The sequence below is a fragment of the Leptolyngbya sp. DQ-M1 genome, from assembly GCF_039962505.1.
Classification (GTDB): domain Bacteria; phylum Cyanobacteriota; class Cyanobacteriia; order Leptolyngbyales; family Leptolyngbyaceae; genus Leptolyngbya.
This window is the reverse complement of the sequence record NZ_JAMPLJ010000003.1, coordinates 346,030-461,372: the sequence shown is the minus strand read 5'-3', so window position 1 is coordinate 461,372 and position 115,343 is coordinate 346,030. Positions and strand designations below refer to the sequence as shown.

The 115,343-nt window shown below is 48.3% G+C and carries 106 protein-coding genes, 3 tRNA genes, 1 pseudogene and 1 other annotated feature (2 of these 111 only partly in view); of the genes and pseudogenes, 61 read left to right on the top strand and 49 right to left on the bottom strand.

Going from position 1 to position 115,343, the window contains the following annotated elements; all coding sequences use genetic code 11:
* Positions 1-768, top strand: partial view of a glycosyltransferase family 9 protein gene (locus NC981_RS11950; RefSeq protein WP_199298723.1) — the 3' portion only. Its footprint begins 315 nt before the window's first position; 768 of the gene's 1,083 nt are visible here — the last part of the coding sequence; the start codon falls outside the window, past its left edge; the stop codon is at positions 766-768.
* Here NC981_RS11950 and NC981_RS11945 read toward each other — a convergent pair.
* From NC981_RS11945 to NC981_RS11925, 5 genes are all read right to left on the bottom strand, one after another.
* Positions 721-1,647: a zinc-binding dehydrogenase gene (locus NC981_RS11945; protein WP_190379104.1), complete on the bottom strand. Its 927-nt coding sequence runs from the start codon at positions 1,645-1,647 to the stop codon at positions 721-723. The two genes, NC981_RS11950 and NC981_RS11945, sit on opposite strands and share 48 nt — an antisense overlap.
* Before the next feature lie 105 nt (positions 1,648-1,752).
* Complete coding sequence (locus tag NC981_RS11940; protein ID WP_190379105.1) at positions 1,753-2,100, bottom strand: XRE family transcriptional regulator; 348 nt, start codon at positions 2,098-2,100, stop codon at positions 1,753-1,755.
* A 189-nt stretch (positions 2,101-2,289) separates the two neighbouring features.
* Entirely contained in the window at positions 2,290-2,664 is a 375-nt protein-coding gene (locus NC981_RS11935; RefSeq protein WP_190379106.1) for a hypothetical protein, read from the bottom strand.
* An 88-nt stretch (positions 2,665-2,752) separates the two neighbouring features.
* Complete coding sequence (locus NC981_RS11930) at positions 2,753-3,025, bottom strand: hypothetical protein (protein ID WP_190379107.1); 273 nt, start codon at positions 3,023-3,025, stop codon at positions 2,753-2,755.
* 66 nt (positions 3,026-3,091) lie between these two features.
* The gene (locus NC981_RS11925) at positions 3,092-3,460 is read right to left on the bottom strand and encodes a hypothetical protein (protein WP_348243003.1); all 369 of its coding nucleotides are present in this window, start codon (positions 3,458-3,460) and stop codon (positions 3,092-3,094) included.
* 401 nt (positions 3,461-3,861) lie between these two features.
* Here NC981_RS11925 and ahcY point away from each other — a divergent pair, with 401 nt between their 5' ends.
* Positions 3,862-5,139 carry an adenosylhomocysteinase gene (ahcY, locus tag NC981_RS11920; protein WP_190379109.1) on the top strand — a complete coding sequence of 426 codons (1,278 nt, stop codon included), beginning with the start codon at positions 3,862-3,864 and terminating at the stop codon, positions 5,137-5,139.
* 228 nt (positions 5,140-5,367) lie between these two features.
* On the opposite strand, the gene NC981_RS11915 is transcribed toward ahcY, so the two are convergent.
* The 5 genes from NC981_RS11915 to NC981_RS11895 form a co-directional block, all read right to left on the bottom strand.
* A tRNA-Lys gene (locus NC981_RS11915) sits at positions 5,368-5,439 on the bottom strand.
* Positions 5,440-5,599: 160 nt separating this feature from the next.
* A complete protein-coding gene (locus tag NC981_RS11910; protein ID WP_348243002.1) occupies positions 5,600-7,267 on the bottom strand; it encodes a PRC-barrel domain-containing protein in 1,668 nt (555 codons plus the stop codon).
* 48 nt (positions 7,268-7,315) lie between these two features.
* On the bottom strand, positions 7,316-7,492 hold the full coding sequence (locus tag NC981_RS11905) for a hypothetical protein (protein ID WP_190379111.1): 177 nt from the start codon (positions 7,490-7,492) through the stop codon (positions 7,316-7,318).
* Between the two features lie 260 nt (positions 7,493-7,752).
* Positions 7,753-9,051 (bottom strand): exonuclease subunit SbcD, encoded by a 1,299-nt coding sequence (gene sbcD, locus NC981_RS11900; protein WP_348243001.1) that lies wholly within the window; start codon positions 9,049-9,051, stop codon positions 7,753-7,755.
* 4 nt (positions 9,052-9,055) lie between these two features.
* A complete protein-coding gene (locus NC981_RS11895; protein ID WP_348243000.1) occupies positions 9,056-9,862 on the bottom strand; it encodes an SDR family oxidoreductase in 807 nt (268 codons plus the stop codon).
* Positions 9,863-9,891: 29 nt separating this feature from the next.
* Between NC981_RS11895 and NC981_RS11890 the strand changes: the two genes are divergently transcribed.
* The 3 genes from NC981_RS11890 (at position 9,892) to NC981_RS11880 (ending at position 12,791) form a co-directional block, all read left to right on the top strand.
* Entirely contained in the window at positions 9,892-10,146 is a 255-nt protein-coding gene (locus tag NC981_RS11890) for a glutaredoxin family protein (RefSeq protein ID WP_190379114.1), read from the top strand.
* A 36-nt stretch (positions 10,147-10,182) separates the two neighbouring features.
* Positions 10,183-11,688: a UDP-N-acetylmuramoyl-L-alanyl-D-glutamate--2,6-diaminopimelate ligase gene (locus tag NC981_RS11885; protein ID WP_348242999.1), complete on the top strand. Its 1,506-nt coding sequence runs from the start codon at positions 10,183-10,185 to the stop codon at positions 11,686-11,688.
* A gap of 77 nt (positions 11,689-11,765) precedes the next feature.
* On the top strand, positions 11,766-12,791 hold the full coding sequence (locus NC981_RS11880; RefSeq protein WP_348242998.1) for an ABC transporter permease: 1,026 nt from the start codon (positions 11,766-11,768) through the stop codon (positions 12,789-12,791).
* On the opposite strand, the gene NC981_RS11875 is transcribed toward NC981_RS11880, so the two are convergent.
* Positions 12,788-13,681, bottom strand: a complete 894-nt coding sequence (locus NC981_RS11875; RefSeq protein WP_348242997.1) for a hypothetical protein — start codon at positions 13,679-13,681, stop codon at positions 12,788-12,790. The two genes, NC981_RS11880 and NC981_RS11875, sit on opposite strands and share 4 nt — an antisense overlap.
* A gap of 147 nt (positions 13,682-13,828) precedes the next feature.
* A complete protein-coding gene (locus NC981_RS11870) occupies positions 13,829-14,557 on the bottom strand; it encodes an ABC transporter ATP-binding protein (protein WP_190379118.1) in 729 nt (242 codons plus the stop codon).
* Between the two features lie 216 nt (positions 14,558-14,773).
* Here NC981_RS11870 and NC981_RS11865 point away from each other — a divergent pair, with 216 nt between their 5' ends.
* On the top strand, positions 14,774-15,643 hold the full coding sequence (locus NC981_RS11865) for a lipid kinase (protein ID WP_348242996.1): 870 nt from the start codon (positions 14,774-14,776) through the stop codon (positions 15,641-15,643).
* Here NC981_RS11865 and NC981_RS11860 read toward each other — a convergent pair.
* The 4 genes from NC981_RS11860 to NC981_RS11845 all read right to left on the bottom strand — a co-directional run bounded on the left by NC981_RS11860 (position 15,603) and on the right by NC981_RS11845 (position 20,116).
* Positions 15,603-16,511, bottom strand: a complete 909-nt coding sequence (locus NC981_RS11860) for an FTR1 family protein (RefSeq protein WP_348242995.1) — start codon at positions 16,509-16,511, stop codon at positions 15,603-15,605. The genes NC981_RS11865 and NC981_RS11860 overlap by 41 nt on opposite strands.
* 84 nt (positions 16,512-16,595) lie before the next feature.
* On the bottom strand, positions 16,596-17,216 hold the full coding sequence (locus NC981_RS11855; RefSeq protein ID WP_190379121.1) for a heme-copper oxidase subunit III: 621 nt from the start codon (positions 17,214-17,216) through the stop codon (positions 16,596-16,598).
* Positions 17,217-17,271: 55 nt separating this feature from the next.
* Complete coding sequence (gene ctaD, locus NC981_RS11850) at positions 17,272-19,032, bottom strand: cytochrome c oxidase subunit I (protein WP_348242994.1); 1,761 nt, start codon at positions 19,030-19,032, stop codon at positions 17,272-17,274.
* A 19-nt stretch (positions 19,033-19,051) separates the two neighbouring features.
* Positions 19,052-20,116 carry a cytochrome c oxidase subunit II gene (locus NC981_RS11845; protein WP_348242993.1) on the bottom strand — a complete coding sequence of 355 codons (1,065 nt, stop codon included), beginning with the start codon at positions 20,114-20,116 and terminating at the stop codon, positions 19,052-19,054.
* Between the two features lie 408 nt (positions 20,117-20,524).
* Here NC981_RS11845 and NC981_RS11840 point away from each other — a divergent pair, with 408 nt between their 5' ends.
* The gene (locus tag NC981_RS11840) at positions 20,525-21,451 is read left to right on the top strand and encodes a heme A synthase (protein WP_348242992.1); all 927 of its coding nucleotides are present in this window, start codon (positions 20,525-20,527) and stop codon (positions 21,449-21,451) included.
* A 49-nt stretch (positions 21,452-21,500) separates the two neighbouring features.
* Positions 21,501-22,472 carry a heme o synthase gene (locus NC981_RS11835; protein ID WP_190379125.1) on the top strand — a complete coding sequence of 324 codons (972 nt, stop codon included), beginning with the start codon at positions 21,501-21,503 and terminating at the stop codon, positions 22,470-22,472.
* Between the two features lie 340 nt (positions 22,473-22,812).
* Here the strand turns inward: NC981_RS11835 and NC981_RS11830 are convergent.
* Positions 22,813-22,884, bottom strand: a tRNA-Thr gene (locus tag NC981_RS11830).
* A gap of 100 nt (positions 22,885-22,984) precedes the next feature.
* Between NC981_RS11830 and NC981_RS11825 the strand changes: the two genes are divergently transcribed.
* On the top strand, positions 22,985-23,251 hold the full coding sequence (locus tag NC981_RS11825) for a DUF3493 domain-containing protein (RefSeq protein ID WP_190376547.1): 267 nt from the start codon (positions 22,985-22,987) through the stop codon (positions 23,249-23,251).
* A 22-nt stretch (positions 23,252-23,273) separates the two neighbouring features.
* Here NC981_RS11825 and NC981_RS11820 read toward each other — a convergent pair whose 3' ends face one another.
* Positions 23,274-24,917: a DUF1565 domain-containing protein gene (locus tag NC981_RS11820; RefSeq protein ID WP_348242991.1), complete on the bottom strand. Its 1,644-nt coding sequence runs from the start codon at positions 24,915-24,917 to the stop codon at positions 23,274-23,276.
* Between the two features lie 247 nt (positions 24,918-25,164).
* Between NC981_RS11820 and gshA the strand changes: the two genes are divergently transcribed.
* Positions 25,165-26,304 carry a glutamate--cysteine ligase gene (gshA, locus tag NC981_RS11815; protein WP_348242990.1) on the top strand — a complete coding sequence of 380 codons (1,140 nt, stop codon included), beginning with the start codon at positions 25,165-25,167 and terminating at the stop codon, positions 26,302-26,304.
* Between the two features lie 85 nt (positions 26,305-26,389).
* On the opposite strand, the gene NC981_RS11810 is transcribed toward gshA, so the two are convergent.
* The gene (locus tag NC981_RS11810; protein WP_348242989.1) at positions 26,390-26,776 is read right to left on the bottom strand and encodes a hypothetical protein; all 387 of its coding nucleotides are present in this window, start codon (positions 26,774-26,776) and stop codon (positions 26,390-26,392) included.
* A gap of 199 nt (positions 26,777-26,975) precedes the next feature.
* Between NC981_RS11810 and NC981_RS11805 the strand changes: the two genes are divergently transcribed.
* From NC981_RS11805 to NC981_RS11770, 8 genes are all read left to right on the top strand, one after another.
* Positions 26,976-27,377, top strand: coding sequence for a DUF2141 domain-containing protein (locus NC981_RS11805; RefSeq protein ID WP_348242988.1), 402 nt, complete (start codon positions 26,976-26,978; stop codon positions 27,375-27,377).
* Positions 27,378-27,921: 544 nt separating this feature from the next.
* Entirely contained in the window at positions 27,922-28,782 is an 861-nt protein-coding gene (gene bchL / locus NC981_RS11800) for a ferredoxin:protochlorophyllide reductase (ATP-dependent) iron-sulfur ATP-binding protein (RefSeq protein WP_068393180.1), read from the top strand.
* 88 nt (positions 28,783-28,870) lie between these two features.
* On the top strand, positions 28,871-29,278 hold the full coding sequence (locus tag NC981_RS11795; protein WP_190376542.1) for a DUF5331 domain-containing protein: 408 nt from the start codon (positions 28,871-28,873) through the stop codon (positions 29,276-29,278).
* 25 nt (positions 29,279-29,303) lie between these two features.
* Positions 29,304-30,710, top strand: a complete 1,407-nt coding sequence (locus tag NC981_RS11790; protein WP_348242987.1) for a ferredoxin:protochlorophyllide reductase (ATP-dependent) subunit N — start codon at positions 29,304-29,306, stop codon at positions 30,708-30,710.
* Between the two features lie 235 nt (positions 30,711-30,945).
* Positions 30,946-31,107: a PCP reductase family protein gene (locus tag NC981_RS11785; protein ID WP_348243237.1), complete on the top strand. Its 162-nt coding sequence runs from the start codon at positions 30,946-30,948 to the stop codon at positions 31,105-31,107.
* Positions 31,108-31,117: 10 nt separating this feature from the next.
* Complete coding sequence (locus tag NC981_RS11780; protein ID WP_348242986.1) at positions 31,118-31,687, top strand: Uma2 family endonuclease; 570 nt, start codon at positions 31,118-31,120, stop codon at positions 31,685-31,687.
* 185 nt (positions 31,688-31,872) lie between these two features.
* Positions 31,873-34,497: an ATP-dependent chaperone ClpB gene (clpB, locus tag NC981_RS11775; RefSeq protein ID WP_348242985.1), complete on the top strand. Its 2,625-nt coding sequence runs from the start codon at positions 31,873-31,875 to the stop codon at positions 34,495-34,497.
* A 120-nt stretch (positions 34,498-34,617) separates the two neighbouring features.
* Positions 34,618-35,403 (top strand): HNH endonuclease, encoded by a 786-nt coding sequence (locus NC981_RS11770; protein ID WP_348242984.1) that lies wholly within the window; start codon positions 34,618-34,620, stop codon positions 35,401-35,403.
* Positions 35,404-35,471: 68 nt separating this feature from the next.
* Here the strand turns inward: NC981_RS11770 and NC981_RS11765 are convergent, their stop codons facing one another.
* The 3 genes from NC981_RS11765 to NC981_RS11755 form a co-directional block, all read right to left on the bottom strand.
* Entirely contained in the window at positions 35,472-35,603 is a 132-nt protein-coding gene (locus tag NC981_RS11765; protein WP_348242983.1) for a hypothetical protein, read from the bottom strand.
* Between the two features lie 479 nt (positions 35,604-36,082).
* A complete protein-coding gene (locus NC981_RS11760; RefSeq protein ID WP_190376537.1) occupies positions 36,083-36,394 on the bottom strand; it encodes a DUF6679 family protein in 312 nt (103 codons plus the stop codon).
* A 566-nt stretch (positions 36,395-36,960) separates the two neighbouring features.
* Positions 36,961-39,717 carry a pitrilysin family protein gene (locus tag NC981_RS11755; protein WP_348242982.1) on the bottom strand — a complete coding sequence of 919 codons (2,757 nt, stop codon included), beginning with the start codon at positions 39,715-39,717 and terminating at the stop codon, positions 36,961-36,963.
* 307 nt (positions 39,718-40,024) lie between these two features.
* Between NC981_RS11755 and NC981_RS11750 the strand changes: the two genes are divergently transcribed.
* Positions 40,025-40,519 carry a glutathione peroxidase gene (locus tag NC981_RS11750; RefSeq protein ID WP_348242981.1) on the top strand — a complete coding sequence of 165 codons (495 nt, stop codon included), beginning with the start codon at positions 40,025-40,027 and terminating at the stop codon, positions 40,517-40,519.
* On the opposite strand, the gene NC981_RS11745 is transcribed toward NC981_RS11750, so the two are convergent.
* From NC981_RS11745 to cbiM, 4 genes are all read right to left on the bottom strand, one after another.
* A complete protein-coding gene (locus tag NC981_RS11745; RefSeq protein WP_348242980.1) occupies positions 40,504-41,277 on the bottom strand; it encodes an ATP-binding cassette domain-containing protein in 774 nt (257 codons plus the stop codon). The two genes, NC981_RS11750 and NC981_RS11745, sit on opposite strands and share 16 nt — an antisense overlap.
* Positions 41,267-42,052 (bottom strand): cobalt ECF transporter T component CbiQ, encoded by a 786-nt coding sequence (gene cbiQ, locus NC981_RS11740; RefSeq protein WP_348242979.1) that lies wholly within the window; start codon positions 42,050-42,052, stop codon positions 41,267-41,269. Before cbiQ ends, NC981_RS11745 begins: the two co-directional genes overlap by 11 nt.
* A 90-nt stretch (positions 42,053-42,142) precedes the next feature.
* Positions 42,143-42,472 (bottom strand): PDGLE domain-containing protein, encoded by a 330-nt coding sequence (locus tag NC981_RS11735; protein ID WP_348242978.1) that lies wholly within the window; start codon positions 42,470-42,472, stop codon positions 42,143-42,145.
* Between the two features lie 12 nt (positions 42,473-42,484).
* Positions 42,485-43,201, bottom strand: coding sequence for a cobalt transporter CbiM (gene cbiM / locus NC981_RS11730; protein ID WP_348242977.1), 717 nt, complete (start codon positions 43,199-43,201; stop codon positions 42,485-42,487).
* A 229-nt stretch (positions 43,202-43,430) separates the two neighbouring features.
* Between cbiM and rplS the strand changes: the two genes are divergently transcribed.
* From rplS to NC981_RS11685, 9 genes are all read left to right on the top strand, one after another.
* Positions 43,431-43,796, top strand: a complete 366-nt coding sequence (rplS, locus tag NC981_RS11725; RefSeq protein ID WP_190376530.1) for a 50S ribosomal protein L19 — start codon at positions 43,431-43,433, stop codon at positions 43,794-43,796.
* A 56-nt stretch (positions 43,797-43,852) separates the two neighbouring features.
* Positions 43,853-43,925: transfer RNA gene (locus tag NC981_RS11720), tRNA-Trp, on the top strand.
* Between the two features lie 109 nt (positions 43,926-44,034).
* Entirely contained in the window at positions 44,035-44,256 is a 222-nt protein-coding gene (secE, locus tag NC981_RS11715) for a preprotein translocase subunit SecE (protein WP_190376529.1), read from the top strand.
* Positions 44,253-44,879, top strand: a complete 627-nt coding sequence (gene nusG, locus NC981_RS11710) for a transcription termination/antitermination protein NusG (protein ID WP_190376528.1) — start codon at positions 44,253-44,255, stop codon at positions 44,877-44,879. The genes secE and nusG overlap by 4 nt, the downstream gene beginning before the upstream one ends.
* Positions 44,880-44,904: 25 nt before the next feature.
* A complete protein-coding gene (rplK, locus tag NC981_RS11705; RefSeq protein ID WP_190376527.1) occupies positions 44,905-45,330 on the top strand; it encodes a 50S ribosomal protein L11 in 426 nt (141 codons plus the stop codon).
* Between the two features lie 46 nt (positions 45,331-45,376).
* Positions 45,377-46,093: a 50S ribosomal protein L1 gene (gene rplA, locus NC981_RS11700; RefSeq protein WP_190376526.1), complete on the top strand. Its 717-nt coding sequence runs from the start codon at positions 45,377-45,379 to the stop codon at positions 46,091-46,093.
* Positions 46,094-46,103: 10 nt separating this feature from the next.
* Positions 46,104-46,248: a sequence feature (ribosomal protein L10 leader region), on the top strand.
* Positions 46,249-46,282: 34 nt separating this feature from the next.
* Positions 46,283-46,816 (top strand): 50S ribosomal protein L10, encoded by a 534-nt coding sequence (rplJ, locus tag NC981_RS11695; protein ID WP_348242976.1) that lies wholly within the window; start codon positions 46,283-46,285, stop codon positions 46,814-46,816.
* 36 nt (positions 46,817-46,852) lie between these two features.
* Entirely contained in the window at positions 46,853-47,245 is a 393-nt protein-coding gene (rplL, locus tag NC981_RS11690) for a 50S ribosomal protein L7/L12 (protein WP_190376524.1), read from the top strand.
* Positions 47,246-47,367: 122 nt separating this feature from the next.
* On the top strand, positions 47,368-47,829 hold the full coding sequence (locus NC981_RS11685; RefSeq protein ID WP_348242975.1) for a hypothetical protein: 462 nt from the start codon (positions 47,368-47,370) through the stop codon (positions 47,827-47,829).
* 294 nt (positions 47,830-48,123) lie between these two features.
* On the opposite strand, the gene NC981_RS11680 is transcribed toward NC981_RS11685, so the two are convergent.
* From NC981_RS11680 to NC981_RS11670, 3 genes are all read right to left on the bottom strand, one after another.
* The gene (locus NC981_RS11680; protein WP_348242974.1) at positions 48,124-48,498 is read right to left on the bottom strand and encodes a response regulator; all 375 of its coding nucleotides are present in this window, start codon (positions 48,496-48,498) and stop codon (positions 48,124-48,126) included.
* Between the two features lie 3 nt (positions 48,499-48,501).
* Positions 48,502-51,459, bottom strand: coding sequence for a response regulator (locus NC981_RS11675; protein WP_348242973.1), 2,958 nt, complete (start codon positions 51,457-51,459; stop codon positions 48,502-48,504).
* 399 nt (positions 51,460-51,858) lie between these two features.
* A complete protein-coding gene (locus NC981_RS11670; protein ID WP_348242972.1) occupies positions 51,859-52,638 on the bottom strand; it encodes a photosystem II S4 domain protein in 780 nt (259 codons plus the stop codon).
* 41 nt (positions 52,639-52,679) lie between these two features.
* Between NC981_RS11670 and NC981_RS11665 the strand changes: the two genes are divergently transcribed.
* The 3 genes from NC981_RS11665 to NC981_RS11655 are packed head-to-tail and all read left to right on the top strand — an operon-like array spanning position 52,680 to position 53,633.
* A complete protein-coding gene (locus NC981_RS11665; protein WP_348242971.1) occupies positions 52,680-52,973 on the top strand; it encodes a hypothetical protein in 294 nt (97 codons plus the stop codon).
* Positions 52,951-53,121: a hypothetical protein gene (locus NC981_RS11660; protein ID WP_348242970.1), complete on the top strand. Its 171-nt coding sequence runs from the start codon at positions 52,951-52,953 to the stop codon at positions 53,119-53,121. The genes NC981_RS11665 and NC981_RS11660 overlap by 23 nt, the downstream gene beginning before the upstream one ends.
* On the top strand, positions 53,118-53,633 hold the full coding sequence (locus NC981_RS11655; protein WP_348242969.1) for a hypothetical protein: 516 nt from the start codon (positions 53,118-53,120) through the stop codon (positions 53,631-53,633). The genes NC981_RS11660 and NC981_RS11655 overlap by 4 nt, the downstream gene beginning before the upstream one ends.
* A gap of 511 nt (positions 53,634-54,144) precedes the next feature.
* Here NC981_RS11655 and NC981_RS11650 read toward each other — a convergent pair.
* The gene (locus NC981_RS11650) at positions 54,145-58,938 is read right to left on the bottom strand and encodes a PAS domain S-box protein (RefSeq protein WP_348242968.1); all 4,794 of its coding nucleotides are present in this window, start codon (positions 58,936-58,938) and stop codon (positions 54,145-54,147) included.
* 355 nt (positions 58,939-59,293) lie between these two features.
* Here NC981_RS11650 and NC981_RS11645 point away from each other — a divergent pair, with 355 nt between their 5' ends.
* The 5 genes from NC981_RS11645 to NC981_RS11625 all read left to right on the top strand — a co-directional run bounded on the left by NC981_RS11645 (position 59,294) and on the right by NC981_RS11625 (position 66,471).
* Positions 59,294-59,872 (top strand): hypothetical protein, encoded by a 579-nt coding sequence (locus NC981_RS11645; protein ID WP_348242967.1) that lies wholly within the window; start codon positions 59,294-59,296, stop codon positions 59,870-59,872.
* Between the two features lie 352 nt (positions 59,873-60,224).
* Entirely contained in the window at positions 60,225-61,661 is a 1,437-nt protein-coding gene (gene gltX / locus NC981_RS11640; protein WP_348242966.1) for a glutamate--tRNA ligase, read from the top strand.
* 242 nt (positions 61,662-61,903) lie between these two features.
* Entirely contained in the window at positions 61,904-63,790 is a 1,887-nt protein-coding gene (gene ftsH2 / locus NC981_RS11635; protein WP_190376705.1) for an ATP-dependent zinc metalloprotease FtsH2, read from the top strand.
* Positions 63,791-64,577: 787 nt separating this feature from the next.
* The gene (locus tag NC981_RS11630) at positions 64,578-65,129 is read left to right on the top strand and encodes a heme NO-binding domain-containing protein (RefSeq protein WP_190376704.1); all 552 of its coding nucleotides are present in this window, start codon (positions 64,578-64,580) and stop codon (positions 65,127-65,129) included.
* Positions 65,095-66,471 carry an ATP-binding protein gene (locus NC981_RS11625; RefSeq protein ID WP_348242965.1) on the top strand — a complete coding sequence of 459 codons (1,377 nt, stop codon included), beginning with the start codon at positions 65,095-65,097 and terminating at the stop codon, positions 66,469-66,471. The genes NC981_RS11630 and NC981_RS11625 overlap by 35 nt, the downstream gene beginning before the upstream one ends.
* Positions 66,472-66,664: 193 nt before the next feature.
* Here the strand turns inward: NC981_RS11625 and NC981_RS11620 are convergent, their stop codons facing one another.
* The 3 genes from NC981_RS11620 to NC981_RS11610 form a co-directional block, all read right to left on the bottom strand.
* Positions 66,665-68,272, bottom strand: coding sequence for a glycosyltransferase family 2 protein (locus NC981_RS11620; RefSeq protein WP_348242964.1), 1,608 nt, complete (start codon positions 68,270-68,272; stop codon positions 66,665-66,667).
* Positions 68,273-68,352: 80 nt separating this feature from the next.
* Entirely contained in the window at positions 68,353-69,078 is a 726-nt protein-coding gene (locus tag NC981_RS11615) for an HAD family phosphatase (RefSeq protein ID WP_348242963.1), read from the bottom strand.
* Positions 69,056-70,582 (bottom strand): mannitol dehydrogenase family protein, encoded by a 1,527-nt coding sequence (locus NC981_RS11610; protein ID WP_348242962.1) that lies wholly within the window; start codon positions 70,580-70,582, stop codon positions 69,056-69,058. The genes NC981_RS11615 and NC981_RS11610 overlap by 23 nt, the downstream gene beginning before the upstream one ends.
* A 376-nt stretch (positions 70,583-70,958) precedes the next feature.
* Here NC981_RS11610 and hflX point away from each other — a divergent pair, with 376 nt between their 5' ends.
* The 3 genes from hflX to nuoB all read left to right on the top strand — a co-directional run bounded on the left by hflX (position 70,959) and on the right by nuoB (position 74,700).
* A complete protein-coding gene (gene hflX / locus NC981_RS11605) occupies positions 70,959-72,644 on the top strand; it encodes a GTPase HflX (protein WP_348242961.1) in 1,686 nt (561 codons plus the stop codon).
* Positions 72,645-72,755: 111 nt separating this feature from the next.
* A complete protein-coding gene (locus NC981_RS11600) occupies positions 72,756-73,940 on the top strand; it encodes an NAD(P)H-quinone oxidoreductase subunit H (protein WP_348242960.1) in 1,185 nt (394 codons plus the stop codon).
* Positions 73,941-73,968: 28 nt separating this feature from the next.
* Positions 73,969-74,700 (top strand): NADH-quinone oxidoreductase subunit NuoB, encoded by a 732-nt coding sequence (nuoB, locus tag NC981_RS11595; protein WP_348242959.1) that lies wholly within the window; start codon positions 73,969-73,971, stop codon positions 74,698-74,700.
* A 140-nt stretch (positions 74,701-74,840) separates the two neighbouring features.
* On the opposite strand, the gene NC981_RS11590 is transcribed toward nuoB, so the two are convergent.
* A complete protein-coding gene (locus NC981_RS11590; protein WP_348242958.1) occupies positions 74,841-76,733 on the bottom strand; it encodes a sugar-binding domain-containing protein in 1,893 nt (630 codons plus the stop codon).
* Positions 76,734-77,211: 478 nt separating this feature from the next.
* Here NC981_RS11590 and NC981_RS11585 point away from each other — a divergent pair, with 478 nt between their 5' ends.
* The 8 genes from NC981_RS11585 to NC981_RS11550 all read left to right on the top strand — a co-directional run bounded on the left by NC981_RS11585 (position 77,212) and on the right by NC981_RS11550 (position 84,726).
* Entirely contained in the window at positions 77,212-78,450 is a 1,239-nt protein-coding gene (locus NC981_RS11585) for a glycosyltransferase family 1 protein (RefSeq protein WP_348242957.1), read from the top strand.
* Entirely contained in the window at positions 78,443-79,645 is a 1,203-nt protein-coding gene (glf, locus tag NC981_RS11580; RefSeq protein WP_348242956.1) for a UDP-galactopyranose mutase, read from the top strand. The genes NC981_RS11585 and glf overlap by 8 nt, the downstream gene beginning before the upstream one ends.
* Positions 79,646-79,806: 161 nt before the next feature.
* Positions 79,807-80,907 (top strand): galactose-1-phosphate uridylyltransferase, encoded by a 1,101-nt coding sequence (gene galT / locus NC981_RS11575; protein WP_348242955.1) that lies wholly within the window; start codon positions 79,807-79,809, stop codon positions 80,905-80,907.
* Positions 80,908-80,925: 18 nt separating this feature from the next.
* Positions 80,926-82,047 (top strand): M24 family metallopeptidase, encoded by a 1,122-nt coding sequence (locus NC981_RS11570; protein ID WP_348242954.1) that lies wholly within the window; start codon positions 80,926-80,928, stop codon positions 82,045-82,047.
* 5 nt (positions 82,048-82,052) lie between these two features.
* On the top strand, positions 82,053-83,138 hold the full coding sequence (gene galK, locus NC981_RS11565; protein WP_348242953.1) for a galactokinase: 1,086 nt from the start codon (positions 82,053-82,055) through the stop codon (positions 83,136-83,138).
* Between the two features lie 147 nt (positions 83,139-83,285).
* Entirely contained in the window at positions 83,286-83,492 is a 207-nt protein-coding gene (locus NC981_RS11560) for a high light inducible protein (RefSeq protein WP_348242952.1), read from the top strand.
* A 42-nt stretch (positions 83,493-83,534) separates the two neighbouring features.
* Complete coding sequence (locus NC981_RS11555; protein WP_348242951.1) at positions 83,535-83,984, top strand: DUF4383 domain-containing protein; 450 nt, start codon at positions 83,535-83,537, stop codon at positions 83,982-83,984.
* A 94-nt stretch (positions 83,985-84,078) separates the two neighbouring features.
* On the top strand, positions 84,079-84,726 hold the full coding sequence (locus tag NC981_RS11550) for a class I SAM-dependent methyltransferase (protein ID WP_348242950.1): 648 nt from the start codon (positions 84,079-84,081) through the stop codon (positions 84,724-84,726).
* On the opposite strand, the gene NC981_RS11545 is transcribed toward NC981_RS11550, so the two are convergent.
* Entirely contained in the window at positions 84,723-85,265 is a 543-nt protein-coding gene (locus NC981_RS11545; RefSeq protein ID WP_348242949.1) for a hypothetical protein, read from the bottom strand. The genes NC981_RS11550 and NC981_RS11545 overlap by 4 nt on opposite strands.
* Before the next feature lie 758 nt (positions 85,266-86,023).
* Between NC981_RS11545 and NC981_RS11540 the strand changes: the two genes are divergently transcribed.
* Together NC981_RS11540 and crcB are read left to right on the top strand one after the other, a co-directional pair.
* Positions 86,024-86,494 carry a hypothetical protein gene (locus NC981_RS11540; RefSeq protein WP_348242948.1) on the top strand — a complete coding sequence of 157 codons (471 nt, stop codon included), beginning with the start codon at positions 86,024-86,026 and terminating at the stop codon, positions 86,492-86,494.
* Position 86,495: 1 nt separating this feature from the next.
* On the top strand, positions 86,496-86,903 hold the full coding sequence (gene crcB / locus NC981_RS11535; protein ID WP_348242947.1) for a fluoride efflux transporter CrcB: 408 nt from the start codon (positions 86,496-86,498) through the stop codon (positions 86,901-86,903).
* On the opposite strand, the gene NC981_RS11530 is transcribed toward crcB, so the two are convergent.
* Positions 86,895-87,341 (bottom strand): ferritin-like domain-containing protein, encoded by a 447-nt coding sequence (locus tag NC981_RS11530; protein ID WP_190376688.1) that lies wholly within the window; start codon positions 87,339-87,341, stop codon positions 86,895-86,897. The two genes, crcB and NC981_RS11530, sit on opposite strands and share 9 nt — an antisense overlap.
* A 212-nt stretch (positions 87,342-87,553) precedes the next feature.
* The gene (locus tag NC981_RS11525; RefSeq protein ID WP_348243235.1) at positions 87,554-89,176 is read right to left on the bottom strand and encodes an ABC transporter substrate-binding protein; all 1,623 of its coding nucleotides are present in this window, start codon (positions 89,174-89,176) and stop codon (positions 87,554-87,556) included.
* 512 nt (positions 89,177-89,688) lie between these two features.
* On the opposite strand from NC981_RS11525, the gene NC981_RS11520 reads away from it, so the two are divergent.
* Complete coding sequence (locus tag NC981_RS11520) at positions 89,689-90,900, top strand: AAA family ATPase (protein WP_348242946.1); 1,212 nt, start codon at positions 89,689-89,691, stop codon at positions 90,898-90,900.
* Between the two features lie 187 nt (positions 90,901-91,087).
* Here NC981_RS11520 and NC981_RS11515 read toward each other — a convergent pair whose 3' ends face one another.
* Complete coding sequence (locus NC981_RS11515; protein ID WP_190376686.1) at positions 91,088-91,618, bottom strand: CAP domain-containing protein; 531 nt, start codon at positions 91,616-91,618, stop codon at positions 91,088-91,090.
* A 176-nt stretch (positions 91,619-91,794) separates the two neighbouring features.
* Here NC981_RS11515 and NC981_RS11510 point away from each other — a divergent pair, with 176 nt between their 5' ends.
* On the top strand, positions 91,795-92,298 hold the full coding sequence (locus NC981_RS11510; RefSeq protein ID WP_348242945.1) for a DUF1499 domain-containing protein: 504 nt from the start codon (positions 91,795-91,797) through the stop codon (positions 92,296-92,298).
* On the opposite strand, the gene NC981_RS11505 is transcribed toward NC981_RS11510, so the two are convergent.
* The 3 genes from NC981_RS11505 to purS form a co-directional block, all read right to left on the bottom strand.
* Positions 92,282-92,884, bottom strand: coding sequence for an exopolysaccharide biosynthesis protein (locus tag NC981_RS11505; protein ID WP_190376684.1), 603 nt, complete (start codon positions 92,882-92,884; stop codon positions 92,282-92,284). The two genes, NC981_RS11510 and NC981_RS11505, sit on opposite strands and share 17 nt — an antisense overlap.
* A 100-nt stretch (positions 92,885-92,984) precedes the next feature.
* A complete protein-coding gene (gene purQ / locus NC981_RS11500; protein WP_348242944.1) occupies positions 92,985-93,683 on the bottom strand; it encodes a phosphoribosylformylglycinamidine synthase subunit PurQ in 699 nt (232 codons plus the stop codon).
* 81 nt (positions 93,684-93,764) lie between these two features.
* A complete protein-coding gene (gene purS, locus NC981_RS11495) occupies positions 93,765-94,031 on the bottom strand; it encodes a phosphoribosylformylglycinamidine synthase subunit PurS (RefSeq protein WP_190376682.1) in 267 nt (88 codons plus the stop codon).
* A gap of 92 nt (positions 94,032-94,123) precedes the next feature.
* Between purS and NC981_RS11490 the strand changes: the two genes are divergently transcribed.
* Positions 94,124-94,519 carry a Fur family transcriptional regulator gene (locus tag NC981_RS11490; protein ID WP_190376681.1) on the top strand — a complete coding sequence of 132 codons (396 nt, stop codon included), beginning with the start codon at positions 94,124-94,126 and terminating at the stop codon, positions 94,517-94,519.
* A 49-nt stretch (positions 94,520-94,568) separates the two neighbouring features.
* Here the strand turns inward: NC981_RS11490 and NC981_RS11485 are convergent, their stop codons facing one another.
* On the bottom strand, positions 94,569-96,800 hold the full coding sequence (locus NC981_RS11485; protein WP_348242943.1) for a putative PEP-binding protein: 2,232 nt from the start codon (positions 96,798-96,800) through the stop codon (positions 94,569-94,571).
* 53 nt (positions 96,801-96,853) lie between these two features.
* Here NC981_RS11485 and NC981_RS11480 point away from each other — a divergent pair, with 53 nt between their 5' ends.
* Positions 96,854-97,561, top strand: coding sequence for a ComF family protein (locus NC981_RS11480; RefSeq protein ID WP_348242942.1), 708 nt, complete (start codon positions 96,854-96,856; stop codon positions 97,559-97,561).
* A 4-nt stretch (positions 97,562-97,565) separates the two neighbouring features.
* On the opposite strand, the gene NC981_RS11475 is transcribed toward NC981_RS11480, so the two are convergent.
* The 4 genes from NC981_RS11475 to NC981_RS11460 form a co-directional block, all read right to left on the bottom strand.
* Entirely contained in the window at positions 97,566-99,206 is a 1,641-nt protein-coding gene (locus NC981_RS11475; protein ID WP_348242941.1) for an ATP-binding protein, read from the bottom strand.
* Positions 99,207-99,239: 33 nt separating this feature from the next.
* Positions 99,240-99,806, bottom strand: a complete 567-nt coding sequence (locus NC981_RS11470) for a chemotaxis protein CheB (RefSeq protein ID WP_348242940.1) — start codon at positions 99,804-99,806, stop codon at positions 99,240-99,242.
* The gene (locus tag NC981_RS11465) at positions 99,806-100,636 is read right to left on the bottom strand and encodes a protein-glutamate O-methyltransferase CheR (RefSeq protein WP_348242939.1); all 831 of its coding nucleotides are present in this window, start codon (positions 100,634-100,636) and stop codon (positions 99,806-99,808) included. The genes NC981_RS11470 and NC981_RS11465 overlap by 1 nt, the downstream gene beginning before the upstream one ends.
* 80 nt (positions 100,637-100,716) lie before the next feature.
* Positions 100,717-101,559: a DUF72 domain-containing protein gene (locus NC981_RS11460; RefSeq protein ID WP_348242938.1), complete on the bottom strand. Its 843-nt coding sequence runs from the start codon at positions 101,557-101,559 to the stop codon at positions 100,717-100,719.
* 108 nt (positions 101,560-101,667) lie between these two features.
* On the opposite strand from NC981_RS11460, the gene NC981_RS11455 reads away from it, so the two are divergent.
* Together NC981_RS11455 and NC981_RS11450 are read left to right on the top strand one after the other, a co-directional pair.
* Complete coding sequence (locus NC981_RS11455) at positions 101,668-102,549, top strand: M48 family metalloprotease (RefSeq protein ID WP_348242937.1); 882 nt, start codon at positions 101,668-101,670, stop codon at positions 102,547-102,549.
* 58 nt (positions 102,550-102,607) lie between these two features.
* Positions 102,608-103,192 (top strand): rhomboid family intramembrane serine protease, encoded by a 585-nt coding sequence (locus NC981_RS11450; protein ID WP_348242936.1) that lies wholly within the window; start codon positions 102,608-102,610, stop codon positions 103,190-103,192.
* Positions 103,193-103,227: 35 nt separating this feature from the next.
* Here the strand turns inward: NC981_RS11450 and NC981_RS11445 are convergent, their stop codons facing one another.
* A complete protein-coding gene (locus NC981_RS11445) occupies positions 103,228-104,157 on the bottom strand; it encodes a LysR family transcriptional regulator (RefSeq protein ID WP_348242935.1) in 930 nt (309 codons plus the stop codon).
* 116 nt (positions 104,158-104,273) lie between these two features.
* Between NC981_RS11445 and ilvD the strand changes: the two genes are divergently transcribed.
* From ilvD to NC981_RS11430, 3 genes and pseudogenes are all read left to right on the top strand, one after another.
* Positions 104,274-105,959: a dihydroxy-acid dehydratase gene (ilvD, locus tag NC981_RS11440; RefSeq protein ID WP_348242934.1), complete on the top strand. Its 1,686-nt coding sequence runs from the start codon at positions 104,274-104,276 to the stop codon at positions 105,957-105,959.
* Between the two features lie 203 nt (positions 105,960-106,162).
* A pseudogene (locus tag NC981_RS11435) lies at positions 106,163-106,279 on the top strand (type II toxin-antitoxin system HicA family toxin); the annotation flags it as partial.
* Between the two features lie 11 nt (positions 106,280-106,290).
* Complete coding sequence (locus NC981_RS11430) at positions 106,291-106,671, top strand: hypothetical protein (protein WP_348242933.1); 381 nt, start codon at positions 106,291-106,293, stop codon at positions 106,669-106,671.
* On the opposite strand, the gene NC981_RS11425 is transcribed toward NC981_RS11430, so the two are convergent.
* Together NC981_RS11425 and NC981_RS11420 are read right to left on the bottom strand one after the other, a co-directional pair.
* On the bottom strand, positions 106,668-109,721 hold the full coding sequence (locus NC981_RS11425; protein ID WP_348243233.1) for a glycerol-3-phosphate acyltransferase: 3,054 nt from the start codon (positions 109,719-109,721) through the stop codon (positions 106,668-106,670). The genes NC981_RS11430 and NC981_RS11425 overlap by 4 nt on opposite strands.
* Before the next feature lie 12 nt (positions 109,722-109,733).
* Positions 109,734-110,372 carry an alpha/beta hydrolase gene (locus tag NC981_RS11420; RefSeq protein ID WP_348242932.1) on the bottom strand — a complete coding sequence of 213 codons (639 nt, stop codon included), beginning with the start codon at positions 110,370-110,372 and terminating at the stop codon, positions 109,734-109,736.
* A gap of 462 nt (positions 110,373-110,834) precedes the next feature.
* Here NC981_RS11420 and NC981_RS11415 point away from each other — a divergent pair, with 462 nt between their 5' ends.
* From NC981_RS11415 to NC981_RS11405, 3 genes are all read left to right on the top strand, one after another.
* Positions 110,835-113,273, top strand: coding sequence for a hypothetical protein (locus NC981_RS11415; protein ID WP_348242931.1), 2,439 nt, complete (start codon positions 110,835-110,837; stop codon positions 113,271-113,273).
* Between the two features lie 17 nt (positions 113,274-113,290).
* Positions 113,291-113,851, top strand: coding sequence for a hypothetical protein (locus tag NC981_RS11410; protein ID WP_348242930.1), 561 nt, complete (start codon positions 113,291-113,293; stop codon positions 113,849-113,851).
* Between the two features lie 69 nt (positions 113,852-113,920).
* Positions 113,921-115,343: the 5' portion of a hypothetical protein gene (locus NC981_RS11405; RefSeq protein ID WP_348242929.1), read on the top strand. The gene runs 95 nt beyond the window's last position; only the first 1,423 of its 1,518 coding nucleotides appear in the window; its start codon is at positions 113,921-113,923; its stop codon lies beyond the right edge, outside the window.

The window sequence follows — 115,343 nt, the reverse complement described above, 5'->3', positions numbered from 1 at the left end:
CCGCATCCAGCCGCGTTTGCTTCATGTTTGGCAGGAATTCCGCTCCGGTTAGGAGAATCAAAAGAAACAGGCGGCGCAATGCTCACGCATGAAATTCCTGCTGCACCGGATGATCTGCATCAAGTGGAACGAAATCTACGTTTGATCGAGTCGGTCGGGTTTGAGGTGCGCGATCGTTCCCTAGAAATTCAATTCCCGAATCTCAAACTGATTGATCAGCCTTACATTGTTCTGAATGCTTGGACAAGCTGCCAATCGCGCAACTATGATGCAAAGCGATTTGCGATCGCAGCGAAACAACTTGCAAATCTATCAGGCTGGAAAGTCGCTGTCACCGGAGTCGAGAAAGATCGCGATCGGGCTGGAATTGTGCTGGAAGTATTGGGCAATTGCGCGATCGACTTGATTGGCAAAACTAGCTTGTCAGAGCTTGCCGCTTTGATTGCTCATGCAGAACTGATGTTGAGTAACAATACTTCAACGATGCACATTGCCGATGCAACTAAAACACCGAGCATTATCCTGTTTGCGGGGACTGAACTGGAATGCCAGTGGGAGCCGCGCAGCGGATTTGCACGACTGTTGCGACAACCTACCGATTGCCATCCTTGCTATGCGTTCGAGTGCCCTTACAATCTAGAGTGCTTGGATATCGAACCGGATGAAATTGTGCGATCGGCTTTAGACCTCTTGCAGCAATCCCCTAAACATCGTGGAATGCTAATCGAGATGCAGCACCGCTTTGCCGACAAATTGGCGATCGGTTAGCTGCTGCGCGAGAGTTGCGATTTCCTTCCAAGAAGCCATGCGATCGATATGGGGTTTCAGGGTTCCATCGGCAGCGAATTGCACCAATTTTGTGAGTCCAGCGGCAGCAGGTTGGCGCTTCAGTTCGTGGAACAAAATGAAGCCGTATAAGCTTGCGCCACCCACACCGTAAAAGGATTTCGCGTCGATCGTCACCGTTTCATCTGCCGTCGTTCCATACGTGACACAGATTCCATCCGGCGCGATCGCGCTTAATGCGTTTGAAAGCAAACTGCCGCCTGTCGAATCCAGAATCAAATCATACGGGCTAAATTCTTGCAGTGATTCTCCGACGATCGTTCGATGAGCACCTGCTTCTTTCACAAAATTAATCCAGTCCGATCGCCGCAGTTGTGCCGTAACGATCGCCCCTGCTTGCCGCGCCAACTGAACGGCAAAATATCCCACACCGCCCGACGCGCCAGTAATCAGAACCGATTTTCCTAAGAGTGATCCGCCCTTTGAAAGCCCCATCAGCGCCGTTAATCCAGCAACCGGAAGCGTTGCGGCATCGGCAAACGCAACCTGATCCGGTAAGGCTGCGATCGCATCCGTCGGTACTGCCACATATTCCGCCCAAGCCCCCGACAACACAAATCCAACCACCCGTGTTCCAACCGCAAAGCCTGACCCATCAGCGGCAGCAGTGACGATCGTTCCTGCCAAATCCCATCCCGGTCGTGATCCTGCGGCAGCGGTTTGAGCGCGTCTTACTTCTCCCCGATTCAGCGAGATGGCTGCAACTTTGACCAAAGCTTGCGATGGCAAAAGCGAGGGTCGCTCGACTTCTTTGAGTGCCAATCGCCCCGGAACCGATGGATCAACTACCACACACTGCATATCAAGGCCTCCACTCCACTTCAAAATCATAAATCGATTTGTCAGCGCGGCTCAATCGAGACGTAGCATTTGCTTAATGCTCATACAGTCTAATTTTTGTAGATGTTACTGTACTTTGTCGCGATCGTTGGATATTGCCTCAATCGATGCACAAAGCTGAGCAACGGTGTTCTTGATCTCATAAATTTCATCACTTAACTTATCTAATCGGGATTCGATCGTTCTAAGATTCGAGGGCAATTGCCACATTGAAAATTTCAACGCTGATAGTATCTTCTCAACGGTTGCAAAACTCGGTTCATACGCTGGATCATTCAGGATACGGTTGATCTGCTGTGTGTATCCTAATGCGCTTCCCCCATGCTCTTCAGCGATTCTGGCAGAGATCTGTCGAATGCTCACACCTTGAAGTTTCATTAAATCCCGAATCACCACCACCACTCTTTCTTGCATTCGATCCACCTTTCGATTACGCTATGCTCTGAGAACTTGAATCAACTGAACGACCTTGCCGCGAGTGGTGGAGGTCTTTTTTTATGAAAAAGCAGTAGAACTCAAAAAGGCTCTACTGCTACAGATTCACCGGGAGTCTTTCAACCCTCCGTGGAGACGCGATTGATCGCGTCTCCACAGTTCAACCAATTACAGTCCAACCAATTCACGCGATTCTAACCCGCTCAATTGCTGTGCGATCGCCAACCGCGCTTCTAGCTTGGCTACGCTGAACTCATTCCGCAACCGCTCTAGATGAGCAAACGCATTTGCCTTCTCAGTCGTTGCGCGATTGAGGGCATCGATCCCCCGCTGATACTCGGAATTCACTTGCAGCACTTCAAACCGCCGCGCCTTGCGCTGGTTATCGTTCTTCAGCGCCGTCTCAAACGCCACCACCATATCGGCATTGCCTTCTAACCGAGCGATATGATAGCGGATCTCAGCGATCTTCTGCTCTAGCTCATTCACATGCTGGGCAGCTTGGGCGATCGCGGTGGGATATTGATCTAAACGAAGTTTCATGACTGACATTCCTGAAAATAATAAGTGGTCAGTAGCCATCGGGTCAAAACTGACAGCCGACTACGAACAGCAGCAAACCTTTCAGCCATTAAGCGACCATTCCTTGCAGAACAGGCGCATGAGTGGGCAACTCAGAAATCGGTGGAAGCTGTGTCTCGTGCTGAGACTGCGGTGCAGCTTGCTCTAAGACTTGCACTTCAATCTTGACGGACACAAGGTAGGAACCGGGTTGCTCACCCACGGCTTGCGCGATTAGCTCCGCAAAACCAGGGCGATCGGCAGTAATCGGATCACGAAGCGAACACCGATCCCATTCGTACTTGGCGCTCGGATCAAGCTGAAGAATATAATGCTTCGTCATGGAACAAGAACCTGAATCACTTGTACTATTGTAGTGCATAATCGCTACGATTTCAAGGAGATCGAGCTATGCTGCGATCGCAGATTTATGCGATGCAACAATGGCGCGATCGTGATCTTTGCGATCCCAATACGCGAGTCGTCGAGCCGTCTCCGTATCGCCAGACAACTTGATCTCATACGGAAACTGAGTCAGCACTTGACTCTTCTGCACCGAGAAGCGCATTCCTGAACTTGCAAGGGATTGAGCAAACTTCTGGGCTTGGCTAAACTTCTCAAAACCGAGATAACACACCTCAGACGATCGCGCATATCGTCGAAACGGAGTCCTCACACTTAAAACTCTAGTCGAAAGATACTGCCCAACCCGTCCACCGCCCATCGAGAAAAACCGACCTACTGGAACGACATCTTGCATGGAGAAGGGAGAATTCATTACTTCTCTATTGTAGTTACTATTCACTACATCTTGGGGTAGATTTTAGAGCGATCGCCGCCCCAAACTGGATCGGTTCTTCCCTCGAAAAAGAATGGTATTTCTGTACTATGGTATCGGATTTCAGTGAAATCGCCCAAATTTCTTGAAGAAACGTTAAGCTTTTCAAAAGAGTCAAGAAAGGCTGTGTAAAGCACGTAAGAAGCTTTACCTCTCACCTTGACTTCGCTCAGTATCGAACCTGAGATTAGGGATTAGCTTGCTTTGTCAATCCTTACTGATCGCTATGGAATCGATTTAGAAACTTTAGCGATCGTTGAATTGATCCTGAAAATGCAAGTTAACGTATTAAGGGGTTTTCACATCCCGCACTTGATGTCTCTTATTAAGGAAACATTTTCATGACCGCAACACCCGTCCGTTTGAAGTACGAAGTCAAAGACCTTGCCCTTGCACCCGCAGGTAAACAGCGGATCGAATGGGCTGGGCGGGAAATGCCAGTGCTAAAGCAAATCCGAGATCGTTTCGCTCAAGAAAAACCGTTTGAAGGCATTCGACTCGTTGCGTGCTGTCACGTTACGACCGAGACTGCAAATCTCGCGATCGCCCTCAAAGCAGGCGGAGCCGATGCGATTCTGATTGCTAGCAACCCGCTTTCGACTCAAGACGACGTAGCTGCCAGCTTAGTTGCAGACTACGAAATCCCTGTTTTCGCAATCAAAGGCGAAGACAACGAAACCTATCATAAGCACGTCCAGATCGCTCTCGATCACCGTCCTAACATCATCATTGATGATGGCTGTGATGTGGTCGCAACCCTGGTGCAACAACGCAAACACCAAATTGAAGACTTGATTGGAACCACCGAAGAAACCACAACCGGAGTGGTTCGCTTGGAAGCCATGAACAAAGATGGTGCTTTGGCGTTCCCTGCCATCAACGTCAACGACGCAGAAACGAAGCACTTCTTCGATAACCGCTACGGAACCGGACAATCGACGCTCGACGGCATTATCCGCGCGACCAACATTCTCCTAGCAGGTAAGACGATCGTTGTGGCTGGATATGGCTGGTGCGGTAAAGGCACAGCGAATCGCGCTCGTGGTTTAGGCGCAAACGTCATCGTCACTGAGATCAGCCCGGTTGCTGCGATCGAGGCCGTGATGGATGGTTTCCAACTAATGCCGATGTCCGAAGCCGCTGCGAAGGGTGATATCTTCATCACTGTCACAGGCAACAAGCATGTGATTCGCGGGGAACACTTCGACGCGATGAAAGACGGCGCGATCGTCTGTAACTCTGGTCACTTTGACATCGAAATCGATCTCGAAGCGCTGAAAGAACGGGCAACTGATGTGAAGACCGTTCGCAACTTCACCGAGGAGTACACGCTCAAGTCTGGTAAATCAGTCGTTGTGCTGGGTGAAGGTCGCTTGGTGAACTTGGCAGCCGCAGAAGGACACCCAAGCGCGGTAATGGACATGAGCTTTGCGAACCAAGCTTTAGCCGCAGAATATCTGGTCAAGAACAAAGGACAGTTAGAACCAGGTGTTTATCCGGTTCCGACTGAATTAGATCAAGAGATCGCACGGTTGAAACTGCAAGCGATGGGCTTCTCGATCGACAGTCTAAATTCTGACCAAATCGAGTACATCAACTCCTGGACTTCTGGAACCTAATTGCTCCAGATTATTTGATCTACATTTCAGGTAGGTAGCCTCATGCTACCTACCTTTTCTGTGTGAGCTTCACCGCTTTTGTGTGAGCTTCACTGCTACGTATCGCTTTAGAAGCGCTAACAGAATAAAAGAGCGCTCTACTTCTTCAACCGTTATGTCACCGTTAAAAGAGTAGAGTGCCCTTATTGAATCAATTGAAGCTTAAGAAATAGCAGCCCCGGAAAAGTATGGGTCGCCCGGGATTCGAACCCGAGACCAGTCGGTTAAAAGCCGAATGCTCTACCGCTGAGCTAGCGACCCGCGGATTTCGTAACCTTGCTTAATCTAACACACAAACTGGGTAAATTCCAAGCAAAACTGAATTTTTTTTAGAGGACGAGCGCGAAAGAACATCGGGGAGTACGGCTGTTCGATTCTGTTTAGATCCGAAACACAGCTTACTCCCCAATTCTCAACCCCGTTAGTTGTGAATCGCGTGTTCTTGCTCTAGCGATGCCATCCCAGACTCAGGGGCACGTAGCTCTTCTTCGCGAATCGTCGGTTCTTTGCTGTAAACAGAATTAAGCAGAATGTTGATCACACCACTGGTTTCCGCTTGCTCGATCGCTTTGTGAGTAATGATTTCACCCACGTTCAGGATCACGTTGTCTTGACGATCAAGAATGACTCGATTCACCGGACGACCCAAAGCGTGTTCGACGCGATTGCGGTGGATTGCACTAGCGCTACGACCTTGGTATTCAGCGAAGCGCTCCTTGAGGTCGTGCCACAGCGTTTTGGCATTTTCGCGGGCGATCGCAGCTTCCTCCTGGAAGATTGCAGCTTCTTGATGCAGTCGGCTCGATGCGATCGAGGAGTGATTTTGTAAGCGGGTACGGACGATCGCTAAAGAATCGTTTGTCGTACCACGAACTGCTTCGGTTGGATGCAATCCGACTGCATCTAGGAGCGCAGTTTCTCGGTTGGTGGCTTTGGCACGTTGGATCACGATATCGGTAACGATCTGACCGGGTGCAGCGATGATCGCACCACTGTCAGCGCGAATCATGCGATCGGCGCGTCGTCCTTTAGCTTGTTCGACTCCGAATCGAGCCGTCACCGTCGAGAAGGTTTCATTTGCTCTTTGAGTCAAGGTTTGAAATCCAGTCCGGGCGCGATCGCTGACTTCTTGAAATCCGGTTTGAACGCGCTCTCCCAATTCATGAAGCTGGCGGTTAGCGGGTGCAGTCAAGCTTCCCCCTGCGGCGCGGTAGAGGCTTTCTAGTTCGCCTGCGTAGCGAGCCGCTTCGGCAACGGTTAGGGTGATGACTTGATCTTTACCAATCAGCAGTTGTCCGTCATCGGTGTAGATATCGCGATCGACCGTCTTTCCAATCACATAGGCAAACTGCTCATCGGGATCGACAAGTTGATTTGTCATCGTTGTGGTGGCGCTGTGCGTTCCGTTTTCAAATCCATTCGAGACGGTGGTGGTCGCGGCTTGGAGTCTTGTATTTGCGGCTTCTGCGCTGCGTTGGAGCTGCTCCTGTGTCGATTGGGCTGCGGTTTGAATGCTTTGACCTGCCGCTTCTGAGCCTTCTTGAATGCGAGCCGATGCGCTTTGCATTGCACCCCGGATGCCGCCGACTTGTTCTTCCATCAGTTCCGCCGTTTCGGGTGGAACAAAAGTGACATCGCGACCGATGCGGATCGTCTGAGGTGCAGGAATAAACGATCGACCCGAATAAGCATCTGCAAAGATACCGCCCGACGTTTCGTAGCCTTCGATTGCGCCTGTTTGCTCGTCAAAGAACAGATCGACGACAGAGCCGAGATAGCGTCCGTCGGTGGTAACAATGCGGGTGCCTTTGAGAATAATATTGCGACGAAATACCCGATGAATTCGCTCATCGTGGTGTGTAGAAATGATCGCTTCTTTAGTTGGAATGATTAGAGTGTCGCTTCCAAATGCGGAGATTGCTTGAAGCGGAACGACCTTTGCTGAATGAAATAAACCTGATTCTTGAACTAGAATCCCTAGCAATTGATTAGTGTCTTGATCAAAGATGAGGTCTTGAACTCGTGCCACGCGCTTGCCAGTATCAAAGGCAAGAATTGTTCTGCCGATGATGTCACTTCCTTTTCTCATGATGCCCTCTTATTAAAGCTTGGATGTAATTGATAAGAATTCAGCAAGTTATCTTGCGTCAAAGTCGTTATTTTGATCGATCGGATAAGGCACAGTACGACCAAATCCGGGAACAACATTCATATATCCGTAGTATTCAAGTGAGACTCCAAGGGCAGCGGCAGCGAGAATAATCAGCGCGATCGCGGGAGTCGGATTTGAGCGTTTCCCAACTAGGCGTGGCATATTAATTTCCAGTAAATGAATTACAAAAATAGAACAGCAGATTTGAGGCGATTAGCGATTCCTGAACTTATCGTTCCGCTAATAATCAAACTGTAGATTTTTGTGAATTTATTGCCATCAATCTACCGATGTAATTCAGGTGAAGGATTAATCCTTATTTGATTTCTGAAGATGGTTTGTTTGGCGATCGTTCTTGCAACAACACCCCACTCCCCACTTCACAACTGATTCAGGATCGCTACAGATAAAACGACTGGCTTCTACAACAGCTTCAATTGCGTCTGCCCGACTTCCATTTCTCCAGCATCCGATTCAATATAAAACTCTTCCTCTGCTAGTAACGCTTTTGCCGCTTCTAAAATCGGTTCAGCTAACAGTTTCAAGTCTTCGCGATTGGCTAAATAGGCTCTGAGGGCATCTAAAGGCTCGATCGCACTTCCGACCCCTAATTCCGGTAAGCGCGATCGTGACATCTGACTGAGCAATCCTGCCTGAATCGTGTAGGTGTGCGCGATCGATAAAACAGTGTGCAAATCTGCATCATCGATCAAATCAATCTGCTCAGGACGAACTTGGTAAATGACGCGAACGACGGCATCTTCAATCGGCTTATTCTCGATCGCCGCCAGTAACTCTGAATGGGGATCGTCCGACTCGGTTAAATCGAGTTCGATCGTGCAGAATGAGCGCACAGGCAGCGGGCAGAATTCGAGCGTGGTCGAACCGCGAACACCTTCGGTGAGCGAAGCACCGATTTTCACCAGAACATAGCCTTTCTCCTCATGTTCCTCGCTAAAATCAACGCGCTCGATACTGCCGGGATAAACCACAAGCGGATCTTCTGACAAAATTTGATGTCGATGCACATGACCTAACGCCACATAATCGAACGCATCGCGAGTTAAAAATTCTAATGGAATTGTGAAACCTTTACCAACGGCTAGAAATCGCTCTGCGCCATAGCTTGCGGCATCCACCATCAAATGCGCCAGCAATACGGTTGGAATTGTGGGATCGAGCCGACGGATTTCACCTTCCATTGCCGCTCGTAATCGATCGAGCAGTAAATGTCCCACTTCCGACATTGATAACCCTTCGGTTTCAGGGCGAGTTAACAACGTCGATCGCGTCAACCAAGGTAAGGTAATCACTTGAATATCACCGTTTCGGGTTTGGATGCGATGCGTTTCTAATCGATCGCCCACAACCACATGAGGCACACCCAGCGTTCGATAGATGCACAAACTTGCACCGCCCGCCCCTTGAGAATGCTGATCGTGATTTCCAACTAAGAGAACAACAGGAATTCCTAAATCGGCAAGGCGGCGAAACTGTCCTGCAAAGGCTTGCTGAATGTAGGGAGGCGGAGTTGCATCCGGAAACGCATCGCCGCCAAATAGCACTAAATCCACGGGTTCAGAAATGGCGCGATCGATACATTTTCCTAAAGTGGCGACAAAATCTTCCAGTCGCGTATTCAATCCAGTTTCGGGATTAATCTTGCCGTGAGCAAACCCGCTACCGAGATGAATATCCGACAAATGAAGAATCTTGATCATAAATTTAGCGAGTCATACCACTGCGAATAATTGTACTAAACACGCGGTCAGGCAGCACCTTTCTCAATGTGAGGAAAAGGCGACCGACACGATCGCTCCCATACCGCAATCGCCGCGAAGTATCGGTTGCGGCTCGGTAGATCGTTTCTGCCACAACTTCTGCGGGTTCGCCTTGATTCTCTGCCTGTTTCAGGTTTGCCAAAACTCGATCGACAAACTCGTCATAGGCAGTAATTTCAGATCGGGCAATGTCGGGAGAGCGATCGAAAAAATCGGTTTTGATCGGACCGGGTTCAACTAACTTGACGCGGATGTTAAACGGCTCTAATTCGTATTGCAGCCCTTCAGAAAAGCCCTCAACCGCCCATTTGCTGGAGTTGTACATTGTGTAGGTCGGAAACGATATTCGACCCGCAATCGATGAAATGCTTACAATCACTCCCGATCGCCGTTCTCGAAAATGCGGTAGTACGGCTCTGGTAACTTCCATCAGTCCAAACACATTCGTATCGAACTGCTTACGGATCTGCTCCGGTGAACAATTCTCGAATGCTCCGATCAATCCATAGCCTGCATTGTTGACTAGGACATCGATCGCGCCAAATTGGGACAAGGATTGAGCGATCGCGCTTTGAATTGAATCTCGATCGGTGACATCAAGCCGGAGTGGATAAATGTTCTCGGTAATCCAATCGGCTTTTGCGGGAGTTCGCATCGTTGCAATCACTGTCCAGCCTTTTTGTGCGAACAGTAAAGCGGTCGATCGACCAATTCCCGTTGATGCGCCTGTAATTAGAACTGTTTTCGTCATAATATCGGGGGATGATTTGGCACGCAGTCATGAAACTTATTCTGTACAGTAAGCCCGGATGCCATCTGTGTGAAGGGTTGCAGGAGAAATTAGAGCAAATCCACAGCTTCTCGTTTGAACTCGAAATTCGGGATATCACGACCCGCGACGATTGGTTTCAGGCGTATCAATACGAAATCCCGGTTTTGTATTTTGAGGATAAAATGCTGCCACGTCTTTCTCCACGATCGACCGTTCAACAAGTGGAATCTATGTTACAGAAATATATGTCATCAAACGCTTAAAACGTAGGCGAAGCTCGATTGGGCAAGGAGTTATCGATGCAGCTTAAAGAATTATTAGCCAAGCTTCCGAACATGGGCGAGATTCCGAATCATCCCGCGCTCAATGCTGAAGTCAAACGGTTAACCACGAATTCGCTTTCCTGTCAGATGGGCGATTTGTTTATCGGAATGCCGGGGACTCGTGTGGACGGAGGAGATTTTTGGCAAAGCGCGATCGCGGCAGGTGCGATCGCGGCGATCGTGTCTCCGCAAGCTGCGAGTCGGGCGATGGGCGATCCGGCGTTTCAGTCCGAGCCGCCACCGCTCGTGATTCCGGCGATCGACATGGCTCAAGCTTGCGCCGATTTAGCGACTGCGTTTTATGATTTTCCGGCTCAAAAGCTGAAGTTGGTTGGGGTCACGGGCACGAATGGCAAAACCACGACCACGCATTTGATTGAATATTTGCTGACGCGATCGCAAAAATCCACCGCCCTACTGGGAACGCTCTACACGCGCTGGAAAGGCTTTCAGCAAACGGCACTGCATACGACTCCGTTTCCGGTGGAATTGCAGCATCAGTTAGCTTCAGCGATCGATGCTGGTTGTGAATATGGCGTGATGGAGGTAAGTTCTCATGCTCTCGCTCAAGGTCGGGTATTGGGCTGCGAATTTGAAGTAGCAGTGTTTACCAATTTGACCCAAGATCACCTCGACTTCCATCAGGATATGGATGATTACTTCTCCGCCAAAGCGCTCCTGTTCGGCGGGGATTATTTGAAAGGGAAAGCGGTCGTCAATCTCGACGATCCATATGGGCAGAAGTTGGTCAATCAGTTGCATCGCGACTCTGTTTGGACATACAGCACTCAGCAACAAGCGGATCTGTGGACAAGCAATCTGAATTATGAATCAGACGGTGTGAGTGGTACACTGCATACTCCAAAGGGCGAAGCTGCGTTTAAGTCGCCGTTAGTCGGACAGTTCAACCTAGCGAATTTGCTGGCAGCGGTAGGAGCAGGATTACAGTTAGGGTTGGAATTGAGCGCGATCGTGGAAGCGCTACCGGGCTTTACGGGAGTTCCGGGTCGGATGGAACAAGTTCAAATTAAACCCGATCAAGATATCAGCGTGATTGTAGACTATGCTCACACGCCGGATAGTTTGGAAAATATGCTGAAAGCATCTCGTCCGTTTATTGGGGGACAGATGATTTGTGTGTTCGGCTGTGGGGGAGACCGCGATCGTACCAAGCGCCCGAAAATGGGGAGCATTGCCGCAGCGTTAGCGGATCAGGTGATTGTCACTTCGGATAATCCCAGAACCGAAAATCCAGAGCAGATTCTAGAAGATGTGGTGGCTGGAATTCCAAAATCAGTCAACCCGACTGTGATTAGCGATCGTGCGACTGCGATTAGAACCGCAATCTTGCAGGCAAAACCTGGCGATGGCGTGTTGATCGCGGGTAAAGGGCACGAAGATTATCAGATTCTGGGTACGGAGAAGATTCATTTTGACGATCGAGAACAGGCGCGAGCGGCGCTGGTCGATCGGTTCCAATAAATCCGGGTAGGGACGTTTCGCCGAAGCGCCTCTACCGTGTCGGATACACGCACCAATTTTCACCTAGGCAACAACTCATGTCTCGATCGAGCGCGTTACGCTACTACGTTTTATCCCGATTGTTGATGGCTCCACTGATGATTTGGTTGATCACCACGATCGTGTTTCTTCTACTCAGAGCAACTCCCGGCGATCCAGTCGATGCACTTTTAGGGCCAAGAGCACCCCAAGCCGCAAAAGATGAACTCCGCAATCAGTTAGGACTCGGTAAGCCTTTATTTTTTCAATACCTAGACTACATGGGGTCGTTGCTGCGACTCGATTTAGGTAAATCCTTAACCACTCAAGGACAAGCCGTTTGGGAAATTATTGGTAAGTTCTTTCCGGCAACTGTGGAACTGGCGATCGTGTCGTTGGTGATCGCGCTCGCGGTTGGGATTACTGTGGGTGCAATTTCCGCCTCGCGTCCGAACACTGCCTTAGATGCAGGTGGACGGCTGTTTGGCATCATCACCTATTCCATTCCAATGTTTTGGTTCGGCATGGTGTTGCAGCTTGTATTTGCTGTTGGATTGAAATGGTTTCCGCTGGGAACGAGATTTCCGCTCACGATCGCACCTCCCCAAGCGGTCACGGGACTGTATACGATCGATAGTCTGCTCAGTGGTCATTTGGATCAATTTCTAGTTGCGCTCTATTATCTTGCGCTGCCTGCGATTACGCTTGGGGTGTTAATCAGCGGCATTTTTGAGCGAATTGTCCGCGTTAACCTGAGGCAAACCCTGCAAGCGGAATATGTTGAAGCTGCCCGCGCACGAGGAATCCCAGAATTGAAGATCCTGATCAATCATGCGTTGAAAAATGCAATGATTCCAGTGATTACAATTCTGGGGCTGACATTCGCTGCGTTGTTAGGGGGAGCAATTCTTACAGAGGTGACGTTCTCATGGCCCGGACTTGCAAATCGCTTATACCGAGCCATTTCTCAACGAGATTATCCAACCGTGCAAGGAATCGTTGTTTTCTTTGCGGCTATTGTCGCGATCGCTAGTATTGCGATCGACATCATTAACGCTTACATCGATCCTCGAATTCGCTATTAACGAGGCGCACAAGCAACAGACACCGACGAAGCGACTTGATTTGATCCAGCGTTAGCACTGAACGATCGTTGACCGTATTGGAGCGCATTCAAATTCGATATCACTTCATGACCAGCCGTTCCTGCCGGACCGTTGTAGCGGTATGCTACTGCCGGATTGGGGTTGTTTGCGTCAAACTGACGATTGACTGCAACAGGACGCACACCCGAATTGGAATTGTAGGTTGTCGTTGAACCCATCGTGTTCTGGTTCGCAGTTGAACCCATCATGTTCTGGTTTGTCGTTGCGCCAGCCGTGTTGGGAACGCCAATTCTTGCAGCCGCGGTGCTTGAATCTAAATTCTGAGTGTTGTTCGCTGAGGTCGAATTGACCGAACTGCTCATGCTGCGGTTCATACTCATGTCGCCGTTCATATTAGCGTTAGCGCTCTGGTTAGTAGTCGCGCCAGCCGTGTTGGGAACGCCAATTCTCGCAGCCGCGGTACTCGAGTCTAAGTTCTGAGTATTATTGGTGCCGCCGATCGAGCTGCTTGCGCTGTTACGAACACTGCTGTTACGGACACTGAGGTCTGAATTCAGAGTCAGGCTACCATTGTCAACTCCAGTTCTGGCAGTGTCATAGCTCGACGGTGCAATTCCAGTGCTGCTCGAAGTTTCGGAGTCGACCGGGCCACCCACACCACCGGCTACAGGTACACAGTTATCAGAAGTGCTACCGGGGGTTTGAGTATTGAACTGATTTTGGTTTTCCAGGCGGTTGACATCGCCATTGTTAACAACGCCTTGTGTGGGCACTGCTTGAGCAAATGCGGGCAATGCCATCACGGCAGCGGTTCCAGTTGCGCTCAGAATAGCGAGTGTACGTTGAGCAAGGTTCATGTGAGATTTCATAGGTTTCCTCAAAAGACAAAGTAGTAAATGACGTTAGAAAATCTGTGCTTTCCTATACTCCTTAACTGTAAAAAGAAAAACTACAGTCGTTCTCTGTCTTTCGGGGTTACTCACTCTCTCTCAACAGTAGGAAAGATTAATCCCTCTTTAACCGCGTGCCCTACCCCCGCCTAAATAAAGTTCTGCGACTTTCGGATTGTTCAACAATTCTGATCCAACTCCTTCAAATCGATCGCGCCCCGCTTCTAATACATAGCCTCGATCCGCCATTTCCAAGGCCTTGCGAGCGTTTTGTTCGACCAGCACGATCGCGGTCCCATCCCGATTAATCTGTCTAATTTGATCAAAGACGCTATTCACCAAGATGGGAGACAGTGCCGCAGAAGGTTCATCGAGTAACAGCAAATTCGGTTTGAGCATCAAAGCTTTTCCCATCGCTAACATCTGCCGTTCGCCACCGGAGAGGGTTCCAGCTCTTTGCTTACGTCGTTCTGCTAAACGGGGGAACCGCTGATAGATTTCGTCCTTGAGCGGTTGGAGCGGCACATCTCGGACAAATGCGCCCATTTCGAGATTTTCTTCTATCGTCAAAGACGGAAACACATTCGCAAGCTGTGGCACATAGGACATGCCCCGCTGCACGATTTGATCCGATCGGAGTCCTGCGATTTCGTTGCCGTTGAAGCGAATATTTCCGGTATGCGGCTTCAGCAATCCGAACACCGTTTTGGCAAGCGTTGATTTTCCGGCTCCGTTGGGTCCGATAATCGCCACCAGTTCACCTGGATAGACGCGCATATTCGCACCTTGCAAAATGTCCAGGTCTTTGACATAGCCTGCATGAACGTTTTCAACTTCAAGGATCGGAGCAGTCATAGGACGGATGGAGGAGGATACTTAGAATCAAACTGTATCATTCTGGTGTGGTTTTCTTAACGGCTTAGGGTCGAGGTGCTGAGTTCGATCGAGGTTTTCGCTTCGTTTTGGGCGACTTTTGCTCGATCGCAATCTTAGCGATTGTTGTATATCCGTGCGAGAACGTTGAACATTCGCTAAAATCGCGGCATCGGCTGTATTCTTGTGATGGTTATCATGGTTCGTCGTGCGCTCCTCCTCGTCAATCGCAATGCCCGTAAGGGACAGGCTCAGCTTGAAGCTGCGATTAGCCAGTTAAACGTATTGGGCTTTGAACTGCTCGAAGCACCGATCGATCGTTCGTCTCGCTTAGCGGAAACGATTCGGGAGTATCGCGATCGCGTGGATCTAGTCATTGTCGGCGGCGGAGATGGCACACTGAACGCTGCCGTTGAAGGGTTGATCGAAACAAAGTTGCCGCTTGGAATTCTGCCGCTCGGAACGGCAAACGATTTAGCGAGAACGCTCGGCATTCCTTCAACTTTGCCCGAAGCGTGTCAGGTGATCGCGAACGGTAAGAAGCAACAAATTGATCTCGGTTGGGTAAATGGCAAGTATTTCTTTAATGTTGCAAGTTTGGGGTTGAGTGTTCAGATTACACGCGGCTTAACTAAGACCGCTAAACGCCGCTGGGGTGTATTTGCCTATGCTGCAACTGCGTTTCAGGTGTTGTGGAAGTCGCGGCGGTTTAAAGCGGAAATTGTGTGCGATGGTCGCTCGCAGAAAGTGAAAACCGTTCAAATCGCTGTCGGCAATGGTCGCTATTACGGTGGCGGAATGGCAGTTGCGGAAGATGCCGCGATCGACGATGAACGCTTGGATCTCTACAGTCTAGAGATTGATCACTGGTGGCAAATGGCGCTGGCGCTGCCTGCTCTGCGCCGTGGAACTCATACCCAATCTCGCTGGGTGCAGTCTTGGCAAGGAAAAGAGATTTTTGTGTATGTGCCAAAGGCGAAATCAATCAATACGGATGGTGAAATCACGACGACAACGCCCGCACATTTTAAGGTTGTTCCGAAAGCGCTGACGGTTTTGGTTCCTTAACAGGATTGAGGCTTTGTAAATACAAACGACCCACGATCGTAAGGAAGCTGAGATAAGCGATCGCTTCAATCCCATAGAGTCGATCGACATATCCAAACAATGTATGCAGAATGACTCCTGGAAATTGTTTCTGCGATAGCACCGTTGAAGCGTCCCAAATCAATCCACCCAGAAAGCAAGAACTTGGCTCAGAGAGACATAAGCTGGCATAGCGCGGATTCAACTGAGACAGAATTGCAAAGCTCTTATCCAAGTGCGCCAATACTCCGATCACCAATCCAGAAACAATCAGCAGCAAGAAAATTCCCATCCCCTGAAAGAACTGTTTCAGATTGATTTTCACACCCAGCTTGAACAAGAGAATGCCAACGACGATAGCGCCTGTTAATCCCCCCGCTGCACCAATCACAGGCGACCACCCTTGCTGAAACTGTGCCGCGATGAACACAACGGTTTCAAATCCTTCCCGCAGCACCGCAAAGAAAATCAATCCAAACACACCCCAAGCGGCATTAGTTTGAATCGCTTGATCGATTTCACGTTCGACTTCTCCTTTGAGTGATTTTGCCTGCTTCGTCATCCAAATCAGCATCCAGCTCAGAAGCACGATCGCAATCAACCCAAATATTGCTTCGAGCAGTGGTTTGAACACGGGCGCATACAAATGATTGGAAGCCTCTAAACTTCCCAACGTCCAAAGAAATACAACCCCAACGACAACGCTGGCAGCAATACCCGCACCAATGCCACTGTAAACCCAAGAATTGAGATTCGATCGGCCCGCTTTACTCAAATAAGCCAGCACAATTCCTACGACGAGTGCTGCTTCTACGCCTTCGCGCAGGGTAATCACAAACGTTGATAGCATAAATAGGTAAAACGCAAGATCTTTAAGTCTAATTAAAAACGGATGGAGCAAAACTACTCCATCCGTCCTCTAAATTTATCAAACTTACAAGAGATACAGCAGGATAAACAGGATAATCCAGATGACATCAACAAAGTGCCAATAGATTTCTGCGGCTTGGACTCCGAAGTGTTTTTCGCTGTTGTAGTGATTCGGAACGCGCGATCGCCACAGTACCGCCAACATCAGAATCAACCCAAAACAAACGTGCAGCCCGTGAAAGCCGGTTAGAACATAAAACGTGCTAGCAAAAATGTTTGTTCTCAGTCCGAATTCTAAATGGAAATACTCATAAAGCTGACCCGCTAAGAACACAGCACCCATTAGCGCCGTGATTCCAAACCACAACCGCAAGCCTTTCACATCATTTTTCTGAATTGCTTGATCCGCATTGTGAATCACAAAGCTACTGCCAATCAGAACTGCCGTGTTAATTCCAGGCAGTAAGAGTTCTAGTTTTGGCGTTCCTTCCGGAGGCCAGTCCGGAGTCACGGCACGAAAGGCAATATATGCCATGAATAACCCTAGAAAGATCATTCCTTCAGCCGCAAGAAACACAATCAGTCCAGGAATGCGGAGATCGGGATGCTCCTGATGATGGGCGGGTTCTGCGATCGCTTCTTGTTGGTAGTCGCGAGAAGTTTTTGCAGGATCGATAGTCGTCATGGGTATTGCAAGAATAAAGGACAAAAGGATGAAGTGGCTTCATCCTTACAAGGCTTTATCGATTGTTGCTTTCGGTTCCCCGATCGCTCGGATTGGCAGCAACTACGGGATCGGGCTTTGCTCTTAGCGTCGAGCTAGGGCCAGCCGACAGTGCTGGATTACTGGCATCCGAGAATGGCACGTCTACCTCAGTCGATCGTGGCGCTAAACCGTAATCATAAGGGCCTGTTGCCAGCACTGGATCAGCGATAAAGTTCTCTGGCGGAGGCGGAGAAGTGGTCATCCATTCCAGCGTCAACGCCCGCCAAGGATTATCTCCCGCAGGCTCACCGCGTAGCCAACTCCAAGTGACATTCACAATAAACGGGATCGTTGACATCGCCAGCAGAAAGGCCCCGATCGTACAAATCAAATTCAGCGTTGCAAACTTGGGATCGTACTCCGCAATCCGGCGGTTCATGCCTTCTAAGCCCAACTTGTGCATCGGCATAAACGCCAAGTTAAATCCGACAAAGCTTAACCAGAAGTGAGCCTTGCCCCAAGCCTCATTCATCATGCGCCCGGTGATTTTCGGGAACCAATGATAGAACGCTCCATACAATCCGAATACGCTACCGCCAAACAGAACATAGTGCAGGTGAGCGACGACAAAGTAAGTATCGTGAACGTGAATATCAAACGGAACAGAAGCCGTCATTACACCGCTAATTCCACCAATCACGAAGAGCGCAATAAATCCCATCGCAAACAGCAATGCGGAACTGTCGTCTAATTTTCCACCCCAAAGCGTTGCCAACCAGCTAAACACCTTAATCCCAGTCGGAACAGCAATGATCATCGTCGTGATCATAAAGAACATTCGCATCCAAGGCGGTGTGCCACTGGTAAACATATGGTGAACCCAGACGATTAAGCCCAAGCCACAGATGGCAAGACTGGAGTAAGCGATCGCTTTGTATCCAAAAATCGGCTTACGAGCGTGAACGGAAATCAGTTCCGAGATCATGCCGAACACAGGCAAGATCATGATGTAAACCGCAGGGTGCGAGTAGAACCAGAATAAATGCTGATAAACGATCGGGTCGCCGCCGCCGGTGGGATTAAAGAATGCCGTTCCAATCAACACATCAAACGACAGCAGAATCAATGCACCCGCCAATACCGGAGTAGCAATCACCGCCAGAATGGAGGTAGCGAACATCGCCCAGCAAAATAGAGGCATCTGGTTCCAGCCCATGCCGGGAGTCCGCATTTTGGCGATCGTCACCAGGAAGTTAATTGCCGCCAAAATCGAAGAGGTTCCCAGAGTCAACACGCTGAGAATCCAGATCATTTCTCCGGCTTTTCCACTGATCAGACTCAGCGGTGGATAGTTCGTCCATCCCGCACCAGGCGCACCCACCAGAAAGCTGCTCATAAGCAGAATTCCAGCCGGCGGGATCATCCAGAATGCCAGTGCGTTGAGCTTCGGAAACGCCATATCTCGCGCCCCGATCATCAGAGGCACGAGATAGTTACCAAAGCCACCCGTTCCTGCCGGGACAATCCACAAAAAGATCATCACCGTTGCATGAACGGTGAACAGACTGTTATACACTTCGCGGCTGACAAAATCAGATTCTGGAGTCGCTAACTCTGTCCGCACCATGGTTGCCAACACACCGCCAATCAGATAAAAGACGAAGGTTGTCACAAGGTACTGAATCCCAATGACTTTGTGATCAGTGCTAAAAGTGAAGTATTGTTTCCAATCGCCCTTTTTCTCTGGATGAGCGGGGCGATTCGCTTGTTCTTGAATTTGGGCTGCTTGTGTCATAGCAAAGGTGTTTAAGAGGTTAGCTCATCGGATGAAGTTGATGCAGCAGATCAGGAGTGACACCCGCTTCTTGGGCGTAGGGCGCGAGATACTCGCTATCTGTCATCTCAGCAGGATTCAGCGCGATCGCGCGATCGCTTGCATTGGTCTGCGCGACCTTCATGCTCTGTAGCCAAGTTTCATAAGCTTCGGGCGATTCCACCACCACATGAGATTTCATTGCGCCGTGGTAGGCTCCACATAGTTCCGCGCAAATAATCGGATAGTCTCCTTCTTTGGTCGGAACAAAGCGAATTTCAGATTGTCTTCCTGGCACGGCATCCTGTTTCAAGCGAAATTCAGGCACCCAAAACGCATGAAGCACATCGTTCGCCGTGATATTCATCACGACTGGCCGACCGACAGGCAAGTGCAGTTCACCCGCAATAATTTCTTCGGGATAAGTAAACAGCCAAGCGTATTGCATTCCTGCGGCATTGATGACTAACGGTTCTTGTCCGGTTGCGGGAATCGAACCCGCTCTAGGAGCAACGTTCCCAGCCGCAGGCGCATCTTGACGCAGAGGAATTTTTTCCTCTATCGCATCGGTTGCCGCATTCTGGCGCACTTCCGCATCTTTGGCGACGGGATCAACTTGCGCGATTAACGGGGCTGCGATCGCTGATCCTTTCATCTGTGCGACTTGATGCGAGTGTTTCGAGTGCGCTGCCATCGAGTGATCCATCGGATTCATGCCGCTTTCAGTGTTATAGATCTCAAAGCTATACACCGAAATTCCCAGCACGATCACCGCCGGGATCGCCGTCCAAAGAATTTCAAGCGGAATATTGCCGTGGACGGGTGGCCCGTCGCTGAGGTCATCGGGATCACGGCGAAAGCGGAAGTACGAATAAACCAGCACAAAGATCACAAGAAGAAAAATGCCCGTGCCGATCGTCAACATTGCACCAAACAACTGATCAATCAGTGGAGCTGCTTCGGAAGCAGCGATCGGGAGCAGATTATGGTTCTGACCATACCAAAGGCTTACGAGCGTCAGAATGATACCCGCGAGGAGAGTTGAAATTTGACTAGGAATGTTCACGGCTCACCAATCTTGCCTATAACTACTTCAAGGGTTCTAGATTCTGGATATTGGGTAAACAGCTTTTAGGTAGAGATTCGACTGTCTATGTTGCCGTCTTAACAATTTTCCAACGAGTAGAGAGAACAGTTTCTATTGAGAATGCTTGCTCAATCCAGTCTAGTCTTCTTCCACGGTAGGGCAGGGGAATCGAATCTGGGGGACAAAATTCCTGAACTTTAAGGTTTTCTTTGGGATCACCTCAGAGTAAAGGGACAGTGTGGACTCAATTTAGGCGAAATCCAAAGAATTTCCAAAACTCGACCCTAATTTTAAGATTACGTCACTAAAGTAGAACCTAGAGCAGATGCTTCACGCTTCATGAACTTTTATTTCTAGAGAACGACTATCCGCCTTTCGGAATTAATTATGTCTGATTCACTGTTTGATCCCTCCAAGATTTCTCATCCGGCTCAGGCTCGCAGTTGGATTACTCGCCTCGTTTTTGGTTTGGCAGTCGCCACTTTATTTCTGATGGCGCTGGGCAGTGCCACACGAGTCATGAATGCGGGACTGTCCTGTCCAGATTGGCCCTTGTGTTATGGTGAATTTGTGCCTCGCAGTCAGATGAATCTTGAAGTGTTTCTGGAATGGTTCCATCGCTTGATTGCTACCATGATCGGATTTGGTACGATCGCATTGGTCGCCGTTTCCTGGTGGTTCCGCCGCGACTTACCGAAGTGGACACCTTGGGCAACTTTGTTGGCCTTGTTCTTAGTTGTGTTTCAAGGCGTTTTAGGCGGTTTGACGGTCACAGAGCTACTGCGCTTTGATATTGTGACGGCGCACTTGGGAACCGGATTGTTATTCTTCAGCACGTTATTGACGATCGGAACCTTACTGATTCCTTATCAAGGCACCGGAACGGTTGGAAAGCTTCGGTTAGTCGGAATTGCTGCGACGGGTTTTGTTTACTTTCAGAGCATTCTAGGCGGATTAGTGTCGTCGCAGTGGGCATTGCATCAATGCTTTGGACAGTCGCAACTGTGTACGATCATGAATAGTCACATTGCAGGAATTGTGCCGCCGATTCTATCTGTACTCACTTTGGTGATTTTGGCTTGGCGCACTCCCGCATTGCACCCCCTTCTGCGTCGTTTAATCAATGTTGCCGGATTGCTTCTGGTACTGCAAATTACGTTAGGAGTAGCAACTTTCCGCTTGCGGCTGCAAGTTGAACCGCTCACCGTTGCTCACCAAGTAACCGGAGCCGCTTTACTCGGAACATTACTGGTCTTTACGGTGCTGGCTTTGCGCGATTCGGCTGAAGGGCAGGTCGTCAAAGTTGAAGCTTAAGATCTGAATAATTTATGCTTACTCTCTCTACGTTTGACCGAGATAAAAAATGCAAGATTCAGCAACGGGCGTAATCCGCCACAACCAAGATTTTCTTCAAGTTATTAAAAGCTATTGGCAACTCACCAAGCCGCGCATTATTCTCTTGCTCTTGATTACAACAGCAGGTGGAATGTGGATTGCAGCTCAGGGACAGGTTGATCCGGTACTGCTAATCGTGACGTTGATCAGTGGCGCATTTGCAGCAGGATCAGCGAACACAATTAACTGTTTGTACGATCGCGATATCGACTACATCATGGAACGGACTCGCAGCCGTCCGCTTCCATCCGGTCGAGTCAGTGTTCGAGATGCGCTCATCTTTGCCGTCACATTGGCGTTAACTTCGTTTGGATTGTTAGCGTATTTCGCGAACTTGCTGAGTGCTTGTCTGGCAATGTCGGGAATCTTCTTTTACGTGGTCGTCTATACGCACTGGCTAAAGCGCCATAGCACCCAGAATATTGTGATTGGTGGGGCTGCGGGTGCAATTCCGCCGCTAGTCGGTTGGGCTGCGGTGACAGGTGATCTCAGTTGGGCGGCTTGGGTGTTGTTTGCGATCGTCTTTCTTTGGACTCCGCCGCATTTCTGGGCGCTAGCGATTCTGATTCGCGAAGATTACGCCAAAGTTGGTGTTCCGATGTTGCCTGTGGTGAATGGGAATGAACCAACGAGCAAACAGATCTTCTACTACACGCTATCTTTGATTCCGGTGTCGCTGCTGTTGGTTTATCCGTTACATGTGATGGGTGCAGTGTATGCCGCGATCGCGCTTCTATTAGGCGGCATCTTTGTGCAAAAAGCTTGGAATTTAATGCAGGCTCCGTCAGATTTGATGGTAGCTCGATCGACCTTTAAGTATTCAATTCTGTACATGATGCTGCTTTGTGCAGGAATGGGAATTGATTCACTCCCTGCAACTCATCAGCTTATCAGTGCGATCGTTCAACAAGCTCAAACCATTGTGGGAGTGGTTTTCTAGTTCTTGAGTAAGCTGCTGTTGCTCAGGCAGGTTAACGACTGAACTTCCTGTAGGAAGTCTGATTTCATCAGTCTCAAGAGTTGCAGCATTGCGTGATGAACTATTCCGATCGGACGAGAGCATCCATTCCTTAAGACTGATTTACGGGAAACAGAGCAAAATTATTCTATTGATATGGGAACTTAGATAGCCGCAAATACGCGTCTAACATAAAAGGCACTCCGAAGATGTGGTCGGGGTGTTTTTTATTTATATGAGATGAGGTATCAAATGACAGAAGCGAAGCTTGAAGGCCTCATCAAACTCCGAGATCAGCGATTTAATTGAAAATCGCTTAAAAAGCCGATGGCGGGATTTGAACCCGCGACCGCTCGATTACGAATCGAGTGCTCTACCCCTGAGCCACATCGGCATAAGACCTTAGTAAGTGTAACAGGTTTTCGATCGCACTTTCACACAAATTGCACAAAATTCCATCTCATGCCACGATCGAGAAAACTTTGACTCTTTTAATGAATCAGCAATCTGAGCAACTCAAGCGATCCGACCCCAAAAAATATGCGCGTCTTAAAGCTGAAGCCGCTGCACCCTATCGCGGACTGCGGAAATTTATCTATGTTGCCTTTGGGGGATCAGGCGCGATCGGCGCAGTCGTGTTTCTCGCGCGAACCCTTGCAGGGCGAGATTTAGAAACGGCTGTGCCAAATCTTGCCCTGCAAATTGGGTTGGTCGCGCTCATGGTCTGGCTATTTCGCTTTGAGAGCCGCAAAACCCCTTAGAGAACGCGAGTCTCGGTCTAACTTAACGCGCTCCAACAACGTATGGAGACGGAATCGCCTGAGCTTTACCCTGATTCACCAGCGCTTGGTAAATAAAGGCGGCTACTTCTGCGCGAGTGGCTTCTCGATTAGGCGTGAGTTGTCCGACTGTTGGATAGTTCACCACAATCTGACGTTGGGTAGCAGCCGCGATCGGGCTTGCTGCCCAGCCGGGAATCGAATTCGCATCCTGGAAGCGAGAAAGCGCGCTCGGATCTCCAGCCCCGAACTGTAAGCCATTCGACAGCGCGACTAATGCCTGAACTTTCGGAATTCGCTGATCCGGTCGGAACGTGCCGCCTGGAAAACCTGCCATAAAGCCACCCCGTGAAGCCGATTGAATCGCCGCAAAGCCCCAGAAGTTACTGCGAACATCAGAGAAGTTGACTGCCGGATTTCTAGGAGCCGGATTAAAGGCTTTGGAAACGATCGTCGCAAACTGAGCGCGAGTCACTGGCTCGTTCGGCTTGAATGTGCCATCTGGGAAGCCTGTGATGATTGCTTGTGATGCTAACGCTTGGATGTACTGTTGTGCCCAATGCCCTTGAACGTCAGAAAACGCTGTGTTTGTTCCGCCAGCCACAAACGCTACTGGACCTGAGATGCGCTTCGGATCGATGTTGTTGCCGATCGCTTGAAACGTATTGTTTGTCGTGTTGTTCAGGTCAACACCTTTGCGGCTGGCATCTCGACCATTATTGCGAATCGTATTGTTTCCTAGGCTGTCCGCAGTTCCCAAATCAGGGAATGCGTTATCTCTGGCAACAATACCATCGCCTTGGCTATCGGTGATTACATTGTTGCGGAGGATGGCTCTACTCGATCCATCCATATAAATGCCTGCTGTGTTCTGCGTAATCTGGTTGCCTTCGAGTCGAGGGATTGAGTTACCGCCGATCGCCAGCCCGAATCCGGTTGCATTAAAGACATTGTTTCTAATCACACCCCGCGCTCCGCCAGTGATCGAGATACCATTGCCGGAGTTTTTGGTAAACACATTGTCGGTGACAACAGGACTAGAGTTACCTACGATGAAAACGCCTTCCCGATTGCTATTGGTAAACGTGCTGTTGGCAATCATGCAGTCTGCATCTTCGACCCAAATTCCAGTGCCGCGTGTGACAATATTCGTCACGGTTACACCGCGAATTTCACTACTATTGGCGGCTCGAATCGCGGCGTTTTGGTTGCCAAAGGCTTTACTCGGCGTTAGTCCACTGCCTTGAATTAGGAAATTCGCGCCTTTACTGTTCTCGTCACCGCGTAGGACAACACCGGGTTTAAGCACGATCGGAAATTGTTCGCCGGTTTGTTCGGTGTAGTTACCGGAAGCGAGTTGAATTAGCGTTCCTGCGGTTGCTTGCTGGAGTGCAAACGTAATGGTGCGATAGGGTGCAGCATCGGTTTTTCCAGCCGTGGGCTGATCACTGCCGGTTGTGGGATTGACATATAAAACTGTTGTAATCGTGGGGCTAGTCACCGATGGGGTTGAAGTGGTTGGGAGCTGGCTATCGCTGGGTGCTTGAGCCATTAAGGGAGTACCCAAGCACAGTAAAGCGAGTAAGCTCAGTTGGGTGGGAACGATCGCGCGGGAAAAGGGAAATTTACCAATGCCTAGACGTACCATAAGTTCTCTCATCTCAGAGTCATAAGTGCATGCGTGTCTCTTATGGGGGATGACAAGCCAGAGTAGATGCAAGTTCCCCGAATTGTGAGCTACTGCACTATACACAACTTCTCAAGAAGTGGCGATCCGAAATGCAAAGCAGAGTTCAGCGTTGTGTAAGGAAAATATGAGCGCACTCCTTTAGAGCGTGGCAGGCGTTCGGTTTTCTCAGATACTAGAAGAGGCGACAGTCAGAAAGGGGTCAGCGATGTTATCGAAAGGATTTGAAATTGAAGTCTACACTGGGACTCCGCAAGGGGATGTGGTAGGACTATCGGATCAGATTGTGGCGGCATTGGATGGATTCGTGCGTGAGCCAGATAGCCGCAATGTCGAGTACACGACACCGCCCGGCTTTCGGTATGAGCGATCGCTGTGTGATTTAGTCACACCTCGGTTGCGGCTGCGTCAATTTCTCAAGTCAAAGGGCGATTACACGCTGATTCCGGGCAGCACTTTGCCGCTTAAAGGACAGGGCGATCGATTCTGGCGCTCTGATCCCACGAATCCTTATCACGATTACATCGAAAACACCTACGGTACAAAAGTTGTCACGGCTAGCGTTCATATTAATATTGGCATGAGTGATCCCGATGTATTGATGCGGGCTTGTCGATTAGTGCGCGTTGAAGCACCTTTATATTTAGCATTGAGCGCGGCATCTCCAATCTTTAACGGTGAGATCACTGGGTATCATTCCACGCGCTGGGGTTTGTTTCCAAAAACGCCTGCCCATGTGCCGCTGTTTGAAAGTCATGCTCACTATATTCGCTGGACAGAAGAACAGATCGCCATAGGGACAATGCAGAATGTGCGGCATCTTTGGTCTTCGGTGCGTCCGAATGGCGATCGTCGTCCTTACAATTTGAATCGGCTGGAATTGCGAATTTGTGATTTGGTGTCTGATCCGATCGCGCTGCTGGCGATTACTGCGTTATTAGAGGCGCGATTGCATCAAGTGATGTCAGATCCGAGCTTAGATCCGCTGCAACTCAGCCAATTGAGCGCAGAGGATTTAATTGAGATTACCGATGCAAATGAGGCGGCGGCAGCGCGATCGAGCTTAGATGCAGAATTAAGACATTGGAAAGATGGACAGCCGATCCGGGCGCGGGATTGGGTTGAGCAACTTTACGGGGAAATGTTCGGGATTGCAAAAGCACAGGGCTTTAGCTGTTTCTTGCTGCCGGTGAAGAAGATTCTGCGCGAAGGCAATGAAGCCCAACGCTGGATTAAACTGAGCGAACAAGGATTCGACAATCGCGAGATTCTGATGCGATCGATTGAAGCAATGCAGGTTCGAGAAGGAGAGCTTCAAGGACAAATTTGTCAATCCCTGGTTGCTTAGGCACGATCTCCTCGTAAAGACGCGAATACCGTAGATGCAGCGAAGCTCCTAATCGCGTCTTTACGCCGTGAGTCGTCGCGTCCTTTTAAGCATCAAAAATCTTTTCTTGCATGGGCTGGCAAAAGGGCTGAACTCCCGTTTTAACCACATAAATTGCAACGGGAACAGCTAATCGCATCGGCAATTCTGTTTGTGCAACGATCGCATCAATCAACACCCCGGATAACCCGTCTTCGAGTCCTTCTTTAATCTGCGCTTCACACAGAATATGTCGCCATCGCTTAGCAAGTCCATCGATCCAGCGCTCATTTGCTTCTGGTAGCTGTCCTGATTTGATCGCAAGAGAGATTGCGGCATCTTCAAGATCTCCGTCACAATCTTCGATCACGTCTAAAGCTGCAAGTGCATTTGGATGATCTGAAAGTTGTTCGCGGAACAGTTCAAGATCTTCTAGTGAAACGATAATCGACATACAACAGTCCTACAACGGCGTTCTGCACCGATCGTATCACTCCGCGATTCTGTCGTAAGTTGGGACATGACACTTGATTCGATTGAAGAATTAACTGAAATATACCCTAGTGTGAGTTGAGACCTGTTTATAGAAGCGATATGAATATAAAAAAGATTAAATTTAAATACGGCTGATAACAATGTTGGAACAATCAAGAATGTCGCCTTCTACGAATACGATCGCTAATGGATGCTTGACGGTTGAGATCAATGGCTTGAGAAACCAGAAAGGGATTGTGTGTTTCAGCTTGTTTTCAGGTGAGCAAGGCTTTCCGAACGAGAGCGATCGTGCCATTGCGTCTCGCTCTGTTGAGGCAAAGGAAGCTTCGGTTTCAGTCATATTTGATCAACTGTCTCCCGGTAAGTATGCTGTTGCTGTGATTCATGACGATAACGGGGATGGGAAGCTGAATACAGGCATATTCGGCATTCCCAAAGAAGGATTCGGTTTTTCACGCAATCCTAAGATCGGCATGAGTGCCCCGAAATTCGAGGAAACGGCGGTTCAGGTCTCCGGCGACGGTATGAAAATTCAGATTGATATGAACTATCTGATGTAGGGTTTGCACAATTCGGTGATGTCGCGATCGTGCTTTTCCCAGGAGGCACGATTTTTTGTCTGAAAGTTTGATGATTCTTAATAGAATTGGCTTCGGTAGAGCAGGCTCGATGTCCCTAAATGCCAGGATGGAACTTTGAAAAAAGGGGGTTCTCGAATCCCCAAGATTCCCCCAACTTCAAAGTTCCCCATTCATGGGGGATTTAGGGGGCAAGAAGCACTTCATAACGAAGCGAATAACCGTATTGAAGCGCTAAAACCTTCACGAAAGCCAGGTATAAAATCCTATACAGCTACTTCGTTTTATTTTGCCTATTGTTCTACATTTTATAAAGTCTAAAATATAAAAGCTAAGGAAATTCTAAAATTAGACTTTAGAGATGATCTGAGTCGATTAGTAGGTTCTCTTGGTTTTTAGCAGAACCATACTTCTGCTATCAATGTAACTTCTTCTTTCGACAGCTAGGCAGAACTGCAAACATCAACAACAATGCAAATAGAGACGTACCCGCGCTCACCCCTTCACAAAAGACAGGAGACCCAGAGTGAAACTCGCAGTTTACGGAAAAGGCGGTATCGGCAAATCAACGACAAGCTGCAACATCTCCGTTGCACTTGCAAAACGCGGCAAAAAGGTACTACAAATCGGCTGTGACCCCAAACACGACAGCACCTTTACCCTGACTGGATTTCTCATCCCCACAATCATCGACACCCTTCAAGAAAAGGATTACCACTACGAAGATGTCTGGGCTGAAGATGTGATCTACAAAGGTTACGGAGGAGTCGATTGTGTAGAAGCAGGCGGCCCGCCAGCAGGTGCAGGCTGCGGTGGCTATGTCGTGGGCGAAACGGTAAAACTGCTCAAAGAACTGAATGCTTTTGATGAATACGATGTCATTCTATTTGATGTTCTTGGCGACGTAGTTTGTGGTGGATTTGCTGCACCCTTGAACTATGCAGATTACTGCATGATTGTGACTGATAACGGATTTGATGCCCTGTTTGCTGCCAATCGGATTGCAGCTTCAGTGCGCGAAAAAGCACGGACACATCAACTCCGATTGGCAGGACTGATCGGCAATCGAACTGCAAAGCGCGATTTGATTGATAAATACGTCGATGCCGTTCCCATGCCTGTGTTAGAAGTGCTACCGCTTATCGAAGATATTCGCGTATCGCGGGTGAAAGGAAAAACATTGTTCGAGATGGCAGAATCTGATCCCTCGCTGAACTATGTCTGCGACTACTATCTGAACATTGCTGATCAAATTTTGGCAAACCCAGAAGGCGTTGTGCCAAAAGATGCCCAAGATCGCGAATTGTTCTCGCTGCTGTCAGACTTCTACCTCAATCCAAAACAGCCCAAAACCGCCGAAGAAGAACTCGATTTAATGATGGTCTAAAGAAAGAATGAAGGGTAACGGATAGAGAAAGCAAATCGCGATATGTGATTAGATTGAGGCTGACTTTATCGTTATCCTGATTTGACTTGTGAACATTGATCAACTGCGGCGATCGCTCAAAGATCGCTGGCTCGACTACTACCAGGAAAACCGCGCTTGGATTACTCGATTATCGATTTGGGTGAGTTGCGACGGACAGCGGCGACCGTCATCCAGCTTCATCTTAGGTGCGCTTTCCAGTGTAGAACCGCGACTCGTTGACCTCCTGCCGCTGATTGTGGATTTGAGCAATCATCCCGATCGCATCATTGTTGCCCTGGGACTGAACTTCGACCCGGAGCAAGAACTGATCCATCTCAAGCAGCTTCAAGCCGAAAAGCCGAAATATCTACCTGCAAGTTCTGCCCCTGAAGTCAAGCCCCGCCGCCCTGCTGAAGTAGACGAAGCCTGTGAAGGACGGGATCGATCGCATCAATCGAATCGCGCTCCTCGATAAAACCCTCATTTAGAGAAATACTGTTATGACTCTCGCTGATCCTCAACCTCAAGCTCTGCAATTTGAGTGTGAAACCGGTAATTACCACACCTTTTGTCCGATTAGCTGTGTTGCATGGCTTTATCAAAAAATTGAAGATAGCTTTTTCCTAGTCATTGGGACAAAAACTTGCGGGTATTTTCTGCAAAACGCAATGGGTGTGATGATTTTTGCAGAACCCCGTTATGCAATGGCAGAACTTGAAGAAGGTGATATTTCAGCCCAGCTCAATGATTACGAGGAACTGAGACGACTGTGTGAACAAGTCAAGCGCGATCGTAATCCCAGTGTGATTGTGTTCATCGGAACCTGTACCACTGAGATTATCAAAATGGATTTAGAAGGACTAGCCCCAAAGCTTGAAGCAGAGATTGGAATTCCGATCGTCGTGGCTCGCGCTAACGGTCTAGACTATGCCTTTACTCAGGGCGAAGACACGGTGCTTGCAGCAATGGCGCAACGCTGTCCGACCAAAGCTCCTACGGGTGAAACAGAGAAAGAAGAGCGCAACGCCATTCAAAAGCTGATGAACTTTGGGCGCAAGCAGGAAGAGATCAAACAGCAGGATTCCGAGTATGTGGATCATCCGCCATTGGTGATGTTTGGATCAGTACCAGATCCGATCGTCACTCAGCTCACTTTGGAGCTGAAGAAGCAAGGCATTAAAGTCTCTGGATGGCTTCCTGCAAAGCGATACACAGAGCTTCCAGTGATCGAAGAAGGATACTATGTTTCGGGTGTGAATCCATTTCTATCGCGGACGGCTACAACGTTAATGCGGCGACGGAAAACGAAGCTCATTGGCTCACCGTTCCCGATCGGCCCGGATGGCACCCGCGCTTGGATCGAAAAAATTTGTTCTGTGTTCAACATTGAACCCAAAGGCTTAGAAGAACGAGAAGCAAAGATTTGGGAAAGTGTTGAGGATTATCTGCAATTGGTTCGTGGAAAGTCAGTGTTCTTTATGGGGGATAACCTGCTGGAGATCTCGCTAGCGCGGTTTCTGATTCGCTGTGGCATGACTTGTCCAGAAATTGGTATTCCTTATATGGATAAGCGCTATCAAGCCGCAGAACTCGATTTTCTGGTAAAAACCTGCAATGAAATGGGAGTTCCAGTTCCCAAGATTATCGAAAAGCCCGATAACTACAATCAGCTTCAGCGCATCCATGCACTCAAGCCCGATCTGGTCATCACTGGAATGGCTCATGCCAATCCATTAGAGGCGCGAGGCATTAGTACGAAGTGGTCAGTTGAGTTTACCTTCGCTCAAATTCATGGATTTAGCAACACTCGCGATATCTTAGAGCTTGTCACTCGTCCGCTTCGTCGCAATGGTGCATTACAGAACATGGGCTGGGAGAAGCTGGTGCAAGAAGAAGCAAAGATTTAAGGACTGAGATAAACCTGACCCTCTAGAAGCGGATGATCGTTTCTAGAGGGTTTTTTAATCATCGCAGTTCAGGATGTCCTGATTTACTCATGATTTACTTAAGCTCCCTTGTCGGTTGTGATACTTGAGTCCAAGTTGCCAGCGAGACTCAAAAGTTTGGCAAAAGTTATCGATCGAGTAGAACAGTTCTTCTAGACTAAACATGAGGGCAAACATAGCAAGTGCAGGAGGACTAATGATCGAGTGGACATCTGAAGCCGAGGCAAAATTAAAAGAAATTCCCTTCTTTGTGCGTCCAGCAGCCCGAAAGAAAATTGAGAAATTCGCTCAAGAAATGGGCGCAACTCAAATTACATCTGAGATCTACGATCAAGCTAAACAGAAGTTTGGCAATTGAGGACATCACCATGACCATTTCTGCACAGCCCAAGATTTGGACAGATGAGGAATTTATGGCATTGCCGGACAACGGCGATCGCTACGAAATTGTGAACGGAGAATTAAGAATTGTGGGTAACTCAGGAATGCAGCATGGATATATTGCCATCTTCTTGGGCGGAAGAATGGTCGTTTATGTTGTCGATCGTAAGCTTGGTGTCGTTTGCGATTCGAGTACGGCATTCAAGATGAAATCTGGGAACAAGCGATCGCCTGACATTTCCTTTGTTGCAAAAGATCGACTAAAAGGCTTGAAAAAACTGCCTAGAGGATTCTTCGAGGGTGCACCAGACCTAGCCGTTGAAGTTATTCCTCCAAGCAATACCTTTGAAGAAATTCATCAGAAAATTGTGGAGTATTTCGAGAGCGGTTCTCGCTTAGTTTGGGTCATTAATCCTGACGAAGAATCGGTGATTGTTTATCGGAGTGCAACGCCCGATCGTTTATTAAAAAAGACTGACTTCCTTGACGGTGAAGAAGTAGTGGATGGATTTCGGTTAGAGATCGCGGAACTCTTCACCGATCTCGATTTTGATTAACTCAGCTTAGAGGTCGTCGCCATAAATCTCTCGATTAATCGCCTCATCGCCATCTCTACCATCAAGGATTTTCTAATCATACTCTTCGGGTATTTGGACGGGTAAAGGGCGGTACTCCGATCTCGCCAAGGTCGATCGCTTCTCTACAATGTCCTTATCACGATCGATCTTATGAGGGGAACGCGATGCAGCCAACCAATGCCGAAAAATTTACCGAAAAAGCCTGGGAAGCGATCGTCCGCACTCCAGAGATCGTAAAGCAGGTACAGCAACAGCAGATTGAAACCGAACACTTGATGAAGGCGCTGCTGGAACAAGACGGTTTAGCGATTAGCATTTTCAATAAATTGGCTGTTCCTGTCGATCGAGTGCGCGATCGAGCCGATGAATTTATCCGTCGTCAGCCGAAAGTATCGGGGAGCGGCACGAATGTCTATTGGGGACGCAGTGCCGATTCGCTGCTTGATCGCGCTGAAGACTATCGCAAACAGTTCGAGGATGATTTTATTTCGATCGAACATTTGCTGTTAGGGTATGCCCAAGATAGTCGCTTCGGAAAGGCTCTACTGACAGAATTTAGAGTTGATGAAGCGAAGCTGAGAAACGCGATCGAACAAGTTCGGGGTAATCAAAAAGTGACTGACCAAACGCCAGAAAACAAATACGAAGCTCTAGAGAAATACGGGCGTGATTTGACTCAGTATGCTCGCGAAGGGAAGCTCGACCCCGTGATCGGACGAGACGACGAAATCCGCCGCACGATTCAAATCCTGTCTCGTCGAACCAAGAATAATCCGGTTTTAATTGGGGAACCGGGTGTGGGTAAGACTGCGATCGCTGAAGGTTTAGCACAGCGTATTTTGAGCGGAGATGTGCCGCAATCGCTGAAAGACCGCAAGCTGATTGCCTTAGATATGGGGGCGCTGATTGCAGGTGCGAAATATCGCGGTGAGTTTGAAGAGCGGTTAAAAGCCGTTCTGAAGGAAGTCACTGATTCTCGCGGCAATATCATCTTATTTATTGATGAGATTCATACGGTCGTCGGTGCAGGTGCGACTCAAGGCGCGATGGATGCGGGTAACTTGCTGAAACCGATGCTGGCGCGGGGTGAATTGCGCTGTATTGGTGCAACAACCTTAGATGAATATCGCAAGTACATCGAGAAAGATGCAGCCCTTGAGCGGCGATTCCAGCAGGTCTTTGTCGATCAGCCAACGGTTGAAGATACCATTTCGATTCTGCGCGGGCTGAAAGAACGTTACGAAGTTCACCACGGGGTTAAGATTTCGGACTCTGCTTTGATTGCAGCCGCAACGCTTTCGACTCGTTATATCAGCGATCGCTTCTTGCCTGACAAAGCGATCGACCTCGTAGACGAAGCTGCTGCGAAGTTGAAGATGGAGATTACCTCGAAACCAGAAGAGTTGGATGAGGTCGATCGCAAGATTCTCCAGCTTGAGATGGAGAAGCTGTCGTTTAAGGGAGAAAGTGATGCAGCTTCTCGAGATCGATTAGAACGCCTCGATCGCGAACTGGCAGATCTCAAAGAAGACCAATCGAAGCTCAATGCTCAATGGCAAGCTGAAAAGGGCGTGATTGATGAGCTTAAGAAGCTAAAAGAAGAGATTGATCAAGTTAGCCTTGAAGTTCAGCAAGCTGAGCGCGATTATGACCTTAACAGAGCAGCTGAATTGAAGTACGGCAAGCTCAATGAATTGAACCGTAAAGTTGAAGAAGCGGAAGCCCGTCTGACTCAAGCCCAGAAATCTGGTACATCTCTGCTGCGTGAAGAAGTGATTGAGGCAGATATTGCTGAAATCATTTCTAAGTGGACGGGTATTCCAGTGAGCAAGCTGGTTGAATCTGAAATGCAGAAGCTCTTACAGCTTGAAGATGTTCTGCACAAACGAGTGATCGGACAAGATGAAGCGGTAACGGCGGTATCCGATGCGATTCAGCGATCGAGAGCTGGACTTGCTGATCCAAACCGTCCGACTGCCAGCTTTATCTTCTTAGGCCCAACCGGTGTCGGTAAGACCGAGCTTGCTAAAGCTCTTGCTGCTTACCTGTTTGATACCGAGGAAGCAATGGTGCGGATCGATATGTCTGAGTACATGGAGAAGCATTCCGTCTCCCGCTTGATCGGTGCGCCCCCTGGATATGTCGGTTACGAAGAAGGCGGACAGTTAACGGAAGCCGTTCGTCGTCGTCCGTACTCAGTGATTCTGTTCGACGAAATTGAGAAAGCACATCCAGATGTGTTTAACGTGATGCTGCAAATTCTCGATGATGGTCGCGTCACTGATTCGCAAGGTCGCACGGTGGACTTCAAAAACACCATTATCATCATGACCTCGAATATCGGTTCACAGTACATCTTTGAATACGGTGGAGACGACGATCGCTACGAAGAGATGCGATCGCGGGTGATGGATGCAATGCGATCGAGCTTCCGTCCTGAGTTCTTGAACCGAATCGATGAAATCATCATCTTCCACAGTTTGCAAAAATCGCAACTGCGCGAAATCGTCAAGATTCAAGTCAAGCGGTTGGAGAGCCGATTGGCAGAGCGCAAGATGTCGCTGAAGTTGTCCGAGGCTGCCTTAGATTTCTTAGCTGAAGTGGGCTTTGATCCAGTGTACGGAGCGCGTCCATTGAAGCGGGCGATTCAGCGAGAATTGGAAACGGCGATCGCGAAAGAAATCCTACGCGGACACTACACGGAAGGCGATACGATTTTCGTCGATGTCGGTGACACTGAGCGCTTAGAGTTCAAGCGCTTACCTGCGGAAGTGGTGACAACACAATAATAAAGTCTGGACGATTGAACATTGCGATTAGGGTGAGATTGCTCTCACCCTTTTATTTTGGGAAGTTTTACAACTGCTCTATATGGGCAAAATTACACTAATAGTTATCATAAGCAGCCCATGAGTTTCCAAAAAGCTTTTGATACAATTGGGGACGAGCGTAAAAAGATTTTACAGGCGATTTCCTGTGTTTTTGAATCAGGTGAGGTTGCTCCAAAAGGAGCATGGATTGAAGTTGATAAAGTCGGCAGTCGGAACTTTAGGCAAGCTAGATGGTGTAGTGAAAATTCAACAATTGAAGCTTCGAGCAAAAGAAGCCGTACAAGAAAATATATTGGTAGAGCAGGATCACCTGAGCATCTTGAAGCTATAAGGATGCTTGAAAGAAGGAGAGAAATTACACGTTTAACAAAGCAGCTTGAAAAAATCGAAAAACGAATTGCCGCTAAAGTTCATTATTTCTCACCTATTGCTGAAACTGATATTGAGGAAGAGATTCAGAGAGTCAGTGTCATAACTCTTTCTCGTCCTAAGCAGAAAGAATTTCGTCAGACCTTGCTGAAAGTGTACGAAAATCGCTGTGCTGTTACAGGTTGTGATGTTCCGGCTGCATTAGAAGCTTCTCATATTGATCCTTTCGCAAAAGGCGGTTCAAATTCGATTTCCAATGGATTGTTACTGAGGGCAGATATTCATAAATTGTTTGATAGGTACTTAATTTCGGTACATCCTAGAACTAGAAAAGTTTGTCTTTCAGTATTGCTGAGTAGCAGTAAGTATGCAGAATTTGAAGACAAAGTTATCTATTGTCCAAGATTTTCAGAATGGATGCCTAGCGAAGTTCTACTGTGGAGACACTATCATATTTTTCAGTGCCAAGCCCCCATTCTGAACCTGACAAACTAGGGTTAATCAAGTAGGTAATCATTACAGTTTTACTCAATGTCGCTCCAGAGTTGAGAAAGTAGAATTGTTTATCTTGTCCTAACCTGATGCAGTGCTTTTTGTAAATTGGCTTTAATTGCGTCAACGGGTGGATCATCTGGATCAAACTGATCTTCCACTTCTGAGGCAAGGATGAGCACCCACACTCGTTGATTTGTCACATTCTGAATTTGCTGATCTAAGGCGAGATTACCTTGAGTACCAATCTCGCCTTAGATCAGCAAATTCATGAGCTTTCCTCACTCCGCAAGCCTTGAAGGCTCAATATTCCGATATTTCTTGGCAAGTTTGCTAAGGCTCTGCTGAAACTCAAGCGATAAACGAATCTCGATTGTGGGTGGTTCATCCATAGAGTTCTTTGTACTCCAGGCAAGCAAGATTATCTTACCTTCGTTGGCTGATTCAAGCGGTTGGTGAGTCCGTGGCAGCGATCGCAAACTTGGACGACTGCGGTACGATCAACCACGATGTTAAGACAAGTTGTGCAGTGCAGATACCAGAATCAAATCACCTGTCGAATCACCTGTCGAATCACCTGTATGTTAAGTGGGTCATCTCTTCAAATCAGGGCTTCGCCGCTTAGACCCTAAAAAAAGAAGGGCAATCAGCCCTTCTCCCTATTGTTGCGATATAGATTCCCTTAGTCTTCGCGCTTATCGGACGGAGGATTAGAAATCTGTTCGGCTTCGGGGCAATCATCCGATACGAGCGGATCAACACATCCTTTCGGCACAGAGGAGAGTTTTTGAGTTACCGCTCCAATGCTTTCGAGCCGTACCATTTCTTCCCAAGAGCAGTTCTCGTCTTCTTCGTCGGTCTCATAACGCAACGTCACCAAATCTCCTTCGATATCTAGAATCTTGGCGCGTTCGATCCAGCGTTGTTGATCCCGCAAGAAGATCCAAACTTCACGACCATCACAACAGAGTTGATAGATCTTGCGGTGTAGCATATGCTTCTCCTGAGCGAATTACTCGAATATCACTAAATTAGACTGCAGCTTCGATTCTGCCGCCGTCTTTCATCAAACAGATTTGAGCGCAATGGCACGGGATGGGTAGGGTGCGATCGCAATTCGGTTGATCTGATCCAGGGGCAGAGTATTCATACAATCAAGCCTAGCGCTGGATCAGGCAAAAGCTTTCTCACCAAGGACAGGATTTGAAGCGCAACACGGTCGTGGCCTGGGAGTCGGGACTGGGGAGACACTCTTAAAGTCATTGTTGAGGCAGTAAAGGGACTTGGCGCAAAATCTGAATCAAGACAAGCTCAATTCAAATCGGTAGATAACGCTGGTAATCCGGAGTTAGCCAGAGGCTCGAAATCGCGTATCAAGGGTTCCCGAAGGCAGTAAACCAACAGGTACTTAATTCTACTTCCATTTTAACGAACCGATTGTCGATTGAATAGAACATCTGTACTAGATTTGAATTGTTCTGCGCGTTCCTATTAAAAAAATAAAAGGATGTGACAGCTTAGACACACCCTTTAAGAAAACTTAATCTTAACTGCGAGAAATTACGACTTTGGTGGGCCTGCTGTAACGATGATGACCTGTTCAGGTCGAAGTAGGTCTTGGGCAGTTTGATTCACTTGAGCCTGCGTCACCGCATCAATTTGATTCGGATACTGTCGCAGCTCGATCGCATTCAAGCCGTACATCTCGTTCATTAAGAGAACGCTGGCAAGTTGATCGGGGTTTGCTAAGTCAACGGGGTAGCTATTGGTGATGGATCGCTGCGCCGTCACTACTTCGGTTGTACTCACGCCCTTGGTGCGGATTTGGGCTAAGAGATTGACCGTGCTAGCGATCGCTTTATCGGCATCTTCGGGAGCCGTTTGCATCGAAATCACGAACGGGCCAGGACGGTTGCCTGCTTGAAAGAAACTGTAGATTCCGTAGGTGAGTCCTTGACGATCGCGCACTTCTGACCCCAATCGACTCGATAGGGTATCTCCGCCGAGAATTTGATTCATCACGGAGGCGTTATAAAAGCGTGGGTCGCGGCGATCGATTCCGGCTGAGCCAATTAGCGTCACGGATTGAGTTTTGCCCGGAATCGCAGCATAACGGCGAACGGTTGCACTTGGAGATGAAACGGGCGGGAAGGTCAGAGTTGGCGCTTTTCCAGTCGCTTTCCAGCCGCCTAATTCTTTTTCGATCAGCGATTTGACTGCGATTGGATCAAAATCGCCTACCAGCGCGACGATCGTCTTATCCGGTCGGTAGTGCGATCGGTAGAAGTTGACTAAATCCTGACGTTGAATCGCTGTTAGGCTGCCTTCGGTGGGGAAGCTGTAGAACGGATGATTTTCCGGGTAAACGGTTTGCTGAAAGACACGACGAGCAAGAACGGCAGGGTTATCGAGTTGAACTTTGAGCGTGGTCAGCGATCGGGCGCGAGAAAGTTCGAGTTCTCGATCGGGAAACGTTGCATTCTGCGCGATGTCTGATAAGGTTTGCAGCACGATCGGCAGGTGCTCGGATAGGGCGTTAGCATTCACTAGAACGCTTTCTCGGTTGGTGTCAACGCCAAAATTGATTCCTCGATCTTCAAGCGTTTTCGCCAGGGTTAGCGCATCTTTGGTTGTTGTGCCGTTCGTTAAGTTGTCTGCCGTTAGTTTTGCCAGTCCTGCCTTTGTGTTGGAATCAAATTCTGAACCCGCTTGTATCGCAGCACTGAGCGAGATCGTTGGAGTGCTGGTATCGCGCATGAGTAGAACTCTCAAGCCATTTGGCAGCACGTATTTTTCGGGTAGAGCTTGTGGAGTGCGATCGCCTTGTTGCACCGTAGGCAGGTATTTTGCCACCTGAGCCGGATCAACAGGCAGTCCCGCATTAAACTTCTCACTGGTTTGACCTGCATTCACAGCGCTGCCAGATTTGCTGTCGATCGTCGTAGGTTGAAACAATCCAATCGTCGCTTTATCTGGCGTGAAATAAGTTTTAGCAACTCGCTGTAAGTCAGCAGGAGTCACACGATCGACGTTTGCCAAAAAGCGATCGGTGTATTTGTAATCTCCTGTGGTGGTTTGATCGTCCCCAAGTTGGAAGGCTTGGCTAGTAATGTCACGATTTCTCAGAAGCACTGAGGATTTTAGCTGGGTTTTAGCGCGGGTGAGTTCTTCTTGGGTCACACCCTGCGATCGAACCTCTGCGAATACCGTTTGAATTGCCTCACTAACCTTGGTCAAGTCCTGATTTGGGGCAGCGGTAGCAGAAAGGTCATACCATCCGCCTGAAATCATGTTTGCGGGATAGCCACTGAAACCGCTAATCAATCCGGTTTCGACGAGGGCTTGATACAAACGAGAACTGCGACCTTGAGTGAGAACGAGATCTAGAACGTGCAGCGCGGGCACATCTGGATGAGTTGCATTGGGTAAAGGATAAACGGCACTGAGCAAAGGAGCACTACCTGGCTCTCGTAGCACGATCGGTTGAGTTTGCTTTGTCGGTTTCGCAGCCGTTGCAGTCGGTTTCGGGGTATTGGTCTTTTCCCGCTTCAGAACTTTGCCAAACAATTCCTTCACCGCTTGCAGAGTGGGTTCTGTCTTGAAGTCGCCCACTAGAATTAATGTGGCATTGTCCGGGCTGTAATAGTTGCTGTAGTAGTTACGAACTTGCTCGACTTCAAATTTCTCGACATCCGCTTTTGTGCCACCCACAGGCAATCCATACGGTGAATTTGGTAAAGCTGCTCTCATCACCGCACGATCGAGCCGATAGTCCGGGCTATTTTCATAGCCTTGCAATTCCGAGATTACTACTCGCTTTTCACTGGTCAATGAATCGGAGTTGATCAAAGCATTCTGCATTCGATCGGCTTCGAGTGCTAGCAGCGATTGCAATTTATCTCGCTGAACCGTGCCGTAATATGCGGTCTGATCGTGGCTAGTGAATGCATTCGATTGACTGCCTAACGCATTGAACAAGCGACCAAACTGAATCGGTCGATCGGTCGTTCCTTTGAACATCAAATGCTCTAATTGGTGGGCAATGCCATTCGCGCCTGCCGCTTCATCCCGCGATCCAATGCGATACCAAACTTGTACCGTGACGACTGGAGCGGTTGGAACTTCTTTGGTTAAGACCGTTAATCCGTTATCAAGAACAGTCTTACGAACAGTATCTGTCGTGGTGACGGAATCTGGAACCGCCGCCGATGCGGATTGTAGAAAAGGAACCGAGTTGGATAGCAGTACCGCGCTGAGACAGAGCATAAACAGAAAGCTGGCAAAGCGATATTGCTGAAGAAATTTTAGAAAAGACATCGGAAGATTAAAGCGCCTATGGTAGAAAATGCTTGGTCTGTAAAGCCTAGACCTTAGACCGTCGAGCAGGTTCCACTCTAGCGTTTGCAATCTAGCGTTTGCAGGTGTGATACCGAATTAAACATAGAATGCGACAGATCATACTCAAAGTCCCCCAGAATGGGGGATTTAGGGGGCGAGAATCTGTTGCATCCACAAATCAATTTGGTATGAGCGAGATGTCGATCGTGGATCGATCATCCTGCAAGCTCAGTAAAGAAATATAAAGCAGTTGTAAACTGAGAGGAGCAGTTTCACAACGATCACTATGACTACGCAAACATCGCCCTCTATCTACGATTTTTCAGCGAATAGTATCGAAGGTCAGCCTGTTTCACTTAGCGCCTACAAAGATAAAGTATTGCTGATTGTGAATACTGCAAGTCAGTGCGGTTTTACACCTCAGTATCAGGGATTGCAATCGATTCACAATAAATATGAGAATCAAGGATTTGCAGTTTTGGGATTTCCCTGTAATCAGTTTGGACAACAAGAACCCGGAAGCGCTAACGAAATTCAATCCTTCTGTGAAATGCGGTTTGGCGTGACGTTTCCATTGTTTGAAAAAGTGGATGTCAATGGAGCAAATGCACATCCGCTGTTCAAATTCCTGACCAAAGCTGCACCCGGAATCTTTGGGACAGAAGGCATCAAATGGAACTTCACGAAGTTCTTAGTCGATCGCTCCGGTCAAGTCGTCAAACGCTATCCTTCGACCACCAAGCCTGAAGACATTGAAAAAGACATTCAGGCATTGTTGTAAGCATCTTCAAGCTGACAGTACGGGCGACTGTAGCTTAAAGGTGGCTCTAGAGCATGTTCAGCTAATAGCTCTGGATTGCTCATAATTCGCTCAGTTTCACCATCGAATACAATTCGCCCTTTGCTTAAAACGATCGTTCGATTGCACAGTTCTAACGCCAAATCTAAATCATGGGTTGCAATTAGCTGCGTCAACGGCAGCGTATCTAACAGTTCAATCAACTGACGACGCGATCGTGGGTCAAGCTGTGCCGAGGGTTCATCGAGAACGAGAACTTGCGGCTGCATTGCCAGAACTCCTGCGATCGCGACTCTTTTTTTCTCTCCACCTGATAAACCGTTTGCACTGCGCGATCCATACGTTTCGGGATCGAGTCCAACACAGCGCATTGCATGAATAGATCGATCTCTGAGTTCCTGTCCAGCAATGCCTTGATTCATTGGGCCAAAGGTAATGTCTTCCCAAACCGTCGGCATGAACAGTTGATCATCTGGGTTCTGAAACACAAGCCCGACAAAATCGCGAATCCGTTTTAGATTCTGCGCCTCGACTGGCAGCGTCCCGACGAGCACTTGACCCACTTGCGGCGTAATCAAGCCATTAAAGTGCATGAGTAAGGTTGATTTTCCAGACCCGTTTGCACCGACTAAAGCCACTCGTTCTGTGGCAGCGATGGAAACAGTCACTCCATTGAGTGCTTGAGTGCCGTCTGGATAAGCATAGGAAAGATTGTAGATGTCGATCGGATTATGGTGCATGAAATAGATAAAGTGCTTGACCGGACAATAAGACTGCGATCGTAATCGTTAACGCTAAAATATCGCGCCGTCCCCCTTTCTGAACCTCTGCAATCGGAGGTAAACCTTGATAACCCCGCGCTAACATGGCTTGATGCACGCGTTCGCCGCGCTCATAAGTGCGAATGAACAATGAGCCGAACATATTCCCGATGACCGTGCGCTGACGTTTGGAATTGCCCAACAAGTTGCGCGATCGAGCTGCTTTGTGCATCGAGCTAAATTCATCACTCAACACGGAGATATACCGATACATCGATGCAAGAATCGCAACGAGCAACGGCGGCATCTTCAGTGCAGCCAACGCATGAAGTAATGCTGGGATCGAGGTTGTGAGAATTAAAGTATTCAGAATCAGTAATGACAAGAGTGCTTTAAGGGCAATACTTCCTAAAATAGTTAAGCCTTCAGTTGTGATTTGTATCCAACCCCATTGGAATAAAACATCACCACCGCCTCGAAACAACGTTCCAAGAATGACTACGCCAATAAAAACAAACTCTACTGCAACTCGCTTCAATAAAACTGATAATTGAACACGGCTCGCTAGGACAATTAGCGCGATCGCGCTTCCATAAATTGCCCAAGTCCACCAGCGACCGTTCGGGGTTAACGCGATCGCGAATACTAATAACAACACGCACAACACGCGCGATCGTGGTGTTAATCGATGCCAAACCGTTTTCTTTTCTTCAGCTTCAGCAAGATGCGGTGCGCCAATGTGCAATAAAATCATCGAGTCTAAATTGGATTACTTGAATCATTGAAGCTTTGGGGTTCGTCCTCTAAATCCCCCACAGGTGGGGGACTTTGAAGCAAATCCTAATCAATCATGCTCACGATTACGAACCAGAACTTTTCCAGCCCCCCAAGCTAATCCAAACGCAACTAACGTTCCGACTAAGCCTGCTGCGGGAGTGGCGATTTGCTCAGGAACACCCCGCAACTGATATTCCTCAAAGATTTGATAAAACGGTAACTTGTGTGAGATCGGTTCTTCTGCCGCTTTTTTCTCAAAGCCTTGATCTTGAGCGACGCGATCGAGTCCGTCTGGATCAGAGCTAGCAAACGGAGAAAGAAACACTGCAACCAACAAAGCAATTCCTAAACCGGAGATAATAAAAGCGCGATTTCGAGTTTGTGAAGCTTGAGTCATAGCACTACCTTTTTAACGTGAAGAGTACGATCGAGGAAGCTCTTGCATAGCAGCACGGGGTGCTCTGTAAACCATATCCGGGCGAGTTTTCAAGATATAGCTCAATGCCACGACGGTAATGATTGCTTCACCAATCCCAATCATGACGTGCCACAACAGCATTGCAACCAGCGCAACGACGAGCGGTACGGCTCCTGAAATCGCGAGCTGAATTGCACAAACCAGTGCCGCAATTACAACGCTTGTCCAAGCTGCGATCGCGGCTCCAATCAGCACAGATTTCGTAGAATCGCGCCCGATCATATTGCGAATCGATCGATACAAGTAGTAGCCACCAAACGTGCCAATCAATCCCATGTTAAAGATGTTGGCTCCCAGCGCAGTGATTCCGCCGTCTTGAAACAACAGGGACTGAACAATAAACACGACTGTCATGACTAGCGATCCCGCCCAAGGACCTAACAAGACACCCGCCAAAGTTCCACCAAGCAAGTGTCCTGAAGTTCCCCCCGGAATCGGAAAATTGATCATCTGAGCCGCAAAGATAAATGCCGCACACACCCCCATCAGGGGAACCACACGGTCTTGATACTCTGCCTGAACTCGGTTGAGACTGATTGCAATCAAAGCGATCGCAAATACCCAAGTCAGCAATGTGACAGGTAAATTTAAAAAGCCATCTGGAATGTGCAACGCCAAATGGTGCGGAAAAAATAGCACAGAAAGCATGAACTTATCTCCAACGAGACATCCTTGTGAGAAAACCTGTAGCGAGTTCTAAACGTTTAGTAGAGTTGATCGGTCTCTAAGAATTCAATCCTGCATGGGGGGATAATCGCCCGAATTTAAGCCTGACTTAAGATTCAAACCTCTTTTTCCAAAAAACTTCCGAAATTGCTATAGACGAAACGACAATTGATGCGCTAAGATACGCGATTGTGAGTTTTACACGCCCTTTATGAAAGCGCAAGAAATCATCCGCTCGATCGAAGCGGAACAAATGAAAGACAATATCCCCACGATCTATATCGGGGATACGGTTCGTGTCGGCGTGATCATTCAAGAGGGCGACAAGGAACGGACGCAGCCCTATGAAGGTGTCGTTATTGCAAAACGCAGTACGGGCATCACGCAAAACATCACGGTGCGGCGTGTGTTTCAAGGTGTTGGAGTGGAGCGAGTCTTCCTCATTCACTCTCCACGCATTGAAAGCATCAAAGTGATTCGTCGGGCGAAAGTGCGTCGGGCGAAACTGTACTACCTGCGCGATCGTGTGGGTAAGGCAACTCGCTTGAAGCAGCGTTTCGATCGTCCTTTAACCTAGTTTGTCCAATTGCTGGTAAACTAGATACAGAACGCAATCAGAGTCGTTCAGCATATGCGCTCTTAGTTCAGTTGGTAGAACGCAGGTCTCCAAAACCTGATGTCGGGGGTTCAAGTCCTCCAGGGCGCGCTGAATTACTCTGATTTTGCATGAGTAGCGATTTTGATCGGATCGTGTGCCGCGATCGAGAAAAGTCTTTATTATAGAAAGTCGGTCGAGCGCTAATGGAGCACCAGCGGTGGCAAAGAAAGAAGAGGTCTTAACTCCCCAAAAATCAGGATTTGACCCGAACGAGTTTGCTAAGGAAACGAAGGAAGAACTGGATAAGGTCGTTTGGCCCAGCCGTCAGCAACTGATCGGTGAGTCCATTTCAGTGATTTTGATGGTCACGCTCTCTGCAACCACGATCTATCTCGTCGATCAACTCTTTCATTGGGCACAAGTGAAGGTGTTCGGATGACATACACTTCAGACGAAACGCAAAACGATCGCGCTGACGACAACCAGGATGAGGTGTTGTCAAAAAGCGCCCGTTGGTATGCTGTGCAAGTGGCATCGGGCTGTGAAAAGCGCGTGAAGATGAACTTAGAGCAGCGCATCGAAACCCTTGATGTCGCGAACCGGATTTTGGAAGTTCAAATTCCTGAAACGCCGATTCTCAGACACCAGAAAGACGGACGAGCCAAGGAAGCCGCTGAGAAAGTTTTTCCAGGCTACGTTCTTGTGAAAATGGTGATGGATGATGAAACGTGGCAGGTGATTAAGAACACCCCCAACGTGATCAACTTCGTCGGTGCAGAACAAAAGCGACGGTACGGACGCGGGCGGGGTCACGTTAAACCAATGCCACTAGGACATGGAGAAGTCGAACGCATCTTCAAACAGTCCCAAGAGCAGGAGCCAGTCAGAAAAATCGACATGGCGACGGGCGATAAGATTACGGTACTTTCAGGGCCGTTTAAGGACTTTGAAGGGGAAGTGATCGAAGTTAGCCCAGAGCGGAACAAGCTCAAAGCACTTCTGTCAATCTTTGGGCGAGAAACCCCGGTTGAACTTGAAGTGAATCAAGTAGAGAAAATCTAATCGACTTCCAGAAAGTCAAGAATCGATGGCAAAAAAAGTAACCGCAGTGATTAAGCTGGCGATTAATGCTGGCAAAGCAAACCCTGCACCGCCGATCGGCCCTGCGCTCGGTCAGCACGGGGTGAATATCATGATGTTCTGCAAGGAATACAACGCCAGAACCGCAGATCAAGCGGGCATGGTCGTTCCTGTAGAAATCTCAGTTTACGAAGACCGTAGTTTTACGTTTGTTCTCAAAACCCCGCCCGCATCAAAACTGATTGCAAAAGCGGCTGGAATTGAGACTGGATCTGGCGAACCGAACAAAAAGAAAGTGGGCAAAATTTCCCGCGCTCAATTGGAAGACATCGCCAAAACCAAAATGCCCGACCTCAACGCAAATGATGTCGAAGCGGCAATGAAGATCATCGAAGGAACCGCTCGTAACATGGGCGTGACCATCACCGACTAACCTTTATTCGGGGGAGAGATTATCTCGCGATTACCCCAGGAGACACATGGTAAAGAAGCTATCAAAGCGCACGAGAGAACTGCGTGCCAAAGTCCAAGACAAGGCTTACACACCTTTAGAAGCCTTAGAACTGCTGAAAGAGACGGCAACGGCGAAATTTCCCGAATCCGCAGAAGCGCACATCCGACTCGGTATTGATCCGAAGTACAGCGACCAACAGCTCAGAACCACAGTCGCACTACCGAAGGGAACTGGACAAGAAGTTCGAGTTGCGGTGATTGCGCGAGGCGAGAACGTTACGGCAGCAACGAACGCGGGAGCAGACATTGCAGGTTCGGAAGAACTGATCGATGAGATCCAAAAAGGACGGATGGATTTCGATTTGTTGATTGCGACTCCGGATGTGATGCCGCAAGTGGCGAAGCTTGGTCGAGTCTTAGGCCCGCGTGGCTTGATGCCGTCACCGAAGGGCGGTACGGTTACATTTGATCTGGCGCAAGCGATCGCAGAGTTCAAAGCGGGTAAGCTCGAATTCCGGGCAGATCGTACCGGGATTGTTCACGTTCTATTTGGTAAAGCCAACTTCTCGGCTGAAGATCTGTTAACGAACCTGAAAGCGCTGCAAGAAACGATCGATAGAAACAGACCTTCCGGTGCAAAAGGACGCTATTGGCGTACAATGTATGTGTCGTCCACGATGGGACCTTCGATCGAGGTTGATATCAATAGCCTGCGCGACCTCAAAGTTGGAGATGCCGCTTAGACAAAAGTTTTTCAACTGAATATCCAAACCAAAGACAGCAGGTGGTTTACGCCTTAATGTCCTGCCGAGGTTTGATTTTTCGAGACACATTCACTGTGTTCTAAAGAAATCATGCGAACTCGGCTCTAATCAAGTCGGGTTTTTTGTTTTTGGATATTCTCTACATCCCAAATCAGGAGGTGAGAAAGAGTGGGAAGAACGTTAGCAAACAAGAAAGAGATTGTTGCCGATCTGAAAGAAACGCTGAACGAATCACAGTTGATGTTCATCATTAACTACAGTGGTTTGACCGTGGCGGAAATCTCAGATCTACGGAATCGTCTGCGTCCGAAAGGTGCGGTTTGTCAGGTGGCGAAAAACACCTTTATGGCCAAAGCAACCGAGGGTGACGATCGTTGGCAAGCGGTGAGCGAATTGCTGAAAGGTGATTCTGCGTTTGTGATGGTCAAAGACGATCTTGGTGGCGCAATCAAGGCTTACCAGGAGTTCCAAAAAGCTGCCAAGAAGACCGAAATGCGCGGCGGCGTGATGGATGGCAGAGTTCTGAAGGAAGCGGATCTTAAAGCGATCGCGGATCTGCCTTCAAAAGAACAACTCATTGCCCAAATTGCTGGTGCAATCAATGGAGTCGCAACCAAGCTGGCAGTCGGTATCAACGAAGTGCCGTCTGGTTTGGCAAGAGCGCTCCAACAACTGTCCGAGAAAGACCAAGAAGCAGCGTAAGTTGCTGAACACAATTCAATTTAGGGAGTTAGTTCCATGTCTGCTGTAACAGATGAAATTATTGAGAAGTTAAAGGGTTTGACCCTGCTCGAAGCTTCCGAATTGGTGAAGCAAATCGAAGAAGCTTTCGGTGTTAGTGCTGCGGCTCCGGCTGGCGGCATGATGATGATGGCTCCGGGTGCTGGTGCTGCCCCGGCGGAAGAAGTCGAAGAGAAGACCGAATTCGATGCAGTTCTGGAAGAAGTTCCGGCTGATAAGAAGATCGCGGTTCTGAAGGTGGTTCGCGGTATCACTGGCTTGGGTCTGAAAGAAGCGAAAGACCTCGTAGAAGCTGCACCGAAGCCGATCAAGGAAGGTGTTGCGAAGGCTGAAGCTGAAGACATCAAGAAACAAATCGAAGAAGCTGGCGGTAAAGTGTCGGTCAAATAGTCGCTGCTTAATTCTGATGATGTTAGGAGTCTCTTGTCGAGACTCCTTTTTTGTTGCAATGCTGGAATTTGGGCAATTTGAGCGCGAACGATTAAATTTGATCGCAAAGCATGAATTTCTGCATGGATTTGTCACTAGCAGTCGCAGCCAATCCCAACATGCCACCAAATCAACTTCAGAAGATGGCAGAGACTGCGATCGAGATGCTCAAGCGTCGGTTTCCTGGAATTAATCTAATCGGGTTAGACGAGCAACTTAAACAGAGCTTACCGGAAAGCATAATTTGTCTTGCGATCGCACAAAATCCTAATACTTCGCCGGAAACATTGCTGAGGTTAGCTTGGGTGTTTCCGCTACAAGTTTTGTATAGCCCTGTGATGTCCTTGTTGCTATTAGAAGAGGAAGATTTTTTATATCGGTTATATCAGTATTGTCCTGATGTTCTTCGCCTAGAACGGCTACCTAATTTTGTCTTGAACTGGGCTGCAAATCACCACAATGCAACGCTTCGAGTAAATCTTGCGAACAGTTGGTATACTTCTCAGGTGCTGCTTGAATGTCTGAGTCGAGAAGTTCTGTCTTAGTACGTTGTGCGGTTGCAGCTAACCCAAATACGCCACTTCACTGTGTAGAAACGCTTTCTCAAGATCAATCAGTACAGGTTCGTCGAGCTATTTTTCGACAGCGGCTTTTACCTGATTTTCTTGTCAGATTCGCTAAGGATAATGGAAGGGGTCTCTCTTCTCTCATCGATGCGGATAGCACTTTTGCAGGTCAATCTCTTACTGCTAGTGGTAGCTTTAGTGCAACAACAGGTAATCCCAACGCTGCAGCTCCGATCGCTCAATATCATCAGCGAAAAATTGCTCGAACTGTCGCTACTTTACCGATCGCGCTAACAACATCTCAATCTTGCTCAATAGGCGCGGTAGGTCGATCGGTTTGATGTCGTATTCATCGCATCCTGCTGCAAGGCACTTTTCGCGATCGTCTGCCATTGCATGTGCGGTAAGCGCAATCACCGGAATTCGCTGGGTTTCGGGGATTGCTTTGAGTTGCTGAGTGGCTTCCCAACCATCGAGAAGCGGTAAGCTCATGTCCATGAGAATAATGTCCGGCAGGTATGTTTTTGCTTGATCAATTGCTTCAATGCCATTGATTGCGATCGCAAGTTCAAAACCCCGTCGTATTAATCTGCGCGATAGCATTTCGCGATTGACTTCGTTATCTTCTACTAGCAAAATTCTTGTCATAGGTTATGGTTGGCGAATTCGTTCAACGACCAGGCTTCGGACTTCCGCCAGCAATTGCTCGCGGCTGTAGGCTGCTTTTTGGAGGATTTGCTCAACGGATTGATGAAGGCTCAAGTATTCCGAAGTTGTGAGCGTTGTTGCTGTGACCACCACAATGGGAATCGATCGCCACGCTTCGACGCGGTGTAACTCGGTGATGAACTGAAAGCCGTCCATTTCTGGCATCATCAGATCTAGCAGAATCAAATCTGGCTGCTGTGCTGCAACCTCTAATAAGGCAAGTTTGCCATTTCGAGCCGTGATTGCGTTCCAGCCTTCTCTTTCAAGCGTTCGCTTGAATAGCTCGCGAGTTGCGTCATCATCTTCAACGATTAGGATTCGTTCCTGCTGAGTAGTGAGATACTTTTTGAGGACTTGATTGAGGCGCTTGTAGTCGATCGGCTTCGTGAGATAGTCAGAGGCTCCTAGCGCAAAGCCGAGATTTTTCTGATCAACGATCGTGAGAATTACGACCGGGATGTCTGCTAGTTGCGGGTTGGCTTTCAGGGCTTTCAGCACCGACCAGCCATCCGTCTTCGGCATCAAGATATCGAGTGTGATGGCAGCGGGCTGATGTTCGATCGCCATTGCGATTCCTTGTTCGCCGGATGAGGCGGTGAGGACTTGAAAGCCTTCTTTGGCGAGAGCGCGATGTATGAGTTCTTGGGCTGAGGGGTCGTCGTCGATTATGAGAATTTTGGCAGCGTTGGGGTTGGGGGTTGGGGAGTGGGGGGTGGGGGATGTTTCTGAGAGGGAGGGTGAGACTTGTAGCGGTAATCGAACTGTAAAGGTTGAACCTTTTCCAATTTCGCTTTCTACGGTGATATCGCCGCCCATCATTTGACAGAACCTGCGACTAATCGCAAGTCCGAGTCCTGTACCACCGTATTTACGAGTGGTAGACGCATCTGCTTGCGTAAAGGCTTCAAACAGATGGCTGATTTGTTCGGCCGTCATGCCAATGCCTGTATCGGCGATCGCAAGCTCTACCCATCCGTCTGAACGATGCTCTTGAATCGATAGTGTGATCGTCCCGTTTTCTGCAAATTTTGCGGCATTACTGAGTAAATTTAGTAATACTTGTCGGACTTTGGTTAAATCTGCACAGATGTCACCTAAGCTATTAACTTTTATAATCTTAAGAGTGTTGTTATTTTGGGTAATTAACGGCTGAATTGTGGCTTCAATTTCATCGACTAGAAGTTCGATCGCGAATGTCTCTAGATATAATTCCATCTTGCCTGCTTCAATTTTGGAAATGTCGAGAATGTCGTTGATCAAATCCAGGAGATGTTTGCCTGCATTGCGAATCTTTTGTAAATCCGGTTGAATGTCGTCATAGCCTAGATCGATCGCATCTTCTTGGAGAATCTCGCTGTAACCAATAATCGCATTCAGCGGAGTGCGGAGTTCGTGGCTCATGTTGGCAAGAAACTGACTTTTCGATCGATTTGCAGCTTCAGCGGCTTCTTTTGCAACGTAAAGTGCTTCGGAAATGCGGTTGCGTTCTTCTTCGTTGCGAATTCGATCGCTAATATCTTGAACAATGCCGACGTAATTCAGTAACTGACCCTTCGCATCACGCACGGCTGCTGCACTTTCGGAAATCCAAATCACGCTGCCATCTTTGCGATAAACCTGCGACTCAAACTCAGACACGCGATCGTACTCTTCAACCCATTGCACAAAGTGATCGCGCACTGTTGGATCGACATAAAGCTGCTCTTTGATATTGCTGAGACGGTGCATTAACTCTTCTGCTGAATCATAGCCATATATGCGAACCAATGCCGGATTCGCGCTGAGAAATCGCCCGTCTGGAGAGGTTTGAAAGATGCCTTCTGTGGAATTTTCAAAGATGCTGCGATATTGCTCCTCTGCTCGCTGCACGGCGACTTCTGCTCGTTTTCGTTGTGCAAAGTTTCGCGCTAGCGCGGCATAGATGCCGACGATCGCCACTAAAACCAAAACGGTAAATCCAATTGCCCGATGCTTGCGCTCGTTGTAGTGATCGAGGCGCACTTGGAGTAGACGATCCACGGTGGGCGCGATCGCATCGTAAAGCTGAAAGTGGGACTTGATTGCGTCTTCTCCGGGGGGTGGAAACGAACTCGATTGAAAGCTGACGCTAGAAAATGCTTGGATATTGATGAGTTCGATGAATTCACGGGCGCGATTCAGGCTGGTTCGGGCTGGAGCTTGAAGCGGTGCTTGAATAGATGAATTGTAATTAAAAACCGTGCGTCTGGCTCTTGCGATCGTGTCGATTTGACTGTTGAGCGCACTGTACAAATACATTAACTTTGCTTTGTCATCTAGCTCAAATTTTTGGGTCTGAGTTGACAATCCGATCGCTTGAATTTGGGCGGTGTGTTCGATCGTCGCTGGTAGTTGAAGAATTAGAGTGTTGAGCAGGTAATAAGTATCCAGTTCTGGATCGAGAATCATGTTTGAGGTATCTCCAACATGAATCATCTGTGCCAGAATTTTTTCAACTAAGTCAGAGTGCAGTTTAAAGCTTGCGTTCGGGTCAGAGGTTGCAGGTTGATTGAGAATGTCTTGCCAATCGCGTTTGATAAATTTCCAGTTGTCCCCGGTTCTCAAGGCGTTTTTGGCGCGGGACTGGAGTGTGTCAACTGCCTTGATCGTGCGTTGAACGGCGGTTTGCGTGGCTTTAATTTTGGCGCGATCGCGCTTGGCTGTAGAGGACTGGGACTGCGATCGATGGGCTATCACTTGTTCGAGCAGTTTTCGCAGCGCATAATTGTACTCTAGCCCCAGCTTCTCCTGGCGAGTAAAGGTGATGCCAGTGTCAATTTCGGCAACAAGCTGCTGGACAACGACGGTCAGTGGCAGTGTAAATATCGCCAGTAATCCAACCAGTGAGATCGGACGTGCCCAGTGCTTGATAATGCGTTTCACGTTGTTTGAGCCTTGGCGATGAAGCAGGGAGACGATCGTGCGTTTCAGAGAGATTACTGGGCTGAGTGCGAAACTTCAGTAAACTAAGTTACTTTGATCGCACGATGTACAGCAAAACTGCGGATCATTATGCGAAAACTCTTGCTGAAGTTGCTTAACCACGGTGTAGAGTTACACATTCTTACGCAATGTAAGTTTACATCCAAACCTAGATTGTCCAACTTTTTCCAGCGGTTTACTGAAGTTTAGATAATCATGTCATGAAACGCGATCGTCACTTTTATACCCACTTGATTTGTGAACGCTGTATATAAGTGATCGTTGCGGTATTACACCCCTGATCGAATCGATATTATTGCCCTGCACGTCGCTTTCGGGACTCCTTGCGCTTGGTCATAACTAGACAAAGCGCGTTAGTTGAACCCGGTAGCGATCTTTTTTCGTCACCATGACTTCTCCCACTTCAACTCGCCCCTTGCCGCGAATTGCAATGAGATCTCCGGATTTTACCGAGTAGCTCGTTGAAGTTGTTTCTTTCCAGTTCACGCGCACATCGCCTGCTGAAATTAAATCTGCCATCTTACTGCGCGACATGCCAAAGCCTGCAGACGCGATCGCATCTAACCGCATGGATGCTTCAACGGTAGTCAGTTCTTTCTTTTTGGGTTCGCGGATTTTCAATTCCTCGAATGGAATTGGCTCGATTTGTACGGGCACTGATCGCACTTGTTTCAAATTGGTTTGCAGAAATTCCACCAGTTCGGGAATGACGATGGCTTGTGCGCCGCGCTCTCCTAAAACAATAATGTCACCGACTTTTTCCCGCACGATGCCTGTGCCGAGAATTGCGCCTAAAAAATCTCGATGAGTTGCTGAGTCAAACAGGAAATTTCCAGCAATATCAAGGGCAGCGAGTTGAACTTGCGCTGGCTCGAGCGGTATTTCAGCACGAGCGATCGCTACTCTTTGACGTTCGGCTTGCGGGTAGCCACCCCAGACGATGAGTTGAATTTCGGTGAGGCGGGAAAACGATCTCTGAACTTCTGCGAGTTCTGGGGGTGAGAGAAAGTCGCTGATGACCACTTCCCAGGTTTTGATTGCTTGTTCTGCTTGGTCGATCACACGTGCGATCGTGTCTCGGTTTTCTACGCCTTTGAGGAGGTCTTCCCTTGGTAACATAACAAATAGAGATTAAAACTATATTTTATCGAACTTACAGCATGACCCAAACGAAACGAAGATTTACCAGTATTGAGGAATATTTAGACTATAACGGCGGGACTGACACCCGATATGAGTTAGTGGATGGGGTGTTAGTTGAGCTGCCGAGTGAGAGCTATCTAAATCTCCAGATTGCAATGTTCCTGTTATCGAAGCTGATCGAAATTGGAGTACCGTACTATCTATTGAACCTAAAAGCAGAGATTGAGGTCAAACGCCGTGCTGCGACTGTTCGATATGCAGATTTGCTAGTGCTAACTGCAGAACTCGATGCAGCAGTATTGGTTAATTGATCCTGAACGGGAAGTTGTCATCGTTCTTCAGCTAGAGGCAGAGCACTATGTTGAAGTTGGACAGTTTAGACGGAGTGAGATGGTGATTTCCCCGACGTTTTCTCGATTGCAATTGACGGCTGAAGCAGTTTTGAGGGCTGGAAGATGAGTTATTTAGTGGCAGTTTTAAGCGATCGGATTCAAGCAGAAGCAGCATATTCGGCATTGGAAAAAGAAGGCTTGCCAATGGATAAGATTACGATTTTGGGACGGGGCTATAAGAGTGCCGATGAATATGGCTTGATTGATCCGAATGAAACCGCGAGAAAACAGGTGCGCTTGATGGCTTCGTGGTTGGTGCCGTTTGGGTTTGTGGGCGGTGCGGCATTTAATGTGATTACTGGATTGGATACGTTCGCGTGGGCGGGTGAAATTGGGAGTCCGCTGATCGCAGGTATTCTTGGCGGACTGTCGGGATTGATGGGCAGTGTGTTTGTGGGTGGTGGTGTGGGTATGGTGGTTGGTGGCGGGGATGCTCTGCCTTATCGCAATCGGCTCAATGCTGGGAAATACTTGATTGTGGTTAACGGTTCGGATACGTTGATTCGGCAAGCGACTCGGAGTTTGAGAGCGTTTGATCCTGAAAGCTTGCAGGGATATGCGGAACCTGGTGTGACTTAGGATGAGTCTCGATCGCAGTTCACAAGAGGCGAGACAGCGATCGCTTCTTGTCTCACTCTCTCACGTTTGTTTTATTAATAGACTTATTTCAAGTCTCAAGCGAGAATATGCGATTATAATAATCAATCCCAACTCTTTGGTGAGACAAGGTATTGGAAGTCAGGGGGTTTGGCAATTTCTTATCCTGAACTTAGGTTATTAAAGCTCTCAAACGAAAACACGGGATAGACAAACGAAAACATGGGATAGAGAAGAGGAGCGATCGCTTCTTGTCTCACTCTCTCACGTTTGTTTTATTAGTAGACTCATTTCAAGTCTCAAGCGAGAATAAGTGATTATAACAATTAATCCCAAATCTCTAAAGACTCACGACACATTCTCGTGAAGACGCGATTAGAAGCTTGCAGGCTGAGGAAGTACAAGCTCATCTTCTTGAATTAGTCTCAGTTCCAGACTCAATATGAGTCTCAAATTATCATCTGGGATGAGATTCGCTAGGGCAGCACCGGATTTAGTCTATGAGGGTGATGATCGCTTGTACTAACTGTTCTGGGTCAAGTGGCTTTGTGATATGCCGTTGATATCCACTGTTGATTGCACGGTTATGATCATCTTCTCTGGCATAAGCAGTGAGCGCGATCGCGGGAATCTGTCCCCCCTGCTCGACGGGTAAACTCCGTACCTGTTGAATCAGCGTGTATCCATCGACTTGGGGCATCCCAATATCACTGACCAATATATTGGGTTGGAAAGATGGCAAATTTGAGAGTACCTCTGCGGCAGAAGTCACGATCAAAACCTCTGCTCCGTATTGGGTGAGTAATACTGCGAGTAGATCGCGGGCATCGGGTTCATCATCCACGCCAAGGACTCGAATCCCAGTTAAATCGAGTTCTTGGTGAGGTGGCTCGATCGATGGCTCGATGGCGGGTTCAACATTGAGCAAGGTCAGTAAGACCGTGAACGTTGCGCCTAATTCTTCGCCGGGGCTATCGGCTGTAATGGTGCCGCCGTGCGCCTCCACTAACTGACGAACGATCGCTAACCCTAACCCTAATCCCCCATATTTGCGAGTAATCGAAGCATCTTCTTGCTGGAAGGATTCAAAAATGTGAGGAAGAAACTCTGGACTAATGCCTTTACCCGTATCGCTTATGGTGAGTTGTGCCTGATTGCCGACTTGTTCTAGGTGGATGTCTATCTGTCCACTATTAGGAGTAAATTTAATCGCATTGGACAACAGGTTCCAGACGACTTGCTGAAGGCGAGCCGCATCACCCCTTACTTGCCCAATGTTGGGTAGCACAGAATGCAGTGAAATTGCTTTAGCTGTGGATGCTGTTCTGACTGTTTCGATCGCCGCTTCAATCACAAAGGATAGATTGACAGAGTTGATATTTAAGGTGAGCTTGCCGCGTAGAATTTTGGCAACATCGAGGAGATCATCAATTAGCTGAGTCTGAAGATTGGCGTTGCGCTCGATCGTCGCGAGGGCTTGAGGCATTTGAGCCGCGTTCACTTTACCCGCTTGCAGTAGCTTTGTCCAACCGAGAATGGGGTTGAGGGGCGATCGTAACTCGTGGGACAGAATTGCTAAAAACTCGTCTTTGATGCGGTTGACGCGGACAAGTTCCTCGGTCTGCTGCTGGAGGGAGTTGAGTAGTTCGGAGCGTTCGAGGGCGATCGCAATTTGGTCGCAGATCGCTTGAAAGAGAGACTGCTCAGAGGCTGTAAACTCAGTGCGACTGAGGCTGCCAAAGCTCAATGTGCCAAGCAATTTTTCTCGAACCACCAAGGGCTGGCTGGCACAAGCGGTGGCACCGAGCGATCGTGCTAGTTCCAATTTCGGTTCATCAGACTGCTGAATCTCTGCCCGCACGATTTGGCGGCGTTCTTGAGCGACCGTACCGCAGATGGCTTGCCCAATGTTTAGCCATTTGATCTGCTGAGCAACGTCCTCTGGGATGCCGCCGTAGTTAGCAAGCCGTAGCTTTTGCTGCGATTCATCCAGGATGTAGTTGAGATACACATCTAGTCCCACTCGCTCCTTGAGCTTGCTGAATACGGTTTCAATCAGAGCAAGCGGTTGAGTAGAAGAAAGCAAATCGCGGGTTGTTTCATACAGCAATTCGATATGATCTCGGCGCTCTGCAAGAGCAGCTTCGGATCGTTTTTGCTCAGTAATGTCTAAGATCGTACCGATCATCCGAAGCGGCTTTCCGGTCGCATCAAAATACGCTTGTCCTTTTGCCCTAATCCAGCGCTCAATGCGGTCTTGAATGCCGATCGTGCGATATTCCACGTCGTAATCGCCGCCACTGGCTGAATTGATTGACCATTGCATTGCTTGTTCTGCGCGATCGCGATCGTCGGGGTGCAGTGCCTCAAAAAAGACTTCGAGGCTAGCGTCGGCTTCAGGGGGTAAGCCGAGAATGGCTTTGCAGCCTACATCCCAAGTGAGTTCACGGGTGATCAGATTCCAGTCCCAAGTGCCTAACTGAGCAGAGGCGATCGCGATGCGGAGGCGGTCTTCGCTCTGGTGCAAGGCTTCTTCTGCAAGTTTGCGATCGTGGATGTCGACGATCGAGCTAATGTGTCCTTTGAACTGATGACTCTCTGGATCAGTCCAAGGGTGTCCAGCTCCAATCACCCACCGATAGTTGCCGTCCTGTCCCCGCAGCCGATATTCCGTCTGAAATGCTTCGTGGCGCTCAACTGCATTTAAGAAAATTGTTCTGGTCGCTTCGTAATCTTCGGAGTGCACAGCGTCGAGCCATCCCAACCCTAGTCCTGCGACTTCTGATTGTCCGGTGAACTCGTACCAGCGTTTACTTAAGTAGGTGCAATGCCCTGTAGTATCTGCGACCCAGATCATCATGGGGGCGTTGTCTGCCATGAGGCGGAAGCGTTGTTCACTAGCACGTAGGCTTTCTGCGGACTGCTTGCGCTCTGTAATATCCATGTCCACTCCAGCCATCTTGACTGGATTGCCTGCTGCATCATAGAAGACTTGTCCCAGACCCAGTGCCCAACGTACTGTGCCATCCGGCAGAATAAAGCGGAATTCGATGTTGTATTCTTCTCGATCGTGAAGTGCAGGCTGAATCGCTTGCTCAATCCAGGGCAGATCATCGGGGTGAATCATTGATCTGACGGTTTCATAGCGTCCATCAAAGCTACCAGGAGCCATGCCAAATAGATGTTCTAAATTGGTAGACCAATGGACACGATTGGTTTGAAGATCCCAGTCCCAACTGCCCATTTTGGCGGCTTTCATTGCCAGATTTAGCCGCTCTTGGCTTTGTTGCAAAGCAAGTTCGGCTTGCTTGCGCCTGTCAATATCGGTTACGGTGCCAATCCAACCTGTGGTTTGTCCTTGGTCATCCTGGGTTGGTACAGCGCGACAGATAAACCAGTGGTATTCGCCCTTGTGACTGCGGATTCGATATTCAATTTCAAGGGGTGCTTGATTGAGGAGCGATGTACTCCATTGAGACAGGGTGCGATCGCGATCGTCGGGATGAAGTGCACTTAGTCCTGCTAAGCCCATCGACTCCGCTTCGCTGAATCCTGTGTACTCATACCAGCGTTGATTCCAGTAGTTAACATCTCCGGTGGCATCGGCAGTCCATACCATTTGCGGCATGGCTTCGGCTAACGCTTGGTAGCGCTGCTGGCTGGCTTTGAGGGCGGCGGCGGACTGACTGCGTTCCGAGATGTCGAGAAAGGCTCCGATCGCGCCCCGGATTTGATTTTGATCATCGCGTAGGGGGGTTGCATAGCATAGGAGCTGGCGGATTGCGCCATCGGGGAGTAGGATGTCAAACTCTACATCTCGCACTTCTACGCCCAGTCTGGCAGCGATCTGCATGGGCAGATTCTCAGGGGGAATTTCCTGTCCATTTTGGAAGGTGCGATAGGAGGGTTGCTCGGTAGTAGGTGCGGTCTTGGAGATGTTTTCGCCGGAACGAGTGCCGAGCATTTCTCGAATGTAAGCATTGCTCTGCATTTCAGTGCAGGCTGGATTAGTGGCGATCGCGACACCGACGGGTAGGATTTCTAATAGCGTTTGCAGTTCCAAGACGCGATCGGTTAACTCCTGGTTGAGTTGTTGGATGGCTGCTTCAGCTTGTTTTTGCTGAGAGAGATCGATCGCGAAGGCGACATGCTCATCTATGCCATCTACCCATTGTGTCGCACTGATCCAAATGGGAAGCCGTGTTCCATCGCGCCGGATCAGTTCTTTTTCTCCAGGTGGGAGGGTGCCTTGTTGCCGCAGGTGTTCCATTGCCTGCTCGGTTTGTGCGGATAGCTCCGGTGGGGCAAAGTCACACCAGTTCATGCCGTGCTGCTCAAATTCTTCCCGGCTATAACCATGTAGGTGCAGCATGGCGTCGTTGATAACGCTCACGTCACCGCCTGCGGTGGCGATGCCAATGCCGATTGGAGCCGTATCAATTAGCCGTTTTAGTCGATTCCGCTGTTGTTTCAGGTCGATTACGGTCTGGTTTAGCTCGAGTTCTAGATATTTGCGATCAGTGACATCGCGCCAAGAGGCAACAAAGCCGTCATTCAGTTTGGTAACTCGAATATCAAAAGCCCGCACCAGTCGACGATCGGCATAGGTGTCATCGTAGATTAGGGAGTCTTTAATTAAGGGTTCACCCGTTTCCACCACATAGCAATATGCATCGAACAAGCCTGATTCACGATGACCTGGTAGTACCTCACATAAGCCGCGTCCAATCTGCATTTCCTTGGGCATTTGGTTGTTTTCGCACGCTGCTGCATTGAGATAATCGATGCGAAAATCTAAGATCTGTCCTGAGCGGTCACGGATGGCTGAGAAGATGCCAAAACAGTCGAGCATATTCTCAACTGAGGTTTGGAACTGCTCTTGGCTGCGTTGCAGTTCTCGTCGTAACTCTGCGTTTTCGATCGCGTTCCGCAATGAGAGTCGCAAGTCATCGGGTGTGATCTGATCTCTAACGAGATAGTCTGCTGCGCCGTTTTTGAATGCCTGGACTGCGGTCTTTGTGTCTTCATCGTCGATCACAACGATCGGGGGGCAGCGATCGCCCATTTGTTCTTTTAATTGACGCAGTAGAGTAACGCTATTGGAGTGGGGAAAATGAAGCTCTAAGAGAATGGCATCGACTTGCTGTAGCTGAGACAGTGCTAAAATTGGGGTCTGACATTTCAAAATTCTGTATGCAACAGTTCTGTCCTGTTGTAATTGATGCTCATATTCGCGATCGTTCTCATCTGAGTCAGAGACGACAAGGACAGTCCGGTGAGTTGACATGCTGGGGCTGGGCTAGCAGAGATGAAGTGAAGCGATAGGATTTGAAACTTTTTGTAGAGTCGCGAGTAGATTCTATCAGGTTTAAAGTGGTGTTAGCTTCGGTACTGTAGCTGGCTGAGTTGTCTCAGTAATAAATCTATTCAAGGGAAGAAATTAAAATAATTGAATTAGTTTGACTATCAATTAAATTCTATTGAATTGGTATACGAAGAGCGTTTTTCGCTGGATCGGTTTGAGGCAGTAGGGATAGTGCAAAACAGTCTTACAGAAGTTTTTCAAGCTGCGGAAACTGTCTGATGACCAGTTTTTTGGATTTAGCAGAGCGGATAGATTCCGATTGTTTTAGTTTAAATACTTGAGCCTGCAAATTTACGAATTACCGATGTTTCAAGTCAACACCATGAACCGTCATTTTCTCCTAATATTAAGTTTCAACCTTTGTATTCCCTTCACGACTCTGCTTAGAGCTGAGAGTCAGCCTGCGGCATTTGACTTTCGCAATAATTTGAAAGATGGAAATTACCGCTTCTGTAGCCAACGCCCTCGATCGGGAACTGTGACTGCTCCTAATGAAGTGGTGGGCAATTGTTTTCTATTTCGTAAACAGAGAGGGCAGGTGATTGGCAAGTATTACGATACTCGCAGCTTCGGTGAAGTGAGTGTGTGTTTGAGTGGTTCAGTTACCGATCGTGTTCTCGCTCAAGGGCTAGAGGAGATTGGTGGGATTGGTCGGCAACGAATTCCAGCCAATTTAATGGGAGACGAATTAGTCAATTGGGATAAGGAGGGCATTCTGAAGGTTTCAGGAGCTGAAACTTACAGGGGGACTAGCGATAGAGGTAGGTTAGTGCGCTATCGACAAGCAATTCTGGATTTGAAGCGACTCTATCGGGTGAATGCAGGAGCGATCTTGCCGCCGACTCGATGCTTCTAATAGGGTGGCACATAGTATTTTTTGAGACTCGCACCTAGACTCAAAATTAGTCTTACTTGAGACTAATGAAACAAAATTGTTGAGGATCGATCTGGGAAAGCTCAGACTGAATTTGGGTAAATGAGAGTGCGATCGAGGAAAAAACAAGCATAAAAAATTAGTCCATTTTTAGTCCAGAGACTTAAACGACCTAATATAGACAGCCTGAAATTACCTTGAATTGCGAAACTTAGAGAGATTAAAACTTTTGAACTTCTGCGGGGTACGCAGAAGTTCAGTCTTGATCAAACCTCCAAACCTCAGGTCAACAAGCTCCGTTAGAATGAAGAATGCACAATTCTCTATTTGACTCATGACCGTTCGCGTTCGCATTGCACCCAGTCCCACGGGTAATCTCCACATCGGAACGGCTAGAACCGCAGTTTTCAACTGGCTGTTTGCCCGTCACCACGGCGGAAAATTTATCCTCCGCATCGAAGACACCGATCTAGAGCGATCGAAGCCCGAATTCACCCAAAACATTTTCGAGGGACTCACCTGGCTCGGTTTGAACTGGGATGAAGAACCCGTTTATCAAACGGCTCGGATGAGTTTGTACCGTGAAAAGATCCAGGAACTCCTAGATAAAGGATTAGCCTATCGCGCCTACGATACTCCAGAAGAACTCGATGCGATGCGAGAAGCGCAAAAAACTAAAAACGAAGCGCCTCGCTACGATAACCGTCATCGCAATCTCACACCCGAACAGGAAGCCGCTTACCTCGCTGAAGGTCGCAAACCCGTCATTCGATTCAAGATCGACGACGATCGAGAAATTTCCTGGACAGATCTCGTTCGCGGCACTGTTACCTGGAAAGGTCGTGATCTCGGCGGCGATATGGTGATCGCTCGCGCCGCAGAAGGTGAAGCAATCGGTCAACCCCTCTATAACTTTGTTGTCGTCATCGATGACATTGATATGAAGATCACCCACGTCATTCGCGGTGAAGATCACATCGGCAACACTCCGAAACAGATCCTACTCTACGAAGCCCTCGGCGCAGCCTTACCAGAATTCGGACACACGCCGCTAATTTTGAACCAAGCAGGCGCAAAACTTTCTAAACGCGATGGTGTCACCTCGATTTCTGACTTTAAAGATATGGGCTACACCGCAGAGGCGATCGCCAACTATATGACGCTCCTCGGCTGGTCGCCCCCCGAACCGATGACTGAAATCTTCTCGCTCACCGAAGCGGCTGAGAAATTCGGCTTCGATCGCGTCAACAAAGCCGGAGCCAAGTTCGATTGGGATAAATTGAACTGGATCAACGGGCAATACATTCACGCAATGCCGATTGATCAAGTCACCGATCTATTAATTCCAGTTTGGAAATCGGCGGGTTATGTGTTGGATGAGAAGAACGATCGTGCATGGCTCGAACAAGTCAGCGCTCTTGTTGCCCCCAGCCTGTCTCGTCTGAATGAAGCCGTAGACATGACGCGCTACTTGTTCCAATCGCTGGACTACACCGACGATGCCAAAGCCCAAATGCAGCAAGACGGCGCAGCCACAGCGATCAAAGCCATTCTAGAATCAATGCCTTCACCCCTAACTGAAGCTGCAATTCAAGACTTAATCAAGCAAGTCGTGAAAGAGCAAAACCTTAAAAAAGGAGTCGTGATGAAATCACTCCGAGCGGCTCTAACTGGAGCACTTCAAGGGCCAGATCTCGTGCAGTCCTGGCTACTGCTCAATCAGAAAGGCCACGATCGCGATCGCTTCGAGCAAGCTTTGTCGATCGATTAGCGAGTAGGGAGTAGGGAGTCAACAAAAATTGTTAATCCCCACTCTCCACTTCCCACCTCAATTGCCCGAACTCTCAGAATTAAGTTACATTTAGTTAAGATTCCTCTCATTAATTTCCTGGTGAAGAATCCGTAAAGGTACTCGTGCCTCATTCAGCTTCAAGCCTGAGCAAAACCGCACTGTACAGTCCTTGGAAAATAACGATCTTTACCGTTGTAGCCGTATCGCGAGGTTGCTAGTTTATGAAATCTTCTTGGAGAACCATCCTGCTTTGGGCAATTCCCGCGCTTGTCGTCGGATTTTTCCTCTGGCAAGGATCAATTGCTCCAACCGCACCCAATACCAGCAGAAACACTGCCAGCACCCGTATGACCTATGGGCGGTTCTTGGAGTATTTGGACGCAAATCGAATTAATAGCGTTGATTTATATGATGGAGGTCGAACGGCGATCGTAGAAGCGGTTGATCCAGATTTGGATAATCGGCTACAACGCTTACGAGTCGATCTCCCCGGCAACACCCCTGAATTAGTGACCCGTCTCCGTAATTCTGGTGTTAACCTAGACTCCCACCCAATTCGCAACGATGGCGCAGTTTGGGGTTTACTTGGAAACTTAGTCTTCCCGATCCTCTTGCTTGGTGGACTCTTCTTCTTGTTCCGGCGATCGGGCAATGTCCCTGGCGGCCCAGGTCAAGCGATGAACTTCGGCAAGTCCCGCGCTCGATTCCAAATGGAAGCGAAAACGGGTGTCATGTTCGATGATGTCGCAGGCATCGAAGAAGCCAAAGAAGAACTGCAAGAAGTCGTCACCTTCCTCAAAAAGCCAGAACGCTTTACCGCAGTCGGCGCGAGAATTCCCAAAGGTGTTCTGCTTGTCGGCCCTCCTGGCACGGGTAAAACCCTGCTTGCAAAAGCGATCGCAGGTGAAGCAGGCGTTCCCTTCTTCTCGATCTCCGGTTCCGAATTTGTCGAAATGTTCGTCGGTGTCGGTGCATCCCGCGTTCGCGACCTGTTCAAAAAAGCGAAAGAAAACGCTCCCTGTATCATCTTCATCGATGAAATTGACGCAGTAGGACGGCAACGGGGCGCAGGAATCGGTGGCGGAAACGATGAACGTGAGCAAACTTTAAACCAACTTCTCACCGAGATGGATGGATTTGAAGGCAACACCGGAATCATCATCATTGCTGCAACCAACCGCCCTGACGTTCTAGACTCTGCATTACTTCGTCCCGGACGCTTTGATCGCCAAGTCAGTGTTGATGTCCCCGATATCAAAGGTCGCCTCGAAGTTCTCAACGTCCACGCCCGCAATAAAAAGATTGCACCTGAAGTTTCCCTTGAAGCGATCGCTCGTCGTACCCCTGGTTTCTCCGGTGCAGACTTAGCAAACTTGCTAAACGAAGCGGCAATCCTCACCGCTCGTCGCCGCAAAGACGCAATCACCATGCTCGAAATTGATGATGCCGTCGATCGTGTTGTCGCTGGCATGGAAGGCACACCGCTCACCGACAGCAAGAGCAAGCGATTAATTGCCTATCACGAAGTCGGACACGCGATCGTTGGAACGCTCGTAAAAGAACACGATCCGGTTCAGAAAGTCACGCTGGTTCCACGCGGTCAAGCGCGCGGTCTCACCTGGTTCATGCCAAGTGAAGATCAAGGGCTGATTTCACGATCGCAAATTCTCGCCCGCATCAAAGGTGCATTGGGCGGACGCGCAGCCGAAGAAGTCATCTTTGGAGATGCTGAAGTGACAACCGGTGCAGGCGGTGACATTCAACAAGTCACCGGAATGGCGCGTCAGATGGTAACTCGTTTCGGCATGTCGGATTTAGGCCCACTCTCGCTCGAAAGCCAACAAGGTGAAGTCTTCTTGGGTGGCGGTTGGATGACTCGCTCTGAGTATTCCGAAGAAATTGCCGCTCGAATTGATGCTCAAGTCCGCTCGATCGTTGAACATTGTTTAGAAGACACTCGCCGCATCATTCGCGAAAACCGTGAAGTGATCGATCGCTTAGTCGATCTACTGGTCGAGAAAGAAACGATCGATGGCGATGAGTTCCGTCAAATCGTTGCCGAGTACACCGCCGTTCCTGAGAAAGAACGCTACGTACCGCAACTGTAATTCTGAAAGATAGATAACTGCGATCGGGGTAGTGAAAACTGCCCCGATTTTTTAGTGCAGTCGTGAATTCAAATTGCCAGATCACAAAAGGGCGCTCACTTCTTCTAAATCCATATCAATTTATCGCTTGAGACTCAAAATGAGTCTAATATCAAGACCAGAATGAGAAAGAGAATTCACATCGTGTAACTGTGCGGCTTACCTTGTGCCAACAGTTAGAGGATGTGATAGCGCGATCGACCAGTGAGTGAATGCAAAGGCACTTCAGCATGATCAAAGTGAGATCATCTTTTCAACGTTCATCTGGTGAACGTGGTTGAGCAGAATTTTAGGCAGAATAGTACAGGCTCTCTTTGAGAAAAAATACGAAAATTTTCTATCTAATTACCCTAGCGAGGGGTAATATGCAGAATATGAGCCAGTCTAATGTTTCTAATTCTAGGATTAAGCAGAAAAAATCGGTCTGATATCCTAGTTTCGGATGTTATGCCTTTGAGCAGTCCAAATCGCCCTAACAGGGTATTATGCCGACCATCTCCGGTCTAACGCTCCGATCTAAATGGTTAGGCGGAAAGCGTCAGTCTAAACAATTGTTGGGCTACTTTATCTTCTAGTAACGACACGGTATGTAATCACTCCATTTGTACCAAAACTAGCAAATTTACTTCAGAAGTGGGCAACCTATTCTATAGGGAGCATTTTGCCGATCAACTTTCAAGCAACCTAATCTCAAAGAGGTTGCAGACAAGCTACATAGCAATTCTGAAACAGCACTACAGGAGGTTTTATGTACGGCTTAGTCAACAAAGCAATTCGCGACATGGTGTGCAGTCGCTTCGGTGAAGAAACCTGGAATAAGATTCAGCACAAGGCTGAAGTTGAAGTTGATACTTTCATCAGCATGGAGTCTTACCCGGATGATGTAACCCATAGGCTTGTAAAGGCTGCAAGTCTTGTTTTGGGTCTACCTGCTTCAGCAATCATGCAAGCCTTTGGAGAGTTCTGGGTGCAATACACCTCTGAAGAAGGGTATGGGGAACTGATGGCGATGAGCGGCGATACGCTTCCCGAATTTTTACAGAATCTAGATGACCTTCATACCCGTGTCGGAATAAGTTTTCCAAAACTCCAGCCGCCATCTTTTGACTGTGAGGAAATTGAAGGACAAAAGCTACACCTTCACTATCATTCACATCGAGAGGGGTTAGCTCCGATGGTGGTGGGATTAGTGAAAGGCTTGGGTACGCACTTGAATACAGATGTTGAAGTTACCCAAATTCAAAGCAAGTCTGAGGGTGCAGATCATGATGAGTTTACCATCCAATATAAACCCAACTGAACTTTTCATGCAGCCCCAATTCACTTTGCCACCCCACTTACTTGCGAAGTCATTTCCTTTTCATTTTGTGTTTAATGGCGATCGCACAATCATCCAATCTGGAGAAGTTTTGCAGCGGCTTATTCCTGACATCATCGGGTCACAGTTTACCAAGTGCTTCCAGATTAACCGCCCTATTATTCAAACTGCTAATTTTGCTGCCATTAGTAAGCAATCTCACAGCATATTTATTCTGAAATCGCTCCATAGTGAAATGACTTTAAAAGGGCAGATGATACCTGTTGATGACTGCGAGGCCATTTTCTTTCTGGGTTCCCCAGTCGTTACAGAAATTAGCCAGCTAAACCACATTGGAATCAAATTAAAAGACTTTGCAATTCACGACTCTGCTGCTGATTTTCTCTTTCTTTTGCAAGCGAAGAGTCGATTAATGGATGAGTTAGCAGAACGGGAAGTGAAACTAAAAGATATTTTAAGAGGCAAGGAGGAGATTGCCACACTTGCAGAGGCGAGAGCTAGAGACATAGAACAGGCTCTCGAAAACTTACAGAGAACTCAAGCACAACTGATTCAGGCTGAAAAGATGTCTGGGTTGGGACAAATGGTGGCAGGGATTGCTCATGAAATCAACAATCCGGTTAACTTTATCAACGGTAATCTCACCCACATCGACCAGTATGTTCAGTCTCTCATAACCCTACTTAAACTTTATCAACAGTACTTTCCACAAGCCTCTCCTGAAATCACTGATTGCATGGAGGAGATTGACCTTGAGTTTTTATTGATTGATTTACCACGTATAGTTGCATCAATGCAAACGGGAACCAGTCGGATTAGAGATATTGTTCTGTCATTACGCAACTTTTCTAGATTGGATGAGGCAGAACAAAAAGATGTGGACTTACATGAAGGAATCGATAGCACATTACTGATTCTCAACCACAAGCTAAAACAAGGTATTGAGGTCGTTAGACAATATGGAGATTTGCCAAAAATTTTGTGCTATCCATCTCAATTAAATCAAGTATTTATGAATATTCTTTCCAATGCTGTTGATGCATTATTTGAGACTGATGTAAAATCCAAGCAGATTGTGATACAAACCTGTGTAGAGCCGGCTACACAGGTTTGTATCAGCATTCAAGATAATGGAAATGGAATTCCTCCTGAAATTAAAGAGAGAATTTTTAATCCATTCTTTACGACAAAGCCTAGCAGCAAAGGGACAGGATTAGGACTATCAATCTGCCATCAAATTATCGAAAAGCATCAGGGGACGATCGATGTAATCTCTGAATTGGGAAAGGGAACTGAATTTACCATTAAAATTCCAATTTCCTAATCTCAGTGGTTTTCTCTAGATTAAGAGATAAAGCTTCTAATCAATTGCCAGCAACTCAACACTGCGTTGGTGCGGACGGAACAGAGAGCGTTTGTGGGAGTTCGAGGCAGTCCGCCGCCGCTCAACTTAGCGTTATACCGCTGACACAACTGACGATGAAGATAATGAAAAACTCCAGCGATCGCCTTTCAAATTACTGCCCGATCGCCCGTGAGTAAGCCATCTCTTTCAGCCCTAGATACTCCCGCCAAAACGCCTCAGACGTTAGCTCTGCATAAGCATTTTTCCAGTCCTGACTCGCATCCTCCCAGCGCGTGCGCCCTTGTTCTGCAACACTTGCCCAACGTGCTAAAAGCTCAACGCTTGCTAAAGTATCAATCTCGATTTGATTTTCATAGCTCCGACTCAGCTTCAGCGTCATCGGGTGAGTCAACTCTGGATTAGCACCCTTAATCAACTCCGTCCCTTTCAGATAGTCCTCAAATGCTTTAATCAGCATCTGAGCACGATCGTAATCTGGCTTTAACAACGCCTGCATAATCTCTTTGGTCAGATTAGTCACCGTATGTTTATAGTTCGGTGAGAAGTGCATTGCATAAGTAATCAAATCATTGCGGAAATAGTAGTATGCTTCCCAATTGAGGTTCTTTGCAGAAGCGGGAATATGCCATACTGCCATCGACGGGAAGGTGACGATCGGAATGCCAAACTTCCGCTTTGCTCTCATGCAGAACTCAACATCATCGAGCTTAATAAACAACGGCAACGGCAGTTTGATCCGCTCTACCAACGCTTTCGAGAAAGAGCAGAACCAAAACCCACCATAATCTGCATCCACTTCCCTCAACAATTGATTCAGAACCTTAGTATCCCGCAAATCTAAATCATAGTTCAATGGCATCAGTGAGTCAGATGCACCCTTCGTTTTAGAAGCCTCGTTGTAGGTTGCGCCTGCCTCATACAAAGACCATTTTCTGTTTAAGTTCAGCAAGCCACCCGCAATGATCAACTCCGTCTTCGCATACTCATGCACCGAGAACAGTCGAAAAACGCTTTCGCTTTCTAACTCGACATCATCATCCATCAATAGAAGATGAGTCGAGCTACCTTCTGCTAAAACCTCCATGATGCCTCTGGTAAAGCCACCACTACCACCCGCATTCATGTTCGGAAATAGCTTCACTCTCGAATCTGCAAACTCATTCGGATCAAGTGTCCGACCATTATCCGAAACAAAAATCTTTAAATCGCGATCGTGCAACAATTCATCTTGCAGCAGCGTCGAAAGAGTATTTCTAACGTAATCCTCTTTCTTGAACGTACAAATCACAATGCCAAGTGAAACTTCCCTAGCTTTCGGTTGATCCGTCGCAATCCAGCCAGACCCGAAAATTCCCTGTTCACTGAGGCAAGTAATCTCAGCATAGATTCTGCCTGCATTTTCGGTTTGAACCAGATCGATCGCAGCCAGCTTCACAGGCGTAGAAAGTTCGCACTGCTCAAGATGTTGTTCTAAAATTGCTTCTCTTGCATTACTTTCAGCGACTTCTCTGTAAACAGTAACCTTAAAATCACCCTCTAGCTCTAGCACATAATAGATAGATTCAAGCGAGGTGTATTTAACGTAGTAGCTTTCGTAAAATGAATTGAAATAAGAGCTAGAAGAAACCGTTCCACCTTGACCCAGAACTATCTTTTTGCTGCCTTCCTGATCATCAATCGATACTGCTCCATCACATTGAACATACAATTGAGCAATATCAACTGACTTGGGAAGCTTGATTCTACCGATAATATTCATAAAGCTTTCTGTTACTAACTCAATCCCATTATTAAACTTAGGGGAGAGCATTCAAAAAGACTCTCTTTCTTGAGACAGATTTAGAGCAATGGAATCAATTCAGACATCTGTTCAATCACACAATGAACACCCGCCGATCGCAGTACAGAGACACGATCGCTACGTTCATCTTCAGTAATGTGAGTGCCGCCCACATACCCTACAATCATTGGAATTCCAGCCGCAACCGCAGATTTTACTCCACTGATTGAGTCTTCGACTGCAATACAATTTGATACCTCTGCATTCAAACACTGTGCCGCATAAAGATAGACATCTGGCAAAGGCTTCGGTCTGCGAACCGGAAGAGAATCAGCCGCACTAAACACACGATCGCCAAAATACTCCATTAACTCCGAAGCTGCTAAACAAGCCTTTAACCGCCGCAGACTACTGTTGCTCACTAGCGCAAACTCAATGCCACGATCGCACAACTCCTCTAGCACCGCAGGCGTTCCCTCAGTTGGCTTTGCATCAATGCTCAAGTGATCGATCGCTCGATCTTCTTCCTCCAGCACCAATCGCTGAATGTCAGCCTCCGCTAAAGCCATCGGTGCATCTGCATAAATTTGCCCCAAAATCTCTCGATACGGTTTCCCTGCAAAGTGCTTGATAAAGTCTGGCAAATCATAGTGACGTGCCCCCGGAAACTCGCAAACCACCTCAGCCGTTAATTTCCACGCGCTCTTTAACGCCACAATCTCGCTATCCACAACAGTTCCGTCATGGTCAAACAAAACGACCTTATGCGGCTGAAACGATGTCATGCTCAAAATGCTCCTGACTGTAATATCTGAGTGTAGCCGATAGTCCGCGTGTCCGAATCTCCCACATTGCCCGATCGCACTCCAGATCGAGCAAGTCGCAACACTCTCCCGGCTCTAATCCAAGCATTTCACTCAATGGCTTCCCTGTTTGAATCGCCGCAATCACCTCTGGCTTATCGTTGGCTTCAAACGACTGACCAAGCTCACTCGCACCCTCTCGGATGGTCAGCATCCAAGCCGCGATCGGCAACATCAATCGTCTTAAACTCACCCCTTGAGCATGAGCATCTTTCAAGATTGGAGCAATATACTTCCCAATTTTTCGAGAAGTTTCTGCCGCAATTCGCTCGATTTTGTCAGGAGTCGCTTCATTGCTTAATCTCAGTAACACCTGATCAACATACTGTTCGCACATTGAATCGACAACCGGAGTTGCAGCGGTAATATCATCCATCAATAACCGCAGAAATAAGTGGTACTCTGGCAATCTCAGTGCTTGATGGACACACTCAATCCCACCCCGAACTGCCAAACAAGCAATAAATGAGTGAACTGCATTTAGAAATCTAGATTTGAGATGCAGAAAAGGAGTGATATCGTCCGTCATCGTCACGCCGATCTCTTCCCACATCGGTCGATCGCTGCTAAACTTGTCCTCAACCACAAACTGCCAAAACGGTTCAGTCACAATCGGTGAACGATCGCGAACCTGTAATAATCGATACGAATGCTCCTTATCAGCTTCATGCGCTTGCGGTACAATTCGATCGACAACAGTATTCGGGAAAGTTGCATTATTTACAATGTACTCTGCAAGACTTGAATCAACCTGTTCTGCATAAGTTAGCACCGCTCTTTGTAAAATCTCCCCGTTTCTCGGTAAGTTATCACAAGACAGTGTAGTAAAAGGTGCAATGCCACGATCGCGACGACGACGCAAGGCTTCCACAATGAACCCGATCGCAGTCGTTGGATGAGTTGAATGCTTCAAATCATGCACAATTCCAGGGTGATTAATATCTAAAGCAAACCGTGAATCCAGACAGTAACCGGCTTGAGTCACAGTCAATGTGACCAAATGAACCGTAGGCGATTCCATTAGCTCAAGCACAGTGCTCGGCTCTGCTGCACCATCAATCATGTGCTTGATCGAACCAATCACATCTGCTGACTCATGATGTTCATCCCCGATGTAGAGCTCAGTTAAGGTATAAAGAAAGTCTTGTGGTTGCAGATGCTCGATCGTGCGATGACTTCTAAGGCTCACACCGCAAATTCCCCATTGCAGATCCTTTTGAGCCAAGTGTTGATGAATAATGCGTGCAAGGTGCGCCCGGAAAAAACGACCTGGACCAAAATGCACAATACCTATATTCAATTCGCTTCGATTATAAGGAGACTGTTGTTTCCATAACTCAGTTACAGTAGCTGGAGCTATGCCTGCAGTCTGAAGTCCTGCGTCAAACAACGAAGAACGAGTGCTCAGCGAAAAATAGTCTTTCATGACATCCCTTCAGATTTAAGTGGAGTCGATATTTAATGTGGCAAATTCTTAACTTGAAACATTCACAACTGCTTACAGCGCGAATGTTCACTAAGTTGTAACTCAGAAAGTTATCGACTTAGTGATCAGCTAAATACATCAATTCAGTAATTTTGTTTCCTTATAGTATTAGGAGCGATCGACCCTGCTATCTATCTGTAGTTAAATTCATAGATCTAACTTGCGCGCCTTGGATAATTCCAAATACCTAGCCAATCTATTCTAAGGATGTTTATTCCTTTGAACTAACCCTCTAGACTCCCTCCTACTCAAGTCAGAGGTTGACAGAGGAGCAACTCTTTATGGTTGAGGAATCGCAGATTTGCAGGTTTACCTCATGGCAACGCTTCATGGTAATCTTCAGGGCTTGAAATCCACACATATCAACCAAATTGAGCAGCTATACGAGGAACGATTAGCGGACGATCGCTTCATCACTCCAGAATTTGCTGATCAATTAGCCGCCCTCAGCCAACTCATTCATCAACCGCTCTGCTGTTATATTAATCGCCGCGGACAAGTTATCCGCGTTGGAATCGGCACTCCAATGCAAACCCGCCTCCCTGACTCTGAGTTACCTCGTCGAAGCGGCGATCGTTTCAGTGGAATTCGCTGCTTGGTTGCTCAGTTTCATCCGCCTGATGCCAGCGCCTTTATCGCCATGCTGCGTCAGCGTCTCGATGCAATGGTTGTTCTTACCCTAGCCGATAAAAAGTCCAATCAGGCAAAAGCCTTAATCCAGCACTCTTACTTAGCGCATCTTACCCCCGACTTTGACCAACCCTGGCAAGTTGAAACGTTTCCGCTCCAATCTCTATTTGAACAAGATGCCGACGAATTGATTCACGACTGGGAAAGCGACATCCAAGATGCCGGATTCGACCTATTACAACCGGTTCAGTCTGATCGCGATCGCGCCCTACTCGTTGGACTCCAAACTGATGGGATGTCTGATCGTCGCTTCCAAGACAGCCTTAATGAATTGCGCCGCCTCGTCGAAAGCGCCAAAGGTGAAATTGTTGGAGTCGTACAGCAAAAACGATCGCACCCTCATCCCCAAACCGTGATTGGTCACGGCAAAGTCGAAGAAGTCACCTTAGAAGCACAGCGATTAGGGGCAAATCTCATCGTTCTCAATCAAGATATCTCTGCCACCCAAGCGCGGAACTTGGAAGAACAAATCGGAGTGCGCGTGGTCGATCGCACCCAAGTCATCTTAGATATCTTTGCCCAACGAGCGCGATCGCAAGCCGGAAAGCTCCAAGTCGAGCTTGCACAGCTTGAATACACCTTGCCGCGATTGCGCGGACGCGGGCAAGAAATGTCTCGCTTAGGTGCAGGAATTGGAACACGCGGCCCTGGTGAAACCAAGCTAGAAACCGAACGCCGCACCATTCAGCGAAAAATTACTCAACTCCAGCAAGAAGTCAATCAACTGCAAGCCCATCGCGCCCGTCTCCGTCAGCAGCGCGATCGCCAGCAACTCCCCACGATCGCCCTTGTCGGCTACACCAATGCAGGCAAATCAACGCTTCTAAACGTTCTCACCCAAGCCGATGTCTATGTTGCCGATCAACTATTTGCCACACTTGATCCAACCACTCGCCGCTTAACAATCACTGATCCAAACACGCACGATCGCCGCGATGTATTACTAACAGACACGGTTGGATTTATCCATGATCTGCCACCTGCGCTAATGGATGCCTTTCGCGCCACCCTCGAAGAAGTCACCGAAGCCGATGCACTCCTTCATGTTCTCGATCTCTCTCATCCAGCTTGGGAGCAGCATCTAGAATCCGTGAACACGGTGTTATCTGAACTACCCGCAATACCCCCGAATGCAATCTTGGTGTTTAACAAGGTCGATCTTGTCGATCGCGATACTTTAGCTCAGGTGCAGCAATTTTACCCCGATGCAGTCTTTATCTCAGCCACCAAACGACTCGGTTTAGACGGCCTCGCCCACCGCTTAGTGCAACTACTCGATACCTTGGCATCCTCCACCCCTGTACATACCTAACGTCCTTAACACCTACCATTCGGTAGAAGTTGGAAATGTCGAGAATCACTAACTTAACGGGTATTTAGGTCGAACCGGTCGTGCTGCTCGTTCACAAAAAGGGAATTTTGAATGCCAATCATCGAAACCAAGACTGACCCCATGGTTCTAAACATGGGGCCGCACCATCCTTCCACTCACGGAGTCTGTCGCTTAGTCGTGACCCTCGATGGTGAAAATGTGATTGATTGCGAACCTGTAATCGGCTATCTCCATCGCGGTATGGAAAAAATCGCCGAAAACCGCACCACGACCATGTACATTCCTTATGTCAGTCGGTGGGACTACGCAGAAGGAATGTTTAACGAAGCAGTCACCGTCAATGCGATCGAGAAAATAGCCAACATTGCAGTACCAAAACGTGCCAGCTACATTCGCGTGATTATGCTGGAGCTAAATCGGATTGCAAACCATCTTCTCTGGCTTGGGCCGTTTGCCGCAGACTTAGGCGCACAAACTCCCTTCTTCTATATCTTCCGAGAAAGAGAGCTAATTTACGACCTCTGGGAAGCGGCTTCAGGCTACCGCATGATCAATCACAACTACTTTAGAGTGGGTGGTCTTGCCGTTGATTTACCCCAGGGTTGGGTAGATAAATGCGCTGACTTCTGCGACTATTTCTTGCCGAAAGTCGATGAATACGAGCGATTAATCTCAAACAATCCCATCTTCAGAAAACGCCTAGAAGGATTGGGCACCATTAGCCGTGAGGATGCAATCTGTTGGAGCTTATCGGGTCCAATGCTGCGGGGTTCTGGCGTGCAATGGGATTTACGCAGAGTTGATCACTACGAATGTTATGACAACTTTGATTGGGACATCATCACAGAAGCCGAAGGCGATGTTCTAGCCCGTTATTTCGTGCGAATCCGGGAAATGCGGGAATCGGTCAAAATCATTCGGCAAGCCCTCAAAGGTCTCCCAGGCGGTCCATTCGAGAGCCTAGAAGCAAGACGACTAGCAGAAGGTCCCAAGTCCGAAGTCAATGGATTCGACTATCAATACATCGCCAAAAAGATTGCGCCGACCTTCAAAATTCCCAAAGGCGAACACTATGTTCGCGTCGAAAGCGGCAAAGGCGAATTAGGCATCTTTATTGTCGGCGATGACAGTGTATTCCCTTGGCGCTGGAAAATTCGCGCTGCCGACTTCTGCAACCTTCAGATTTTCCCGCATCTGCTTAAAGGTGCCAAGGTCGCGGACATCATGGTTGTCCTCGGCAGCATCGACATCATTATGGGATCTGTCGATCGCTAACCTCCTACTTTTCTCCTAACTGATTGTTATGACCCAAACCCCCACCCCAAACGAACAATCTCTAATCAATCCGGTCGGATATCCCGGTGTGACCAGTCAACTCTCTGAGAATGTGATCCTCACAACCGTTGATGACCTCTACAACTGGGCAAGACTATCGAGCTTGTGGCCCCTGTTGTACGGAACCGCCTGCTGCTTTATCGAATTCGCTGCCCTAATCGGATCGCGGTTTGACTTCGATCGCTTCGGTCTCATCCCGCGTGCCTCTCCGCGCCAAGCCGATTTGCTCATCCTCGCAGGCACACTCAACATGAAAATGTCTGCTCCAACCGTACGTCTGTACGAGCAAATGCCCGAGCCTAAATATGTAATTGCGATGGGTGCTTGTATGATCAGCGGCGGGATGTTCAGTGCCGATTCTCCGACGGCAATTCGAGGAGCAGATAAAATTCTACCGATCGATGTCTACATTCCTGGTTGTCCGCCCCGACCGGAAGCAATCATGGATGCAATCATCAAGCTCCGCAAAAAGATTTCTAACGAATCTTTGCAAGAGCGCCAAATCCAGCGACCGACGCATCGCTACTACAGCACCTCGCACCAAATGCACATCCTACCGATGGCAAACACAGGCGAGTATGTGCGATCGCAGTTCTATCGAAAACCACCGGAAGCACTCGCCGCAGAACAGGGAATTCCCTTACCCGAACTGCTCAAACAAATGGAACCTCAGCCAACCAGCGAAGGTTCTGGAGCCTAAGTTGCTCACTCGCCCATTTCCGACTTGAATAAAGAAAGTCCCTTCAGAACTGACAGCCATTACAGCTTGATTTCTGAAGGGACTTTCTTTAATTAGTCCAGAATGTTATTCACAGGCAACATAAAATCGCCACGAGAAGATTAGCTCTGCCAAGACCCACTACACTGAGGCATGATCTGGCATTCTGGAGTATTAACCATGGTTTCGTGACCTAGCGTTGCTGCCTCGATCGCATGGATATCAAACTTCGGAGTGCGATCAATATAAAGCAAGCCATTTGCCTCTTGGAAAGTATCCGTTAACTGCGTATAACAGAAGCCACTAAACATCTCAACGCGGTTCACCACATTCAGAAGATGGTGATAGCGCTGCTGAAGATCACAGATATCCGTAGAACGATCGTAGCCCCAAGCTTTATCCGCTTGATCATCCGTCGGGCGAGTGTAAGCCACTCCACCAAATTCCGTCAGCATGATCGGCTGCCCTTGGTGCGGATAGCCATCCAGCGTCAGAATTCGTCCACCCGGTCGCTGTGTCTCAAACAAATCCGACAATTTCACCTCAGAGCCATAGCGCTTACCCAATCGATCGGGCTGGCTATCATAATCATGAATCGCCAGAATATCCGTCGTCGCACTTTCCCAACCATCGTTGCCAATCACGGGTCGAGTCGGATCAAGCGTTTTCGTCAGATAGTACAACGCTTGAACATAATGCCGTTGCGCTGCGGTTTCCGTCAGGTTTGGAACACCCCAAGATTCATTAAACGGCACCCAAGCAATAATACAAGGGTGGCTACTATCGCGATCGAGCACCTCTGCCCACTCTTTCGTAATGCGTTCAACCGCCTTACGAGTGAACCGATAAGCACTGGGCATTTCTTCCCAGACCAATAATCCCATCACATCCGCCCAATATAAGAAGCGCGGATCTTCAATCTTTTGGTGCTTGCGAACGCCGTTAAAGCCCATCCGCTTCGTCAGTTCAATATCTTGACGCAGCGCTTCATCCGATGGCGGAGTCATGAAGCTTTCCGCCCAATAACCCTGATCCAATACCAACCGCAGATAGTAAGGATGACCATTCAGCATAAAGCGATCGCGCTGAATGTTCGCGGTTCTCATTGCGGTGTAGGACTTCACCTCATCGATCAACGTGCCTTGATGCCAAAGCTGAATCTGAGCATCGATTAATGTTGGTTTCTCAGGACTCCACAACAAAGCATTACGATAGTCGTCAATTCCCGGATCGGACAATGCAATCCGGCGGTTGATATCTTCGTTAACGACTTCGTAAGTGTCATTCACCAACAATCGATCGCCCACGCTCAAACGCACTTTGATGTACAAGTCATCACAGTTTGCGCCCACCATCGAGGCTTCAAATCCAATTTCCCAACGCTCAAAATGCGGTGCCCAACGAATTTTCTCGATATAGGTTTGTGGGACACACTCAACCCAAACGGTTTGCCAGATTCCAGTTGTACGGGGATACCAAATGCTGTGCGGCTCTAGCTGCCAATCCTGTTTTCCTCTAGGCTTCGCCAAATCAAACGGATCATCTTGTGCCAACACCGTCACGCGCTGCATCATTCCCGGTTGAAGAAATTCCGTGATCTCAAAGCTGAACGGGGTATATCCGCCTTCATGACCCCCAACATAGCGACCATTGACCCAAACCGAAGCTTGATAGTCTACTGCGCCAAAGTGCAGCAGCACCCGTTGATGATCACTCGGAACTTCAAATTCTCTCTCATACCAGCAATAAGCGTGAAAGCCAGTATCACCGATGCCACTTTTCTCTGTTTCAGGAGCAAAAGGAACTTCGATCGTATGTGTCCATTCAGGTACATCATCGGGCTGTTTCCAATCTCCTTGATCATTAAAGGAGAATTTCCACGACCCATTGAGGTTGATCCACTGCGATCGCTGAAGCTGCGGGCGCGGATAACCTGTTTCGAGTTGACGACAAAGTGCGATCGGGCTAGAGGCAGACTGAGCAATACTGTCGAGGCTTTTACCGAGTAGTTTCATGGAAAGTCACTCCTTCAATTAGGAGAAAATGCGCCTTGCTTCGATGCGCGTGAACAGCAGATTAAAACCTAACATCAAAATTATTACTCCTGATAAAACTTTACTTTTCTAATGAAGATTGTTTTGTTACACAGAACCAAAAAGAACGAATCCTTGTTTTATTGGGGAGTACCAATTTTTTAGCAAAAGGAGTGTAGCTTATAGTCCCAGTACACATTGAGACAAGAGTGCTTATACGTATATTATAGCTCAAACTAATTCTAACTTGAGATAGAAGAACTTTTACAAAGTAGCTCCATTGTTTTATCTATCTTAAAAAAGTTATTAACAAATCAATAGATTTCGGTATCTACCCAGCGCATCTTTTTTTGTTTTATCAAGCATTTCCAACTCTTCAGATAGAAGGAAAGATGAGCAGTTGTGACTATTTTTGAATTTGTGATTGCAACTCAGGCAATATCCAGAAATTTAAAAATCTATGTCCTTATTCAACACAGGATTGAACGGCTATAGCGGTTCGATCGGGAATAGCCGAAAGCCCTTTATCAAAAGTGCATCTATCTCAGAAAGCCAGCATTCCCCTGATTCTGGCTTGATGGAGCGCGTATTGCCCGATCTAGTCTGTTTGTCGCATTTGCGCTGGGACTTCGTATATCAGCGCCCGCAGCATCTACTCACCCGTTGTGCTACACAGCGCCGAACCTTCTTTATCGAAGAACCCAAGTATGAAGCGAATGCTTCTTGGCGGTTGGAAATCAGTCAACGTGACTGCGGCATTTGGGTCGTTGTTCCCCATCTGCCCAGTGGAATGAGCCAGGAAATGACCGCTACCATGATGCAAACGCTGATTGATGAGCTATTTACTGACTACGGCATTTCAAAACCTATTCTGTGGTACTACACTCCGATCGCACTATCATTCACAAATCACCTTGATCCCCTCTGTATCGTCTATGATTGCATGGACGAACTCTCTGCCTTTAAAGGAGCTTCAAACGCTCTAAAAGACTGGGAAACAGAACTATTCAAACGTGCAGATGTCGTGTTTACCGGAGGACAAAGCCTCTACGAAGCCAAACAACATCAGCATCCGAATGTTCATGCTTTTCCAAGTAGCATCGACGCTGCCCACTTTGCCCAAGCGAAAAGCATTACAGTTGATCCCCAAGATCAAGCTGGCATTGCTCATCCACGTTTGGGATTTTATGGTGTAATTGATGAAAGAATGAACTTAGAGTTAGTCGATAGGATTGCTCAAGCTAGACCTGACTGGCAGCTAGTGTTAATTGGTCCGGTTGCGAAGATTGATCCCGGTTCTCTTCCCTGTCGCCCTAATATTCACTACTTAGGCAGTAAGTCTTATCAAGAATTACCCCATTACCTGGCGCATTGGGATGTTGCATTGTTGCCGTTTGCATTAAATGAATCCACACGGTTTATCAGTCCCACTAAAACCCCGGAATATCTTGCAGCCGGGAAGCCAGTGGTTTCAACCTCCATTCGGGATGTAGTCCGCCCTTATGGAGAAGCCGGACTGGTTCACATTGCCGATCGCGCTGAGGAATTTATCGATCAAGTCGAACTTGCTATGCAGCAGGGACAGCCTGAGCATGTCGAGGACTTTCTCGCCAAAATTTCCTGGGATCAAACCTGGGAGGCGATGATGCAGCAGATTGACGCAGTTATTTTGAATTCTCGGAGAACTTCTAATGTTTGATTATTTAATTGTGGGTGCGGGTTTTGCAGGCAGCGTAATCGCAGAACGATTAGCAAGCCAGTCCGGAAAAAAAGTGCTGATTTGCGATCGCAGAACTCACATTGGCGGTAATGCTTACGACCATTACAACGATGCGGGGGTGTTAGTCCATCGTTATGGTCCGCACATCTTCCACACTAATTCTCGTGATGTCTTTGACTATCTTTCAAACTTCACTCAATGGCGACCGTATGAGCATCGGGTGCTGGCAAGTGTCGATGGTTCACTGTTACCAATCCCGATCAATCTTGATACGATCAATAAACTTTATGGCTTAAATCTAACCTCGTTCCAGGTAGAAGAGTTCTTCGCCTCAGTTGCTGAGAAAAAAGATTATATTCGTACCTCTGAAGATGTAGTTGTGAGCCGAGTCGGCCGCGAACTCTACGAAAAATTCTTCCGCAACTATACGCGCAAACAATGGGGTATTGATCCCTCTGAGCTAGATAAGTCAGTCACTGCTAGAGTTCCGACCCGTACCAATCGCGACGATCGCTATTTCACTGACACCTATCAAGCAATGCCGCTCCATGGCTTTACTCGGATGTTTGAGAATATGCTGTCGCATCCGAACATTAAAGTCATGCTGAATGTGGACTATCGCGAAATTCAGAAGGTGATTCCCCATCGCGAGATTGTTTACACCGGCCCTGTAGACGAATTCTTTGATTTCCGCTTTGGTAAATTGCCGTATCGATCGCTCGAATTCAAACATGAAACCCACGATAAGCCTTTATTCCAATCGGCTCCAGTGGTGAACTATCCAAACGAACAAGCCTACACTCGCATTACAGAATTCAAGTATCTGACTGGACAAGAGCATCCCAAAACGAGCGTTGTCTACGAATTCCCCCAAGCAGAAGGCGATCCTTACTATCCGATTCCGCGTCCTGAAAACGCGGAACTCTACAAGAAGTACAAAGAGCTTGCAGATGCAACTCCAGGAGTACACTTTGTCGGACGCTTAGCAACTTACAGATACTACAACATGGATCAAGTCGTTGCTCAAGCCCTTACTACCTACGCGAAGATTTCAGAGCGTCCAACTTGGCACCCCGAAGATGTTCAGGTGGTGAAGAAAGCAATGGCAGGCGATCAAGAGACCCCGACGGTTTCAAGCAATGGCAATGGAGCAAAATCTCTTTCTTCAACCTAAGCTTTGAAATTGTGTTTTGCTTTGTTGCAAGCGGATGGTTGCCCCCTAGAAAAACTTTAAGAATCGAAAGGTTTTGGTTTGAAGTCCCCCACTTGTGGGGGATTTAGGGGGCAAACCCAAGCCATCAGGATGGATAGAGATCCCCTCAAGGTGAAAAGCTTATGTATTCCCAAACGCTGCTAAAACCGGACGGTCGCAAACTGATCTTGTATAGTCGAACCGCGATCGCACCCGATATTGTTGCCCCCAGTCCTAGCCCTGATCCGATTCAGGCAAGTCCTCATCTGCGGTGGCATCCGTTGCGCGGTGAATGGGTCTGTTATGCGAGCCACCGACAAGGGCGAACGTTCATGCCGCCTCCAGAGTACAATCCACTCGCGCCCACGCATGATCCTCAGTTTCCGACCGAACTTCCTCAAGGAAACTATGATGTTGCTGTGTTCGAGAACCGCTTTCCGTCAATGGTTCCCACTGCCAACACAGCCCCGCATGAGATTGTTAACACACTCCCTGCCAATGGCGCGTGTGAAGTCGTTGTGTTTGATCAAAATCCACAATCATCCCTTAGCTCACTCAAGCTCGATCATATTGAGTTACTGATTCAGGTGTGGGGCGATCGTACCCATGCTCTTGGAGAGATTGACCAAATCCAATATGTTCTCCCGTTTGAGAATAAAGGTGTCGAAGTTGGCGTAACACTGCACCATCCACACGGGCAAATCTATGCGTATCCATTTGTTCCGCCTGTTCCTGCAAACATGGGGCAACAGCAGCAAGCCTACTATCAACAACATCAGCGCGGATTGTTGCAGGACTTGATTCAGCAAGAAATTACTGATGATCAGCGAATTTTGTACCGCGATGATTTCGCGATCGCGTTTGTCCCTATCTGTGCCCGCTATCCCTATGAAGTCTGGATTGCTCCGATCGCTCCCGTAGCAACCTTGATCGATCTGACTCCTGATCAGCGTCAAGGACTTGCCAAAGCACTCAAGACTGTAACCATGAAGTTTGATGGATTGTGGCAGCGATCGTTTCCTTATCTGATGGCATGGTATCAAGCACCGATTGATGGTCAGCCGCATCCAGAATGGCACTTACACGCAGAATTCTATCCGCCCTATCGCACCGCCGATCGCCTCAAGTATCTGGCAGGAACTGAACTTGCTGCCGGAATGTTCGCGAATGATGCCCTTCCTGAAGAAAAAGCCAAAGAACTACAAGCTGTCGCCGTGCAAATCGAAGACAGAGTAACGGTCTAAGCATCAGGAGCAACAGAAATGCAATCTCAACTCAGCCCCACACCCGCAAGCGACGATCGCACTACCGAAATCAGTCAAAAACTAACCTGGATGCGCGAAGCCTTACAGGAAGCTGGAGCATCTGGTCTGCGATTGAGCGGCATTGATTGGTTTGCGTGGGCAACCGCAGGCGGCTCGAACATGGTGCTACTTGCGGCAGACACAGGAGTTGCTGAAGTTTTAGTCACACTCAATGGTGCATGGATTCTGACCGATGAGATCGAAGCTCAGCGACTTCAAGACGAAGAGGTTCCCAGCAGCTCAGACTATCAATGGGCGATCGCTCCTTGGGCAAAGAAAGCTGATCGTGAGTCTTTTGTGCAAAAAGTGACTCAAGGCGGCAAAGTCATCAGTGATATCGAAGGCAATTTGCCACGATCGCTGATCGATCACAAACGAATGTTATTACCGAGTGAAATCGATCGCTACCGCCAAGTCGGAAAACTCGCCAGCGAAGCGATGACCGAAGTTCTCACGCAAGCCTCGCCGGATTGGACAGAAGTTCAACTTGCCGGAGCGGGAGCGGCTGCTCTTTGGACTCGTGGACTACGCCCCGCCCTCACGCTTGCGGCTGGAGAAGTTCGCTTGCCTAAGTATCGCCACACCCTTCCGAAACAAGAAAAAATTGGACGGATGGCAATGTTAGTCTTTTGCGCCCGTGGCTTTGGTCTGTATGCAAATCTCACTCGCTTTATTTACTTCGATCAACTATCCGAGCAAGAAGCAACCCGACATCAACAAGTGCGAGAAATCGAAGCGATCGCGCTCGATCACTGCCAAACCGGAACATCGCTCAATCAGATTTACCACACACTAAAAAACGCATACGAGCAACAAGGCTATCCCACTGCAATCCATGAACATCACCAAGGCGGAACTACTGGGTATCTATCTCGCGAAGTAGTTGCTGATCCTGAAACAAGCGATCGACTATACGCAAACATGGCAATGGCTTGGAATCCTAGCTTAGTCGGAGCCAAGATCGAAGATACGTTCTTACTTCACGAAGACGATCGCCTCGAAAATCTCACGCTTGATCCACATTGGAAAAGCATCGAAGTCAACGGACGACAACGCCCCCTTCCCTTAGAAAAGTTCTAATTGCTATGACGACAGCCACAACAGTCACCTTTGAACAAATCTTTAACGCTTCTCCTGAGGTTCAAGCGAGTGCGCCCGGACGAGTGAATCTATTAGGCGAACACACCGACTACAATGATGGGTTTGTGTTGCCGACTGCAATTCCCCAGCAAACCACTGTTTATCTCGGTGCTAGCCCGAACGATCGACATCACATCTATTCTCAGGAACTATCCGAGCAAGTTAGCTTCGCTCCGAGTGATCCCATTCCTCAGGGCTTCAGTAGCTATGTCATTGGCTGTATTCGCACCCTTGAACAACAAGGATTGAACATTCCACCGCTCAACATCTTTGTGACTTCTTCGGTTCCAATTGGCTCTGGCTTGTCGAGTAGTGCAGCCTTAGAAGTTGCAATGTTACGCGCTTTACGATCGCTCCTCCATCTCAATATTGATGATGTCAAGATTGCTCAGTTTGGACAAGATGCAGAAAGAAACTTTGCCCATGTTCAATGCGGCATCATGGATCAGATGGCATCCAGCTTAGCAGATACTGATCACCTATTATTTCTGGATACACGAACGCTCGATCGTGAATTACTACCCTTTCCTCAAGGCGCAGAAGTCCTAGTCATTGATAGTGGAATTCCTCGTACATTAGCAGGCAGTGGATACAATCAACGTCGTGCAGAGTGTGAGGAGGCTGCTAAATTGCTTAATGTTCCAGCTTTGCGAGATGTGCAGAATGTAAGCGCGATCGCAGCTTTACCGAGTCCGCTCAAAGAAAGAGCACGTCATGTGATCACCGAGAACAATCGTGTTCTAGAAGCTCGAAGCGGTGTATCGGCTGAGCAATTCGGACAATTGATGAATGCCTCTCATGCAAGCTTGCGCGATGATTATGAGGTCTCTGTAGAAGGATTAGATCGGCTCGTTGCAATGCTGCAAGAAACACCAGGAATATTAGGAGCGCGGCTCACGGGCGCAGGATTTGGAGGCGCATGTGTTGCCTTAGTAGATTCCAACACCCGTTCTGATCAGGCAATTCAAGATGTCCTGAATCGCTATCAACAAGCAGGATACAACGGAAAAATATTAGTCGATCGCACCTAAGTTATTTCTCTGACTTCTCCTATTAAGTCCCGCCTTTGGAGATAGACCAAAGCCGCTTCTAATGGCAGACTAAACCCATAGAGTTGCTCGCTAGTATGGCAGTGCAGTCAGATAAATAACAATTTTATGGAACGCTCAACACTTGACATGGAACGCTCAACAATTAATACCGATCAAGTTCCCGCTGTGACTCCGGCTTACAATGGTGCCGATCGTAACGCCTGGATCTTTGGCTGGAATCCTCAACAAGAACTTTGGAATGGTCGGTTAGCAATGCTCGGTTTCATTGCTTATTTTCTCTGGGATTTAGCAGGATATAGCGTGTTACGCGAGGTTCTCCATCTAATTCGTTAAGTCTCTCAGTTTGTCAAAATCTTTAATATCTAAATTACAATCATGCAATCAACATCAATCTCTACAAGTGCACCAACTTCTCCGATTCGTTATGGTGCTTTAGGTCTAGGTCTGTTCTTCCTGCTGCTCGGTTTAGCTGGATTTGTGCCTGCTTTTGTGGTTCCCCCTGAACACTTTATTCCCAATCTGGGCTTCGGTTACCTCTTTGGATTGTTCCCGACCAACTATTTCCATAACGCAATTGGCATTCTGGTTGGAGTTTGGGGACTTGCTGCATTTACCAGCTTGACTGGCTCGATCGTATTCACTCGTATCTTCGCGATCGTGTATGCAGCAGGTGCAATCTTAGGACTGCTTCCGTTTACCAACACTCTATTTGGTCTGACTCCTCTATTTGGTGCAAATGTCTTGCTGAATGCGATCGTTGCAGGAATTGCGTTCTACTATGGCTTCGTGAAATCCTCTGAAGTTAAAGCCGCAGCGATCAAGTAACATTCAGAATCTAAAACTTTAAGAAAGTAGCCCAGAGAAGGCTACTTTTTTTTCGTTAAAATAAAGCTGCTCCTCAACTAAAGAGACTCAGCCGATGATCGAAGTGCTGCAAAACTGGCAGGAAGTTCAAACCGCAACACAAGCTTTGCAACAAGCAAGTTTACCCACTCACATTACAATTGAGAAGAATTGGGATCAGTGGTTACTCGCTCAACTTCTACAATCATCAGAAATCAATCAACAGTCTAAGATCATCGATCTAGGATGCGGTGATTGTTGCACCCTTGAGTTTCTCTCTGCTCTTGGTTTTGAAGAATTGCATGGCATCGATTTCACCATCAAACCGAATCAATCGAACTACAAGCTTTACCAAGGAGATTTGACGGACACCTCATTTCCAGACTGTTCCTATGATGTTGCTGTTAGTATCTCTGTGATTGAACATGGAGTCGATCTCGATGCGTTTTTCCAAGAAGCTTATCGATTGCTCAAGCCCAATGGGTTGTTATTCGTAACTGCGGACTATTGGCAAAGTAAAATTCCAGTTGATTCATCAATTCAACCTTTCGGACTGTCTTGGACAATCTTTTCAAAGACAGAAATTGAGCAAGCGATCGCACTTGCCCAATCTCACGGCTTTCTTCTCGAACAAAATCAAGAAATTCCAGCGTGTACTGAAACAACCGTCTCTTGGTACGAAAAGAACTATACGTTTATCGCACTCACATTCCGAAGACCTTAATAGATCATTAACTCGCGAATGTCTTGCTGCTTAAACACCTGTTCAGCCTGACGAATCTCTTCTTCACTTCCCTCAACCGTAATCAGATAGTCGCCGCGTTGCAGGTGATCACCGTATCGTCCCGCCATCCCGCTCGGAACACCGTAATCAATCAAGGCTTTCTCCAAATTATTCGCCGCAACTACAGCAACACCACTCGCCGCAACACTCGCCGCCAGTGCTGCTCCTAAACTTCCGGCTGTCAAAACAACACCGAGTCCTGGAAGCGCAAGTGCGGTCAATCCTAGGATAGAAAATCCTGTGGCACTCGCTGCCAGCGTATTTCCAACTACACCGGCTGAATTGACCACTTTTGTATCTCCCACGTGATCGCTGACTTCAACCCCGCTCACTTGCTCTGCGGGTTCCGCTTCTTTCGCAATCAAAGAGATTTTGTCGATCGCAAATCCAGATTCCTGCAAGGTGTGAATTGCTTTTTCTGCACTTTCCCGCTCTAGAAATACACCGATCGCTCGTTTTTGCTGTTGGCTAACCACCATTTTCTTTATTCCTACAAATAACAACGATAATCACACTGAAATTGTTTGTGATTCACACTTTGATCTTGGCAACCTTGATCTCGTGAGCCATCGTTCCAGGGGGGTAGCTACCAAGTGGACAGAACTTTGACGAAAATCATTCACTCGATCGAGAGCATTGCAGAGCCGTACTACATAAGAGACAACAATATAAGGGACGACAATCAGGCATTTTCAGAGGCGCGGGGCAAGCATCGCCTCTCGCGCTTTTAATTGGATCAATCTTGCACGATCGCGAATGTAACTAAGATTAGATTTAGTTTTAAGAAAGATTACTGTCAATCCACCAATTGATAGAGAAGCGGAGTAAGAGCTATCTCTTGAATTAAGTTTTATTTGAATACCATAAGTTAGATTACTTTTTAACTTGATCCTGAGAGAGACTGATACTGTTAAGACACTCATAAAGATAAAAGGACAGTTATATGCAGGCCTCTAAAAAGCACTTAGGTGAATCATTCGGGTTGGTTTTGTTACTGGCAATGTCCTGCGTTGGCATGATTACACTGATGTCACAGATGCAGTAGTAAAACGCTCTGCCACTCACTTAACCTGTAAGATTGCACAGTTTTAATTCACTTAATCTAATATTTAGGAATTGGGTAGGAGCATTTTCGAGTTGCTCCTACCCTTCGCTTTTTGAGAATTGAAGCTTGAGTTCAACTCAGGATCTCTATATCTCTATAATGAGATGAACAGAGAATGATGTTGACTGACACATGGATAAACCACTCGATGCCGAGCAATCGATCGAAGTTGCGACCCGCATCAAAAGTAAAGCAAAAGCCAGTTTTGAGAACGCAGCGAAAGCAATTTCTATTGTTGAAGGAGCGCTGTACGTTCAAGGATTCATTGTGTTTGCCGGAGCGCCTCACAAGCCCGTTGAACATAGCTGGCTAGAGTTAGACGATCGTATCCTCGATCCAACCTTCCCGCACTTCAACCGCAAACCCGAACAACTCCACTACTACGCCGCCCAAAAACTCACTCCCAAGCGGCTTAAACAAGCGATCGAAGAAGCCAAAGAAGACTATCCCGAAGATGATCCCTTGCCCATCTACGGATCAACGCCTTATGAATACTATGGCGATGTCATGCTAGGTGGTAAAGAATATGCACAAGCTTATGAAACTGCGAAGGCAAAGTGTAATGAATTAAATCCACCGAAGAGTCGCAATCAGCAAAACTAAAGTGAATCCATTTGCAACACTAGACTCAACCTTACGCAGCGCGATCGCGATTAGTTTGGGTGCGATTCCAGGTGCATTGAGCCGTTACTATCTCACGCTGCTGTTTGCGCGGTGGTTTGGCACACAGTTCCCCTATGGCACCTTTTTTATCAATATCACAGGTGCAATGGTGATGGGCTTCTTTGTCACCTTCTTTCTAGAACGCGGCATCGGCACCCCAGAACTTCGCTTATTCTTTGCGGTTGGGTTTCTCGGCTCCTACACAACTTTTTCAACCTACGCGCTTGAAACTTCGGTCTTAGTGAAATCTGGAAATCCCAGTCTTGCGCTTTTGTACGGGTTAGGAAGTGCCGCGATCGGATATTTAGGCTTAGAACTCGGCAGCTTCCTCGCTCGAAAATTAAGTTAAATCTGGATGGAAATCTCGCAGCATTTTCTTCAGTTCCATTCCGTGCAGTTCTTCCTGCCCGATCATACCGCGTACAAATTCTTCAAGATAAATGCTGGCATCTTCCACAACATCTAATAACTGTTTGTAGAGATTCAATGCTGCCGTTTCGTGGTTGAGGCTCTCAAGCAGAATGTCGTAAATCGAGTGCTTGTCCGTTTCTTCGATCGGCGCAATTTTCAAGCTTGGATGTCCTTCGAGTCCCGTGAGAATTTCTCCGACTTGTTGAGCGTGGAGCAGGGATTCACTCGCCTGTCCCTTGAGAAACTGCACGATCGGGATACGGTTAGGCCCTGTAACCATGAGTGAATAGTGCGTGTATCGTACTACGCCTGCTAACTCAGCTTCCATGATGGAATTGAGCAAATGGGTTGTTTTTTCTAAATTGAGATCGCGCATGATTGGTTCGCTGATGACAGAAGACTAGGTTCTCATAGACTTCGATCAGTTTAACTGTCGATAATTACTCTCAATGATGCAACTTCGCAGTTCAAGACCGAGCCAAAGCAAACCTAGCCTCTGTAGGATAACGGCTCTACTACAAATCGGCAATTTTCTCATTAATATGCCTCCGATCGCCGAAACCCGCACCCCAAGCTCTAAATCTCCTACTATTGTTTTGCGATTGCTTCAAAGGGTTCCGCCCCCAATGGGCTAGGTGTCCATCCGGTAATCGTTTTACGCTGTACGAGCAATGGATCAGAATGCACGATCGACAATCGCACTGCTTCACGATGAACGATCTCATCGACTTCTGCATAAAGCTTTGCTCTAGCTGAACGATCGCTAGTCGCTCTGGCTTGATTCAGAAGTTGGGTGACGCGATCGTTTTTCCATCCGCCCAAATCTGTCGTGCTACCCGGCCCAAAATGCGGATAGTAAAAGGTATCCGGATCACCATAATCGCCCGTCCAGCCCAACATAAACATCGGATAGCCTGGATTTTTATTGCGATCGGCAAGATACGCCGCCCAATCTTTGGTTTTCAAATTGGCGCGAATTCCAACCGCTTGTAGATCTGCGGCGAATGCTTCGGAGATCGGTTTTGGGGTCGGAAAGTAAGGACGCGCCACAGGCATGTACCACAAATCAATTTCAAACCCATTCGGAAAGCCTGCTTGCTTCAGTAAATCTCTGGCTTTCTGAGGATTGTAATCATAGTCTTGCAGCTTCGGCGAAGTTGACCAGTCGAGCGCAGGTGGAACAAAGTGCGGGGTGGTTTGCGCTGACCCTTTCCAGAAAGCTTGCACGATCGCTGGCTTGTTAATCGCATGAGCGATCGCCTGTCTCACTCTCACATCCGACAATGGCTTAAAGCTTGGATTTAATGCCAGATAGCCCACATTAAACGAAGGACGATTCGCCACAGTTAAATTCTGATCTTGCTCAATTTCTGTCTTTTGGTCGGGAGCCAGTTCGACCGTAAAGTCAATTTGTCCGGCTCTCACTTGCGCCAGCCGCGCACCGGAATCTCCCACAAACCGCATTACCAGTTGATTCGATTTCGGTAACTCTGGCTTCCAATAGTTCGGATTTTTTTCTAAGGTAATACGATCGCCACTCTGCCACCCTTTGAACACAAATGCTCCGGTTCCCACGGCTCCGCCTGCGGGAGTGCCATAATTTGCGCCTGCTTTTTGAATCGCGCTGGGACTAGCAATGCCGAAGTATGCCGCTGCGATCGCCGTTGGAAATGCGGCAAAGGGTTGTTTCAGCACAAACTGGAGGGTCGAATCATCCACAACCCGAACATCCTGTATCAGCGAATCCGGTTCGCCCTTGTAGCCCCCGAAAATCTGTCCCCAAATTTCGTAGCTCTTGCCGGCATTGCGAAACCCATTCGGATTGTTTTTATCCCACCAGCGATCGACATTAAATTTCACCGCATTGGCATTAAAGGCTGTCCCATCATGAAACTTTACGCCCTGACGCAGCTTGAATGTCCAGGTCTTGCCATCTTTGGAAGCACTCCAAGCGGTAGCTAAACTGGGTTCTAGCTCAGTCGTTCCAGGCTTGAACTGAATCAATCGATTGTAAATTTGGTTATGAACAATCAAAGAATTCCCATCAGTCACATTGCCGGGTTCTAAGTTCGTTGGTTGTCCACTCGCAGCATAGACCAACACACCCGAATTAGCAGGAGTCGAATTTTGCGGGCTGCAATTCGTGACGACAACAGCCAAAGCAGACAACAACGCGATCAAGCCCGATCGCCAGATTTGAGGATTTACCATTGCATCTGAATCCATACAAGCTTCTGGATTTTATCAAGTGCAGCGATTAAAGCAAATTGACAAGCTTGTATTATGAATGTAGTATAAAAGTAATCTTAGAGGAATACGATACGAAATGAAATCGTCAAACTCGTTCAAACCTTTGAGCATCGCGCCTTAGAACGGCTGCAGTGGAAGCATTCCGCTCATTTCACCGTAGCATTGTGCTCTCTAATCCCCGATCCGTTAACCGTCATTGATCAAATTCGCTACGGAATCCAGCGTTATAATCAGGCTCATGGTATTGAATCAACTCCAACGCTAGCTATCACGAAACCATTACGCAATTTTGGATTTACCTGATTCAGATTTATCTTAATCGCATTAATGTTCATGATTCTTTACCGAAAGCGAATCAGTTAATGAATCTTTATCTCGACTGGTTCTGTTGTTTGCATCCTACAGCCGCGACCTGATCTTTTCGCCGGAAGCCCGTTCTCTCTGGATTGAACCCAACCTGAGATTTTTGAACTATGCAAGACTTTGACTTTAACTTTAATCAGTTCAATCAATTCAACCAAAATAAACAGAAAGGACAAAGTTTACTGGCGGCAGGTTGGCGACCGTTGAATCGCGATTTTGACTGGAGCTATTTTCTACAGCTAGCCCAAGAGGACTCAGAAGAATTAAACCGCCGAATGATGGGAGCCGTCAGCACGATCGCAGATGCTTTAGGACGCAGTCATCAAGCCTGGTGGTCAAACGCGATCAATTTATTTTCGTCCTACACGCGCGGCGAGATTGATCAAGTTTGGAACTATCTCACGCCTGATCCGCCTTATCCCGACTATCGCTATCGAGACACGCTCAGCGTAGAAACCCCGATTCGTCAGATTGTCAGCCGCAACAACATTCCGATCGACTACGTTCTCACGCGCTTACAAGAAACCACAATCCGCCAAACCCTCGCAATTCTGGGGCGACCGGATTTAATCATGCAAAGCTATCTGGATCGATCGTTTTATTTTCCCGTAGAGCGGTTTGAAAGTTGGGATCGACTGGATGTCGTCAGTAGCGCTTATGCTTACTGGGCAGCGCATGAAGTGTGGTTACAAATTGATTATGTCGATCGCGGACGACGCTACTGGACGCTGATGGCAAAAAACATGGCTCCGCTCATCCAAAAGTCTACTTATGGATTAGCCGTCATGCTGAGTGGCTATCAAAGCCGCGTCGGGCAAATTCACGCCCAGTTTGCAGTCCGGGACTTTCCGCCGGAGATTCAAGCCTTTACGGACACCGTACAGCAAACGGTGATGAATCAACATCGATTAGCTGTATTGGTGCATGGTGATCCAGGAACCGGTAAAACCGCTTGGACACAAGCGATCGCCAAAGAGGTTCTAGTTCCACTGGGCTATGTGATCTTCATTCTGGATCACGATGCGGTTGAGAACTTTGTGCCACCGAGCTATTTAGAACGGATTTGTCTGATCATCAATGAGGCAGATAACTTAGCACAGGATCGATCAACTGAGATTGCTCAATCGAACAATAAGACAGAACACATTCTCAGCTTGCTTGATGGAACGCTGTATCAGAGCGTCGTGAGTGTTGGTAACTTTGAGCTAGAGCAAAAGTTAGTCGTGCTAATGACTTGTAACACCACTGAGCGACTTGATCCGGCAATGTTACGAAAAGGTCGAGTTGATCTGATGTGCGAGTTTAATCACCGTTTCGTGTAAATCCAATGAATTAGCTTACCAGATTGATTTGTGGATGCGACAGATTCTCGCCCCCTAAATCCCCCAGAATGGGGGACTTTGAGTATGATCTGTCGCATTCTATGTTTAATTCGGTAGCTGTCTGATCTCTAACTGGAGAAGACAGCTTTTTTCAATTGCAGCACTTTGGAGCAATTTGCCTCATTGTTCACCGACGCAGAAACAACTGTGTGATGTAGTAAGTATTGTTCTTTTTCCAAACTCCTACTCCAGTCTCAGCATAAATCGGACGCAGAATGTTCTCTCGATGCCCTGGACTATCCAGCCACCCCTCGACTGCTGCGGGAGCGGGCTGAGCCACATTTGTGCCTTTGAACAAATTCTCACCGACAGCAATATAAAAAATGCGATCGGCACGAACACGATCGGCGGGTGTCGTCCCGTCAGGACTGGTATGGCTGAAAAAATTCTTCTCTGCCATTTGCTTGCTGTATCGTCGAGCCACTGCTGCGAGTCGATCGTTGTTTTTCAATCCCGATAATCCATCTTGCTGCCGGACTTGATTAATTTGCTGATGGATTGCCGTCTCAATTCGCGCTGTGGTGGTCGATTGTGCTGGCGTTGGAGGAGTTGACGGCTGAGAAGAAGGAGGCTCAAGAATTGGAAAATCAGGAAATCGCTCTCTAATCTGTTTGCATCCCGTTGTCGCCAATATCAGCGCGGTACACCCGATGCCCATAAGCCAAGATACTCGACAATGCTGCGTTTTTCTTGTGGTGTATGTTAATTTGCAGGAGTTCGTCTTAAATTCGCTAGGTTGCATGATAGGTAAGAGGCGGTGCGATCTGCTTTTCTCTAATCTAGCAATCTGAAGCCTGTGGCTTCTTGATTCTATCCATACACTAGGAGATGTCTATGCTGAAACGTACTGCCCTATTGGTCTTAATTGCATCCTTGTGTTGGTTTGGAGTGAGTGCAAGTGCAATGGCACTTCCGTTAAATCCTCCGATCGCAACTCTGTTTTCATTTTCAGGAACTCGTCCGACAACTTTAGGATTAAACAACGATCGCTTGGCAGAATGTCCAAGTACACCAAACTGTGTCAATAGCTTTAGCACCGACTCAACCCACGCGATCTCACCGATTTCCTATGCCGTTTCGCCTGAAGCAGCGATCGTTAAGTTGAAACAAACCATTGAATCCCTACCTCGCACAAAAATCATCAAAGCCACAGATAACTATATCTACGCAGAATTTACCTCTAAGATCATGGGCTTTGTGGATGATGTGGAATTTTACCTAGACAACCCTGCAAATGTGATTCAGGTGCGATCGGCTTCTCGCCTTGGAGAATCAGACCTCGGAGTGAATCGCCAGCGGATCGAGGCGATTCGCGCTCAGCTTAAAGCCATTGATTAATTAAATCCGGCGCTCTCCAAAGCAAGTAAACGATAACAGCACAAATGGCAGTAATCAAGGCAGTCAGCCCATAAGCCACACACATCAACAATCCATCAGATTCGAGCATTGCCACCACTAACAGCAATATCCCGATCGTTGGAAATGGATTGGTAAATGGAATCGGTGCAATGAGCAAAATGGCTAACCAAGTAATGCACAATCCATTGAACTGCCAGATATGCGGATTCGATGCAATTCGCCTGAGACGAGGACGCGTAATTTTTTCTAAGATACGCGTCACTCGTCGAATATTTTTTAGCAACTCCCGTGCAAAAAAAGTCGGGAATCGAAACTGCGCCAATTTCTTTGGCAACCAAGGCGATCGCTTCCCTAGTGCCATCTGCATCCCTAATAAAATGCACCCCGTTCCTGGAACTCCCGTCAATCCAGGCGGAACCGGAAACAAAAACGGAATCACCAAAAGCGCGATCACCAAGCAAAAACCACGTTCTGAAGTTTCAGCTAGAATCGCCGCGATCGTTAATGGCTCCTCAGACAGTCGCTTTAACAAAGATTCAATGTCTTGAGAAAAACGAAGGTGCATAGCGCAATCACTGATTCGATACAAAAATTCTGACGCAAATTTTTCGGATCGGGATCAGTGATGCCCCAAAATTATTGAATTTGCTGAACCGGAAGAGGTACTACACCAACGCTGGAACCGCTTTGAGAATGCTTTCAAACAGTGCTAATCCATCCACACAGCCAAGCGCGCGATCGGAAGCGCGTTCCGGGTGCGGCATCATGCCCAACACATTGCCCTGACGATTACAAATGCCAGCGATGTGATTGAGTGAGCCATTAGAATTGCTTTCGGCTGTGAGATTGCCCGCCGGGTCACAGTAGCGGAAGAGAATTTGATCGTGATCTTCGAGCGATTTCAACGTCTCCGCATCGGCATAATAACTGCCTTCCCCGTGCGCGATCGGGAACTCGACGACTTGACCTTTCTGGTAATTCTGCGTCCACACCACATCATTCCGCTCCACGCGCAGAGGAACACGATCGCAAATAAAATGCAAATCCCGATTTCGTACCAATGCACCCGGCAGCAATCCCGCTTCGGTTAGCACTTGAAACCCGTTACAAATGCCAAGAACTAACTTTCCAGCGTTAGCATGATCGATCGTCGATCGCATCACCGGAGAAAACCGAGCGATCGCCCCACAGCGGAGATAATCCCCATAGCTAAATCCACCCGGAACCACGACGACATCAATATCAGACAAATCACTTTCTTCATGCCAAATCATTCGAGTCGGCTGACCGAGTATCCCTTCTGTCACCCAGACAATATCGCGATCGCAGTTCGATCCCGGAAACACTAAAACCCCAAATTTCATCGCGATCCTCCTTAACTTTTAAAGTCCCCCACTCGTGGGGGATTTAGGGGGCACAAATCACTCAAAACGAAGCCAACCAACTTAAACCGCCGCCAGTGCTTGAAGCTCAATCCGATAATTCTCAATTACCGGATTCGCCAACAACTGATCACAAATCACATCCAACTGCTCTCGTGCTGCCGTTTCACTCTCGGCTGTCAGCGACAATTCCACATACTTCCCGATTCTGACTTGCTCCACGTTAGAGTAGCCCATGTGCGCCAATCCTGACTGCACCGCCGTCCCTGCGGGATCTAAGACCGAAGGACGAAGAGTAACATAGATCTGAGCTTGAAATTTTTGAGTCACAATCGCTGTCCTAATGGTGAAACGTTCTGAAAACCTATCTATTCTAAGACTGCGTTGATTCAAAACGGCATTGATCTCTACAATTTATCAACATGAAAACCCAGCGCACCCGTAGCCAAGACCGCATTCTCAATATTCTCAAGAGTCTCAACCGATCGATTTCTGCTCAAGATCTCTATGTCGAATTGCGGAGTCGCGATCAGGGAATGGGATTGGCAACGGTGTACCGAGCGTTAGAGGCTTTGAAGCTAGAAGGCATGGTGCAAGTGCGAACGCTCTCAAATGGTGAATCGCTTTATGGCTTAATCCAGGAAGATCGACATCATTTAACTTGTTTGCAGTGCGGTGAATCCGTGGCGATCGATGAATGTCCCGTTCATGCGTTAGAACAACAGTTGAATCAATCGCACCGCTTCAAAATTTACTATCACATGCTGGAATTTTTTGGCATGTGCGATCGTTGCCAAGCAAAAACCGAGGGACTTTGATCGAATTGTCACAGTCTACCTATTGTCACAGTCTAGGGATCTTTAAAGTTTAGAGGCGCGATCGCGAGTCCCCGAATTGTTCGCGTACCCCATTCAATAGCATGCGCTGTTCTGCACGTGCGATCGCTCGATGCGCCATATCTACAACCGATAAATTGACTGAGATCGCATCAACTCCCCACTCAATCCAGCGATCGATCAGCTCAGACGTGATCGGCGCTTGGGTTGAAATCGAGCAGGGGATCTGTAAGCGATGCGCCGATTGAATCAATTGAGCGATCGCATTCATTACCGCAGGATGAGTTTCATCAAATGCCTGTACCATCGCACTTTGGTCGCGATCGACTCCAAGAATTAGCTGAGTTAAATCGCTCGTCCCGATGCAAATTCCCTGAACACCTGCCTCGACATACTCCGGCAGCAGAAACAATACGGAAGGCACTTCTGCCATAATCCAAAGCTGAAATTGAGCATAACCCAACAATCCCGCTTGCTCGACTCGGCGACGACAAAAGACAAATTCTTCGACTGTTCGCACAAACGGCAGAATCAATCTCAAATTAGAGCAGCCTGCTTGTAACGCTTGTTCAAGCGCAGCAAGCTCAAGATCAAAGCGCTCCGGATGCCGAACATAACTCAGTGTCCCGCGCATTCCCAGCATGGGATTCGCTTCCGGTGGCGTAACTTGAAACTCGTGCGATCGCAAATCTAAACTGCGATAAAACACCGGACGAGGCGCAAACGATCGCGCAAATTGCTGAATCTGTCCAGCTAATCGGTCTTGATCAAGCGCCTCTAGCATTCCTCCTAGCATTAGCTCTGATCTTAATAATCCTATTCCATCAATATTGATGTTCTCTGCATCTGCGATTGAATCGACTTGACTGAGATTAATCATCAATTTTGTGGCAGTTGTATTCCAAGTCTGCTCTATTCGCGTTGATTTTGGTGAAGCTTGAACCGTTGGGTGAGTGAGTGTAACTGATCCAGTATTTCCATTAACGACGATCGTATCTCCCGTGTGAATTCGTTTTGTGGCTTCTTGCGCTCCTACGATCGCGGGAATCCCCATTTCTCGCGCCAAAATTGCCCCATGGCTAGTCATTCCACCCTGCTCCGAGACGATCGCAGCGGCGTATTTGAGCAAGGGAATCCAACTGGGCAAAATCATTGGAGTGACCAGCACAGAACCCGCCGGAACCGGGGTGTCTGGTAATTCTAAACCGCTCAGCACGAAGGCAGGAGCGATCGCTTGTCCGGGAGCCGCCCCCAGTCCGAAAACGATCGCCTGATCTGAATGCGACGGAATCGGATCTGGGTAGACCGTCGGGGCAGGGTTTCGCGCCGTGGTGATGTAGAGGTGTGAGTCAGACAACTGCCACTCTAAAGCGATAGGGAATTGCAAGGTTTGAGCGAGAGTGCAGAGGGCTTCTTGCTGAGGGGGCTGCAAAACTGGCGCGGCTTCGCTGAGGTGCGATCGTGCGAGTGGTTCCGTTCCAGCTTGAATGTGATAGGCGATCGTTTGTCGTCCTGCTTGCTTTAGTTGAATCTGATCTTCGGAGATCTGATAGAGTTCTGGCTGCACTTCGCCCCGTGCGATCGCAAAATTTAATCCGCGAGCTGCCGCAATTTCCCACTGGGGCGGCTGACCTTGCAGCGAACCGGATGCCGTGACGCTGGCGATCGGTTGAATTAGCACTGCGAAGTGGATTTGCTGGAGTTCAAGCTTTGCGCCTTGCCAATAAACCAGGTTTTGCGCCCGAAATAGTTCTGCCCACAGTTGCTTGAGCGCGATCGCCAAGTCGTTCATCTCTAGAGTGCAAATTTGCGGCTCGATTAAATCACAGAGTTCTTGGCTAGAAAGTGGCGCATCGAGCGCGATCGACGGACGCAGAATCACAGCCGAGGGTGCGCCTAAATCGGGCAACTGTACAATTACCTGTGCAATTGCGCTCTCGATTTCTAACATCCAGTCTTCTGGAAGTTCGGCATGTTGAATCGTTGGGCGAATTTGCCGAGCGATCGTTTGAAGCTGCTGTGAGTCTTCGAGATTCAGACGCAAAGAGGAGTAAGGCAAATCGGCAAACAAGGGCTGCAACCAGTGAATTGTTTCGAGAAAGTGACGAAACCGGGTTGCCGCTAACACGACGCTCGGAAGCACTGGAAATCCTTTCTGAGCGATCGCACTCAGCTGTAGTGCTTGTTCGCCTACCTGTGTCTGATGTTGCGATTCAATGTGATCGAGCGAGAACAAAGTTTCCACAGCCAGCGATTTTTCCATTGATTCTTGATTGTATGAGACTTGCTTCGACAGTCCCGAATTGATCAGAATAAATGAATGTTTGCTGGAGGGCACTTTTAAAAGGATGGTTTTGGTCGCCTGCAATGCTCGATCGATTGTTGAATTTTGTTCTGCAAAGCCCTTGTCCTTTATGCGATCGCGCGACTTCTGAGCCACTTTGTCTCGATTGCCAGCGCTGCTTAGAGGGCGATCGTCTCACCCATCCTGCACAATTTTGGCAGCAGCAACCCCGATTATTCGCTTGGGGCAACTATAGCGATGCGCTCAAACGCACGATCGCGACATTGAAATACGATCAACACCCTGAATTAGCCGCACTGCTGGGTGAAAGGTTAGCGCGATCGTGGCTAGAAGCCTCGCTGAGCCGGGATAAATTAGCGATCGTTCCCATCCCGCTTCATGAGAAAAAACAGCAGCAGCGCGGATACAACCAGGCGGAATTAATCTCACGCGCTTTTTGCAGAGTCACCGGGAATTTGCACCAGCCGTTGGGACTGCGGCGCATTCGGGCAACCGAAGCCCTCTTTAACTTATCGCCCAGAGAGCGAGAACGAATGCTAACCCAGGTGTTTGAAATTGGGAAAATCCAGCCCGATCGACCCGTATTATTGATCGACGATATTTATACCACGGGGACAACCGCCCGCGCTGCGATTCAGGTGTTGCACCGCAATGGCATTCGAGTATTAGGCATTGCGGTTGTGGCAAAACCAATCTCAGATTTACGATCGTTGCGCTAATCGTTCACCAGATTTTCTGCTCGACTCGACTTCGCTCAGATGAAATCGACTTCCCCATTCCGCGAAGATCTTCGTGTAGTTGGTTTGCTGGCAGCAGCGGCAACCGGACTGTGAACGTTGCGCCTTTTTCCAGACCGGGACTGGTTGCCTCGATCGTTCCCTCATGTAATTCCACCAGATGCCGCACGATTGCCAATCCCAGCCCTAAGCCATTGTGCGATCGCGTCGTCGTACTGTCCGCTTGTCGGAAGCGATCAAAGACGTGGGGCAGAAATTCTGCATCGATCCCAATGCCCGTATCCGTCACAGTGATTCGCACCATGTTGGATTCTTCTGCTTGGGCTTGAATCGTAATTTTTCCTTCTTCGGGCGTAAACTTGACTGCATTGGTAAGCAAATTCCAAACGATCTGCTGGAGTCGGGTGGAATCTCCCCAAACGTTGCCAATATTGGGCGCAAATTCCGTAATCAGTTGGATCGATTTGGCTTCAACTTGAGGACGAACCCCATCGATCGCCGCTTGAATCACAGCCACAGGCTGGATTGATCGATGATTCAAGCGGAGCTTACCGCGAATAATCGTTGAGACATCCAAAATGTCTTCGATCAGTTGTGCTTGGGTTTCAGCATTGCGCTCGATCGTTTCGAGGGCGCGATCGACCATTTTTTGGTCGTATTGCTTGGTTCGCAGCAGTCGCACCCAGCCCAGCATCGAATTTAACGGGGTTCTGAGTTCGTGGGAAAGGACGGCGAGAAATTCATCTTTCATCCGGTTTGTGGCTTCCGCTTCTTGACGGGCAAGCTGTTCTCGCATCACCTGAGCGCGAGTCACCTCGGCTTCCTTACGTTCGGTAATGTCTTCGATCGTGCCCACATGACCGAGCGCTTCCCCGGATTGTGCCAGCATCGGGCAGGAGCGCACATGCACCCACTGAACGCGCTCACCGATTGTTTGAAAGCGCAACTCTTCAGAAAATTCCCCGCCATGCTCTAGGTAAACATTCCATTGCGACACGGCCCGATCGCGATCGTCGGGATGAATGCACTGTTGCCAACTCCGCTCCGCAACTCGATCGGAGGCAATCCCGCAAATGGCTTGAAATCGAGGATTGGTGTAAGTACAGCGTCCCGCTGAATCAATCACAAAAATTCCAGAGGGCGAGGAGGCAGACAGCGATCGAAACCGCTCTTCGCTGCGGCGCAGTTCGCGATTGATTGCGGTCAATTGGGCGGCTTGGTGCTGAATTGCGGCGGTCTTCTTGAACAAATCGACAAAGACCCCAACCTTAGAAACCAGAATCTCAGAGTTAATCGGTTTAATCAGGTAATCTACTGCACCGAGAGAATAGCCCTTGAATACACCTTGTTCGCTCGCATCAAAGGCGGTCAGGAAGATAATTGGGGTGTGCTGCGATCGTGCCCGACTGCGAACCAGATTTGCTGTCTCAAAGCCATCCATTCCCGGCATCTGAATATCCAGCAGAATCACGGCAAAATCCTGATTGAGCAAGCATCTTAGCGCTTCTTCTCCCGACGATGCCCTCACTAAGTTTTCTCCGAGCCTACCTAAAACCGCTTCTAACGCCAGCAGATTTTCAGGCTGATCATCGACGATTAGGATGTTGACGGAAGTATGCATGGGCATGAACGCGATTCTTACAAGGGTTAAAAAGCTGATTCAACAGGGGGAACACAAAGTAGTTAACAAGGGAGGAATCCGCTCCAACGGCAAAATACGATCGACCGCGCTCTTGGCGATCGCAGCTTCGGGCATAGAGGGACACTCAGCGCTGCGGGGGTCTTGCACGATCGTAAAGCCGCCTCGCGCTTTGATTTTTGCCAGTCCTTTTGCTCCATCTTGATTGGCTCCAGTTAAGACGACTCCGATCGTGTTGGATTGGTAGATTTCGGCTGCCGATTCAAATAAAACGTCGATCGAGGGTTTCGCGAAGGCAACAGGGGGATCAACAGAGAGTGAGAATCGCTCAGGATCGACCAGCAAATGATAGTCCGCGGGGGCAAGATAGATGCACCCAGCACGAATTGGTTCTTTGTCTTCGACTTCCAGAATCGGCAAGCGGCTCTCCTGCTGTAGCGTTCGACTCAGGCTGCTCCCAGAGCAGCGATCGCGATGCTGCGCGATTGCAATAGCTGCTGAGAATTCCCCTGGTAATGCTTTTAACATATTTCTTAAGGCAGATAATCCTCCCAAAGATGTACCTATGACGACGAGGGTGAACGCCACTAGCTCATCCTCCGATAGAGTTTTTCGGCTTTTGAGAGTTCTATGTAGCGATCGCACAGTGAAGTAAATCGCAGCGTTTCTTGTCGTCCGAGTGCCAGAATTCCAAACGAACAAAGACTTTGATAAAACAATTCGTGAACGCGATCTTGGAGCGTTCGATCGAAATAAATTAATACGTTTCGGCAGACAATAACGTTAAACTCGTTAAACGAACCGTCGGTGACAAGATTGTGCTGCGAAAATACAATGTTGTCTCGTAGAGATGAGCGAAAGATCGCGTTCTCGTAAGCGGCTGTATAGTATTCAGAAAATGATTTTTTTCCGCCTGCTTTGTGATATTGCTGCGTGTAGTCTTTCATCGCAGAAATTGGAAATATTCCGCTTCTTGCGGTTTGTAAAACTTTGTCGTTTGTATCGGTCGCATAAAGACGACAACGATGATAAATGCCTTCTTCTTGCAGCAAAATCGCCATCGAATAAACTTCTTCTCCGGTTGAACATCCAGCGTGCCAAATCCGAATAAACGGATAAGTTCTTAATGTTGGCAGCACTAGATTTCTAAAGGTGAGATAGAAGCTTGGATCGCGAAACATGGAGGTGACATTTACTGTTAAACTGAGGAGCAATCGATCGAGAGATGGGCGATCGTGTAACACTTGGTTTTGTAGTTCTGAGATCGTTTTAATACCTTCTGCCTGCATAAAATTTTGCACTCGGCGACTGCGCGAAGACGGCGCATAGTTACGAAAGTCGTAACCGTAATAGCGGTAAATTCCTTCAAACAGCAATTGAATTTCAATTGTTTCGAGCGTCGGTTGCACAGCCAGCATAATAAAAGGAATCAAACGTATTTCTGTTATGCCACGATCGCGTTTGCGTTGTAATCCTCCTAGCGCGTCAGTCTTAGGGCTTAAAATAAGCGCATTTGCGAAGATGGCGGTTCAATCTGATTCCAAGGTAGGGCTGGAACTGAAACCGAATGTTGTTCTAATAATTTCTGAAAAGAACGGGCATTTTGAGGCGATCGTTCTTCAATCGGGCAATGGACAAAGAAGTAGATTTCAGTTCCTTGCTGCAGCGCGCGATCGACCAACTTCACCCATTCTTCCAAGTACACTTGATTGATACTCGGATGGCTAATGTACCGAATTAAACTAAACGGTGCAGTGATATCGGGCTGTAGTGGAACCTGTGGCTTTTTGCGTTCACTTTGCAGTTGTGGATCATCTTCGCATTCATAAATTGGACGAGTATCCAACAGAACTCGACCGATATTTAGCTCTGTTAAAAGCTCATTTAACTGGGTGCGATACGGTTCTCTAAACCATTGTGCATGTCGCACTTCAAGCGCTAAGTTTGCACCTGTCCAACCCCGTAAAAAGGCTTCTAGATCCTTGAAGTTTGCCGGACTATAACTTGGAGGTAACTGAGCAAACAATACGCCTAAACGATCGTCCAATCTCTGCATCAATTCTAGAAATTGCAATGCTTCAGGTAATGACGGCGCGAGTTTTCCGCTATGCGTCAAAGTTTTCGGCAATTTTGGGCAGAACTTAAATCCGTTGGGTGTTTCCGATTTCCAACGATCGACCGTAGTGCGATCGGGAATCGAATAAAACGTGGTATTGCCTTCAACACAAGTAAACCGCCGACTATAAAGATTCAGAAAATCAGAGGGTTTACTTTTAGGTGGAAACAGATCCCCGACCCATTGTTTATACGCCCAAATCGCACAGCCCAAGCGAAACGTCATCGCAAACCATCCTTTAGAAAAACACTGTTTCATTCATCTGATAGAGTCCAATTCCAACCAGGAATCTGATACTTAAATCGCACATTAGAAAAATTTCTAGGTTAAAAGATGTTTGGCGGAAATCAGATCAGAACAGCGGCGCTGCTCGGACTCTTGAGCGGACTTTTTGTTTTAGCTGGCTACTATCTTGTTGGGAACGAACAAGGTCTTATTCTAGGGCTAATCTTCGCTGCCTTCAGCAGTTTAGGTTCATGGTACTACTCCGATCGCGTTGCCTTAGCTTCGTATGCAGCCCAACCGATCGAACGCGCTCAAGCTCCAGAACTGTTTGATATGGTGCAAAGACTCTGCGATCGAGCAGAAATTCCGCTGCCGCGCATCTATCTGGTTCCGACTCAATCCCCAAATGCGTTTGCAACCGGACGCGATCCGAATCATGCAGCCGTTGCCGTGACGCAAGGAATTATCGAACTGTTGACCCCGGAAGAGTTAGAAGGGGTACTCGCTCACGAATTAACCCACGTGAAGAACCGCGATACCTTGACTCAAGCGGTTGCAGGCACGATCGCGGGTGCAATTACCTTTCTCGGTCGGATACTGACTTTTGGGGCGCTGTATGGCCCGGTTTATCGCGACACTCGGCGTGGCACAAACCCGATCGGCTTATTATTCTTGATCGTTCTTGCACCGTTGTCGGCTGCTTTGATTCAGATGGCAATTTCTCGGACTCGTGAATTTGCTGCCGATGAAGGTTCTGCCCAACTGACCCAAAATCCGTCAGCACTGGCGAGTGCCTTAGAAAAACTGGAAACGATCGGTCATCAAATCCCGATGCACGGGAATCCGGCAATGTCGCCGCTGTTGATTGTGAATCCGCTCTCAACCGAAGGATTACAATCGCTATTTCGGACGCATCCCCCAACCGAAGAACGAATTCGCCGCTTGATGCACTACGCTCAAGAAGCAAAATCCCCCGCGATTGCATCCTAGTCCGCAGAGCGTTGAGGACTCTGTGCTAAAACAAGATTACCCTCAACGAAAAACAGTCATGACCCGACGCGATCCAAACGACCCCAATGGTATTGGAGATGAAATCAAAAGCCACATTCTCATCCTGGGCACACTCGTTGGGATTATGTGGATTGTCGAAGTAGTCGATATTGCTCTTGCTGGCAAACTCAACTATCTAGGAATTTATCCTCGCAATGCGATCGGCTTGCGAGGTATTTTATTAGCGCCGTTTCTGCATCGGGATTTCCGACATCTCATCAGCAATACGATTCCGCTTGTGGTGATGGGTTGGTTTGTGATGCTGCGCGGCGTTTCTGAATTCTTTAAGGTCAGCGCGATCGTCATGCTAGCGAGCGGGCTGGGAGTCTGGCTACTGGGCGCACCTGGATTACATATTGGAGCAAGCGGCGTAATCTTTGGCTACTTTGGATTTTTGCTGTCGCGGGCTTATTTTGAGCGGAGTGCTTTGTCGATCGCCATGTCCCTTGCCGTGGGATTACTGTACGGTGGCATTATTTGGGGTGTGCTGCCGGGGCAGTTGGGCATTTCCTGGGAAGGGCATCTATTTGGTTTTCTGAGTGGAATATTTGCTGCAAGGCAGATTTCTCTGCGTCGCTGGTAAGCGCGCGCGATCGCGCTTACCTCGACAAATTTTATTCAGAAGAGCTGAGGGTGATTTCTGTGCTCATTCACGTAGCGTCTTACAACTTGCAAAAATTCGCGGAGAACCGACGAAGTATGATCGGGTCGCCATACTATTGCCGTCTCAACTAAAGGTGCCGTCTCAGCTAAAGGCATTGCTGACTCCAGAGGTTTGTAAACCACCCCAACTCGTTTCAGGCTTTGTAGTGAGGCTGGAACTAAGGCAATCCCCATCTCGGCTGAGATTAAGCCAATAATCGTCTGCATCTGAATGGCTTCCTGCATCACGTTCGGGCGAAAATTCGCTTGTTCGCAAAAACTGACAATTTGATCGTAAAGACCAGGACCAAGATGGCGTGGAAACAAAATAAACGACTCATCCGCAAGGGAGTGTAACGAAATGGCGGGTTCGGTTGCGAGTGGATGAGATTCTGGCAACGCGACAACCAGCGGCTCTTGCAAAATGTATTCCAGGCTCAAGTGATTATCTTTTAGCGGTGGATGACAAAACCCCACTTCAATTCGATGATTTTGCAAGGCTTCTTCTTGTTGCGTCGTCGTCAACTCCTGTAAGACCAGATTGACTTGGGGAAAACGCTGCCGAAACTGAAACAGAATCGCGGGCAGAATGTCGTACACTACAGAGCTGGTGAATCCGATCGTGAGTGTTCCGGTTTCGCCCCTGCCTGCTCGTTGTGTGTCGCAGACGGCTTGTTCTAGTTGAGCCAGAATCTGATACGTTGCCTGCAATAAAACTTGTCCTGCTTCGGTTAACTGAACTTGTCGCTTCGTGCGGCGGTGAAACAGTTCTACGCCTAATTCTGTTTCCAAGTGCTTGATCTGCTGACTCAAGGGAGGTTGAGCGATGTTTAATCGATCGGCGGCGCGATTGAAGTGGAGTTCTTCCGCAACCGCCACAAAGTAACGAAGGTGACGTAGTTCCATTGATTTGATATGTTTTTCGTCTTAAATCAATCAAAACATATATTGGACAGACACAAAGCGGCTCCCTATACTCCAAGATGAATGAGTTCCGCATATCGAAAAAGAGCGAGAATACTATGCCCGAAAACCTAAGAAGTCAAGCCATTACTCAAGGCGTTCAGCGATCGCCCAATCGCGCCATGCTGCGTGCGGTCGGATTCGGCGACAATGATTTTACGAAACCGATCGTTGGGGTTGCGAGCGCCCACAGTACGATTACGCCCTGCAACATGGGAATTGCACCGCTCGCCTCGGAAGCTGAAACCGGAATTCGTGCGGCAGGCGGAATGCCGCAAGTGTTTGGAACGATTACCGTGAGCGACGGGATTTCGATGGGTACGGAGGGAATGAAATATTCGCTCGTCTCGCGGGATGTGATCGCAGATTCGATCGAGACTGCCTGCAATGCTCAAAGCATGGATGGCGTGTTAGCGATCGGCGGCTGCGACAAAAACATGCCGGGAGCCATGATCGCAATGGCACGGATGAACATTCCAGCGATCTTTGTGTACGGTGGCACGATCAAACCCGGACATTTAGATGGACAAGATTTAACGGTTGTCAGCTCGTTTGAAGCGGTTGGACAATACAGCGCCGGTCGGATTGAAGAATCGATGCTGTATGCGGTCGAGCGCAGCGCTTGTCCGGGTGCAGGGTCTTGCGGCGGGATGTACACGGCGAATACGATGTCCTCTGCATTTGAAGCGATGGGCATGAGCTTGATGTATTCCTCCACAATGTCAGCCGTTGATCCTGAGAAAGCAGAAAATACGGCGCTGGCTGGCAAGGTGTTAGTCGAAGCGATCCGCAATCAAATTCTGCCGCGTGACATTATCACTCGTAAGTCGATCGAGAATGCAATCTCCGTGATTATGGCAGTCGGTGGATCGACGAATGCAGTGCTGCACTTTTTAGCGATCGCGCATTCGGCTGGCGTTCCCCTCACGATTGATGATTTTGAAGTGATTCGTGAGCGCGTTCCAGTTCTGTGCGATCTCAAACCTTCGGGTCGCTATGTGGCAACAGACTTGCACCGAGCAGGCGGAATTCCGCAGGTAATGAAGATGCTGTTAGCGCATGGATTACTTCACGGCGATTGCTTGACGATTACGGGGGAGACGATCGAGGAGCGATTGAGAGATATTCCCGAAGAACCCCGCGCCGATCAAGATGTGATTCGTCCGTGGAACAATCCGATGTATTCGACCGGGCACCTGGCAATCTTGAAGGGCAATCTGGCAACCGAAGGATCAGTCGCGAAAATTACCGGAGTCAAGAATCCGAAGATTACTGGGCCTGCGCGAGTGTTTGAATCCGAGGAAGCTTGTTTAGAAGCAATCTTGGCAAACAAGATCAATGCAGGCGATGTACTTGTGATTCGCTATGAAGGACCCAAAGGCGGGCCTGGAATGCGAGAAATGCTGGCTCCAACTTCAGCCATCATTGGAGCAGGACTCGGAGATTCCGTTGGACTGATCACCGATGGGCGCTTCTCTGGTGGAACCTACGGCATGGTTGTGGGTCACGTTGCACCGGAAGCTTTTGTCGGAGGGACGATCGCGCTTGTTCAAGAAGGCGATGAGATTACGATCGATGCCCACGCTCGATTGCTGCAACTGAATGTGCCTGAAGCCGAGTTGGAGAAACGTCGCGCCGCATGGCAACCCCCCGCACCGAGATATACCAGAGGCGTGTTAGCAAAATACGCTCGATTGGTGTCATCAAGCAGTTTAGGAGCCGTAACCGACTTGGGATTAGAGTAAGTTGACGTGAGTTCGACACAAGTGCTTAGCTGCGTTTGGATCTGCGGATAGCCCCCTAAATCCCCCACGAGTGGGGGACTTTGAACGGGTAGGAAACCTCTTAAACTTGGGGAACCAGCTCCTTTCTAAGTCCCCCAGAATGGGGGATTTAGGGGGCGAAGTAGCTCACATCGAAGCGAAAAAAAACTCATCGAACTGACGTTAAAGAAAGAATGGGCTCAATTCTTTCGATTCCAGTCCACGGTAATCGAGATTTACCTAAGGGAACATTGAAAAGTATTTTGAAAGATGCTGATCTAACGGAAGAAGATCTAGAGTAAGTCACATCTTTATGCAGCCGAATTCAGAATTTCTCACACCCGAAGAATGTATCGAAGTCGATAAAGCGCTGTTAACCTCAAAAGATAAGTTCTCAGCGCGAGTCGCAATTTATTCGTTACGATCGCTCAAAAAAATCGCTCAAGCGTCAGGACAAGCGATCGCAGATTTGCAACCTACACAGATCGAAGATTGGATCTATCAAGATGAAAGCTTACAGGGCGGGATTGATAACGAGTTTAAGAAGTTCTTCTCGAAGCTTGTCGTTGCTTCGATCAATCCCTTAATGCAGATTGCACAGACGAATGGAACACCGATCGAATCGCTGACGGTTCCGCAAGTGGTCGCTTGGTTTGAGGCAAAAGCCAAAGAAGCCCTGAAATCTCAACCTTAGAGAATTTCGATCGTTCCCTGCTGCCCATTAATCCGAACGCGCTGCCCGTCTTGCAGAATTTCGGTCGCGTTCGGAACATCCATCACTGCCGGGATACGATATTCTCGCGCCACGATCGCGCCATGTGAAAGCCGTCCCCCAACTTCGGCAATCAGTCCGCCGACTCTCGCTAGAACGGGCATCCAGCCTGAGTCCGTATAAGGAACGACGAGAATGGTTTCACGATCGACATTAATCGAACCATTGAGCGATCGCAGCACTCGGATTGTTCCCTCGACTTGTCCCGCGCTGGCTCCGATGCCTTGTAATTGGTCTGAGGCTTGCCAAGTGGGGAGTTGGGGAGCGGGGGGATCGTCGCCATAAACGAGTTGGGGAATTGGGGAGAGTTGGCGATCGTGCTCGAATTGCGATCGACGCTGCTCGATCAGTTGGGAAAATTGAGCTTGGAAGTCTGGGTTTGAACCCGTGGATTGCTGGATTTCCGCATAGGTCAGAAAGAAGATGTCACCTGATTCGGAGAGAATGCCGGACTTGAGCCAAAGTTGTTCGATCGCCACAAATCGCCAGCGCAGTTCTGCGAGTAAACGACTGTAAATTTCAGTGACTTTTCCCTTTAGGGCAATGCGTCGCTGAACGCCCTTGTTTTTAATCTGCGGGGTTGCCGGGGCGGGAGCCGGACTTAAGCAAAATTGTTGGAAGAGTTCGCGCACAGGTTGCGGTTGTTCACGCCAAGTTGGGACAGCGATATCAGTTCCGACTTCGCTTAAGTAACCGTATTGGTCGAGGAGTTGATCAAACTGCCTCAGAATGGCTTGTCCCTGATCCGTTTGAGCAAGTTGAACGAACAGATCTTCTTGACTCTCGGAATTTTCTAACACCGATCGAGCAGAAGCCGCCAAATCAGAGAGCGATCGTAGTGCTGCAACTTCCGGAGTGTCTCGGTTATCCAGGTCTTCATCGCGGACTCGAAAGACTGCTTTTCTGAGTGCCGCACTCAAAGGAGCAAGAATGCTGTAATAGGTCGCTCGCTCTAATAGTTCAAGAATTTGCTGAATTTCTTGAGTAATTTGCTGGATCTCTTGAGTGTCAAGCTCAACGTTTTGTGTTCCGGACGGAAATCCTTGTGTTCCGGACGGAAATCCTTGTGTTCCGGACGGAAATCCTTGTGTTCCAGACCGAAACTCTTGTGTTCCAGACCGAAACTCTTGTGTTCCAGACCGAAATTCTTGTGTTCCAGACCGAAATTCTTGTGTTCCGATCGCAAACGTTTCTGCCGAGAACGAGAAATTTCTCAGTTTAAGCAGCATCGGTCTAAAGTAAAGCTGCTCGTCTCGTGCAAAATCCTGCTCTAATCGCATTTCACGCTGGAGTAATCGCAGCAATCCGGGCAAATTTGCGATCGTCGATCGTGTCGGTGGCTTGCTGAACTTTGCCCCTCTGGTTAAAAACTCCAAACTCTCAGCAGGCAATCCCATCCGCCGGAAAATCTGCCCTAACAATGTGGCATTGAAGTAGGCGTGTGAATAGTGTAAGGTTGCCGTTTCAGTAAAATCTAAACCTGAAGCACGATCGCCTAGCACGATCGTAAAAATCTTTCCCCAAACGCCACAAGTCAGCGGACGATTAATCGACCAGGTTAAAGGACGAATTGCACCAGGAATCACTTCTGCGGCAATTTTGCGCGTCCAGATTGGGGCGAGCGTTGTAATCGATCGCGATTGCAGCACCCACAAAGTTTCCCCATCAAAACTCCACTCAATATCCTGTGGCACTCCATGAAAATGCTCTTCTAAATGCCGCGCTAGGTATGCCACTTGCTGAATTAATCGCCCTGGAACCGTTCCTTTTCCTTCGATTTCGAGCGTCGCATCCTCTGGTAGTCTCCAATCCGCCCCGACTTCTCGCACATTCACCTGATAACTTTCAGGTGTCTCTTGTCCTGAAACCACACGATCGGCAGTCCCCGGTAACGCTTCAATCAATACGCTGTCACCCTGCCGCGTAATCGGATCACGACTAAACGCCACTCCCGAAAACACCCCCCGGACTTGCTGCTGAACGAGCACCACCATCGACGCATCAGAAATTTCTCGATCGCGCCGATACTTCACCGCAGATTCCTGCTCATACGATTCCAAACACCGCAAAATCGCTGGTAAAAGCAAGTCTCGATGCGTAATGTTTGCGATCGATTCATACTGCCCTGCTGCGGAAGCCGATTCAGAATCCTCTCCGATCGCGGACGATCGTACAATCAGCGGATTCTCTCGCGAGGGTTGCAATGCTTGAATCAACGGTTTCGGATCATCTCCGGGCAACAAGATGCAAGCATCCGGAACCGGATAGCCCGATCGCTTCAATTCCGAAAGCGTTGCCGCCTTTTGTCCAACTTTCTCGGCTTTCAAGATTTGATCGAGTGTCAGGAGCGATCGATCCTCCCTTAGAAATTGAAACATCGCCTGTGATCCTCTCTGCGCTTGGTCTGGTTTAAGGTTTAAGTCGTCTGGAATCTGGTTATAAATCCACCACAAAAAAGCTGCAAGTGAGATCGCGCTTCCAATCAACGGAGTCTCCGACGGATGCCGCAAGGCTGTGATCAGCGGAAACAAAATCAGAACGCCAAACTTGCCCGATCGCCGTTCTCGCAGAATCGTAAACCCAATTCCCCCGATCAAAAATACAAGAAACGAGGTGATCGGATCATGCACCGCATAGCCCCACACCACATTCGTTGTGCCTGCTCCTTTGCCGATAAAATACCGTCCGTAAACCAGCGCAATCAGCGAAATCACTTCCCACTCTGGACGATCGGGAAAAAACGATCGGGCTAACAATACCGCTGCAATTCCCTTAAACGCCTCAGACAATACGGCTAAAATCCCGACAATCTTCCCCCCGTGATAAAACGCGGCTGAAACACTGAGATTTCCTGTCCCCAATTCGGACAGTCGTTTCCGAGCCAGAGCGCGGGTGATCCAACTAATCAGCGGCAACCCTCCCAGAATCGGACACAGAACAAAAATCAGCAGCGAACCCCAAACAGGCATCAACGTCATAGCGCGTTACTTCGAGTCGATCGTTTCCTTGATGTTCGCCCAAAACTTCCAAACTTCCTGCATTACCGCAGAATGAATTCGCAAATCGGGATGAGACACACCAGACAGACAGACAAATTCTGCACCGTGAATGACCGCCGATTCAACGGTAACAACGCCATCGTGTCCGTCACCACAATCGCTTGCCACCACTAAAGTTGGAATTTCTGCGGCAATCCTCTGCGCGATCGCGCTTCGATTAATTCCTAAATCTCTCGCAATTCCAATCCCCCAACCAAACGGATCGACCTTGCGGGCAATATGCGATCCTCCAATCGGCGCACCCAGCAGCACCAACGAATGCACCCGCGACCACCATTCGGGATGTCGATCGAGCAATTCCACCCACAACACCCCTCCCATCGAAGTGGCAATAATCCGAATCGGCACGTCAGGATATTTACTTAACGTATCGCTCACCACCGCTTGAACACTCTGAATCAGCGGTTCTAAATAAAACAAAGTCCTAACCCAGTGCAATTCGGGTGCAACGATCAGAGTATCTTTCAGAGCCAGTGCGTGAGCCAGTCGAGCGATCGTCTGACTCCCTGAAAGATCCGTCATGCCATGTTGAGCAAACAGGATGGTTTGGGGCTGAACAGTCATGTTTTCAGACCAACAAGAACTTTCTTCACCTTAGTAGATAAATGGGCGTTGCTGCTATAAACACGGATGCTGGATTTGAACGGATGCAAGGCAACAAAAATTCCCTAAGCGGCTATCAGCAGAAATTTATCGATGTCTAAGCTAGATAGCTTAAGCCAGATCAGTATGCTGTCAGTGATCCAACGGAACTTTTCCGGACTGTGCTGATAACTACAAGAAGCATGGGCACATTTCAATTGTAGATCTGTTCCCTTTGATAGATGTATTACAGCCTTCTGCTGAGTCTGGCAACTTAGAAATTTTGAGCCTTGTGCAGTTTTAGATGATTGCGATCGTGCTGAACTTTCGCGGCTGATCCTCTGACTCACTCTCTACTAGCTTCTTCGCTCGATCGCGCCCTCACAAATTCATGGTGGGGTCAAGCTTCATGCGCTCTCTTCAGTTCTTCTCCTGCCGCCCCGTATGAAAACAACCCCTTACCAGCTTTTAGCAGCGACGCTTCTAATCGGCAGTAGCCTTTCTGGGATCAAAGTCGCCCTCGCGCAGACTGTTGCTGACACCGAAATCAGTAACACTGCCACGGCAACCTATTCGGATGGCACAACCACCTACAACGCAACGTCTAACACTGTAACTGTCAGGGTTGCTGAAGTCCCAGGAATCGTCATCTCAGCCGACACTCCGAGCAATCTCACTCCGAATGCAGGAGATACGCTCTATGTGGATTTCACCATCACAAACGTTGGGAACGATCCGACACAGTTTTTCATACCGGGCACAGCTACTCTTTCCGATAGCACTAACTTCTCACTGAATGGGTCTTTGCAAATTGTTGCAGTCAACGGTTCAGATATCACGCCGGTCACTGTCCCTGCAGGCGGTGGTGCAACTGGAACCTTACTAAGCGCAATCTCAGGAGGAGGCTCGATTCCACCCAACGGGGGCAGTGGTGCAACTGGAACCGTCACCGTTCGCGTTCCGATTCAAGTGAATGGAACGGCTCCCGCAAGCGCAACGACAACGGTTTCTCTAGGTAACACCGCAACGCCAAATGCTCAAAACGTCGATCACACGGGCAATGTAAACAATACGCTTGATGTCTACACCGTAGATAATCCAGACAGCGTCTCTGGTGAGACCGAGGGCGTTCTGACTCAAGTCAACGAAGCGATGGCAACCAGTATTTCGATCACTGTCAATGCTCGCTTGCAAGCCTTCGCCACCCTGCTCAAAGCGGCTTCAAGCTACAGCAACAACAACACACCCTCAGACCTCACAGACGATGCATTAACCTATTCACTAGCGCTCCGGGTGGAAAATCCCACTTCTCCGCCTACGGGTCTAGTTGCTTCGGATCTCCATCCCACAGCGATTAACTTAGATGGCGGAACTGCAAATCAAAACCGCATCTTAGTATCGGATGCAATTCCAACCGCAACCGCGCTGAGTACAGCCACGCCCACCACACCCGACAATACCTGGCAAGTCGTCTACACAACTAGCGCCCTTTCAATTCCCGCCCACCAAGCCAACTGGGTCACAATTCGTCCAAGCTCCGGCACGATTACACGGGTTGGCTTTATCCGATCGACCGCGATCGCCAAAGGTACAACCGTTACAAGCTTCTCATTCTCGGTCAATCCGATCTCTGGCTTTACGGGTGGACGCATTACCAACATTGCTCAAGTGTTTGGTCAATCACAGCCCGGAACTATCGCACCCGGAACTTCCACTCAACTGGTGTACGACGAATCCGGTGATCAATCCCCCAACAACCAGCTAGAAGGCGGCAACCCCGATCCAAACACCGGTGGCGCGACTGCAACCGGACGGGGAATTGGGGATGGAGTCGCAAATCCGGCAAATGATGGCATTGATCCAGGTACCGGAACCACTCCAACCGATACTGCAACCACTAACCAAGGAGATCTCAACGATACAGACGGAGGTGAAGTTACGCTCTATACGATCGCAGTCGCACCGCTCAATGGCCCGAACGGTCGCCCTGATGCCATCAATACCACCAACAACGACGACTTTACCAACCGATCGATTGTGTTACCTGCGGGTCTCCCTCCAGGATTACCGTTAAACGATAGTCAAACGCCAGCGACAACATTTACCAACACCGTTCGGAACACAAGCAGCAGTCCAGCAACAATCTCCTTGATTCCAATTCCGCCAACTGCGCCAGATAGTCTAGCTACGGGAACGATCGTCACAATTACGGTTGGATCAGATGTCGCAGCGTATGAATACAACGGCACAAGCTTTGTCTATCAATCAGGCACTAATACTAGCGCCACCAATCCGGTGAAGCTCGCAACTGTTACGGCAGGGGGAACGGCTAACTATACAGTGACGATCGATCTTCCAGGCGAAATCTCCCAGACCACCGGCTACTCCGTTCCAATCTTGGCGTTCATTGATGAGAACAATAACGGTAGCTCATCGAATGAGCCTGGAAACATTACAATCAATCGCCTCTACACCGGATATGTAGAACTTGAAAAAGATGCCCGCATTCTCGCTGGTGCAACCGAGCTTGTGGGATATACAACCGATGAAGCGGCACTGAGCGCAGCCGCAAGACCCGGACGCATCATCGAATATCGCATTCGCTATCGCAATATCTCAACCCTAGCCCCGAACAATTCCGGTAGTGTTGACCTCCCCGCTAACAACCTGGTGATCACTGAAGATGGTGCAACTGCGCCGAACAATTGGTTCACCTCCACAAGAGACACCGTTGGCGGAACCCTTCCAGGCTCGGCAACTGCAACAAGCGGAGCCATCAGCGGCACTGCCAACAGCGGAGACATTCAAATCTATGTCAATACTCTCACCATCCTTGCACCTCAAGGATCTGGGGAGTTTATTTTCCGCCGTGAAATCAGATAGTTCATCAGGAGTGAAGCATGAAACGGAATTTTGTTTGGGTAGGACTAGGAATTGTGGCAACGGTAGCAATGTTTCCGATCGACGGAACATTCGCTGCGGCAAGATTGCTCGATCGTGGGTTAGCGATTGCTCAAAACTTGAACCAACCGAAAGTTGAACTGCGGCTGATTGCAAAACAAAAGCTAATGCGGAAAGATGCTCACGGCAAAGAGCAAGTGGCTTGGAATGAGTTAACCAAAGATACGATCGTGCAAAAAGGCACAATTCTGAGATTTCAAGTCGTGGCAAAAAACACAGGTGATCGTGCGGCTGAGAAATTAGTAATCACACAACCCGTGCCGAAAGGAACAATTTATGCAATCGGCACTGCGATCCCAAGCGGGGCTGAACTCAGCTACAGCATTGATGGCGGTAAAACCTTTAGTGCAAATCCGCTAGTACAGATGACATTACCCGATGGCAGAACTGAGATGCAGCCCGCACCTCCCGAAGCCTATAGCCATGTGCGCTGGACTTATGCAAAATCGATCGCACCCAAGAAGGGTCTAGAGATGACCTACGACGTAAGCGTTCGGTAGATATTTAGGACTTTGATTGCTTTGGTCAATCAAAGTCCGCTTCCCTGAAAATCCTACGCATTCAAGACTGTGAACTCATCGACCCTCCCGAAAGTGCAGCAGTTTTCCCGCGCGCTCAAAACGCTCAAAACGCTCAAAACATTGAGTGCCGCGATGTTACTTTGCGCTGTGAGTGCTTTCGCGACTCCTGCACAAGCTCAAACAAAGACCTCGACGATTACCAACCGCGCAACTTTTACTTACAACGATCCAGCAGGCAATTCATTTAGCAGTGTGACCAATCGGCTTCAGCAGGGCTTAATTGATCCTCTAGGGCGGATTACAGGCTGTGCAGGGGAAGCATTGTCAAGCTATTCAGGGTTTAGTGTGAGTGTGTATGCAGCAGATGCGTCTGGAGTTGAACTTGGCTCACTGGTGTCGCTAACAAAAACTGAACTTCCAGACATTCCGAACAATGGCGTTTCTGCTGGACTTGATCCAAACCGTCAAAATAGCAATCCGTTCTTTCTGAGTGCTAACAGTGATGGTCGATATAACTTTCTGCTCGATGATGCACGGGGACAGTTAGCGATCGGCAGGCAATACATTCTGGTGATTAACCCGCCTCAAGGCTCGATTTACAGTCAGCGTCGAGTGCGATTAACGATTACAGGTCGCAATGGACGGCAGGTGTCTTACACTGCGGTTTCGCTCGATGGTAGACCCTTGAGTACAACCACAGGAGTCAACTCCATTGATGGACAGTTAACGATTCAAGATGCAGAGCAAGTGGGATTGTCGCTGGCTGCGATCGACTTAGATGCCACTCTCTGTCAGGCGCAAGCCATTCAACTTGTCAAAACGGCTGATCGAGCGACTGCAGTACCCGGAGACACGGTACTGTATCGACTATCTGTTCGCAGTTTAGCGAGTGCTTCTGTTAGTAATCTTACGATCACAGATGTATTACCGCTTGGCTTCCGATTCCGGGAGAACAGTGCAAAAGCGGAATTTCAAAACACGATTGTTCCGGTTGCTGCGATCGAGAACGGTTCTACGATTACCTTTACGCTGCCGAACATTACCTTACCTCCCAGCACCGGCACACAGGCTCCAGTTCTCAATCTGGTGTATGCAGCAACATTAACCCCAGATGCCATTCGTGGCTCAGGGCAGAATCGCGCTCTAGTTCAAGCGACACGATCGGACAATCAGGACATTGTGAGAGATGGCCCCGCGCTACATCGGCTCCGGGTTCGCAACGGCATCTTAACTGACTGCGGAACGATTATGGGTCGGGTGTTTGAAGATAAAAACTTTGATGGGGAACAACAGCCCGGAGAGCCTGGAATTCCGAATGCAGTAATTTTTCTGGATGATGGCAATCGCATCACCACAGATGTCAATGGATTGTTCTCCGTTGCGAATGTGCTAGCGGGCTATCGCATCGGCGTTTTAGATCTGACGAGCATTCCAGGTTATACCCTTGCGCCGAATCCAAGATTTGTTGAAC

What these genes read in the sequence shown, in the direction of transcription:
- NC981_RS11515 (WP_190376686.1), bottom strand. Translation starts at nt 91,618, where the DNA reads ATGGGCATCGGGTGTACCGCGCTGATATTGGCGACAACGGGATGCAAA.
- NC981_RS11880 (WP_348242998.1), top strand. Translation starts at nt 11,766, where the DNA reads ATGTCTCGATCGAGCGCGTTACGCTACTACGTTTTATCCCGATTGTTG.
- nusG (WP_190376528.1), top strand. Translation starts at nt 44,253, where the DNA reads ATGACATACACTTCAGACGAAACGCAAAACGATCGCGCTGACGACAAC.
- NC981_RS11755 (WP_348242982.1), bottom strand. Translation starts at nt 39,717, where the DNA reads ATGTCTTTTCTAAAATTTCTTCAGCAATATCGCTTTGCCAGCTTTCTG.
- NC981_RS11735 (WP_348242978.1), bottom strand. Translation starts at nt 42,472, where the DNA reads ATGACTCAAGCTTCACAAACTCGAAATCGCGCTTTTATTATCTCCGGT.
- NC981_RS11430 (WP_348242933.1), top strand. Translation starts at nt 106,291, where the DNA reads ATGCAGCCGAATTCAGAATTTCTCACACCCGAAGAATGTATCGAAGTC.
- NC981_RS11540 (WP_348242948.1), top strand. Translation starts at nt 86,024, where the DNA reads ATGGATAAACCACTCGATGCCGAGCAATCGATCGAAGTTGCGACCCGC.
- NC981_RS11810 (WP_348242989.1), bottom strand. Translation starts at nt 26,776, where the DNA reads ATGTCGATTATCGTTTCACTAGAAGATCTTGAACTGTTCCGCGAACAA.
- nuoB (WP_348242959.1), top strand. Translation starts at nt 73,969, where the DNA reads ATGACCCAAACCCCCACCCCAAACGAACAATCTCTAATCAATCCGGTC.
- NC981_RS11590 (WP_348242958.1), bottom strand. Translation starts at nt 76,733, where the DNA reads ATGAAACTACTCGGTAAAAGCCTCGACAGTATTGCTCAGTCTGCCTCT.
- NC981_RS11660 (WP_348242970.1), top strand. Translation starts at nt 52,951, where the DNA reads ATGCAGCAGTATTGGTTAATTGATCCTGAACGGGAAGTTGTCATCGTT.
- NC981_RS11745 (WP_348242980.1), bottom strand. Translation starts at nt 41,277, where the DNA reads ATGCACCATAATCCGATCGACATCTACAATCTTTCCTATGCTTATCCA.
- NC981_RS11780 (WP_348242986.1), top strand. Translation starts at nt 31,118, where the DNA reads ATGACCATTTCTGCACAGCCCAAGATTTGGACAGATGAGGAATTTATG.
- galT (WP_348242955.1), top strand. Translation starts at nt 79,807, where the DNA reads ATGTATTCCCAAACGCTGCTAAAACCGGACGGTCGCAAACTGATCTTG.
- NC981_RS11415 (WP_348242931.1), top strand. Translation starts at nt 110,835, where the DNA reads ATGAAAACAACCCCTTACCAGCTTTTAGCAGCGACGCTTCTAATCGGC.
- NC981_RS11475 (WP_348242941.1), bottom strand. Translation starts at nt 99,206, where the DNA reads ATGCCCATGCATACTTCCGTCAACATCCTAATCGTCGATGATCAGCCT.
- NC981_RS11520 (WP_348242946.1), top strand. Translation starts at nt 89,689, where the DNA reads ATGCAAGACTTTGACTTTAACTTTAATCAGTTCAATCAATTCAACCAA.
- NC981_RS11465 (WP_348242939.1), bottom strand. Translation starts at nt 100,636, where the DNA reads ATGCTGGCTGTGCAACCGACGCTCGAAACAATTGAAATTCAATTGCTG.
- NC981_RS11550 (WP_348242950.1), top strand. Translation starts at nt 84,079, where the DNA reads ATGATCGAAGTGCTGCAAAACTGGCAGGAAGTTCAAACCGCAACACAA.
- cbiQ (WP_348242979.1), bottom strand. Translation starts at nt 42,052, where the DNA reads ATGATTTTATTGCACATTGGCGCACCGCATCTTGCTGAAGCTGAAGAA.
- NC981_RS11625 (WP_348242965.1), top strand. Translation starts at nt 65,095, where the DNA reads ATGATGAGTTTACCATCCAATATAAACCCAACTGAACTTTTCATGCAG.
- NC981_RS11585 (WP_348242957.1), top strand. Translation starts at nt 77,212, where the DNA reads ATGTCCTTATTCAACACAGGATTGAACGGCTATAGCGGTTCGATCGGG.
- NC981_RS11455 (WP_348242937.1), top strand. Translation starts at nt 101,668, where the DNA reads ATGTTTGGCGGAAATCAGATCAGAACAGCGGCGCTGCTCGGACTCTTG.
- NC981_RS11760 (WP_190376537.1), bottom strand. Translation starts at nt 36,394, where the DNA reads ATGCTACACCGCAAGATCTATCAACTCTGTTGTGATGGTCGTGAAGTT.
- NC981_RS11510 (WP_348242945.1), top strand. Translation starts at nt 91,795, where the DNA reads ATGCTGAAACGTACTGCCCTATTGGTCTTAATTGCATCCTTGTGTTGG.
- NC981_RS11655 (WP_348242969.1), top strand. Translation starts at nt 53,118, where the DNA reads ATGAGTTATTTAGTGGCAGTTTTAAGCGATCGGATTCAAGCAGAAGCA.
- gshA (WP_348242990.1), top strand. Translation starts at nt 25,165, where the DNA reads ATGTTATCGAAAGGATTTGAAATTGAAGTCTACACTGGGACTCCGCAA.
- NC981_RS11865 (WP_348242996.1), top strand. Translation starts at nt 14,774, where the DNA reads ATGGTTCGTCGTGCGCTCCTCCTCGTCAATCGCAATGCCCGTAAGGGA.
- NC981_RS11610 (WP_348242962.1), bottom strand. Translation starts at nt 70,582, where the DNA reads ATGAAAGACTATTTTTCGCTGAGCACTCGTTCTTCGTTGTTTGACGCA.
- NC981_RS11930 (WP_190379107.1), bottom strand. Translation starts at nt 3,025, where the DNA reads ATGACGAAGCATTATATTCTTCAGCTTGATCCGAGCGCCAAGTACGAA.
- hflX (WP_348242961.1), top strand. Translation starts at nt 70,959, where the DNA reads ATGGCAACGCTTCATGGTAATCTTCAGGGCTTGAAATCCACACATATC.
- NC981_RS11460 (WP_348242938.1), bottom strand. Translation starts at nt 101,559, where the DNA reads ATGACGTTTCGCTTGGGCTGTGCGATTTGGGCGTATAAACAATGGGTC.
- NC981_RS11450 (WP_348242936.1), top strand. Translation starts at nt 102,608, where the DNA reads ATGACCCGACGCGATCCAAACGACCCCAATGGTATTGGAGATGAAATC.
- NC981_RS11670 (WP_348242972.1), bottom strand. Translation starts at nt 52,638, where the DNA reads ATGTTACCAAGGGAAGACCTCCTCAAAGGCGTAGAAAACCGAGACACG.
- rplA (WP_190376526.1), top strand. Translation starts at nt 45,377, where the DNA reads ATGGTAAAGAAGCTATCAAAGCGCACGAGAGAACTGCGTGCCAAAGTC.
- ftsH2 (WP_190376705.1), top strand. Translation starts at nt 61,904, where the DNA reads ATGAAATCTTCTTGGAGAACCATCCTGCTTTGGGCAATTCCCGCGCTT.
- NC981_RS11875 (WP_348242997.1), bottom strand. Translation starts at nt 13,681, where the DNA reads ATGAAATCTCACATGAACCTTGCTCAACGTACACTCGCTATTCTGAGC.
- NC981_RS11895 (WP_348243000.1), bottom strand. Translation starts at nt 9,862, where the DNA reads ATGACGAAAACAGTTCTAATTACAGGCGCATCAACGGGAATTGGTCGA.
- NC981_RS11785 (WP_348243237.1), top strand. Translation starts at nt 30,946, where the DNA reads ATGATCGAGTGGACATCTGAAGCCGAGGCAAAATTAAAAGAAATTCCC.
- NC981_RS11530 (WP_190376688.1), bottom strand. Translation starts at nt 87,341, where the DNA reads ATGCGCGATCTCAATTTAGAAAAAACAACCCATTTGCTCAATTCCATC.
- glf (WP_348242956.1), top strand. Translation starts at nt 78,443, where the DNA reads ATGTTTGATTATTTAATTGTGGGTGCGGGTTTTGCAGGCAGCGTAATC.
- NC981_RS11615 (WP_348242963.1), bottom strand. Translation starts at nt 69,078, where the DNA reads ATGACATCGTTTCAGCCGCATAAGGTCGTTTTGTTTGACCATGACGGA.
- NC981_RS11790 (WP_348242987.1), top strand. Translation starts at nt 29,304, where the DNA reads ATGACTCTCGCTGATCCTCAACCTCAAGCTCTGCAATTTGAGTGTGAA.
- NC981_RS11420 (WP_348242932.1), bottom strand. Translation starts at nt 110,372, where the DNA reads ATGACTGTTCAGCCCCAAACCATCCTGTTTGCTCAACATGGCATGACG.
- NC981_RS11665 (WP_348242971.1), top strand. Translation starts at nt 52,680, where the DNA reads ATGACCCAAACGAAACGAAGATTTACCAGTATTGAGGAATATTTAGAC.
- NC981_RS11890 (WP_190379114.1), top strand. Translation starts at nt 9,892, where the DNA reads ATGAAACTTATTCTGTACAGTAAGCCCGGATGCCATCTGTGTGAAGGG.
- ctaD (WP_348242994.1), bottom strand. Translation starts at nt 19,032, where the DNA reads ATGACACAAGCAGCCCAAATTCAAGAACAAGCGAATCGCCCCGCTCAT.
- NC981_RS11620 (WP_348242964.1), bottom strand. Translation starts at nt 68,272, where the DNA reads ATGAATATTATCGGTAGAATCAAGCTTCCCAAGTCAGTTGATATTGCT.
- rplS (WP_190376530.1), top strand. Translation starts at nt 43,431, where the DNA reads ATGAAAGCGCAAGAAATCATCCGCTCGATCGAAGCGGAACAAATGAAA.
- NC981_RS11525 (WP_348243235.1), bottom strand. Translation starts at nt 89,176, where the DNA reads ATGGTAAATCCTCAAATCTGGCGATCGGGCTTGATCGCGTTGTTGTCT.
- NC981_RS11685 (WP_348242975.1), top strand. Translation starts at nt 47,368, where the DNA reads ATGGATTTGTCACTAGCAGTCGCAGCCAATCCCAACATGCCACCAAAT.
- NC981_RS11910 (WP_348243002.1), bottom strand. Translation starts at nt 7,267, where the DNA reads ATGAGAAAAGGAAGTGACATCATCGGCAGAACAATTCTTGCCTTTGAT.
- NC981_RS11925 (WP_348243003.1), bottom strand. Translation starts at nt 3,460, where the DNA reads ATGAATTCTCCCTTCTCCATGCAAGATGTCGTTCCAGTAGGTCGGTTT.
- NC981_RS11630 (WP_190376704.1), top strand. Translation starts at nt 64,578, where the DNA reads ATGTACGGCTTAGTCAACAAAGCAATTCGCGACATGGTGTGCAGTCGC.
- NC981_RS11855 (WP_190379121.1), bottom strand. Translation starts at nt 17,216, where the DNA reads ATGACGACTATCGATCCTGCAAAAACTTCTCGCGACTACCAACAAGAA.
- NC981_RS11885 (WP_348242999.1), top strand. Translation starts at nt 10,183, where the DNA reads ATGCAGCTTAAAGAATTATTAGCCAAGCTTCCGAACATGGGCGAGATT.
- clpB (WP_348242985.1), top strand. Translation starts at nt 31,873, where the DNA reads ATGCAGCCAACCAATGCCGAAAAATTTACCGAAAAAGCCTGGGAAGCG.
- NC981_RS11905 (WP_190379111.1), bottom strand. Translation starts at nt 7,492, where the DNA reads ATGCCACGCCTAGTTGGGAAACGCTCAAATCCGACTCCCGCGATCGCG.
- NC981_RS11505 (WP_190376684.1), bottom strand. Translation starts at nt 92,884, where the DNA reads ATGCACCTTCGTTTTTCTCAAGACATTGAATCTTTGTTAAAGCGACTG.
- NC981_RS11825 (WP_190376547.1), top strand. Translation starts at nt 22,985, where the DNA reads ATGAATCAGCAATCTGAGCAACTCAAGCGATCCGACCCCAAAAAATAT.
- NC981_RS11490 (WP_190376681.1), top strand. Translation starts at nt 94,124, where the DNA reads ATGAAAACCCAGCGCACCCGTAGCCAAGACCGCATTCTCAATATTCTC.
- ahcY (WP_190379109.1), top strand. Translation starts at nt 3,862, where the DNA reads ATGACCGCAACACCCGTCCGTTTGAAGTACGAAGTCAAAGACCTTGCC.
- NC981_RS11600 (WP_348242960.1), top strand. Translation starts at nt 72,756, where the DNA reads ATGCCAATCATCGAAACCAAGACTGACCCCATGGTTCTAAACATGGGG.
- purQ (WP_348242944.1), bottom strand. Translation starts at nt 93,683, where the DNA reads ATGAAATTTGGGGTTTTAGTGTTTCCGGGATCGAACTGCGATCGCGAT.
- NC981_RS11680 (WP_348242974.1), bottom strand. Translation starts at nt 48,498, where the DNA reads ATGACAAGAATTTTGCTAGTAGAAGATAACGAAGTCAATCGCGAAATG.
- NC981_RS11870 (WP_190379118.1), bottom strand. Translation starts at nt 14,557, where the DNA reads ATGACTGCTCCGATCCTTGAAGTTGAAAACGTTCATGCAGGCTATGTC.
- sbcD (WP_348243001.1), bottom strand. Translation starts at nt 9,051, where the DNA reads ATGATCAAGATTCTTCATTTGTCGGATATTCATCTCGGTAGCGGGTTT.
- NC981_RS11750 (WP_348242981.1), top strand. Translation starts at nt 40,025, where the DNA reads ATGACTACGCAAACATCGCCCTCTATCTACGATTTTTCAGCGAATAGT.
- rplL (WP_190376524.1), top strand. Translation starts at nt 46,853, where the DNA reads ATGTCTGCTGTAACAGATGAAATTATTGAGAAGTTAAAGGGTTTGACC.
- NC981_RS11835 (WP_190379125.1), top strand. Translation starts at nt 21,501, where the DNA reads ATGCAAGATTCAGCAACGGGCGTAATCCGCCACAACCAAGATTTTCTT.
- NC981_RS11545 (WP_348242949.1), bottom strand. Translation starts at nt 85,265, where the DNA reads ATGGTGGTTAGCCAACAGCAAAAACGAGCGATCGGTGTATTTCTAGAG.
- NC981_RS11650 (WP_348242968.1), bottom strand. Translation starts at nt 58,938, where the DNA reads ATGTCAACTCACCGGACTGTCCTTGTCGTCTCTGACTCAGATGAGAAC.
- NC981_RS11805 (WP_348242988.1), top strand. Translation starts at nt 26,976, where the DNA reads ATGTCGCCTTCTACGAATACGATCGCTAATGGATGCTTGACGGTTGAG.
- NC981_RS11480 (WP_348242942.1), top strand. Translation starts at nt 96,854, where the DNA reads ATGAATGTTTGCTGGAGGGCACTTTTAAAAGGATGGTTTTGGTCGCCT.
- NC981_RS11945 (WP_190379104.1), bottom strand. Translation starts at nt 1,647, where the DNA reads ATGCAGTGTGTGGTAGTTGATCCATCGGTTCCGGGGCGATTGGCACTC.
- NC981_RS11570 (WP_348242954.1), top strand. Translation starts at nt 80,926, where the DNA reads ATGCAATCTCAACTCAGCCCCACACCCGCAAGCGACGATCGCACTACC.
- galK (WP_348242953.1), top strand. Translation starts at nt 82,053, where the DNA reads ATGACGACAGCCACAACAGTCACCTTTGAACAAATCTTTAACGCTTCT.
- cbiM (WP_348242977.1), bottom strand. Translation starts at nt 43,201, where the DNA reads ATGCTTTCTGTGCTATTTTTTCCGCACCATTTGGCGTTGCACATTCCA.
- NC981_RS11860 (WP_348242995.1), bottom strand. Translation starts at nt 16,511, where the DNA reads ATGCTATCAACGTTTGTGATTACCCTGCGCGAAGGCGTAGAAGCAGCA.
- NC981_RS11445 (WP_348242935.1), bottom strand. Translation starts at nt 104,157, where the DNA reads ATGGAACTACGTCACCTTCGTTACTTTGTGGCGGTTGCGGAAGAACTC.
- gltX (WP_348242966.1), top strand. Translation starts at nt 60,225, where the DNA reads ATGACCGTTCGCGTTCGCATTGCACCCAGTCCCACGGGTAATCTCCAC.
- NC981_RS11410 (WP_348242930.1), top strand. Translation starts at nt 113,291, where the DNA reads ATGAAACGGAATTTTGTTTGGGTAGGACTAGGAATTGTGGCAACGGTA.
- NC981_RS11555 (WP_348242951.1), top strand. Translation starts at nt 83,535, where the DNA reads ATGCAATCAACATCAATCTCTACAAGTGCACCAACTTCTCCGATTCGT.
- ilvD (WP_348242934.1), top strand. Translation starts at nt 104,274, where the DNA reads ATGCCCGAAAACCTAAGAAGTCAAGCCATTACTCAAGGCGTTCAGCGA.
- NC981_RS11935 (WP_190379106.1), bottom strand. Translation starts at nt 2,664, where the DNA reads ATGAAACTTCGTTTAGATCAATATCCCACCGCGATCGCCCAAGCTGCC.
- NC981_RS11560 (WP_348242952.1), top strand. Translation starts at nt 83,286, where the DNA reads ATGGAACGCTCAACAATTAATACCGATCAAGTTCCCGCTGTGACTCCG.
- NC981_RS11820 (WP_348242991.1), bottom strand. Translation starts at nt 24,917, where the DNA reads ATGGTACGTCTAGGCATTGGTAAATTTCCCTTTTCCCGCGCGATCGTT.
- rplK (WP_190376527.1), top strand. Translation starts at nt 44,905, where the DNA reads ATGGCAAAAAAAGTAACCGCAGTGATTAAGCTGGCGATTAATGCTGGC.
- NC981_RS11840 (WP_348242992.1), top strand. Translation starts at nt 20,525, where the DNA reads ATGTCTGATTCACTGTTTGATCCCTCCAAGATTTCTCATCCGGCTCAG.
- NC981_RS11770 (WP_348242984.1), top strand. Translation starts at nt 34,618, where the DNA reads ATGAGTTTCCAAAAAGCTTTTGATACAATTGGGGACGAGCGTAAAAAG.
- NC981_RS11485 (WP_348242943.1), bottom strand. Translation starts at nt 96,800, where the DNA reads ATGGAAAAATCGCTGGCTGTGGAAACTTTGTTCTCGCTCGATCACATT.
- NC981_RS11940 (WP_190379105.1), bottom strand. Translation starts at nt 2,100, where the DNA reads ATGCAAGAAAGAGTGGTGGTGGTGATTCGGGATTTAATGAAACTTCAA.